This is a genomic window from Streptomyces sp. TOM-9 (assembly GCF_056858595.1).
The window spans coordinates 4,934,906-5,047,254 of the sequence record NZ_JBXEQB010000001.1 but is presented as its reverse complement, the minus strand read 5'-3'; the positions used below and the strand labels follow the sequence as shown (position 1 = coordinate 5,047,254).

The 112,349-nt window shown below is 72.4% G+C and carries 102 protein-coding genes, 3 tRNA genes and 1 pseudogene (2 of these 106 running past the window's edge); 53 read left to right on the top strand and 53 right to left on the bottom strand.

Annotation, left to right across the window (positions count from 1 at the left end; translation table 11 throughout):
- The 4 genes in view from AC1VWI_RS23460 to AC1VWI_RS23445 are tightly spaced (at most 26 nt apart) and all read right to left on the bottom strand, a layout consistent with a single transcriptional unit that may run on beyond the window.
- Positions 1 to 1,274, bottom strand: partial view of an ArnT family glycosyltransferase gene (locus AC1VWI_RS23460; protein ID WP_499512984.1) — the 5' portion only. It extends 1,015 nt beyond the left edge of the window; the window shows 1,274 of its 2,289 coding nt (coding positions 1-1,274); the start codon lies at positions 1,272 to 1,274; its stop codon lies beyond the left edge, outside the window.
- Positions 1,271 to 2,635 carry a bifunctional glycosyltransferase family 2/GtrA family protein gene (locus AC1VWI_RS23455; RefSeq protein ID WP_499512983.1) on the bottom strand — a complete coding sequence of 455 codons (1,365 nt, stop codon included), beginning with the start codon at positions 2,633 to 2,635 and terminating at the stop codon, positions 1,271 to 1,273. Before AC1VWI_RS23455 ends, AC1VWI_RS23460 begins: the two co-directional genes overlap by 4 nt.
- Positions 2,636 to 2,661: 26 nt before the next feature.
- The gene (locus AC1VWI_RS23450; protein ID WP_499512982.1) at positions 2,662 to 4,212 is read right to left on the bottom strand and encodes a sensor histidine kinase; all 1,551 of its coding nucleotides are present in this window, start codon (positions 4,210 to 4,212) and stop codon (positions 2,662 to 2,664) included.
- The gene (locus tag AC1VWI_RS23445) at positions 4,209 to 4,949 is read right to left on the bottom strand and encodes a response regulator transcription factor (protein ID WP_499512981.1); all 741 of its coding nucleotides are present in this window, start codon (positions 4,947 to 4,949) and stop codon (positions 4,209 to 4,211) included. Before AC1VWI_RS23445 ends, AC1VWI_RS23450 begins: the two co-directional genes overlap by 4 nt.
- A 191-nt stretch (positions 4,950 to 5,140) precedes the next feature.
- On the opposite strand from AC1VWI_RS23445, the gene AC1VWI_RS23440 reads away from it, so the two are divergent.
- Both AC1VWI_RS23440 and AC1VWI_RS23435 read left to right on the top strand, forming a co-directional pair.
- Entirely contained in the window at positions 5,141 to 6,022 is an 882-nt protein-coding gene (locus AC1VWI_RS23440; RefSeq protein WP_499512980.1) for an LLM class F420-dependent oxidoreductase, read from the top strand.
- 109 nt (positions 6,023 to 6,131) lie between these two features.
- A complete protein-coding gene (locus tag AC1VWI_RS23435; protein WP_499512979.1) occupies positions 6,132 to 6,971 on the top strand; it encodes an MEDS domain-containing protein in 840 nt (279 codons plus the stop codon).
- A 15-nt stretch (positions 6,972 to 6,986) separates the two neighbouring features.
- Here the strand turns inward: AC1VWI_RS23435 and AC1VWI_RS23430 are convergent, their stop codons facing one another.
- The 3 genes from AC1VWI_RS23430 to AC1VWI_RS23420 form a co-directional block, all read right to left on the bottom strand.
- A complete protein-coding gene (locus AC1VWI_RS23430) occupies positions 6,987 to 7,199 on the bottom strand; it encodes an EF-hand domain-containing protein (protein WP_499512978.1) in 213 nt (70 codons plus the stop codon).
- Positions 7,200 to 7,312: 113 nt separating this feature from the next.
- Positions 7,313 to 7,385, bottom strand: a tRNA-Arg gene (locus AC1VWI_RS23425).
- Between the two features lie 181 nt (positions 7,386 to 7,566).
- Positions 7,567 to 7,657 (bottom strand) — tRNA-Ser (locus tag AC1VWI_RS23420).
- Positions 7,658 to 7,864: 207 nt separating this feature from the next.
- Here AC1VWI_RS23420 and AC1VWI_RS23415 point away from each other — a divergent pair.
- Entirely contained in the window at positions 7,865 to 8,284 is a 420-nt protein-coding gene (locus tag AC1VWI_RS23415) for an SSI family serine proteinase inhibitor (RefSeq protein WP_499512977.1), read from the top strand.
- Between the two features lie 219 nt (positions 8,285 to 8,503).
- Positions 8,504 to 11,752, top strand: a complete 3,249-nt coding sequence (locus AC1VWI_RS23410; protein WP_499512976.1) for a hybrid sensor histidine kinase/response regulator — start codon at positions 8,504 to 8,506, stop codon at positions 11,750 to 11,752.
- Between the two features lie 73 nt (positions 11,753 to 11,825).
- Here the strand turns inward: AC1VWI_RS23410 and AC1VWI_RS23405 are convergent, their stop codons facing one another.
- From AC1VWI_RS23405 to AC1VWI_RS23375, 7 genes are all read right to left on the bottom strand, one after another.
- On the bottom strand, positions 11,826 to 13,475 hold the full coding sequence (locus AC1VWI_RS23405; protein WP_499512975.1) for a long-chain fatty acid--CoA ligase: 1,650 nt from the start codon (positions 13,473 to 13,475) through the stop codon (positions 11,826 to 11,828).
- A gap of 78 nt (positions 13,476 to 13,553) precedes the next feature.
- Positions 13,554 to 14,078, bottom strand: a complete 525-nt coding sequence (locus AC1VWI_RS23400; RefSeq protein WP_499512974.1) for a SigE family RNA polymerase sigma factor — start codon at positions 14,076 to 14,078, stop codon at positions 13,554 to 13,556.
- 172 nt (positions 14,079 to 14,250) lie between these two features.
- Positions 14,251 to 15,279, bottom strand: coding sequence for a DUF1906 domain-containing protein (locus AC1VWI_RS23395; RefSeq protein ID WP_499512973.1), 1,029 nt, complete (start codon positions 15,277 to 15,279; stop codon positions 14,251 to 14,253).
- A 108-nt stretch (positions 15,280 to 15,387) separates the two neighbouring features.
- The gene (locus AC1VWI_RS23390) at positions 15,388 to 16,578 is read right to left on the bottom strand and encodes a lipid-transfer protein (protein WP_499512972.1); all 1,191 of its coding nucleotides are present in this window, start codon (positions 16,576 to 16,578) and stop codon (positions 15,388 to 15,390) included.
- Positions 16,575 to 16,976: a MaoC/PaaZ C-terminal domain-containing protein gene (locus AC1VWI_RS23385; protein WP_499512971.1), complete on the bottom strand. Its 402-nt coding sequence runs from the start codon at positions 16,974 to 16,976 to the stop codon at positions 16,575 to 16,577. The genes AC1VWI_RS23390 and AC1VWI_RS23385 overlap by 4 nt, the downstream gene beginning before the upstream one ends.
- Position 16,977: 1 nt before the next feature.
- A complete protein-coding gene (locus tag AC1VWI_RS23380) occupies positions 16,978 to 17,877 on the bottom strand; it encodes a Zn-ribbon domain-containing OB-fold protein (protein WP_499516894.1) in 900 nt (299 codons plus the stop codon).
- Positions 17,878 to 18,075: 198 nt separating this feature from the next.
- Complete coding sequence (locus AC1VWI_RS23375) at positions 18,076 to 18,381, bottom strand: hypothetical protein (protein ID WP_499512970.1); 306 nt, start codon at positions 18,379 to 18,381, stop codon at positions 18,076 to 18,078.
- Positions 18,382 to 18,843: 462 nt separating this feature from the next.
- Here AC1VWI_RS23375 and AC1VWI_RS23370 point away from each other — a divergent pair, with 462 nt between their 5' ends.
- Positions 18,844 to 20,328, top strand: a complete 1,485-nt coding sequence (locus tag AC1VWI_RS23370; RefSeq protein WP_499512969.1) for a multicopper oxidase family protein — start codon at positions 18,844 to 18,846, stop codon at positions 20,326 to 20,328.
- A gap of 28 nt (positions 20,329 to 20,356) precedes the next feature.
- Here the strand turns inward: AC1VWI_RS23370 and pip are convergent, their stop codons facing one another.
- The 3 genes from pip to AC1VWI_RS23355 all read right to left on the bottom strand — a co-directional run bounded on the left by pip (position 20,357) and on the right by AC1VWI_RS23355 (position 23,270).
- On the bottom strand, positions 20,357 to 21,319 hold the full coding sequence (pip, locus tag AC1VWI_RS23365; protein WP_499512968.1) for a prolyl aminopeptidase: 963 nt from the start codon (positions 21,317 to 21,319) through the stop codon (positions 20,357 to 20,359).
- A 52-nt stretch (positions 21,320 to 21,371) separates the two neighbouring features.
- Positions 21,372 to 22,739, bottom strand: a complete 1,368-nt coding sequence (locus tag AC1VWI_RS23360) for an FtsK/SpoIIIE domain-containing protein (protein WP_499512967.1) — start codon at positions 22,737 to 22,739, stop codon at positions 21,372 to 21,374.
- 312 nt (positions 22,740 to 23,051) lie between these two features.
- Positions 23,052 to 23,270, bottom strand: coding sequence for a hypothetical protein (locus tag AC1VWI_RS23355; RefSeq protein WP_499512966.1), 219 nt, complete (start codon positions 23,268 to 23,270; stop codon positions 23,052 to 23,054).
- Positions 23,271 to 23,775: 505 nt separating this feature from the next.
- Here AC1VWI_RS23355 and AC1VWI_RS23350 point away from each other — a divergent pair.
- Entirely contained in the window at positions 23,776 to 24,261 is a 486-nt protein-coding gene (locus tag AC1VWI_RS23350; protein WP_499516893.1) for a DUF4265 domain-containing protein, read from the top strand.
- Positions 24,262 to 24,396: 135 nt separating this feature from the next.
- Here AC1VWI_RS23350 and AC1VWI_RS23345 read toward each other — a convergent pair.
- Positions 24,397 to 24,483, bottom strand: a tRNA-Ser gene (locus AC1VWI_RS23345).
- Positions 24,484 to 24,542: 59 nt separating this feature from the next.
- A complete protein-coding gene (locus AC1VWI_RS23340) occupies positions 24,543 to 26,114 on the bottom strand; it encodes a S1C family serine protease (protein ID WP_499512965.1) in 1,572 nt (523 codons plus the stop codon).
- Positions 26,115 to 26,268: 154 nt separating this feature from the next.
- Here AC1VWI_RS23340 and AC1VWI_RS23335 point away from each other — a divergent pair, with 154 nt between their 5' ends.
- The 3 genes from AC1VWI_RS23335 to AC1VWI_RS23325 all read left to right on the top strand — a co-directional run bounded on the left by AC1VWI_RS23335 (position 26,269) and on the right by AC1VWI_RS23325 (position 28,915).
- Entirely contained in the window at positions 26,269 to 27,153 is an 885-nt protein-coding gene (locus tag AC1VWI_RS23335) for a glycerophosphodiester phosphodiesterase (RefSeq protein WP_499512964.1), read from the top strand.
- Positions 27,154 to 27,311: 158 nt separating this feature from the next.
- A complete protein-coding gene (locus tag AC1VWI_RS23330; protein ID WP_499512963.1) occupies positions 27,312 to 27,833 on the top strand; it encodes an ATP-binding protein in 522 nt (173 codons plus the stop codon).
- Positions 27,834 to 27,943: 110 nt separating this feature from the next.
- On the top strand, positions 27,944 to 28,915 hold the full coding sequence (locus AC1VWI_RS23325; RefSeq protein ID WP_499512962.1) for a DUF5926 family protein: 972 nt from the start codon (positions 27,944 to 27,946) through the stop codon (positions 28,913 to 28,915).
- Between the two features lie 202 nt (positions 28,916 to 29,117).
- Here the strand turns inward: AC1VWI_RS23325 and AC1VWI_RS23320 are convergent, their stop codons facing one another.
- Together AC1VWI_RS23320 and AC1VWI_RS23315 are read right to left on the bottom strand one after the other, a co-directional pair.
- A complete protein-coding gene (locus AC1VWI_RS23320) occupies positions 29,118 to 29,648 on the bottom strand; it encodes a hypothetical protein (RefSeq protein WP_499512961.1) in 531 nt (176 codons plus the stop codon).
- A 148-nt stretch (positions 29,649 to 29,796) separates the two neighbouring features.
- Positions 29,797 to 30,459: a bifunctional DNA primase/polymerase gene (locus AC1VWI_RS23315; RefSeq protein ID WP_499512960.1), complete on the bottom strand. Its 663-nt coding sequence runs from the start codon at positions 30,457 to 30,459 to the stop codon at positions 29,797 to 29,799.
- 588 nt (positions 30,460 to 31,047) lie between these two features.
- On the opposite strand from AC1VWI_RS23315, the gene AC1VWI_RS23310 reads away from it, so the two are divergent.
- Positions 31,048 to 32,439 (top strand): PP2C family protein-serine/threonine phosphatase, encoded by a 1,392-nt coding sequence (locus tag AC1VWI_RS23310; RefSeq protein ID WP_499512959.1) that lies wholly within the window; start codon positions 31,048 to 31,050, stop codon positions 32,437 to 32,439.
- Between the two features lie 75 nt (positions 32,440 to 32,514).
- Positions 32,515 to 33,972 carry an aminopeptidase P family protein gene (locus AC1VWI_RS23305; protein WP_499512958.1) on the top strand — a complete coding sequence of 486 codons (1,458 nt, stop codon included), beginning with the start codon at positions 32,515 to 32,517 and terminating at the stop codon, positions 33,970 to 33,972.
- A gap of 64 nt (positions 33,973 to 34,036) precedes the next feature.
- Here the strand turns inward: AC1VWI_RS23305 and AC1VWI_RS23300 are convergent, their stop codons facing one another.
- Positions 34,037 to 34,483 (bottom strand): ATP-binding protein, encoded by a 447-nt coding sequence (locus tag AC1VWI_RS23300; RefSeq protein ID WP_018558220.1) that lies wholly within the window; start codon positions 34,481 to 34,483, stop codon positions 34,037 to 34,039.
- Between the two features lie 211 nt (positions 34,484 to 34,694).
- On the opposite strand from AC1VWI_RS23300, the gene AC1VWI_RS23295 reads away from it, so the two are divergent.
- From AC1VWI_RS23295 to AC1VWI_RS23255, 9 genes are all read left to right on the top strand, one after another.
- Positions 34,695 to 35,429 (top strand): hypothetical protein, encoded by a 735-nt coding sequence (locus AC1VWI_RS23295; RefSeq protein WP_499512957.1) that lies wholly within the window; start codon positions 34,695 to 34,697, stop codon positions 35,427 to 35,429.
- Positions 35,430 to 35,525: 96 nt separating this feature from the next.
- Positions 35,526 to 36,290, top strand: a complete 765-nt coding sequence (locus tag AC1VWI_RS23290) for a YcnI family copper-binding membrane protein (RefSeq protein ID WP_499512956.1) — start codon at positions 35,526 to 35,528, stop codon at positions 36,288 to 36,290.
- A gap of 77 nt (positions 36,291 to 36,367) precedes the next feature.
- Complete coding sequence (locus AC1VWI_RS23285; protein ID WP_499512955.1) at positions 36,368 to 37,033, top strand: SCO family protein; 666 nt, start codon at positions 36,368 to 36,370, stop codon at positions 37,031 to 37,033.
- Positions 37,030 to 37,485, top strand: a complete 456-nt coding sequence (locus AC1VWI_RS23280) for a copper chaperone PCu(A)C (RefSeq protein WP_499512954.1) — start codon at positions 37,030 to 37,032, stop codon at positions 37,483 to 37,485. Before AC1VWI_RS23285 ends, AC1VWI_RS23280 begins: the two co-directional genes overlap by 4 nt.
- Before the next feature lie 10 nt (positions 37,486 to 37,495).
- On the top strand, positions 37,496 to 39,376 hold the full coding sequence (locus AC1VWI_RS23275; RefSeq protein WP_499512953.1) for a copper resistance CopC/CopD family protein: 1,881 nt from the start codon (positions 37,496 to 37,498) through the stop codon (positions 39,374 to 39,376).
- Positions 39,373 to 40,608: an iron uptake transporter deferrochelatase/peroxidase subunit gene (gene efeB, locus AC1VWI_RS23270; RefSeq protein ID WP_499512952.1), complete on the top strand. Its 1,236-nt coding sequence runs from the start codon at positions 39,373 to 39,375 to the stop codon at positions 40,606 to 40,608. The genes AC1VWI_RS23275 and efeB overlap by 4 nt, the downstream gene beginning before the upstream one ends.
- A gap of 36 nt (positions 40,609 to 40,644) precedes the next feature.
- Complete coding sequence (pheA, locus tag AC1VWI_RS23265) at positions 40,645 to 41,574, top strand: prephenate dehydratase (RefSeq protein WP_499512951.1); 930 nt, start codon at positions 40,645 to 40,647, stop codon at positions 41,572 to 41,574.
- 584 nt (positions 41,575 to 42,158) lie between these two features.
- Positions 42,159 to 43,436, top strand: coding sequence for a serine--tRNA ligase (gene serS / locus AC1VWI_RS23260; RefSeq protein ID WP_499512950.1), 1,278 nt, complete (start codon positions 42,159 to 42,161; stop codon positions 43,434 to 43,436).
- Positions 43,433 to 44,248, top strand: coding sequence for an HAD family hydrolase (locus AC1VWI_RS23255; RefSeq protein WP_499512949.1), 816 nt, complete (start codon positions 43,433 to 43,435; stop codon positions 44,246 to 44,248). Before serS ends, AC1VWI_RS23255 begins: the two co-directional genes overlap by 4 nt.
- Here AC1VWI_RS23255 and AC1VWI_RS23250 read toward each other — a convergent pair.
- From AC1VWI_RS23250 to AC1VWI_RS23220, 7 genes are all read right to left on the bottom strand, one after another.
- Complete coding sequence (locus tag AC1VWI_RS23250) at positions 44,184 to 44,807, bottom strand: rhomboid-like protein (protein WP_499512948.1); 624 nt, start codon at positions 44,805 to 44,807, stop codon at positions 44,184 to 44,186. The genes AC1VWI_RS23255 and AC1VWI_RS23250 overlap by 65 nt on opposite strands.
- A gap of 141 nt (positions 44,808 to 44,948) precedes the next feature.
- Complete coding sequence (locus AC1VWI_RS23245; RefSeq protein WP_499512947.1) at positions 44,949 to 45,557, bottom strand: YceI family protein; 609 nt, start codon at positions 45,555 to 45,557, stop codon at positions 44,949 to 44,951.
- A gap of 26 nt (positions 45,558 to 45,583) precedes the next feature.
- Positions 45,584 to 45,841 carry a hypothetical protein gene (locus AC1VWI_RS23240; RefSeq protein ID WP_499512946.1) on the bottom strand — a complete coding sequence of 86 codons (258 nt, stop codon included), beginning with the start codon at positions 45,839 to 45,841 and terminating at the stop codon, positions 45,584 to 45,586.
- Positions 45,842 to 45,949: 108 nt separating this feature from the next.
- Positions 45,950 to 46,669 (bottom strand): ABC transporter permease subunit, encoded by a 720-nt coding sequence (locus AC1VWI_RS23235; RefSeq protein WP_499512945.1) that lies wholly within the window; start codon positions 46,667 to 46,669, stop codon positions 45,950 to 45,952.
- A 23-nt stretch (positions 46,670 to 46,692) separates the two neighbouring features.
- Entirely contained in the window at positions 46,693 to 47,610 is a 918-nt protein-coding gene (locus AC1VWI_RS23230; RefSeq protein ID WP_499512944.1) for an ABC transporter ATP-binding protein, read from the bottom strand.
- The gene (locus AC1VWI_RS23225) at positions 47,607 to 48,512 is read right to left on the bottom strand and encodes an ABC transporter permease (RefSeq protein WP_499512943.1); all 906 of its coding nucleotides are present in this window, start codon (positions 48,510 to 48,512) and stop codon (positions 47,607 to 47,609) included. The genes AC1VWI_RS23230 and AC1VWI_RS23225 overlap by 4 nt, the downstream gene beginning before the upstream one ends.
- A complete protein-coding gene (locus AC1VWI_RS23220) occupies positions 48,499 to 49,413 on the bottom strand; it encodes an ABC transporter ATP-binding protein (protein WP_499512942.1) in 915 nt (304 codons plus the stop codon). Before AC1VWI_RS23220 ends, AC1VWI_RS23225 begins: the two co-directional genes overlap by 14 nt.
- 477 nt (positions 49,414 to 49,890) lie before the next feature.
- Between AC1VWI_RS23220 and AC1VWI_RS23215 the strand changes: the two genes are divergently transcribed.
- The gene (locus AC1VWI_RS23215; protein WP_499512941.1) at positions 49,891 to 50,169 is read left to right on the top strand and encodes a hypothetical protein; all 279 of its coding nucleotides are present in this window, start codon (positions 49,891 to 49,893) and stop codon (positions 50,167 to 50,169) included.
- A gap of 61 nt (positions 50,170 to 50,230) precedes the next feature.
- Here AC1VWI_RS23215 and AC1VWI_RS23210 read toward each other — a convergent pair whose 3' ends face one another.
- Positions 50,231 to 50,788, bottom strand: coding sequence for a DUF6344 domain-containing protein (locus tag AC1VWI_RS23210; RefSeq protein ID WP_499512940.1), 558 nt, complete (start codon positions 50,786 to 50,788; stop codon positions 50,231 to 50,233).
- 367 nt (positions 50,789 to 51,155) lie between these two features.
- Between AC1VWI_RS23210 and AC1VWI_RS23205 the strand changes: the two genes are divergently transcribed.
- On the top strand, positions 51,156 to 52,043 hold the full coding sequence (locus AC1VWI_RS23205) for an LLM class flavin-dependent oxidoreductase (RefSeq protein ID WP_499512939.1): 888 nt from the start codon (positions 51,156 to 51,158) through the stop codon (positions 52,041 to 52,043).
- Here AC1VWI_RS23205 and AC1VWI_RS23200 read toward each other — a convergent pair.
- A complete protein-coding gene (locus tag AC1VWI_RS23200) occupies positions 52,036 to 52,452 on the bottom strand; it encodes a DUF6083 domain-containing protein (RefSeq protein WP_499512938.1) in 417 nt (138 codons plus the stop codon). The two genes, AC1VWI_RS23205 and AC1VWI_RS23200, sit on opposite strands and share 8 nt — an antisense overlap.
- 108 nt (positions 52,453 to 52,560) lie before the next feature.
- On the opposite strand from AC1VWI_RS23200, the gene AC1VWI_RS23195 reads away from it, so the two are divergent.
- The gene (locus AC1VWI_RS23195; RefSeq protein ID WP_499512937.1) at positions 52,561 to 53,421 is read left to right on the top strand and encodes an HAD family hydrolase; all 861 of its coding nucleotides are present in this window, start codon (positions 52,561 to 52,563) and stop codon (positions 53,419 to 53,421) included.
- A gap of 12 nt (positions 53,422 to 53,433) precedes the next feature.
- Here the strand turns inward: AC1VWI_RS23195 and AC1VWI_RS23190 are convergent.
- The 5 genes and pseudogenes from AC1VWI_RS23190 to hisC all read right to left on the bottom strand — a co-directional run.
- A pseudogene (locus tag AC1VWI_RS23190) lies at positions 53,434 to 54,540 on the bottom strand (GAF domain-containing sensor histidine kinase); the annotation flags it as partial.
- 51 nt (positions 54,541 to 54,591) lie between these two features.
- On the bottom strand, positions 54,592 to 58,077 hold the full coding sequence (gene cydD, locus AC1VWI_RS23185) for a thiol reductant ABC exporter subunit CydD (protein ID WP_499512936.1): 3,486 nt from the start codon (positions 58,075 to 58,077) through the stop codon (positions 54,592 to 54,594).
- 13 nt (positions 58,078 to 58,090) lie between these two features.
- The gene (gene cydB / locus AC1VWI_RS23180) at positions 58,091 to 59,092 is read right to left on the bottom strand and encodes a cytochrome d ubiquinol oxidase subunit II (RefSeq protein ID WP_499512935.1); all 1,002 of its coding nucleotides are present in this window, start codon (positions 59,090 to 59,092) and stop codon (positions 58,091 to 58,093) included.
- Between the two features lie 11 nt (positions 59,093 to 59,103).
- A complete protein-coding gene (locus AC1VWI_RS23175) occupies positions 59,104 to 60,603 on the bottom strand; it encodes a cytochrome ubiquinol oxidase subunit I (RefSeq protein ID WP_499512934.1) in 1,500 nt (499 codons plus the stop codon).
- Positions 60,604 to 60,748: 145 nt separating this feature from the next.
- Positions 60,749 to 61,822: a histidinol-phosphate transaminase gene (gene hisC / locus AC1VWI_RS23170; RefSeq protein WP_499512933.1), complete on the bottom strand. Its 1,074-nt coding sequence runs from the start codon at positions 61,820 to 61,822 to the stop codon at positions 60,749 to 60,751.
- A gap of 338 nt (positions 61,823 to 62,160) precedes the next feature.
- On the opposite strand from hisC, the gene AC1VWI_RS23165 reads away from it, so the two are divergent.
- The 5 genes from AC1VWI_RS23165 to AC1VWI_RS23145 all read left to right on the top strand — a co-directional run bounded on the left by AC1VWI_RS23165 (position 62,161) and on the right by AC1VWI_RS23145 (position 67,303).
- Positions 62,161 to 63,261 carry a LacI family DNA-binding transcriptional regulator gene (locus tag AC1VWI_RS23165; RefSeq protein ID WP_450388694.1) on the top strand — a complete coding sequence of 367 codons (1,101 nt, stop codon included), beginning with the start codon at positions 62,161 to 62,163 and terminating at the stop codon, positions 63,259 to 63,261.
- Positions 63,262 to 63,429: 168 nt separating this feature from the next.
- Entirely contained in the window at positions 63,430 to 64,467 is a 1,038-nt protein-coding gene (locus tag AC1VWI_RS23160) for a metallophosphoesterase (RefSeq protein ID WP_499512932.1), read from the top strand.
- A 161-nt stretch (positions 64,468 to 64,628) separates the two neighbouring features.
- Positions 64,629 to 65,489: a hypothetical protein gene (locus AC1VWI_RS23155; protein WP_499512931.1), complete on the top strand. Its 861-nt coding sequence runs from the start codon at positions 64,629 to 64,631 to the stop codon at positions 65,487 to 65,489.
- A gap of 48 nt (positions 65,490 to 65,537) precedes the next feature.
- A complete protein-coding gene (locus tag AC1VWI_RS23150) occupies positions 65,538 to 66,107 on the top strand; it encodes a DUF4240 domain-containing protein (protein ID WP_499512930.1) in 570 nt (189 codons plus the stop codon).
- Between the two features lie 113 nt (positions 66,108 to 66,220).
- Positions 66,221 to 67,303 carry a hypothetical protein gene (locus AC1VWI_RS23145; RefSeq protein ID WP_499512929.1) on the top strand — a complete coding sequence of 361 codons (1,083 nt, stop codon included), beginning with the start codon at positions 66,221 to 66,223 and terminating at the stop codon, positions 67,301 to 67,303.
- Between the two features lie 10 nt (positions 67,304 to 67,313).
- Here AC1VWI_RS23145 and thiC read toward each other — a convergent pair whose 3' ends face one another.
- Entirely contained in the window at positions 67,314 to 69,080 is a 1,767-nt protein-coding gene (gene thiC / locus AC1VWI_RS23140) for a phosphomethylpyrimidine synthase ThiC (RefSeq protein WP_499512928.1), read from the bottom strand.
- A 181-nt stretch (positions 69,081 to 69,261) separates the two neighbouring features.
- On the opposite strand from thiC, the gene AC1VWI_RS23135 reads away from it, so the two are divergent.
- The 3 genes from AC1VWI_RS23135 (at position 69,262) to AC1VWI_RS23125 (ending at position 72,376) form a co-directional block, all read left to right on the top strand.
- Positions 69,262 to 70,560 carry a YibE/F family protein gene (locus AC1VWI_RS23135; protein ID WP_499512927.1) on the top strand — a complete coding sequence of 433 codons (1,299 nt, stop codon included), beginning with the start codon at positions 69,262 to 69,264 and terminating at the stop codon, positions 70,558 to 70,560.
- Between the two features lie 19 nt (positions 70,561 to 70,579).
- Positions 70,580 to 70,780: an NfeD C-terminal domain-containing protein gene (locus AC1VWI_RS23130; protein ID WP_018558188.1), complete on the top strand. Its 201-nt coding sequence runs from the start codon at positions 70,580 to 70,582 to the stop codon at positions 70,778 to 70,780.
- Positions 70,781 to 70,900: 120 nt separating this feature from the next.
- On the top strand, positions 70,901 to 72,376 hold the full coding sequence (locus tag AC1VWI_RS23125) for a flotillin family protein (protein ID WP_499512926.1): 1,476 nt from the start codon (positions 70,901 to 70,903) through the stop codon (positions 72,374 to 72,376).
- A 43-nt stretch (positions 72,377 to 72,419) separates the two neighbouring features.
- Here AC1VWI_RS23125 and AC1VWI_RS23120 read toward each other — a convergent pair whose 3' ends face one another.
- Positions 72,420 to 72,632, bottom strand: coding sequence for a DUF5326 family protein (locus AC1VWI_RS23120; RefSeq protein ID WP_018558186.1), 213 nt, complete (start codon positions 72,630 to 72,632; stop codon positions 72,420 to 72,422).
- Positions 72,633 to 72,754: 122 nt separating this feature from the next.
- Positions 72,755 to 73,072 (bottom strand): cupin domain-containing protein, encoded by a 318-nt coding sequence (locus AC1VWI_RS23115; protein ID WP_499512925.1) that lies wholly within the window; start codon positions 73,070 to 73,072, stop codon positions 72,755 to 72,757.
- A gap of 57 nt (positions 73,073 to 73,129) precedes the next feature.
- On the opposite strand from AC1VWI_RS23115, the gene AC1VWI_RS23110 reads away from it, so the two are divergent.
- The 6 genes from AC1VWI_RS23110 (at position 73,130) to AC1VWI_RS23085 (ending at position 77,909) form a co-directional block, all read left to right on the top strand.
- The gene (locus tag AC1VWI_RS23110) at positions 73,130 to 73,507 is read left to right on the top strand and encodes a phage holin family protein (RefSeq protein ID WP_499512924.1); all 378 of its coding nucleotides are present in this window, start codon (positions 73,130 to 73,132) and stop codon (positions 73,505 to 73,507) included.
- Between the two features lie 24 nt (positions 73,508 to 73,531).
- Positions 73,532 to 74,053 (top strand): low molecular weight protein-tyrosine-phosphatase, encoded by a 522-nt coding sequence (locus AC1VWI_RS23105; RefSeq protein WP_499512923.1) that lies wholly within the window; start codon positions 73,532 to 73,534, stop codon positions 74,051 to 74,053.
- Positions 74,050 to 74,937 (top strand): fructosamine kinase family protein, encoded by an 888-nt coding sequence (locus AC1VWI_RS23100; RefSeq protein WP_499512922.1) that lies wholly within the window; start codon positions 74,050 to 74,052, stop codon positions 74,935 to 74,937. Before AC1VWI_RS23105 ends, AC1VWI_RS23100 begins: the two co-directional genes overlap by 4 nt.
- Before the next feature lie 81 nt (positions 74,938 to 75,018).
- On the top strand, positions 75,019 to 76,155 hold the full coding sequence (locus AC1VWI_RS23095; protein ID WP_499512921.1) for a cystathionine gamma-lyase: 1,137 nt from the start codon (positions 75,019 to 75,021) through the stop codon (positions 76,153 to 76,155).
- A 226-nt stretch (positions 76,156 to 76,381) separates the two neighbouring features.
- A complete protein-coding gene (locus AC1VWI_RS23090; RefSeq protein WP_499512920.1) occupies positions 76,382 to 77,278 on the top strand; it encodes a LysR family transcriptional regulator in 897 nt (298 codons plus the stop codon).
- Between the two features lie 103 nt (positions 77,279 to 77,381).
- On the top strand, positions 77,382 to 77,909 hold the full coding sequence (locus AC1VWI_RS23085) for an NUDIX domain-containing protein (protein ID WP_499512919.1): 528 nt from the start codon (positions 77,382 to 77,384) through the stop codon (positions 77,907 to 77,909).
- Positions 77,910 to 77,951: 42 nt separating this feature from the next.
- Here AC1VWI_RS23085 and AC1VWI_RS23080 read toward each other — a convergent pair whose 3' ends face one another.
- The 4 genes from AC1VWI_RS23080 to AC1VWI_RS23065 form a co-directional block, all read right to left on the bottom strand.
- Positions 77,952 to 78,611 carry a pyridoxamine 5'-phosphate oxidase family protein gene (locus AC1VWI_RS23080; RefSeq protein WP_499512918.1) on the bottom strand — a complete coding sequence of 220 codons (660 nt, stop codon included), beginning with the start codon at positions 78,609 to 78,611 and terminating at the stop codon, positions 77,952 to 77,954.
- Positions 78,612 to 78,663: 52 nt separating this feature from the next.
- The gene (locus AC1VWI_RS23075) at positions 78,664 to 80,103 is read right to left on the bottom strand and encodes a globin domain-containing protein (protein ID WP_499512917.1); all 1,440 of its coding nucleotides are present in this window, start codon (positions 80,101 to 80,103) and stop codon (positions 78,664 to 78,666) included.
- Between the two features lie 255 nt (positions 80,104 to 80,358).
- Positions 80,359 to 80,991, bottom strand: a complete 633-nt coding sequence (locus AC1VWI_RS23070; RefSeq protein ID WP_499512916.1) for an HAD family hydrolase — start codon at positions 80,989 to 80,991, stop codon at positions 80,359 to 80,361.
- Positions 80,952 to 81,905, bottom strand: a complete 954-nt coding sequence (locus AC1VWI_RS23065; protein ID WP_499512915.1) for a LysR family transcriptional regulator — start codon at positions 81,903 to 81,905, stop codon at positions 80,952 to 80,954. Before AC1VWI_RS23065 ends, AC1VWI_RS23070 begins: the two co-directional genes overlap by 40 nt.
- Before the next feature lie 84 nt (positions 81,906 to 81,989).
- On the opposite strand from AC1VWI_RS23065, the gene AC1VWI_RS23060 reads away from it, so the two are divergent.
- A complete protein-coding gene (locus tag AC1VWI_RS23060; RefSeq protein WP_499512914.1) occupies positions 81,990 to 82,856 on the top strand; it encodes a GNAT family N-acetyltransferase in 867 nt (288 codons plus the stop codon).
- 53 nt (positions 82,857 to 82,909) lie between these two features.
- On the opposite strand, the gene dnaB is transcribed toward AC1VWI_RS23060, so the two are convergent.
- Entirely contained in the window at positions 82,910 to 84,385 is a 1,476-nt protein-coding gene (gene dnaB, locus AC1VWI_RS23055) for a replicative DNA helicase (RefSeq protein WP_499512913.1), read from the bottom strand.
- Positions 84,386 to 84,822: 437 nt separating this feature from the next.
- Between dnaB and AC1VWI_RS23050 the strand changes: the two genes are divergently transcribed.
- A complete protein-coding gene (locus AC1VWI_RS23050; RefSeq protein ID WP_499512912.1) occupies positions 84,823 to 86,166 on the top strand; it encodes an MATE family efflux transporter in 1,344 nt (447 codons plus the stop codon).
- Positions 86,167 to 86,282: 116 nt separating this feature from the next.
- Here AC1VWI_RS23050 and rplI read toward each other — a convergent pair whose 3' ends face one another.
- From rplI to rpsF, 4 genes are all read right to left on the bottom strand, one after another.
- Positions 86,283 to 86,732, bottom strand: coding sequence for a 50S ribosomal protein L9 (gene rplI / locus AC1VWI_RS23045; RefSeq protein ID WP_089225418.1), 450 nt, complete (start codon positions 86,730 to 86,732; stop codon positions 86,283 to 86,285).
- A gap of 17 nt (positions 86,733 to 86,749) precedes the next feature.
- Positions 86,750 to 86,986 carry a 30S ribosomal protein S18 gene (gene rpsR / locus AC1VWI_RS23040; RefSeq protein WP_026250812.1) on the bottom strand — a complete coding sequence of 79 codons (237 nt, stop codon included), beginning with the start codon at positions 86,984 to 86,986 and terminating at the stop codon, positions 86,750 to 86,752.
- Positions 86,987 to 87,030: 44 nt separating this feature from the next.
- Entirely contained in the window at positions 87,031 to 87,621 is a 591-nt protein-coding gene (locus AC1VWI_RS23035; protein WP_499512911.1) for a single-stranded DNA-binding protein, read from the bottom strand.
- A 61-nt stretch (positions 87,622 to 87,682) separates the two neighbouring features.
- The gene (rpsF, locus tag AC1VWI_RS23030; protein ID WP_361791024.1) at positions 87,683 to 87,973 is read right to left on the bottom strand and encodes a 30S ribosomal protein S6; all 291 of its coding nucleotides are present in this window, start codon (positions 87,971 to 87,973) and stop codon (positions 87,683 to 87,685) included.
- A 291-nt stretch (positions 87,974 to 88,264) separates the two neighbouring features.
- Here rpsF and AC1VWI_RS23025 point away from each other — a divergent pair, with 291 nt between their 5' ends.
- From AC1VWI_RS23025 to AC1VWI_RS23015, 3 genes are all read left to right on the top strand, one after another.
- On the top strand, positions 88,265 to 88,600 hold the full coding sequence (locus tag AC1VWI_RS23025) for a hypothetical protein (RefSeq protein WP_499512910.1): 336 nt from the start codon (positions 88,265 to 88,267) through the stop codon (positions 88,598 to 88,600).
- Positions 88,601 to 88,743: 143 nt separating this feature from the next.
- Positions 88,744 to 89,865, top strand: coding sequence for a lipid II:glycine glycyltransferase FemX (locus AC1VWI_RS23020; RefSeq protein WP_499512909.1), 1,122 nt, complete (start codon positions 88,744 to 88,746; stop codon positions 89,863 to 89,865).
- A 51-nt stretch (positions 89,866 to 89,916) separates the two neighbouring features.
- Positions 89,917 to 90,948: an alanine racemase gene (locus AC1VWI_RS23015; protein WP_499512908.1), complete on the top strand. Its 1,032-nt coding sequence runs from the start codon at positions 89,917 to 89,919 to the stop codon at positions 90,946 to 90,948.
- A gap of 24 nt (positions 90,949 to 90,972) precedes the next feature.
- On the opposite strand, the gene AC1VWI_RS23010 is transcribed toward AC1VWI_RS23015, so the two are convergent.
- Together AC1VWI_RS23010 and AC1VWI_RS23005 are read right to left on the bottom strand one after the other, a co-directional pair.
- On the bottom strand, positions 90,973 to 92,520 hold the full coding sequence (locus AC1VWI_RS23010) for a glycosyltransferase family 87 protein (RefSeq protein ID WP_499512907.1): 1,548 nt from the start codon (positions 92,518 to 92,520) through the stop codon (positions 90,973 to 90,975).
- Positions 92,521 to 92,660: 140 nt separating this feature from the next.
- The gene (locus AC1VWI_RS23005; protein WP_499512906.1) at positions 92,661 to 95,363 is read right to left on the bottom strand and encodes a transglycosylase domain-containing protein; all 2,703 of its coding nucleotides are present in this window, start codon (positions 95,361 to 95,363) and stop codon (positions 92,661 to 92,663) included.
- A gap of 347 nt (positions 95,364 to 95,710) precedes the next feature.
- Between AC1VWI_RS23005 and AC1VWI_RS23000 the strand changes: the two genes are divergently transcribed.
- From AC1VWI_RS23000 to AC1VWI_RS22985, 4 genes are all read left to right on the top strand, one after another.
- The gene (locus AC1VWI_RS23000; RefSeq protein ID WP_499512905.1) at positions 95,711 to 96,361 is read left to right on the top strand and encodes a PadR family transcriptional regulator; all 651 of its coding nucleotides are present in this window, start codon (positions 95,711 to 95,713) and stop codon (positions 96,359 to 96,361) included.
- A gap of 23 nt (positions 96,362 to 96,384) precedes the next feature.
- A complete protein-coding gene (locus AC1VWI_RS22995; protein ID WP_499512904.1) occupies positions 96,385 to 97,467 on the top strand; it encodes an inositol-3-phosphate synthase in 1,083 nt (360 codons plus the stop codon).
- 99 nt (positions 97,468 to 97,566) lie between these two features.
- On the top strand, positions 97,567 to 98,856 hold the full coding sequence (locus AC1VWI_RS22990) for an MFS transporter (protein WP_499512903.1): 1,290 nt from the start codon (positions 97,567 to 97,569) through the stop codon (positions 98,854 to 98,856).
- Positions 98,857 to 98,988: 132 nt separating this feature from the next.
- Positions 98,989 to 99,468, top strand: a complete 480-nt coding sequence (locus tag AC1VWI_RS22985) for an LppU/SCO3897 family protein (RefSeq protein WP_499512902.1) — start codon at positions 98,989 to 98,991, stop codon at positions 99,466 to 99,468.
- Positions 99,469 to 99,553: 85 nt separating this feature from the next.
- On the opposite strand, the gene AC1VWI_RS22980 is transcribed toward AC1VWI_RS22985, so the two are convergent.
- The gene (locus tag AC1VWI_RS22980) at positions 99,554 to 100,969 is read right to left on the bottom strand and encodes a CCA tRNA nucleotidyltransferase (RefSeq protein WP_499512901.1); all 1,416 of its coding nucleotides are present in this window, start codon (positions 100,967 to 100,969) and stop codon (positions 99,554 to 99,556) included.
- 160 nt (positions 100,970 to 101,129) lie between these two features.
- Here AC1VWI_RS22980 and AC1VWI_RS22975 point away from each other — a divergent pair, with 160 nt between their 5' ends.
- The 7 genes from AC1VWI_RS22975 to trxA all read left to right on the top strand — a co-directional run bounded on the left by AC1VWI_RS22975 (position 101,130) and on the right by trxA (position 110,543).
- Positions 101,130 to 103,532 (top strand): DUF6049 family protein, encoded by a 2,403-nt coding sequence (locus tag AC1VWI_RS22975; protein ID WP_499512900.1) that lies wholly within the window; start codon positions 101,130 to 101,132, stop codon positions 103,530 to 103,532.
- 33 nt (positions 103,533 to 103,565) lie between these two features.
- Complete coding sequence (murJ, locus tag AC1VWI_RS22970) at positions 103,566 to 105,629, top strand: murein biosynthesis integral membrane protein MurJ (protein ID WP_499512899.1); 2,064 nt, start codon at positions 103,566 to 103,568, stop codon at positions 105,627 to 105,629.
- Positions 105,630 to 105,749: 120 nt separating this feature from the next.
- Positions 105,750 to 107,486 (top strand): protein kinase family protein, encoded by a 1,737-nt coding sequence (locus tag AC1VWI_RS22965; protein WP_499512898.1) that lies wholly within the window; start codon positions 105,750 to 105,752, stop codon positions 107,484 to 107,486.
- A 19-nt stretch (positions 107,487 to 107,505) separates the two neighbouring features.
- Positions 107,506 to 108,198 carry an RNA polymerase sigma factor SigM gene (gene sigM, locus AC1VWI_RS22960; protein WP_499512897.1) on the top strand — a complete coding sequence of 231 codons (693 nt, stop codon included), beginning with the start codon at positions 107,506 to 107,508 and terminating at the stop codon, positions 108,196 to 108,198.
- Complete coding sequence (locus tag AC1VWI_RS22955; protein ID WP_499512896.1) at positions 108,195 to 109,070, top strand: RsmA family anti-sigma factor; 876 nt, start codon at positions 108,195 to 108,197, stop codon at positions 109,068 to 109,070. The genes sigM and AC1VWI_RS22955 overlap by 4 nt, the downstream gene beginning before the upstream one ends.
- 109 nt (positions 109,071 to 109,179) lie before the next feature.
- On the top strand, positions 109,180 to 110,166 hold the full coding sequence (gene trxB, locus AC1VWI_RS22950) for a thioredoxin-disulfide reductase (RefSeq protein WP_499512895.1): 987 nt from the start codon (positions 109,180 to 109,182) through the stop codon (positions 110,164 to 110,166).
- A gap of 47 nt (positions 110,167 to 110,213) precedes the next feature.
- Positions 110,214 to 110,543, top strand: coding sequence for a thioredoxin (trxA, locus tag AC1VWI_RS22945; protein ID WP_431958961.1), 330 nt, complete (start codon positions 110,214 to 110,216; stop codon positions 110,541 to 110,543).
- A gap of 56 nt (positions 110,544 to 110,599) precedes the next feature.
- Here the strand turns inward: trxA and AC1VWI_RS22940 are convergent, their stop codons facing one another.
- On the bottom strand, positions 110,600 to 111,217 hold the full coding sequence (locus tag AC1VWI_RS22940; protein ID WP_499512894.1) for a GNAT family N-acetyltransferase: 618 nt from the start codon (positions 111,215 to 111,217) through the stop codon (positions 110,600 to 110,602).
- Between the two features lie 297 nt (positions 111,218 to 111,514).
- A protein-coding gene (locus tag AC1VWI_RS22935) for a ParB/RepB/Spo0J family partition protein (RefSeq protein WP_499512893.1) crosses the window boundary here: on the bottom strand, positions 111,515 to 112,349 show its 3' portion. Its footprint extends 275 nt past the window's final position; only the last 835 of its 1,110 coding nucleotides appear in the window; its start codon lies off the right edge, out of view; it ends in the stop codon at positions 111,515 to 111,517.

Below are 112,349 nucleotides of genomic sequence, written 5' to 3'. Positions count from 1 at the left end.
GTCAGGAAGGTGAAGATGAGCGCACCGCCCCAGGCCAGGAAGGCCGAGCGGCCGGTGTCCGTGCGCGGGGCGCGCCGGGTCAGCCAGAGTCCGGCGACCAGCAGCACGAGGGCCGCGGGCGGCAGCCAGGCGATCTGACCGCCCATGTCCGAGCCGAACAGCCGGCCCCAGCCGGTCTCGCCCCACTGTCCGCCGCCGTTCGGGCCGCCGCCGCCCCCGACCGAACCGGTCTCGTCGCCGGTGATCCGGCCGAGGCCGTTGTAGCCGAAGGTCAGCGACAGGAAGCTGTTGTCCTGCGAACCGCCGATGTAGGGGCGGGAGGACGCGGGCCACAGCTCGACGATCGCGACCCACCAGCCGCCTGACAGGACGGTCACCAGACCGGCGAGACCGAGCTGCGCGAAGCGCCGCTTCACCGTTGCCGGGGCGCAGACGGCGTACACCAGCGCCAGCGGCGGCAGGATCAGCCAGGCCTGCAGCGTCTTGGTGAGGAAGCCGAGGCCGAACGCGACGCCGGCGAGCACCAGCCACTTCGTACGGGCGTCCTCCAGCGCGCGCAGGACGCAGTACACCGCCGTCACCATCAGCAGGCACAGCAGCGCGTCGGGGTTGTTGAAGCGGAACATCAGCGCCGCGACCGGGGTGAGCGCCAAGGCCAGTCCGGCGATCAGGCCGGCGGCCGGCCCGGAGCGGCGGCGCACGGCGGCGTGGAGGACGCCGACCGCGGCGACCCCCATCAGCGCCTCGGGCACCAGGATCGCCCGGGAACCCAGGCCGAACAGCCGTACGGACAGCGCCATCGGCCACAACGCGGCCGGGGGCTTGTCGACCGTGATCGAGTTCGCCGCGTCGGACGAGCCGAAGAAGAACGCCTTCCAGCTCTCACCGCCCGCCTGCGCGGCCGCCGAGTAGAAGCTGTTGGCGTAGCCCGAACTGCTCAGGTCCCACAGGTACAGCACGGTCGTGAGGGCCAGCAGCGCCAGCAGGGCGGGCCGCGCCCAGCGCGGGTCCTGCGGCCGTCCGCGCCACAGGCGAACGGCGGTCCCGCGGGGGCGGCCGGTGCCGCCGCCCTGCGGCGCGTGGTGCGCCGGGGGCGCCACCGGAGCCGGGGCACCCGCCGGGACGGGGCTGCGCCCGCCGGCGCCGGGCGGCGGGGCGTCCACCGGGACCGGCGTACGGCTCACGACCGCGGGTGCGTGGGCCGGGGGCGGCGGGAGGGGGCGCTGAGCCGGCACGGCCCGGTCCCGGGCCTCGTCGCTCCGCGACGTGGTCATCGGTCGCTCCTCGGGTCGTGCGCGCCGGGACGCGCGGTCGGCAGGGGGACGGTGGCGTCCCGGGTGGGATCCGCGACCGCTACGGGCCGGGGGCCGCCCGTCCGGTCGGGGAAGACCCAGGCGCGGAAGAGCAGGAAACGCAGCACCGTCGCGGCGAGGTTGGCCGCGACGAGCACGGCGAGTTCGGTGCCGTGCGCGGGCGTGGTGTCGGCGACGTGCAGCGCGGCCAGAGATCCGCTGGTGAGCGCCAGGCCGATGCCGAAGACGAGCAGCCCCTGCGCCTGGTGCCGCACGGCCTTGTCGCGGCCGCGTACGCCGAAGGTCAGCCGCCGGTTGGCGGCCGTGTTGCCCACCGCCGAGAGCAGCAGGGCGAGGGCGTTGGCGGCCTGGGCACCGCAGAGGGTGCGGAAGGCCGTGTACAGCAGCAGGTACGCGACCGTGCTCAGCCCGCCGACGACGCAGAAGCCGACCAACTGCCGGGCGAGCCCGGCCGGCACGTCGGCGAGACCGCGGTCGCGCGGGTCGTCGCCGAAGGGCCGGCGCAGCCGGTCGAGCGGGAGGGCGCCCGTGGCCAGCGCCCTGCCCACCCGCCAGACGCCCTTGAGGTCGTCGGTGGCGGTCCTGACGACGTCCACGCTCGAGTCGGGGTCGTCGACCCAGTCGACCGGCACCTCGTGGATGCGCAGCCCGGCCCGTTCGGCCAGCACGAGCATCTCGGTGTCGAAGAACCAGCCGGTGTCCTCCACCAGGGGCAGCAGCCGCTCCGCGACGTCCTTGCGGATGGCCTTGAAGCCGCACTGTGCGTCGGAGAAGCGGGCGGCCAGCGAGGTCCGCAGCAGGACGTTGTAGGAGCGGGAGATGAACTCCCGCTTGGCGCCCCGCACGACGCGCGAGCTGCGGGCCAGCCGGGAGCCGATCGCCAGGTCGGAGTGGCCGGAGATCAGCGGGGCGACCAGCGGCAGCAGCGCGTTGAGGTCGGTGGACAGGTCGGCGTCCATGTACGCCAGCACCGGTGCCCCGGAGGCCGACCACACCGCGCGCAGGGCGAGGCCGCGGCCCTTGCGTTCCAGCCGGAAGGCGCTGACCTCGGGCAGCTCGGCCTCCAGGGCCGCGGCGATCAGCGGCGTGCGGTCGGTGCTGGCGTTGTCGGCGACGGTGATCCGGAACGGGTAGGGGAAGGTGCGCCGCAGATGCGTGTGGAGCCGGCGAACGCAGCCTTCGAGGTCCTTCTCCTCGTTGTGCACGGGGATCACGACGTCGAGCACCGGTTCGGTCTGCGCGACCACCAGGTGCTCACGGGCGGGGAGGGCCTCCGGGCCCCGGGCCGGCCGGCCGGTCGGTGGGAGCTGTTGGGTTCGCATGGCGACGACCTTGGTCCGGCGCGCTGTCATGACGTTGTGGCGGCGCTGAGCGGCAGCTGTGAGTGCGCGGCGGGCAGGTGGACGCGGAAGACGGTACGGCCGGGCACGCTGTCGATGGACACCGCGCCGCGGTGCGCGGCCACCACGGCCTGGACGATGGCGAGTCCCAGGCCCGTGCTGCCGGCCGCCCGGGAGCGGGAGGCGTCACCGCGCGCGAAGCGCTCGAAGACGTGCGGCAGCAGGGCGGACGGGATGCCGGGACCGTCGTCCTCGACCTCGACCAGCACCTCCGGGCCGCGCGGCACGACGCGCGCGACGACGGTGCTGCCGGGCGGGGTGTGGGCGCGGGCGTTGGCGAGCAGGTTGGTCAGCACCTGGTGCAGGCGCTCCGGGTCGCCGTGCACGACGGCGGGTTCGTCCGGGAGGCTCAGCAGCCAGTGGTGGTCGTTCCCGGCCGCGCGGGCGTCGCTGACGGCGTCGACGACCAGCGGGGACATGTCCGTCCCGGTGAGGCCCAGCGGGCGCCCGGCGTCCAGCCGCGCGAGCAGCAGCAGGTCCTCCACCAGGGTGGTCATCCGGCTCGCCTCCGACTCGATCCGGCCGAGCGCGTGCCGGGTGTCCGGGCCGATCGTCTCCCGGCCGCGCCGGGTCAGCTCGGCGTACCCGCGGATGGAGGCCAGCGGGGTGCGCAGTTCGTGGCTGGCGTCGGCGACGAACCGCCGGACCCGGGTCTCGCTCTCCTGGCGGGCGTGCAGGGCGTTGCCGACGTGGTCGAGCATGCGGTTGAGCGCGGCGCCGACCTGGCCGACCTCGGTGCGCGGATCGGTGTCGGCGTCCGGCACGCGGTCGTGGAGGGCGACCTCGCCGCGGTGGAGGGTGAGTTCGGAGACCCGGGTGGCGGTGGCGGCGACCCGGCGCAGCGGGTGGAGGCTGAGCCGGATCATGACGAAGCCGGCCATCCCGGCGGCGGCCAGCCCCGCGGCGGTGACGCAGGCCTCGACGACCACGAGGGTGCCGATGGTGTCGCGGACGGTCGTCGTCGGCAGCCCCACGAGCAGCCACCCACCGGTGCCGTCGGTGGCCGACTGCACGCGGAAGCCGCCCAGTCCCGGGACGTCGAGCGTGTGCGGCAGGCCGTCCAGGGGGACGGCCGCGAACGCCTCGCGCTGCGGGGCGGTGAGCGGCCGGGCCTGCAGCCGGGACTGGGTGCCGCTGGGCTGCGCGCTGACGCCGGCGGCGGTCACCGCGCCGGTCGCGTCGAGCCGGGCGCCCACGGTCCCGGGGGCGATGCCGGGCCCGGTGATGAAGCGCAGGGACCCGGTACCGGAGCCGTCGACGCCCGTCCCGGTGGTCCCGGGGACCACCGGCGGCCCGACCGGCTGCTTGCCGTCGTACCCCGGGTCAAGCCGGGCCCGGCCGGCGACCGCCTCGACCTGCTTGTCCAGTTGAGTGAAGAGGAAGGACTGCAGGGCGAGCGTCGTGACCGTACCGATGACCGCGCACACGACCGCGATGAGCGCGACCGAGGAGACCACCAGCCGGGTCCGCAGGGACGCGCGCCGGCGGACCCGGCTCACGCCGCTTCGCCCGGCTTGATCAGGTAGCCGGCGCCGCGCCGGGTGTGGATCATCGGGGGGCGGCCCACGTCGATCTTCTTGCGCAGGTAGGAGATGTAGAGCTCGACGACGTTGGCCTGGCCCCCGAAGTCGTAGGACCAGACGCGGTCGAGGATCTGCGCCTTGCTCAGCACCCGGCGCGGATTGCGCATCAGGTACCGCAGCAGTTCGAACTCGGTGGCCGTGAGGTGGATGCCCTGGCCGCCGCGGCTGACCTCGTGGCTGTCCTCGTCGAGCACGAGGTCGCCCACGACCAGCAGCGACTCCTGGCGGGCGGTGGCGGCCCCGGCCCGGCGGAGCAGCCCGCGCAGCCGGGCCACGACCTCCTCCAGGCTGAACGGCTTGGTGACGTAGTCGTCACCGCCCGCGGTGAGGCCCGCGATGCGGTCCTCGACGGCGTCCTTGGCGGTGAGGAACAGCACCGGCACGTCGGGCAGTTCGCGGCGCAGCCGGGCCAGGACCTCCAGGCCGTCCATGTCGGGCAGCATGACGTCGAGGACGGCGGCGTCCGGTCGCAGCTCACGCGCGGCGCGCAGCGCGTCGGAGCCGGTGCCTTCGGTGTGGACGTCCCAGCCCTCGTAGCGCAGGGCCATGGAGAGCAGGTCGGCGAGGGCGTTCTCGTCGTCGACGACGAGCACCCGGACAGGTGCGCCGTCCGGACGCGTGAGGTCGGCGGCGGGGGAAGGAGACGCGGTCATGCCCGCATCCTGTGAGCCGCCGCTGAGAACCCCCTTTCCGCTGCCTGTGATTTCCCTGAGAATCCCCTGTCTCGAAGGTCCTGTCGCGATGGCCCTGACGCGCCGCCGGGCCGGGAATGCGCGGGCCGCGGACCCCGTTTTGGTACGAAGGACGTCGAACTTCAAACGGACTTCACGGCGGGAGAAGACCCATGAGCGACAGCCGGACGCCGGCGATCGGACGCTACGGCCTGTGGAACGCCGGGCTGCGCGACCCCGACCCGGCCCGCGCGGCCGAACTGGCCGAGACCGCGGCCGAACTGGAGGAACTGGGCTACGGGGCCCTGTGGCTCGGCGGCAGCAGCGGCGTCGAGCACGCGGTACCGCTGATCGAGGCCACCTCCTCCATCACCGTCGCGACCGGCATCCTCAGCATCTGGCAGTACGGGGCCGAGGACACCGCCGCCCGCCAGGCGGGCCTCGAAGCCGCCCACCCCGGGCGCTTCCTGCTCGGGCTGGGCGTCAGCCACGCCCGCCTCGCCGAGCAGTACAAGCACCCGTACGCCGCGATGACCCGCTACCTCGACGAACTTGACGCCGCCGGGGCGCCGACCGGCAACCGGGTGCTCGCCGCGCTCGGCCCGCGGATGCTGGGCCTCGCGCGCGACCGCTCGGCGGGCGCCCACCCCTACCTGGTCACCGTCGAGCACACCGCGCAGGCGCGGGCCACGCTGGGCGAGGGGCCGCTGCTGGCACCGGAGTTCACGGTCGTCCTGGAGACCGACCCGGCACGGGCCCGCGAGAGGGCCCGGGAGATGCTGGCGTTCTACCTGACGCTCCCCAACTACACCGGCAACTGGCTGCGTCTGGGGTTCACCGAGGACGACCTCGCCGACGGGGGCAGCGACCGCCTGGTCGACGCGCTCTTCGGCTGGGGCGACGAGGAGCGGGTCCGGCAGCGGATCGACGCCTTCCTCGACGCGGGCGCCGACCACGTCGCCGTCCAGGTGCTGGCCTCCGGCGAGGACCGGTCCGGACTGCCGCGCGAGGAGTGGCGCCGGCTGGCCGCGGCGCTGAAGCCCACCGGTCACTGAAGGTCCGCCCGCAGGCAATCGGGGACAGACCGCCGACAGGAACGGAACCCTCCGCTCAAAGGCGTTCAGCGCCCGGCCGCTCCACGGGGCCGGGCGTATGTTCGGCCCCATGGACAGCGGCACCGTGCCTCGTACTGTCTCGGTCGACCGCATGGCGTCCGGTGACCACGCCTGCCTCGGCTTCCAGGACGAGGACGACCGCTGGGAGATCCGCGCCGTCTTCACCGCGATCGGGCTGGCCCGCGGCGAACGCGTCCTGCTCTTCACCGATCCCGGTACGCCCCCGGCCGAGGCCGTCACCCGCCTCAGCGCCCACGGGGTCCGCGCCGCCGACGCGGTCCGCCACAGCGCCCTGGTCATCACCCCCGAGGTCCCCGGCTACGACGGCGCCGCCGCCTGGACCGCGCTGACGAACACCGCCCACTGCCACGGCTTCTCCGGCCTCCGCGTGGCCGGCGACATGTCCTGGGCCCTCGGCCCCCACCTCGACCGCGACCGCCTGCTCGGCCACGAGACCGCCATGACCCCGATCCTCGCGGGCCTCGGCCTCACCACCATCTGCGAGTACGACCAGCGGCGCTTCGCCGCCTCGCTCCTCGACCGGGTCCGGGCGGCCCACCCGGTCTGCGTACGCCCCCGCCACGGATCACTGCGCGCGGAGCGCTCCGGCGACACCCTCGCCCTCCGCGGCGACGCGGACCTCGCCACCCGCAACGACTTCGAACTGGCCGTCCGTCACGCCTTCGCGGCGCCCGCCGGCCCGCCGTACCGGGTCGACCTCACCCGGGTGGCCTTCCTCGACGCCCGCTGCGCATCCGTCCTGATCCGCCACGTGGCGTCCCTCGGCCCCGCCGACCGCGTCACCATCCGCTGCCCACGACTGCACGCGCGCACCCTGCGGCTCTGCGGCGCGACCGAGGTCCCCCAGCTCCTCCTCGAGGAGACCTGAACCCCCGGCCCGGCGTCAGACCTGCTGGGCCGCCCAGAACTCGTCCCACGAGATCTTGCCGTCGCCGTTGGCGTCGACGGCCCTGATGACGCTCTGCGCCACGGTCTCGGTCACGTTGAAGTCCCCGAGCTGCGCCATCACGCTCTTGTACTCGCTCGCCGTGATGAGCCCGTCCCCGTCGACATCGAATCGCGTGAACGCCTTCTTGGCCGCCTCGATGTCCGCCATCGTGACCACCCCTCCTTGTGTGTACTGGGTCCTGACTGCGCACACCCTAGCCGCCGCAACGACCCCCCAACGCGAGAGGCCCCCGGGTGATCCCGGGGGCCTCTGGCTTGCTGTGCACTCGGCAGGATTCGAACCTGCAACCTTCTGATCCGTAGTCAGATGCTCTATCCGTTGAGCTACGAGTGCTTGTGCTTCCCGGCGTTTTCTTGCCGGTCGGCGTTGCGGGAACAACATTACATGACCCGCGCCGTGAGGTGAAATCCATTAGCCGCACCCGCTCTGACCTGCCGAAACGCCGAATGCGGGGTCCAGGAGGGGTGCCGGGAACGGCAGAAGCCCCGGCCGGGTGGCCGGGGCTTCTGTGAGGCGGAGGCGGAGGGATTTGAACCCTCGATGGACGGTAAAGCCCAAACCGCATTAGCAGTGCGGCGCCATAGACCGGACTAGGCGACGCCTCCTCACGTACCCGCGCGAGCGGGTGTGTGCAGATGATGGCACAGCCCACCGGGCTGGGACCAATCGCTGACCAGATTACTCGGCCGTGCACGGCCAGGGCAAAGGCGTTGCGGCGGGCGCCGGGGCGGCGCGCCCACGATCGGGTGGATTGACGGGCGCGGACGGTGCCGGAGAGGTAGGGACGGAGCATGCGATTGGCTCGTGGACCCATGACCGCCGCGCTCGCGCTCGGCCTGCCGCTGACGGTGGCCGCACCGGCCCTGGCCTGCCCTCCGGGGGCGGGGGAGTCCTCCGACGTGCTGCGGGTGACCGTGGACGACGGGGGCGGGCACCTGTCCGAGTACGACCTGCGCTGCGACCCCGCGGGCGGGACGCACCCGGACGCGAGGGAGGCGTGCGCGCTCCTGGAGCGGCTGGGCGGGCCGGTGGGGCCCGAGCCCGAGGGCACGATGTGCACGATGATCTACGGCGGCCCGCAGCGGGCGACGGTGCGGGGCAGCTGGCGCGGCCGGCCCGTGGACGCCCGCTACGACCGCAGCAACGGTTGCGAGACGGCCCGGTGGCGGCGGATGGCCCCGGTGCTGCCCGCACCCGCCGTCCACGACGGGTCCGGTGGCCCGGGGGCGTGACCTGGGGAGGTGACCGACACCACATCGGCACGGCTCGACCACGAACACTACCCACGCGTACGGGACATGGGCATCCGGAGCCTCGCCGCCAACCTCTGCCCGTACACTCGCTCTAGTGACATGCCCCCCGGTCGGCGGCAAGATGGCCACCACCGGTGGATGCCCCCTTCGCGGGTGGTGGCGCGGCAGCAAGTGCGGTTTTCAGGGAGGACGCGTCTCGTGAGCAGCAGGCCATCCCGAGGCGCTGCTCGCCTCGCGGCAATACTCGACGCGCTCCCCGACGCGCTGCTGCTGGTGAACGCCAACGGGACCGTCGTCAACGCCAATTCCATCGCCCTGGAGACCTTCGAGTCGCCGGGCACCGCCCTCGTGGGCCGCGGGCTGCTCGACCTCCTGCCGGCGTTCGACGCGCGTCGCATCCCCGGTTCGATGCGCCGCCCCGACGACGATGAGGGCCGCACCAAGCCGACCCGGATGGTCGCCCGGCGGACCGACGGCAGTGAAATTCCGGTGGAGGTCACGAGCGCGAACCTCGACGACGCCCGCACACCTTTCGCCGAGACGTACAGCTACACCGGCGACGAGCTGCTGATGCTGGTCGTCCGCGACCTGACCGGGACGCTGGACACCGAGGCCGAACTCGCCCGCCAGCAGCGCCAGACCGAGATGATCCTGCGCGCCGCCAGCGAGGGCGTGGTCGGCGTCGACACCGACGGCAAGATCGTCCTGGTCAACCCCTCGGCCGCGCAGATCCTGGGCTTCCGGGCCACCGACCTCGGCGGGCAGGAGCTGCACCCGCTGGTGCACCACTCCCGTCCGGACGGCACCCCGCTGCCGGCCGAGGAGACGCCGCTCTCCGAGACGCTGCGCTCCGGGCTGAAGCACCGGGTCCGCGGTCAGGTGCTGTGGCGCAAGGACGGGCGCTCGGTGCCGGTCGACCTGATCACGGCGCCGGTGCGGGAGGGCGACCAGTTGGTCGGCGCGGTGATGACCTTCACCGACCGCACGCGCTTCGACGCGCTCGCCGCCCGCAACGCGCAACTGCAGTCGCTGCTCGGCGACGCCCTGCGCGGACCGCTGGACGAACTGCGGGCCGAGCTGGCCGGGCTCGCCAACGACCCGGCCGGGCAGCTGTGGCCGGAGGCCAACCAGATCCTGCACCACCTCACCGCGGGCTACGCGCGGATCACCACGCTCATCGACAGCGTGCTCTCCTTCCAGCGGCTCGACCGGGGCGAGGAGAAGCTGCAGCGCGAGACGACCTCGATGGACAAGGTCGTGGCGTCCGGCGTCGAGGCGGCGGTCGAGCTGATCGGTCCCGGACGGGCGCAGTACGCGGTGCACGCGCCGCCGATCGAGGCGACCGTCGACGCCGAGCGGATGTCCCAGGCGCTGTCCCACCTGATCGCGGACGTGGCGGGCGTCGACGCGGCCGGCAACATGCCGGTCGTGGTCGGCGGCGTCGACTCCACGATCGTGGTGGCGGCGGCGCAGCGCGGCGACTCCGTCCGCATCGAGGTGCGCGGCCCGCACGCGGGCGACAACCCGGTGCACCTGCCGATCGCGCGGGGCATCGTCGAGAAGCACGGCGGCGTGCTCCAGACGCACGACGTGCCCGGGCAGGGCAGCGCGTACGTGATGGAGGTGCCGGTCGGCAAGGGCGGCGCGAAGACGGCGGTCAAGGAGCCCCGGCGGGAGTCGGAGACGACCGTCATGCCGGTGCCGGCCGAGCCGGTGCGCGGTACCGCCCCGGCCGCGGCGCCCGTCCCGTCCGCGCGGCCGCCCCGGCCCGCCACGCCGGTGGCGACCCCCGGTGCCGCGCTCGCGCTGCCCGCCGCGCCGACCACCGACGCGCCGACCCCGACGGGGCGGCGCCGTGCCCTGCGGCGTCCCGAGGAGCAGCAGGCCCCGCCGCAACCGCAGCCCCAGCCGCAGGCCGCCCTCCCCCCGGCACCCGCCCCGGCGCAGGAGCAGCCCACCGGCCGGCGGGCCCGCCGTGGCGCCCCGCAGGAGCCGCAGCCGGGCCTGGTGCCCGCGCTGCCGGCGGCCCCCGCGCCGGAGCAGGACGCTCCGGGCAACGGCCGCCGTGCGCGAAGGGCCCCCGGCGCGGAGGCGCGGGCGACGCCGGAGCTCCCGGCGCTGCCGGCCGCCCCTTCGGTCCCCGCCACCCCGGCGACCGAGTGGCCGGAGGCCCAGGGCTCGGCCCGGCGCCCGCGCGGCATCGTGGAGAGCACCCCGCGCCCGTCGGCGATCGTCGACCCGCGGCGGCTTCCCCCGCCCGCCCCGGCGCCGCTGCCGGAACCGCCGGCCGTCGAGCCGCCGATGATCCCCGAGCAGACGCAGCGCACTCCGGAGCCACAGCCCGTGGTGCCGCCGCAGCCGCAGCCCATGGTCCCGCCGCAGGCTCCGGCACCCGCGCCGGCGCAGCCCCAGCCGTCGTCCATGCCGAGCGACGGCGGTACGCAGGGCCGGGCCATCAGCGTGCGCACCCTCGGCCAGGGCGTCGCCTTCGCCCAGCAGATCAACGAGCAGGTCGCCCAGCCGTCGAGCGGCTCCGGGCGCCGCCGCAAGCTCGCCACCCCCGCGGAGCCCGAGGCGCCCAAGGCCGTGGCACCTGCGGCCGTGAACGGCACGGAGACCCCCGGCCGGGCGTACGCCATAGGCGCTCCCACGGAGGCCACCGAGGGTCCCGAGCCGCTCGACGGCCCCAACGGCGCCGTCGACGTCACGGAGGAGTCCGGCCCCGAGCCCGGCGCCGTGCTGGACGAGCCGCGCCGGCTGCTGGTCTGGCCGGAGCCGGACGTCTCCACCCGCCAGGCGCTGACGGACCGCGGCTACCGCCCGGTCATCGTCCGCTCGCGCGAGGAGGTCGACGCCCAGGTCTCCGATCCGCCCGCCGCGCTCTTCGTGGACCCGCTGACCGGGCCCATCACACGTACCGCGCTGCAGTCGCTGCGCCAGGCGGCGGCGCAGGCCGAGGTGCCCGTCCTCGTCACGGCCGGCCTCGGCCAGGCCACCCGCGAGGCCGCGTACGGAGCCGATCCCGCCGTGCTGCTCAAGGCGCTGGCCCCGCGCGACAGCGAGCAGCACCCGCCCCGGGTACTGCTGATCGAGGCCCACACGCCGATCGCCCAGGCCTTCACCGCCACGCTGGAGCGGCGTGGGATGCACGTCGCGCACGCCCAGTCCGAGGCGGACGCGATGACGCTCGCCGCGCAGATGCACCCCAACCTCGTGGTGATGGACCTGATGCTCATCCGCCGCAGGCGCCAGGGCATCATCGACTGGCTGCGGGCGAACGGCAGGCTGGAACGCACGCCGATGGTCGTCTACACCGCGGTCGACATCGACCCGGCGGAGCTGCCGCGGCTGGCGTCCGGCGAGACGGTCCTCTTCCTCGCGGAGCGGTCCACCAGCACGGACGTCCAGGGACGCATCGTCGACATGCTGGGCAAGATCGGCTCCTGAGGGCCCACCGCACGACGCACGCCGGGCCCCGGGGGGTGCGCCCCCCGGGGCCCGGCGTACGCGTGGCGCGTCGTCAGACGAGCTTGGTGACGTCCAGCTCTCCCGCCGCGTACTGGCGGCGGATCACCTTCTTGTCGAACTTGCCGACCGAGGTCTTCGGCACCGCCGGGATGACGGCCCAGCGCTCGGGCAGCTGCCAGCGGGCGACGCTCTCGCCGAGGAAGGCGCGCAGTTCCTCGTAGCCGACCGTGGTGCCGTCCTTGAGGACGACCGTGGCGAGCGGCCGCTCGCCCCAGCGCTCGTCGGGTACGGCCACCACCGCGGCCTCGGCGACGGCCGGGTGGGCCATGATGGCGTTCTCCAGCTCGACCGAGGAGATCCACTCACCGCCCGACTTGATGACGTCCTTGGCGCGGTCGGTCAGCGTCAGGTAGCCGTCGTGGGTGATGGTGCCGACGTCGCCGGTGCGCAGCCAGCCGTCGGGGCTGAACTTGTCCTCGGGCAGGAGCGCTTCTGCGTCGGCGCCGCCGTAGTAGGCCGCGGCGATCCACGGCCCGCGGACCTCCAGTTCGCCCGCGGACTCGCCGTCCCAGGGCAGCACCTCGCCGGACGGGCCGACCAGCCGGGCCTCCACGGAGGCGGGGAAGCGGCCCTGGGTGATCCGGTACGGCCACTCCTCCTCCTCGGTGAGGCCGGCCGGCGGGTGGGCCATGGTGCCCAGCGGGGAGGTCTCGGTCATGCCCCAGGCGTGGAGGAGGCGGACGCCGAGCTTGTCGTACGCCTCCATCAGGGAGGGCGGGCAGGCGGAGCCGCCGATGGTGACGTGCCGCATGCTGGTGATGTCGCGGGGCTTGGCGGCGAGTTCGGCGAGCAGGCCCTGCCAGATGGTGGGGACGGCGGCGGCGTGCGTGGGACGCTCGCCCTCGATCATCTCGGCCAGCGGGCCGGGCTGCAGGAAGCGGTCCGGCATCAGCATGTTGATGCCGGTCATGAAGGTGGCGTGCGGCAGGCCCCAGGCGTTGACGTGGAACTGGGGCACGACGACCAGGGTGGTGTCGGCGTCGGTCAGGCCCATCGACTCGGCCATGTTGACCTGCAGGGAGTGCAGGTAGATCGAACGGTGCGAGAACAGCACGCCCTTGGGGTCGCCGGTGGTGCCGGAGGTGTAGCACATGGCGGCCGCGGAACGCTCGTCCAGCTCGGGCCAGTCGTAGCGGTCCGGGCGGCCCTCGATGAGGGACTCGTACGTGTGCAGGGCGGGACGGCAGCCCTCCAGCGGCGAGGTGTCGCCGGGGCCGACGACGACCACGTGCTCGACCGACTCCATGGCCGGCAGCAGCGGTGCCAGCAGCGGTATCAAGGTGCCGTTGACCAGGACCACCCGGTCAGCGGCGTGGTTGGCGATGAAGACCAGCTGCTCGGCGGGGAGCCGGAGGTTGAGCGTGTGGAGGATCGCGCCCATGGAGGGGATCGCGAAGTACGCCTCGACGTGCTCCGCGTTGTTCCACATCAGGGTCGCGACGCGGTCGTCCCGCTCGACGCCGAGTTCGTCGCGCAGCGCGTGCGCGAGGCGGGCGGCGCGGGCACCGATCTCGGCGAACGAGCGGCGCTGCGGCTCGCCTTCACCGGTCCAGGTCGTGACCTGCGACCGGCCGTGCACGGTCGAGCCGTGGGTCAGGATCCGTGACACCAGCAGGGGAACATCCTGCATTGTGCTCAGCACCGGGCGCCTCCTCGTTGAAGCGGCTACGCGTGGGTAGGTGGGTGCTGAGATTCTGCTGGCATACCGAACGGTATGTCACTACCCCAGGCGCAATTCGGGGTCCTCGCGGAGTTTGCCCAGGGCGCGCGACACCGCGCTCTTGACCGTGCCGACCGACACCCCGAGCGCCTCGGCGGTCTGCACCTCGCTCATGTCCTCGTAGTACCTGAGGACGACCATCGCCCGCTGGCGGGCCGGCAGCCGGGCGATCGCGCGCAGCAACGCGTCGCGCTGGGCCTGCTGCTCGGCCTCGTCGGGGCCGGTCACGGCGCGGCCGTGCGGCTCGGGGAGCTCGTCGGTGGCGTACTCCTCCACGCGGCGCCTGCGCCACTGCGAGGTGCGGGTGTTGACCAGCGTGCGGCGCACGTAGCCGTCCAGCGCCCGGTGGTCGTCTATCCGGTCCCATGCCAGGTAGGTCTTGGTCAGGGCGGTCTGCAGCAGGTCCTCGGCGTCGCAGGGGTTGGCGGTGAGCGAGCGCGCGGTCCGCAGCAGCGCCGGGCCCTTGGCCCGGACGTAGCGGGTGAACTGGGCCTGCGAGGCGCTGGTGCACACGGGCGTCGTCATGGCTCCACGCTAGGAGCCGGTCCGGGTGCGGGGGATCCGCCGCAGGTGCCGAAGCGGGGTCACCCTGAAGTCGTAGGGCGGGGGCCCGCCCCACCTCCGGAGGGCTGAGGCCGCACCCGCCGCCCCTACGGGTCGCCCCGCAGGGACGGCGTCCTCGCGGCCGCCCGCCGCGTCATCCGACGACGGCCACCGGCCCGTCCAGCCGGTTGCGGTCGATCGCCAGGCGCCGGCCGCCGTGCTTCTCGCGCACGCTGCCCGAGTACTGGTGGATGCGGCCGTGCGGATGCCAGGCGTCCCGGCCGAGGACCGGTTCGCTGCGCACCGCGGGCTTGCCCTGCCAGCGGGCGAACCAGACCGCGCGCGGCAGGTCGTCGTAGCCCTCCCGGCGGGCCCGCTCGACGTGCCGGATGCCGGACTCCGAACTGCTGTAGAGGCCCGGCAGGTAGCCGGCGTCGTCGACCTCGCGGTCCCAGGCCCGGATGAAGTCGAGGGTCTGGTCGGCGCAGCGGGACCGCTTGACGTTGTACGCCTCCATGTCGAGGTAGAGCGCGCTGCCCTCCTCGAAGCCGAGGGCGGCGGCCCTGCGCACGGCGTCCCAGCCCTCGCCCGCACCCTGGCCCCAGGGGTCGTCGGTGCTCATCCGGTGGTTGCGCAGATGTCTGCCGCGTACGCAGGGCGACTGCGAGCCGACGTAGATCGGCAGGATGCGCCAGCCCATGCGGTGCACCGATCGCACCCAGGTGCGGTTGAGGTGCCGCTGGGTGCTGCAGGCACGGGCGCGGCCGCCGTAGTAGACGCCGATGGCGCGGTACTTGGAGCGCAGCCAGGCCCTCATCGTGGACAGCGGCGGCGTGCGGCAGGTGTCGAAGCCGTAGCCGCGGTAGACGCGGGTCGGGCCGCCCCCGGACGGGGCGCCTTCCTCACCGCCGAGGCCGTAGGGGAGGTCCAGGCCGTCGAGCAGACCCGTGTCGGCGAAGCCGAACGGGTCGTCGTCACCGCCGTCACCGGGCGCCCGGGCCGGCCGGTCCTGCCGGTACGTCCGGACCGCGCCCGGCGTGGCAGCCGTCACCGAGGCCGGCTTGGCGGCCGGCGCGGCGGGACGCGGTACGACGGCCTCGGCCGCGGTGGGACCGGCCAGGAGGCAGGCCAGCACCATCGCCACGATCGCCCCGTGTCGGATGATCGGCTTGTGTTCGCGCATGGGTCGAGTGAACGCAGGCGGCTGCCCGCGAACGGGGCAGCCACGCCCCGCTGTCAGCCGTACGCAGCAACGCCCGGCCCCGGATGGGCCGCCGGTGCCGGGGCCGGCTCAGTCCGCCGCGCCCAGCAGCAGTCCCGAGGTCGGCACCCCCGTACCGGCCGTGACGAGGACGTGGGCCGCGCCGGGTACCTGGTTGACGCTGGTGCCGCGCACCTGCCGCACCGCTTCGGCGATGCCGTTCATCCCGTGCAGGTACGCCTCGCCGAGCTGTCCGCCGTGGGTGTTGACGGGCAGCCTCCCGCCCCGTTCCAGACCGCCGTCGGCGGCGAAGGCGGCCGCCTCGCCGCGCCCGCAGAATCCGTACTCCTCCAGCTGCATCAGGACGAAGGGGGTGAAGTGGTCGTAGAGCACGGCGGTGTCGACGTCCTGCGGCCGCAGGCCGGAGGTCCGCCACAGTTGGCGGGCCACGACCGCCGACTCGGGGAGCCCGCACAGGTCCTGGTCCGGCCGGTAGTAGCCGGTCATCTGTTCCTGGCCGCGCCCCGCGCCCTGGGCGGCCGCCCTGATCACCGCGGGCGGGTGCCGCAGGTCGCGGGCCCGCTCGGCGGAGGTGACGACCAGGGCCTGGCCGCCGTCGGTCTCCTGGCAGCAGTCGAGCAGGCGCAGCGGCTCGACGATCCACCGCGACGCGGCGTGGTCGGCCAGAGTGATGGGCCGGCGGTGGAAGTACGCGGCCGGGTTGGTCGCGGCGTGCCGGCGCCCGGCGACGGCGACATGGCCGAAAACCTCCGGTTCGAGCCCGTACGTGTGGAGATAGCGCTGTGCCGACATGGCGACCCAGGACGCGGGGGTGAGCAGCCCGGACGGCAGGTTGACGCCGAGCGCCGCGCCCTCCGCCGAGGGTTCGCGCTGCTGGACGCCGGAGCCGAAGCGGCGGCCCGAGCGCTCGTTGAAGGCCCGGTAGCAGACGACGACGTCCGCGACACCGGTCGCAACGGCCATCGCGGCCTGCTGCACGGTGGCGCAGGCGGCCCCGCCCCCGTAGTGGATCCGGGAGAAAAAGCCGAGTTCCCCGATGCCGGCCGCCTGGGCGACGGTGATCTCCGGGCTGGTGTCCATCGTGAAGGTGACCATGCCGTCGACGTCGTCCGGCGTCAGCCCGGCGTCCTCGACCGCCGCGCGCACGGCCTCCACGGCGAGCTTCAGTTCGCTGCGTCCGGAGTCCTTGGAGAACTCCGTCGCGCCGATCCCCGCGATCGCGGCCCGTCCGCCCAGGCCGTCGCGCCGGCGTACGCTCATCCGCCCCCCACCTCCAGCACCGCGGTGCCCGTGACGTGCCGCCCCCGCCCGACCGCGCCGATGACCTCGACGGTCGCCTCCGTGCCGCGCACCGCCGTGACGCGCCCGGTGAACACCAGCTCGTCGCCGGGGTGCGCCGGGGCGCCCAGCCGTACGCGCAGTGAGCGGAGCACCGCCGAGGCGCCGAAGTGCCCGGCGAGGTAGCGGCCGACGAGCCCGCCCGTGGTGAGGATGTTCAGGAAGACGTCCGGCGAGCCCTTGGCCCGCGCCGCGTCGGGGTCGTGGTGCACGTCCTGGAAGTCGCGGGTGGCGACCGCCCCGGCGACGACCAGCGTCCGCGTGACGGGGATCCGCAGCTCCGGCAGGACGTCGCCCGCCCGCGCCCCCGGTCCGGTCATCTCACACCCCCGCACGGAAGACGGGCACGGCCGGCTCCCCGTCGGCCTGCCGGAACTCGAGCGTCACCGGCATGCCGATGCGCACCTTCTCGTACGGCACGCCGACCACACCGCCGAGCAGGCGGACCCCTTCGGCCAGTTCGACCAGGGCGACCGCGTACGGCGGGTCGAAGGCGGGGAACGGCGGGTGGTGCACGACGACGCGGCTGAAGACGGTGCCGCGCCCGCAGGCCGGTAGCGTGTCCCAGGCGTCGGAGCCGCAGCTGTTGCAGCCGGGGAGCCACGGCAGCCTCAGGGTGCCGCAGGAGGAGCAGCGTTGGATGAGCAACTCGTGCCGCCCGACGCCCTCCCAGTACCCGGCGTTGTCCCGGTTGACGACCGGGCGGGGCCGTCGCGGCCGCTCGCCCGGCGCCCGCGCGGGAGCGTACTTGAGGATGCGGAAGCGGTGGCGGCCGGCGAGTTCGCCGTCCGCCCTGACGTCCATGCGCGTGGTGACGAAGTGGCCGCTGCCGAGGCGCGTGGTCTTGCGCGGCGACACGGACTCGATCACCGCGTCGAAGGTGATCCGCTCGCCGGGACGCAGCGGCCGCAGGTACTCCTGCTCGCAGTCGGTGGCGACGACCGCGGTGCAGCCGGCCTCGTCGAGCAGCGCGAGCAGTTCGTCGTAGGCGCCGGCGCGGGAACCGCCCCCGGCGGCGTCCCCCGGCCCGGGGAGCCCGCGCATGGTCCACACCTGGAGCATGGGGGCGGGTGCCGTGCCGTCCTGCGGGACGGGATGGCCCAGCGCCTCGCACCAGTGCCTGATCATGGGCCGGTTCACGGGGTCCTTGCCCTCGCCCGCGACGGCGGCGGGGCGCCCCTCGTACGTCACCAGCCGCTCGTACAGGTCGTCGGTCGTCATCGTCGCCGCCACCGCCCCCAGTTTCTGACTGATCGTCAGATTGGCGAGGAAGCGGCACCGCTGTCAAGACGCCCGGGCGGAAGGCGTTGTCCACAGGCTGTGGACGACGCCGGACGTGACTGCGCGACGGCAGTGAGGTTGCCGTCGCGCAGTCGACCCTTCAGCCCCTCGGCCCGCCCCGGCGGCGGACCGGTCCGCTCACCACATGGGGCCGAAGTGGATGCTGAACGTCGGCTGGTTGATGGTGGTGAAGGCCGAACCCACCACGCTGGCCGTGCTGTTCTGGTTGGAGGCCCCCGCCCCGGTCGCCGCCTGCTGCGTCGTCGTCACCGTCCCGAAGTTGTCGCGGCCCACGTTGCCGCCGCTGTTGCTCACCACGGTCGCGTTGGAGGTGCCACCCGCCACGGCGCCGTTGTCGGCCACCGCCGTGCCGGCGAACAGCGCCGCCGCGAGCGGCAGCGCGGCCAGGGCGGACACGACTCGGGCGGTACGGATGCTTGCCATGTGTTTCCCTCCGAGGAGTGGATACCAGGTGCGCGGTGCGGCCGGCCGACCGCTCCGCAGGCTCTGCGACGTCGCCGCAAGCAGAGTTGCCCAGCACCACGACGGACAAGCCGGACCTTGACCCCTTTCGCTCGCAAGCGTGACGATCTGTCGACAAACCTCCACAACCGCCGCCGCTGACCCGCTCGGCCGCGTCCCGGCCACCACAACCCGGTCCCGGTGGGCGCGGAATCGTTACGGCACGACTTTCGGCCAACCTCGGCGACCCGGCCCTCCCCACCGGCGCCACCGCCCGGGTGGCCACCACGGCGCCGTTCGGGCGGATGCCGCACCTCCCCGGTGCGTGGCGCGCCGGGAGGCGGCCGTCCGCTTCCTACGCTCCGGCTGACGGACCCCCGCTGCCCGTCGCGCCCCGCGCCCGGACGCCCCCGCCCGGCCGCACCGCTTCCCCAGGGGAGAGATGTGACCCGGTCCCGCGCCCGAACCCCGCTGACCCGGCTGGTCGCCGCACTGCTCCTCGCCGCCGCCTGGCTCGCCGGCTGCGCGGGGCACGCCCCCTCCGGGCACCCCCACGCCCCGGACCGGCCCGCCCCGCAGGACCGGCAGGCGCCCCCGGCGGGACCCGGCCCACGGCTGCAGGACCCCCCGGAACTGGTCAGCCGCGACGGCGTCCTCAAGGCCGCCATCGTCGTCGAGCGCCGCAAGGTCCGGGTCGGCGACCACCGGCTGTACGCCCTCACCTACAACGGGCGGTACATGCCGCCGACGCTGCGCGTACGCCCCGGCGACCGCATCGACCTCACCATGACCAACCGGGTGCGCGAGGACACCAACGTCCACGTCCACGGGCTCCACGTCTCACCGCGCAGCCCCGCCGACGACATCTTCATCGCCATCAGGTACGGCCGGAGCCACCACTACACCTACCGGCTGCCGCGCACCATCACGCCCGGCACCTACTGGTACCACTCGCACGCCGACATGATGTCCGCCGCCCAGGTCGCGGGCGGGGAGTCGGGCGTCATCGTCGTGGACGGCCTGCGGCGGTACCTGCCCCCGTCCCTGCGCGGGATCACCGAGCACGTCGTCGCGCTCAAGGACTTCCAGATCCACGGCGACGCGATCAGGACCCACAAACTGAAGATCGGGACGCGCACCAACCGCACCGTCAACGGGCAGCAGAACCCGGTGATCGGCCTCCGACCCGGCGAGACCCAGCTGTGGCGGCTGGCCAACATCGGCGCCAACATCTACTACCGCCTGCACTTGAAGGGCAGCCGCTTCCACGTGATCGCGCAGGACGGCTACCCGGTCCGCCGGGTCTACGCCGCGGACACCCTGGTCATCGCCGCCGGCGCCCGGTTCGACGTGCTGGTGCAGGGCGGCAGCCGGCCCGGCACCACGACGCTGGAGACCCTCGCCTACGACACCGGCAAGGCCGGCAACCGGTTCCCCCGCACCGACCTGGCCACCGTCGTGACCGGCGGCGCCCCCGTGACCCCGGCGCGGATCCCGAAGGACTTCGCGCCCAACGAGGACCTGGCGCACGCCACGGTCGCGGACCGCAAGACGGTGGTGTTCACCGAGAACGCGGCGGGCGACGTGTTCTACGTCAACGGCCGCACGTACGCGCCGGGCCGGGTGGACTTCACCTCCGTCCTCGGCACCGTCGAGGAGTGGACCGTCCGCAACGACAGCGACGAGGAGCACTCCTTCCACGTCCACACCAACCAGTTCCAGCTGATGAGCACCAACGGGAAGGCCGGCGACCCGGACCACCGCTGGTTCGACACGGTCAACGTGCCCGCCCGCGGCAGGGTCGTCATCCGCATCCCCTTCACGGACTTCACCGGCCGGACGGTGCTGCACTGCCACATCCTCAACCACGAGGACATGGGCATGATGGCCGTGCTCGACATCGTCCCGCCCCGTCCCCGCGGCAAGTGACCGGCCCCGCGGCGGGTGACCGTCCGCGTCAGCGCGTGCCGAAGCGCCGCGCCGCCGCCACGACCGCCTCCCCCATGGTGGGGCTGCCCGTGTGACCGGAGTCGTCGATCACCTGGAGCTCCGCGTCGGGCCACGCCTTCGCCAGCTCCCACGCGGTCGTCAGCGGACTGCCCAGGTCAAGACGCCCGTGGATCAGCACCCCCGGGATCCCGGCGAGCCGGTGCGCGTCCCGCAGCAGCTGTCCCTCCTCCAGCCAGGCGCCGTTGGCGAAGTAGTGCGCGCAGATCCGCACGAAGGCGACCAGGTCGTCGTCCGGCCGGTCACCGTAGGCCCCCGGCTTGCCGTTGGTCTCGTGGGCGATGACCGCGTCCTCCCAGGTGACCCAGTCGCGTACGGCCTTCCCCCGCGCCGCGGCGTCCGGGCCGTTCAGCAGCCGGTCGTACGCGGCCGGCAGGTTCCCGTCCCGCTCGCCGGGCGGCACCCCGTCCCGGAACGCCTCCCACGGCCCCGGCACCAGCCGGGCCACGCCGCGGTAGAGCCAGTCGATCTCCTCCCGCCGGGTCGTGGTGACCCCGACGATCACGATCTCCGACACCCGCTCCGGGTACCGCTGCGCGTACGCCAGGATCAGCGTCGAGCCCCAGGAACCGCCGTACAGCATCCACCGCTCGACGCCGAGGTGCTCGCGCAGCCGCTCCATGTCGGCGATCAGGTGCTCGGTCGTGTTGTGCTCGAGCGACACCGCCGGGTCCGAGGCGTGCGGCAGGCTCTGCCCGCACCCCCGCTGGTCGAACAGCACGATCCGGTACACCTCGGGATCGAAGGTCTTCTTGCTGCCCCGCTTCCCCCCGGAGCCCGGTCCCCCGTGCACGCACAGGACCGGCTTGCCGTCCGGGTTCCCGCTGGTCTCCCAGTAGACGCGCTGCCCGTCCCCGACGTCGAGCAGCCCCGACGCGTACGGCTCGATCAGCGCAAACCCCGCTGCTGCCATCACGATCCCCCTCCTCCGCACCCGGCGAACGACCCCGCGAGGCTACCGGTCCTCACTCGGGGCCCGGGCGGGGCCGGGGGAAGGGCCCGGGTTCGGCCGGTCCGTCCTCCTCGCCCGCGGCGGAGGGGCGGTACCGGTCCAGGGCCGGCAGGTCGGGCACCAGATGGGCGTGGGCCCGGCACACGGCCGCGGTCTCGGCGATCGACACCAGCGGGGTGCGGATGTGGGACCAGCCACCCGAGGCGTCGCCGGCCACCGCGACCCCCACCCGGTCCGGGGCGATGGCGGTCGCGGCGGCCATCGCCTCGGACGAGATGTCGCCCAGACCCACCTCGGCGGTCTGCTTGTTGACGCGGTGCACGACCCGACCGGAGAGCTGGGACCGGAGCGTCGCGGCGCCCTTGCCGAGCTCCACCCCGAAGCGCTGCCCGCAGATCTCCAGGTAGATGCCGACCGCGCGGGCCCGCTGCGCCAGCCGGATCAGGTTCGCCACCATGCGGTCCCGGCGTTCCTCGCCCTTCTTCGTCGCGCTGAGGAACAGTTCGGCGACCTCGTCGACCAGCACCACGACGGGCACCGGCCGCACGTACGCGGGCAGCCCCCAGATGTCGGAGGCCACCTCCTCCTCCGGGGCGTCCAGCGCCGTGCGCTGGCACTCCTTGAGCACCGCGAACCGGTGCTCCATCTCGGCCACCAGCGCGTCCAGCAGCTCCGCCGCCTGCTCCCGGTCGGTCGCCAGGGCCGACAGCCGGGGCGCGTACGGGATCAGTTCCGCCCCGCCCTTGCAGTCGATCCCCACCAGGGCCACGGGCAACCGGGCCAGGTTCATGATCAGGTTGCGCTGGTACACCGACTTGCCCGACTGGTTCGCCCCGAGGGTGAGCGCGTGCGGGATCTCCCGGTAGTTCCGCACGAAGGCGGTCCCGTCGTCCCGCAGCGCCACCGGCACCACCATCGGGCCGGACGGCAGGCGGCGCGGCATCCGTACGTCGCGGAGCACGTCGTAGCCGGTCATCCGCAACTCGACCACCCCGGGGCCGAGCTCGACCACGTGCACCGCGTGCACGCCCCACGCGTGGCGCAACCGGTTGGACGCCGCGGCCACGTCGGCCGGCTCCAGCCCGCCCGGCAGCCGCAGCCGCACCCGCATGCCGGTCAGCGAGCCGCCCACCCGGCGGATCCTCGGCGGCACCGGCCGCACCTCCCTGCGCCCCGCCGCCCGCCCCGCCAACGCCCGCGCCCACGACGGCGGTACGGCCAGCCCGCACGCCGCCATCGTGGAACCGTAGGTCGACAGGAACCGCCCCCAGGCCAGCGGTAGCCCGAACAGCAGCCAGAACGCCACCGGGAACCGTCGACGGGCATAGGCCAGGCCACCGGCCGAGACCAGCAGCACACCCAGGAGCGCGACACCCGTCATGGTGATCAGCCCTTGCCGTTCGGGACGGCGGCCGGGACCGGCGCGGTGACCGCCCGCGCCACACGAGCAGATCCCATGCCCGGTTTGACCGTTAAGCGTATTCTCTCACCCCCACCCCCACCGCCCGGTCACCGACACCGGCGTTCCACCCAGGGAGCCGCGCCCCGAAGCGCGGGGTCGCAGCCGCGGGTGCCGCAAGGCCGCTTAACGATCGACGGCCCTCCGGGACGGGCCGGGCCGACGGTCACCACACCCGGCGGGTGCCCCCCGCGCCACGCGCGCCCGACCGGCCGGAGCTTTCACACCTGCCGGTCACTGAGCGTCAACGTGCGGCACCTGTGATCGATGGCGGTCACGCAGCGCGGAGTAGAGCTCATGTCCGAAGTACAGCAGGGCAACCGCGCTCAGGGCGATGAGTCCGGGCGCGATGGCTTCGGGGCGCATGCTCTGCATCATCCGTCCGGCGCGGGTCCATGCGCGGGCCTGAGGCTCGTACTCCATCGCGATCAGCCACCACACGGCCGACACCATGCAGGTCAGGGAAAGCAACAGCCCGGACCAGTGGGCGACCCACCACCGCCTCGTACGCGTGCCAGCCAAAATGCCACCGTCTCCTCGACGAACGAACCGGAGCCGGGCGAGCCTATGTTCGCCAGGTGCCTTGTGTGAAGCTCGGGGGCTCGGTCGGCGAAGACCGGGAGGACGAGGGAGCACGGTGCCGTCGCGCACGAAGAAGGGGCGCCCCCGTGTCTTGGAGCACCCCTTCCGTTCAGCACCTCGGATGTGAACCGACGGCGACATCGCTGCCACGACGTTTCTCCATACCTTCCCCCGGCGTGTAGGCGACCGATAAGGCCTCCTGCCAGGGATGACGTTGCCTGTCGCGCCTTCGGTCCCTGCGCGGGAGTTCACACCGCTGCCTCCCGGCAAGGCGGCAGCGAGTTCCCCTGCCGGGGAGACGCAACCCGCAGCCTCACGCCTCCAAACTGCGGACCTGCCCACCGGAGCGTCGCCACGTTTGTGCATGCTGTCGGGCATGACTGGACCCGGTCCTGAGCACGTGAAGGTGCACTTTCGCCTGGAGATCGAGGACCACTGGCCCCCGGCCGGGGTGGGGAGCCTCTGGGCCATCGACCGCGGTGACGGGAAAGCCGAGCTGGCGAACACGCCCTTCTTCATCCGAGGTGTCGCCATCGGTGACATCGTTGAGACGTCCGTTGACGACGAGGGTGTCAGGTGGGCAGGCAAGGTGGTCCAGCCCTCGGACAACTGCACCATCCGCTTGATCGTGCTGCGCGACATCGGCTCGGCGGCGGCCGGACAGAGCGTGCTCGACGTCTTCCACGAGTTGGGCGCCGGCGGCGAGGGCATCGAGCAGTTCCGCATGGTCTCCCTCGACATCCCGCCGGAGGCGCATCTCGGCAGGATCAAGCGTCTCCTTCAACACGGCGTCGATCAGGAGTGGTGGCACGTGGAGGAAGGCTGCATCACGGACGCTTGGCGGACCACCGAGGCCGGCTGACGCCTCAGGGCTGCCGTGCCCCGGCGCGCGGTCGGGCGGCTGCCCAGGCGGAAGTACGACGCCTCCGCGCACGAAGAAGGGGCGCCCCCGTGTCTTGGGGCACCCCTTCTGTCCAGCGCCTTCGCCGGCCTACTGCGGAGAGTGTGGGATTTGAACCCACGGTGACATCGCTGCCACGACGGTTTTCAAGACCGTTCCCTTAGGCCGCTCGGGCAACTCTCCCCGCGCCGCGGGGTCCGGCTGGAGGGCCGGGCGGCGCGGGGACAGCCTAACGGGTCGGCTCAGCTGCTGCTGTCGCCCTTGCGTTCGCCGAGAGTGAGGGTGGCGGTGCGGGTCTGGCCGTCACGGGTGTACGTGAGGTTGACCTTCTCGCCGGGCTCGTGCTGCCAGATCTCGCCGATGAGGGTGGGGCTGGAGTCGACCACGGTGTCGTCGAACTTGGTGATGACGTCGCCGGAGCGCAGGCCCGCCTGGTCGGCGGGGCCGCCGGAGGTGACGGCGTCGGCGCCGGTGGCGATCTTGGCGCCCTCGCCGCTGTAGCTGGAGTCGACGTGGACGCCGATGACGGCGTAGACGGGCTCGCCGTCCTTGATCAGGTCCTCGGCGACGCGGCGGGCCTGGTCGATCGGGATGGCGAAGCCCAGGCCCACGCTGCCGGACTGGGAGGTGCCGTCGCTGCCGGTGGACTGGATCGCGGAGTTGATGCCGATGACCGCGCCCTCGGAGTTCAGGAGGGGGCCGCCGGAGTTGCCGGGGTTGATCGAGGCATCGGTCTGTATGGCGCTCATGTAGGAGGCGTTGGACCCCTCCCCGTCGCTGGAGGCGATGGGGCGGTGCAGGGCGCTGACGATGCCGGTGGTGACGGTGCCGGAGAGCCCGAAGGGGGCGCCGATGGCGATGGTGGAGTCGCCGACGGCCACCTTGTCGGAGTCGCCGACGGCGAGCGGAGTGAGCTTGTCGGGGGTGACCCCCTTGAGCTTGACGACGGCGACGTCGTAGCCCTGGGCGCGGCCGACGACCTCGGCCTCGTACTTCTTGCCGTCGGAGAACGTGGCGGTGAGCTTGCCGCCGTCGGCGGCGGGGGCCACGACGTGGTTGTTGGTGAGGATGTGGCCTTCCTTGTCGTAGACGAAGCCGGTGCCGGTGCCGCTCTCCTGGCGGCCGGTGGCCTCGATCGTGACGACACTGGGGAGGGCCTGCTTGGCGATGCCCGCGACCGAGTCGGCGGCGCGGCTGAGGTCCTTGGGGTTGCCGACCGAGGAGACGGTGGTCGAGGAGGAGCTGTCGTTGCGGTCCGCGGCCCAGAAGCCGACCCCGCCGCCGATGCCGCCCGCGACGAGCGCGGCGACCAGGACGGCGGCGACCAGGCCGCCGTTGCCGCGCTTCTTGGGTGCGGGGGCGGCCGGCACCGGCGTGCCCCACACCGGGCCCACGGGACCGGACGGGCCCATGGGGCCGGAGGGCCCGACGGGACCGCCGTACGGCTGGGTGGGCGGCGGGGCGACCGGCGGCAGGGGCGCGGTGTGCACCTCGGCGGGCGGTGCCGCGGGGGCGGCCGGGGGAGCGGCCTGGGGCGCGGCGGGAGGCCCGACGGGGGGACCGGCCGGATGCGCCACCGCGACGGGTTCCGCGGACGCCGGGGCCGCCGGGGCCGCCGCGGTCGCGGAACCCGTCGCGGCCGCGGGGGCGGCCGTACCCGGCGCCGACGCCTGCGCCTGCGCCTGGGCCGGGGGAGCGGCGGGCGGGGCGGCGGGGGGCACGGGAGGTGCAGCGGGAGCGGCGGACCCAGCGTCAGCGGGCGGCTGCGTCGGCAGCGCCGCCGGGACCGGGCCGGCCTCGTTCTCGGTGCTCACGGCTGTTCTCCTCGGATATGCGTTGTATGCCGTGCGTACGGTTACGGCTACGGTACGTACGACGACCGTCGTGATGGACACAGCTTTTCCCACCGGGTGTCAGACCGCCGTAAGCAGCGGCCGTTCCCGGCCCGGCGGATGGCACGATAGCCCGGTGACTGATCTCCGCGCGATCCAGGTCGTGGCTCACCGGGGAGCGTCCGAGGACGCCCCGGAGCACACGCTCGCCGCCTACCGGAAGGCGATCGAGGACGGCGCGGACGCCCTGGAGTGCGACGTACGCCTCACCGCCGACGGCACCCTGGTCTGTGTGCACGACCGCCGGGTGAACCGCACCTCCAACGGACGGGGCGCGGTCTCCGCGCTGGAGCTCGCGGACCTGAGGAGCCTGGACTTCGGCAGCTGGAAGGCGCAGCCGGGTGCCGGAGGGGCCGGCAGGGCCGGCGGGTCGCGGCGGCGCCCGTCCGCGGAGCTGCGTTCCCTCCTCGACGCCGACGCCGAGGCCCCCGACCGCACCGACGGCGACCCGGACGAGCTCAGCCGCGTCCTGACCCTGGAGCAGCTGCTGGAACTGGTCGCGGACACCGGCCGCCGGGTGGAGCTGGCGATCGAGACCAAGCACCCCACGCGCTGGGCGGGGCAGGTCGAGGAACGGCTGGTGGAGCTGCTGGACCGGTTCGGGATGCTGTGGCCCGAGCCGGGCGAGCCGTCCCGGGTCCGTGTCATGAGCTTCTCCTCCCGTTCCCTGCGCCGGATCCGGATGGCCTCGCGCGACCTGCCGACCGTCTTCCTGATGCAGTACGTACTGCCCCGGCACCGCGACGGCCGGCTGCCGGCCGGGGTGGGGATCGCCGGGCCGGGCATCCGCATCCTGCGCGCCAACCCGGGGTACGTGGAGCGGCTGCACGAGGCGGGGCACCGGGTGCACGTGTGGACGGTGAACGAACCCGAGGACGTCGAACTCTGCGTGCGACTGGGCGTCGACGCCGTCATCACCAACCGCCCGAGGCAGGTTCTGGCCCAACTCGGGCGCTGCTGAAGGGAATACGGACTCCCTCCCTCCCCGGGTGGTGTGCACCGGCGCGTTCGGAACCTGTTCGATCGTTGTGTGTGCCCCAAGAGATCGCAGTTGGCCGGTTTCCGGCCCAGAACGAGAGGGCATCCATCCCGTGGCGTGGGGTGAAGGAGGTCTCGGGGGTGGCGTTGGTGGTGGCCCAGGAGGTGCCGACGTCCTCGACCATGGCCCTGCCTCATGGTCCGGCGGGCGTGGCCGAGGCGCGGCGCAGGCTGCGCAAGGAACTGTGTGCGTACGGGGTCGCGGAGCCGGTCGTCGACGACGCGGTGCTCATCCTGTCGGAACTGCTGAGCAACTCCTGCCGGCACGCCCGGCCGCTGGGCGAGGACGCGCCGTCCTCGGGCGGCAGCGGCATCAGGGCCGCCTGGGGGATCGACGAGGACGGGTTGCTGACGGTGGAGGTCACCGACGGCGGCGGGCCCACCCGCCCGCTTCCGGCCAGCCCCTCGCTCACCGCCCGCGGCGGCCGCGGGCTCGGCATCGTGCGGAATCTGTCGCTGCGCTGGGGCGTGCGCGACGCTCCCGGCGAGGTCACGGTGTGGGCGATGCTCGCGGTGCGCAGCCGGCACGCGCGGCGCGACGACCTCGTGCCCCAACTCGACATCCCGATCGACTTCGCGGACCCCTTCGACGACCTCCCGTAGCCCCCGCAGGGGAGTTGCGCGGCCTCCACAGGCGCGACCTCCGATGAGGGCGGACGGCGTGGCGCTAGGCTCACGGCCGGAACACCGCCGTTACCGGGAGAGATCGAGCCATGGCGAAGAAGCGCCCGACGAAGACGAAGGCCCCTGTCCGCCCGCAGATCACCGACGGGGAGATCCCCGTCGTCGGGGCCCGGGAACCCTGCCCGTGCGGCTCGGGACGGCGTTACAAGGCGTGCCACGGCCGTGAGGCGGCGCACGCGGTGACGGAGCTGGTGCGACGGCCCTTCGAGGGCCTGCCGGCCGAGTGCGACTGGGTGGCGCTGCGCGAGCTGGTGCCCGCCGCCACGGCCGAGTTGACGCTCAAGGACCCGCTGCCGGAGGGCGTGCCGTCCGTCACGCTGGCGACCGTGCTGCCGATGGCGTGGCCGGGGCTGCGCCGTGACACCGGCACAGTGCTGCTGGGCCTGCAGAACGACACCGCGTCCGGGGACATCAGCCGGGACCTGGCCGACACCCTGCTGCGCGCGCTGCAGGCGGAGCCGGGCAACCCGGTGGGCGGGGAGCGCCCGGCGCCCGAGGGTCCCCGGCTGCAGGACCTGCTGGACCTGGACGCCGCGTTCGAGCCCGTGGTGCACACCGGTTTCGAGTTCTGGCTGGAGGACGCGGAGTCCGCCACCGGCGAGGTCGCCGCCTCGCTGGAGCGCGCGAACGCGGCCGTGATCCCGACCGTGCGGCTGACCGGTGTCGACGCGGCGTACTGGTGCGAGACCCCGGAGAAGAACCACCTGCGCTGGGTCATGCCGCACCCGGAGGAGCAGTTGCTGGACGCACTGGCCCGGCTGCACGCCGCGGGCGCCTCGTCGCTGGGCGAGGGCACGCGGCTGGTGGGCTCGTTCCGGGCGCACGGGCTGGTCGTCCCGGTGTGGGACCTGCCGACGGGCGTCTTCGCGGACGAGGTCGAGAAGCCGGCGGCGGCCTTCGGCGAGCGGCTGGCCGAGGTGCTGGAGCGGACGACCCCGCTGACGGCGGAGGAGCGGCGGGCGCGCAGCGGCTTCACCAACCGGCAGATCACCCTGAGCTGACCGGTCTCCCGCGCCGGTAGCCGCAGTTCAGGCCATGATCGCGTCCGGGTGATCCTGGTCACAGCCGCTGTCGGCCGGGCCTTGAACGCGGGCCGGAACCCGTACCCCGGATTTGCGTACGGGCGAAGTCTTGTTACCGTTTAAACAGTCCGGTCGCTGGTGCATCCCCCGTCGCCAGCGACCGGACGTTTCCATGCGCGGGTCAGTACGCGGATCCGCTGCGCAGCAACGGGCGTTCCCCGCCCCGCTCGGCGATCTCCGCCACCGCCGTGTACGGCTCCGCCGCCCCCGCCACCGTCGGCTCGCGCGGCGTCTCGCAGCTCCCGCTCCCCGCGTCCGCGGTGATGACGCACCGCGCCTGTACGGTCCGGCCGTCGGGCCGCATGAGGCTCAGCACCCCGTCCAGGGGCCGCCCCGTGGTGTTGCTCCAGTACGTGCGCGCCCAGGTGTCGCCGTCCTCGTCGATGGTGCAGGTCTGCGCCCGCAGGCCTTGCGCGGAGGTGAGTTGGGGACCGCAGGATGCGGTCTGGCGTTCGGATCCGGCCAGCTTCGGCAGGGAGTCGAAGACACCGGGACCGCTTGACAGGGGCTTGTCGTCCGTGAGCGCCGTCGTGACGTCCACGGGCACCGCGGGGAGGACGGGCCCGGCGGTGGCGCCGGTCAGGGGCAGCATCGCGGCGACGGCCACGACCGTGGCGAGGGCGGCCATCCGCAGGTTCGGCGCACGCATCATGCACAGAACATAGCGGGAGAAACGGACATGGAGCGGGGGCCGTTGCCCGTTCGCAGGGCAACGGCCCCCGCTCCTACCCGAACGAGTGACGACCGACGGGGACGGCGACCGTCACCCACCTCCCGCGGGACCCGTCACCGGGACCCGCTCAGTACGAGAGCCGGCTGCCGTCCGGCGCCGTGCGGCCCGCCTGCACCAGGGTGTCGACGATCACCCGCACGCTGGGCAGCCACGGCGTCCGGTCGCCCGGGTCCACCACCGGCCGCCGGACCCAGCGCGCCCCCGCGGTGCCGTCGGAGCCGTCGGATCCGACCGGCGAGGGCGGCAGGACGAGGTAGCCGCCCTCGCCGTGGTACCGCAGCGAGGTCGGCACCCATTCGTGGCGGTCGAGCAACTCGCCCAGTTCCTCCAGCGAGTACGGCTCCACCAGGACCGCGAAGCGCGTGGGGGTGGCCACGACCGGGCCGGTGCGCACCCCCAGCTTGTCGAAGACGCCCAGCGCCCGCGCTCCCGCGACGGCCGGCAGGCTCACCGCCGAGACCCGGTCGCCCGTGGCCAGCACGAGCGGCTGGTCCGGCCGCCGCGTCCACCACCAGCGGACCATCCGTGGATCGCGGGTCGCCGCGAGGAGGCCCGGATCGTGCGGATGGGCGCCCGGCACCGGACAGTCGGGCCGCAGGCAGGCGCATCCGCCCCGCGCGTCCGTACCGGCTCCGGGCACCACGGGCCATTGCCACCGCTCGGCGCAGGTGAGCGCCGCACGCAGCAGCTCCGGACTGCTCTTGCGTCGCTTTCCGAGGATCTCGCGCATCTGCGCTCGTTCCTTTCCGTTGGCGCTCAGGGATCTGCCCATGACACAACGTAATCTGGAACACACCGCTTACGAGGCAGCGCATCACGTCTCGAGCCGAGCGTGGAACGTGGCGGGGGGTGGCGCACACTGGCGCTTGTTCGTCCTGCGGAGTGCTGGGAACTGCTGCGTGTGCTTGCGTTTGCTGCTGTGTGCGGTCCCGCTGGCTGTGCAACACCCCGCCATGGGGGGAGGGTCGGCCGTCTCCGTCTATGACGCCCTGGCAGGACGCCGGGTTCCTGCGGCCGCCAACTCCCATCCCTTACGTACCCGCTGCGATGGATATGACGCGCTGTCGAACCCCTTCAGTCGACAACTAATTGTGGCACGCGGTGCCCTTTTTCGGCCATAGTCCTGCATCTCCTCGGACGCGCCGACACCAGCCCTTCCACCTGGGCAATCCTGGACACACCCACGAGTAGGCGGTACAAGGTAATCCATTGATAGCGGCGCAGCACGAGCTTGGGGGTTTGCGATGCTATTGACGGAAATGCGCTGCTCTGCGGAGCCGTCGCCGCGTCACGACGAAGAGCGTGAAAGCCGACGGCCATGAGCGCCGCGCGCCTACCGAAAGTGGCCGGAATCGACCCACCCATTCCGACACCGGCGCACACTTCCTCCCCCGCGGTCGAACAACAATCCCATCCGGGCGACCCGGACGCACCTTCCGGGACGCCGGATCCGGTCGGCCAACTCGCCGCGGCCCAGGACCGGATGGCCTCCTGGATCTCCGACCTGACCACCCTGCACGAGCTCACGGAGCGGCTGGCCAGGACCGCGACCCTGCAGGACGCACTGCGCGAACTGCTGCGCGCCGGCGGCACCTTGGTCGGTGCGCGACGCGGTCTGGCCGCCGTCTCCCCCGTCGACCGGCTCGGTCCGGCCACCGTCGTGGGCCTCGGCCTCGGCCCGGCCGAACTCGGCGCCCTGGAGACCGTCCCGCTGCCCGCCGCGCCCGAGGCGGTGCCGGCGGAGGAGATCCACACCGACCTGTGCCGCGAGCCCGGACTCGGCCCGCGCCACCGCGAGGTCGCCCTGCGGCTCGGCTTCGGCGCCAGTTACGCCCTCCGGCTGTCCGCGGACTCCGCCGGCCGGCTGGGCTCGGCCCTGTGGTTCTACGACGAGCCGGCCGAACCCGGCGAACGCCAGCGCCACCTCATCGGCCTGTACTGCCGCCACGCCGCCGAGCACCTCGCCCGGCTGCTCGAACTCGACCGCAGCCGCGCCACCGTCGCCACGCTCCGCCAGGAGCTGCTGCCGACCCGGCTGCCCCGGGTCCCCGGGGTCCGTCTGGCCGTGCGGCACCGCCCGGCCGCGGGGGGCGGCGGCGACTGGTACGACGCCCTCCCGCTGCCCGAGGGCGCGCTGGGGCTGTCGGTCGGCGGCGTGAGCGGCGGCGGCATGAGCGCGGTCGCCGCGATGGGGCGGCTGCGGGCCTCCCTGCGGGCGTACGCGGTGATGGAGGGCGAGGACCCGGTCGCGGTCCTGTCCGACCTCGAGCTGCTGCTGCGGCTGACCGAGCCCGCCCGGTCGGCGACGGCCCTGTTCGCCTACGCCGAGCCGGCCTCCCGGAAGGTCGTGGTCGCCGGGGCCGGGCACTGTCCCCCGCTGATCGTCGGCGGGCACCGGGTCGAGTACGTGGAGACCTCGCTGTCCGCGCCACTGGGCATGCTCAGCTGCTGGGAGGCGCCCAGCGTCGAGTTCCGGGCGCTGGCCGGGGAGACCCTGCTGCTCTACACCGACGGCCTGCTGCACCGCACCGGCGATCCCGTCGACCGTGCCTTCGCCCGCCTGCACGCGGCCGCGGCGTCCGCCCCGCGGACCGCCCGGGACGACCCGGCGCAGCTGGTGGAGCACGTCCTGCACACCATGCTCCCGGGCGACCGTGAGGACCCCCACCCGACCGAGGACGTCGTCCTGCTCGCCGCCCGCTTCGACTGACCACCGGCGGGACCGCCGCCGGTCCTCCCCGCGCACCCACTTACGATGGGGTGGTCTACTGCGAGGAGGCATGACGTGGCCGAGGACCGCGCTCCGGAGACCCCGGAAGGCGACGAGCCCATCAAGCAGCGGAAGAACGGCCTGTACCCGGCCGTCTCCGACGAGCTCACCGAGGTGATGAAGTCCGGCTGGGCCGACACCGAACTGCGCGACCTGCAGCCGATCGAGCAGGCACCGTACGCCGCCAAGCGGCGCGCGGCGCTGTCGGCGCGCTTCCCCGGCGAGCGGCTGGTGGTCCCGGCCGGCAACCTGCGCACCCGCGCCAACGACACGGACTACCCCTTCCGTGCCGCCAGTGAGTACGTGCACCTCACCGGCGACCAGACCCAGGACGCCGTGCTGGTCCTGGAGCCCAACGGTGACGGATCTCACGACGCGACCGCCTACCTGCTCCCCCGCTCCTCCCGGGAGAACGGCGAGTTCTGGCTGGACGGCCAGGGCGAGCTGTGGACCGGCCGCCGCCACAGCCTGACCGAGGGCGAGGTCCTGCTGGGCCTGCCGTGCGCCGACGTCCGCAAGGTCGCCGACGTGCTGCGCGGGGCCACGGGCCCGGTCCGGGTCGTCCGCGGCTACGACGCCGGCATCGAGGCCGCGCTGACCGACAAGGTCACCGCCGAGCGCGACGCCGAGCTGAAGGAGTTCCTGTCCGAGCTGCGGCTGGTCAAGGACGAGTGGGAGATCGGCGAGCTGCAGAAGGCCTGCGACTCCACCGCGCGCGGTTTCGAGGACGTCGTCCGGGTCCTGGACAAGGCCGAGGCGACCTCCGAGCGCTACATCGAGGGAACGTTCTTCCTGCGCGCCCGTGTCGAGGGCAACGACGTCGGCTACGGCTCCATCTGCGCGTCCGGCCCGCACGCCACCACCCTGCACTGGGTCCGCAACGACGGCCCGGTCCGCTCCGGCGACCTGCTGCTGCTCGACGCCGGCGTGGAGACCCACAGCCTCTACACCGCCGACGTCACGCGCACGCTGCCGGTGAACGGCACGTACAGCGACATCCAGCGGAAGATCTACGACGCCGTGTACGAGGCGCAGGAGGCCGGCATCGCCGCCGTCCGCCCGGGCGCCGCCTACCGCGACTTCCACGACGCCGCCCAGCGCGTGCTCACCGAGAAGCTCGTCGAGTGGGGCCTGGTCGAGGGCCCGGTCGAGCGCGTCCTCGAACTCGGCCTGCAGCGCCGCTGGACCCTCCACGGCACCGGCCACATGCTCGGCCTGGACGTCCACGACTGCGCCGCCGCCCGCACGGAGACCTACGTCAACGGCACGCTGGAGCCGGGCGTGGTCCTCACGGTCGAGCCCGGCCTGTACTTCCAGGCCGACGACCTGACCGTGCCGGAGGAGTACCGGGGCATCGGCGTCCGCATCGAGGACGACATCCTCGTCACCGAGGACGGCAACCGGAACCTCAGCGACGGCCTGCCGCGCCGCTCCGACGAGGTCGAGCGCTGGATGGCCGCCCTCAAGGGCTGACCCCCGCCGCCCGGACCGACGGCCGGGGCCCCGCGGACCTCCGTGGGGCCCCGGCCTCCGTGCGTCAGGAGACCTTGAGCAGCGAGTCGTCCCGCCACTTGAGGATCTTGTCGAAACTGACCACCGCCCCGTGCCCGGGACGGTTGTGGAAGTGGACGTGGTCCACCAGCGCCTCGATCAGGAACAGCCCGCGCCCGTGCTCGGCGTGCTGGTCCTTCTTCGCCAGCGGACGTACGGAGTGGTGCGTACGGCGCAGGTCCGGGGCGAAGCCCGGGCCGGAGTCCGCCACCTCGATGCGGCAGCGGTCGCCCTCGATGCGGGCCGTCACCCGGTACTCGCCGTGGGCGGCGTGCTCAACGGCGTTGGCACAGGCCTCGGTGAGGGCGACCGACAGGTCGTAGGAGATGTCGGGGTCCACCCCGGCGGTCTCCATCGTCCCCAGCAGGAGCCGGCGGGCGAGCGGAACGCTCGCAGCCTCGCGCCGCAAGTGGAGGGACCACCAGATGCTCATGCTCAGCCTCCTGGCTGCGGCTCGACATACCGATACGTATTGCCCCGAAACACGGTCGGTAAGCGTGGCGTTGACGTGATGCCAGCCATACGGCGGATGCCGTCGCTCCTCAGGCGGGTGTAGGAACGCCGCCGGACGCATAGCACAGACCGGCGTGTTCCGGGACCCGCCGTTCGCAAGGCGGGCCCGCGGTGAGAGGATGACGCCCGTCATGTCTACCCCCGTGCGCGCCGGCGCCGATCTGCGACTGCTGCGGGCCGCGGTGTTCACCGCGGTCTGCGTCGTGTTGTCCGCGGGCGCGCACATGCTGGCGTCGGGGCACGGGGTGCCCGGCTGGACGCTGGCGGTGGGCTGGCTGGTCGTCTTCGCGGTCGTCGCCCCGCTCGCCGGGCGGGAGCGCTCGATGCCCGCCATCGCGACCGGGCTCGCGGGCGGACAACTCGTGCTGCACGTGCTGTTCAACGTGGGCGGGGTCTGCGGTGCCGGCGGGATAGCCGAGATCGCCGGGCGGCTGCTCTGCGACGAACGGACGGCGGCGCTGCGCTCCCACGCGCACTCCGCGGCCGGGACGGGTCACATGGTGGGCATGCCCGCGATGCCCGGCATGCCCTCCGCGGCCGCCGAGAGCACGATGCTCTCCTACAGCCTCCCCATGCTGCTCGGGCACGTGGTCGCCGCGGTGACCGCCGGCTGGCTGCTGCGCCGCGGCGAGGCCGCGCTGTGGCGGCTGGTCGCCCTGTCGGCCCGCGGGCTGGCCGAACTGTCGGGCGGCGCCCTGCGCCACGCCGTCGCGCTCGTACGCCTCCTGCTGACGGGCAGCCCGGCCGCGCCCCGCGCCGTCCTCGCCCCGAGCCGCACCGGCGGCTCCACCCGCGTGCCGCGCACGGCGCTGCTGCGGCACAGCCTGGCCCGGCGCGGTCCGCCGGCGTACGCCCTCGCGGCCTGAACGCGACCCGCTCCACCGACGTACGAGGGCGGAGTCGCGCGCGCCGCACGCGTGCCATCCGTCACCTTCCCTCCGTCACCGTGGAGTCTCCGCATCATGAACACCGTCATGCGCCGCGCCACCGCCCTCGCCGCCGTCACCGGGGCGGCCGTGCTCGCCACCGCCGTCCCCGCCTTCGCGCACGTGAGCGTCCAGCCCGGCAACGCCGCCAAGGGCGGCTACAGCACGGTCGCGTTCAAGGTCCCCAACGAGGACGACAAGGCCTCGACGATCAAGGTCGAGGTCAACCTGCCGGGCGACCACCCGATCGCCTCCGTCTCCACCCAGCCGGTTCCCGGCTGGACGGTGCAGATCACCAGGACCAAGCTCAAGACCCCGCTGAAGACCGGGCACGGCGACCTCACCGAGGCCGTCACGAAGATCACCTGGAGCGGCGGGAAGATCAAGCCCGGCGAGTTCCAGCAGTTCCCCGTCTCCTTGGGCCCGCTGCCCGAGGACACCGACCAGCTGGTCTTCAAGGCGCTCCAGACGTACGACAACAAGGAGGTCGTGCGCTGGATCGAGGAGCAGCAGGAGGGCCAGGAGGAGCCGGAGCACCCGGCGCCCGTGCTGACCCTGGCCGACGCCGCGGACGACGGCCACGGTCACGACGCCGCCACCTCGGACGACAAGAAGGACGACGCCAAGGCCGAGGCCGTCTCGGCGTCCGGCGACGGCGCCACCGAGAAGACCGCCTCCGCCGACGCCGGTGACACCACGGCCCGGGTGCTGGGCATCGTCGGCATCGTCGTGGGCGTGCTGGGCGTCGCCTTCGGCGTGCTGGCCGGCCGCCGCCGCGGCACGGGCACCCCGTCCGCCTGACGCACCATCGCCGGGGCGGCCGCCGCGCACGCACCGCGGCCGCCCCGGCGCCGCAACGAATTCCTGGGGAACCCCTGATGCGTACCACCCTCAGGGCGGCAGCCTCGGCCGCCGCCGTCGCCGCACTCGCCCTGACCCTCGCCGCCTGCGGCGGCCCGGACGGCGGGGCGGACACCTCCGGCGCCGAGCCGGTCGTCTCCGTCGAGGGGACACCGAAGGCCGCGACCGTCCTGGACACGCCGTTCGAGAAGCCGGACATGATCCTCACGGACACGCACGGCACGACGTACGACTTCGTCGAGCGGACCAAGGGCCGGCCGACCCTGCTCTTCTTCGGCTACACCCACTGCCCGGACGTCTGCCCGACGACGATGAGCGACATCGCCATCGCCAAGTCGAAGCTGCCCGCGGCCGAGCAGGACGAGCTCGTCGTGGTCTTCGTGACCACCGACCCCGAACGCGACACCCCGCAGCGGCTCGGCGAGTGGCTGGGCGCGCAGGACAAGTCCTTCGTCGGCCTCACCGGTGACTTCGCCACGATCCAGGCGGGCGCGCGCTCGCTCGGCGTGGACGTGGAGAAGCCGGTGAAGGAGAAGGACGGCAGCATCACCGTGACGCACGGCGCCCAGGTCATCGCGTACTCGCCGAAGGACGACAAGGCGCACGCGCTGTACATGTCGGGCACGACGTCCGAGGAGTTCGCCGCCGACCTGCCGAAGATCATCGCGGGGCGGACGCCGTGACCCCGGCCCGCTCCCTGCGGCGGATCCCCGTGGCGGCGGCCCTGGTGCTGCTCGGCGCCACGGCCTGCTCCGGGTCACCGGACGGCCCCGAACTGACGGTGAGCGGCGCCTACATCCCGCAGCCCGCGCTGGCGGACATGGCGGCCGGCTACTTCACCGTCAGCAACACCGGCGACCGGGACGCCCGGCTGACCTCCGTCACCAGCGACCTGTCCGGGGACATCACCCTGCACAGCACCGAGGACAACCGGATGCGCCGGGTGACCTCCTTCACGGTCCCGGCGGGCGGGCGGCTCACTCTCGCGCTCGGCGGCAACCACCTGATGCTGACGAACCTGGAGCACAAGCCCGCGGCCGGCGAGCAGGTTTCGCTGCGGCTGCACTTCGACGACGCCGACACCATCGACGTACGGGTCCCGGTCAAGCCCGCGGGCTACCACCCGGGGGACTGAGGAGAGCGCCATGAGGGTGATGACGAAGTCCGCGCTGCGGCTGCTGGCCGTACCGCTCGCCGTGCTCGGCCTGCTGCTCGGCACCGCGGCACCGGCGTCCGCGCACGCCGCGCTCGTCGGTTCCGACCCGGCGCAGGGTTCGGTCGTCAAGACCGCGCCGGCGCAGGTGCGGCTGTCCTTCTCCGAGGGTGTGCTGCTGTCGAAGGACTCCATCCGGGTCCTCGGCCCGGACGGCAAGCGCGCCGAGACCGGCGACGCGAACGACGGCGGCAGGGGCAGCACGACCGCGGCCGTCGCCCTGCGCCCGGGGCTCGGCGACGGCACGTACACCGTGGCGTGGAAGGTCGTCTCGGCCGACAGCCACCCGGTCGCGGGCGCCTTCACCTTCTCCATCGGCGCGCCCTCCAAGACCTCCGTCCAGCTGCCCGACCAGGAGGTGGGCGGGGGCGCCGTCGGCACCCTGTACGACATCGCCCGCTACGCCGCCTACCTCGGCTTCGCGCTGCTGGTCGGCGCCGCGTTCTTCATCGGTGTGTGCTGGCCGGACGGCGCGCGGACGCGGTCGATGCGGCGGCTGGTGGCCGCCGGCTGGGCCGCGATGGTCGCCGCGACGATACTGCTGCTGATGCTGCGCGCCCCCTACGCCGACGGGGGCGGGCTGGGCGACGCCTTCGACCTCGGCGGCGTACGGGACGTCCTGGACACCCGGCCCGGCGCGGCGCTGGTGTCCCGGCTGCTGCTGCTCGCCGCGGGCGCGGTGTTCATCGCCGTGCTCTTCGGCAGCTGGGCCAAGCGGGAGGACCCGGTCGAACGCCAGGACCTCGCCTGGGGCCTGGCCATCGGCGGCACGGTCGTATCGGTCGGCCTGGCCGCGACGTGGGCCATGGCCGAGCACGCCTCGGTCGGCATCCAGGCCTCGGTGGCGATGCCCGTCGACATCGTGCACCTGCTGGCCATGGCCGTCTGGCTCGGCGGTCTCACCGCACTGCTGGTCGCGCTGTGGGGCGGGCAGCGCGTGGAACGGGCGGTGGTGCAGCGCTTCTCCCGGATCGCCTTCGGGGCGGTGGTGACCCTGGTCGTCACCGGCGTCTACCAGTCCTGGCGCCAGCTGGGCTCCTGGGACGCGCTGGTGTCCACCGGCTACGGCCAGCTGCTGCTGGTCAAGATCGGCCTGGTCATCCTCCTGGTGGAGCTGGCCTGGCTGTCCCGCCGCTGGACCGCGCGGCTCGGCGACACGGCCGTCCGCGGCAAGGCCGCCGTCGCCCAGCCGGTCGCCGTGGGACGGAAGGGCGGCGGGGGCGGGGGTGCGTCCGAGCGCGCCGAACAGCTGGCCCGCCAGGAGGCGGCGCTGGCCAAGGAGCGGGCCCGCAAGGACCGCGACGCCGACACCGAGCGCACGGGCCTGCGCAAGTCGGTGCTGGCGGAGGTGGCCGTCGCGGTCGTGGTGCTGGCCGTCACGACGCTGCTGACCGGCACCCAGCCGGGCAGGGCCGCCGAGGAGGGCGCGGCGCAGCAGCAGGCCTCCGCGCCGGTGTCCGAGGTGCCCGAGCCGCTGGACGTGAGGATCCCGTTCGACACGGGCGGCACGAACGGCAAGGGCGAGGCGGAGGTGACCCTGGACCCGGGCGGCGTCGCCGAGAACGAGCTCCACCTGCTGGTCACCGCCCCCGACGGACGGGCCTTCGACGTCCCCGAGGTGCAGGTCTCCTTCACCCTGAAGTCCAAGAAGATCGGCCCCATCCCGGTGACGCTGGGCAAGATCGACACCGGTCACTGGAGTGCCGAGAACGTCCAGATCCCGGTCCCCGGGGAGTGGACGGTCGCCGTGACCGTACGGACCTCGGACATCGACCAGGTCACCCGCACGAAGGTAGTGAAGATCGGCTCATGAACGACCGTCCTCAGGACCTCTCGCGGCGCCGTCTGCTCGGCACCGCCGGAGCGGCGGGCGCCGCGGGACTGCTCGTGGGCGGCACCTCGGGCGCCGTCACCGCGCACGCCACGCGGGACGAGGCCACGGCGCTGACCTCCGTCGGCGCCACGGCCGTCCCCTTCCACGGCACCCACCAGGCCGGCATCACCACCCCGCTGCAGGCCCGCGGCCACCTGGTCGCCTTCGACCTGGCCGCGGGCGCCGGGCGCAAGGGTGCCGCGGCGCTGCTGCGCCGCTGGTCGGCGGCGGCCGAGGCGATGACGGAGGGCCGGGCCCCGTCGGGCGACAACCAGATCGCCCTGGACGCCGGGCCGTCCTCGCTCACCGTCACCTTCGGCTTCGGGCGCGGCTTCTTCGCCGGGACGGAGCTGACCGGGCGGATGCCGCAGGCGCTCGCCCCGCTGCCCGACTTCGCCTCCGACGCGCTCGACCGCGGGCGCAGCGACGGCGACCTGTGGATCCAGATCGGCTCCGACGACGCGCTGGTCGCCTTCCACGCCCTGCGCGTGCTGCAGAAGGAGGCCGCGGGCACGGCGACGCTGCGCTGGCAGATGAACGGCTTCAACCGCACCCCGGGCACGACCGCCGAGCCGCGCACCGCCCGCAACCTGATGGGCCAGGTCGACGGCTCCAACAACCCCCGGCCCTCCGACCCCGACTTCGACGCCCGCGTCTTCGTCCCCGCCTCCGGCTCCCCGCAGTGGATGGCGGGCGGTTCCTACGCGGTCGTCCGGCGCATCCGCATGCTGCTGGACACCTGGGACAACCTCCCCCAGGAGCGCCAGGAGAAGGTGATCGGGCGGCGCAAGGCCGACGGCGCCCCGCTGTCCGGCGGCACCGAGGCGAGCGAGCCCGACCTCGACAAGGTCGGCCCGGACGGCCGTACCTTCGCGATCGCCGCCGACGCGCACGTCCGCGTCGCCGCCCCGGCCTCCAACGGCGGCGCGGCGATGCTGCGGCGCGGGTACTCGTACCACGACGGCTACCGTGACGACGGCGCACCGGACGCCGGGCTGCTCTTCGTGGCCTGGCAGGCCGACCCGCTCAAGGGGTTCGTGCCGGTGCAGCGCAAACTCGACCGGGGCGACGGCCTGTCGCGCTTCCTGCGGCACGAGGCCAGCGGGCTCTTCGCGGTCCCGGGCGGCGCGGCACCGGGCGAGTACGTCGGCCAGCGGCTGCTGGAGTCCTGAGGCGGGACCTCGGCGGCAGGGCCTAGGCTGACAGACATGTCGCCGGCGAGCCGTTACACCTATCTCGGCCCTGAGGGCACCTTCACCGAGGCCGCGCTCCGGACGCTTCCGGAGGCCGCCACACGCGAGCTGGTACCGATGGTCTCGGTGCAGGCCGCGCTCGACGCGGTGCGCAGCGGGGAGGCCGCGGCGGCCTTGGTGCCCATCGAGAACTCGATGGAGGGCGGCATCACCGCGACGCTGGACGAACTGGCGGCGGGCACCCCGCTGATGATCTACCGCGAGGTGCGGCTGCACATCGCGTTCGCGCTGCTGGTGCGCCCGGGTACGGGGCTCGGGGACGTCAAGACGGTCACCGGTCATCCGGCGGCGCAGGTGCAGGTCCGCAAGTGGCTGACGGCGCACCTGCCGGACGCCGCGTGGGAGTCGGCGGCGTCGAACGCGGACGGGGCCCGACTGGTGGCGGAGGGCCGGTACGACGCGGCGTTCGCGGGCGAGTTCGCGGCGCCGACGTACGGGCTGGAGCCGCTGGCCACGCAGATCCACGACGCGGCGAACGCCGAGACCCGTTTCGTGCTGGTCGGCCGTCCGGCCCGGCCGGTCGCGCCGACCGGCGCCGACAAGACCTCGGCGGTGTTCTGGCTGGGCGACGACCACCCCGGCGCGCTGCTGGAACTGCTGCAGGAGTACGCGGTGCGCGGGGTGAACCTGATCCGCATCGAGTCGCGGCCGACCGGCGAGGGGATCGGCCGGTACTGCTTCTCGGTGGACTGCGAGGGGCACATCACCGAGCGCCGGGTCGGCGAGGCGCTGATGGGCCTGAAGCGGATCTGTCCGCAGGTGCGTTTCCTCGGCTCGTACCCGCGCGCGGACGAGGTGCCGCCGCAGCAGCGCAAGGGGACCACGGACGAGGAGTTCACGGCCGCGGCGGACTGGCTGGGGCGCGCCCTGGACGGGCGGGTCTGAGGCGCTCGCGCACCGCTTCCCGGGGGCCTCGGTGAACAACCGGTGGCCCCTTCGGTTGTCCACCGCGTTATCCACAGGCCCTTGCCGCGGGCTGGGGATAAGTCGACAGAACAAGTCGCCCAAGGAACCGCCAGATCGACAAATCGGCACACTCGCGCCAACTGGTCCCACAGACCCCCAGGTCATCATTCGTCATCCCAATACCTTCGAACAACTCGATAGAGGGAAGAGTTCTCACTCGAAAGTGAGTGTTAGGAGGGTTTGAACCGGGAATCCATGCCCCCGCACCCACCCTGCGGAATGATCAGGTCCATCTTCCACAGCCCATCCACACCCGCTGTGGACAAGTGAGGGGGACACCCCTCCCCCTGTGGATAACTCTCCGCTCCGGACCTGCCCCAACTGCCTTTGTCCACAGGCCACATGCCCTCCCCGGAGGGACGCGAAGAATTCGGTTGACGGTAACCGACCCGCCATTATCGGCAGTACGGCTTTTCCCGCAGCCCGCTTTCGAAGCGGACATAACACCCCATAAAGCACTTAACTTGTCGCGTCGGCACCCGGCGCACCGGTAGCCTGTTCCCGTGATTGACCTTCGCCTGCTTCGTGAGGACCCCGACCGTGTGCGCGCCTCCCAGCGCGCCCGTGGAGAGGACGTCGCGCTCGTCGACGCCCTGCTCTCCGCAGACGAGCGGCGCAGGTCGTCCAGTACCCGCTTCGACGAGCTGCGCGCGGAGCAGAGGTCGCTGGGCAAGCTGGTCGGCAAGGCCCAGGGCGAGGAGCGGGCCGAGCTGCTGAAGCGGGCCGAGCAGCTCAAGGCCGCCGTGAAGACCGCCGACGCCGAGCAGCACGAGGCCGCCGAGGAGGCGCGGCGCCTGCTGCTGCAGCTCGGCAACATCGTCCACCCGGACGCCCCCGTCGGCGGCGAGGAGGACTTCGTCGTCAAGGAGGTCATCGGCAGCCCGCGCGACTTCGCGGCCGAGGGCTTCGAGCCCAGGGACCACATCGACCTCGGCGAGCTGCTCGGCGCCATCGACGTCGACCGCGGCGCCAAGGTCTCCGGCTCGCGCTTCTACTACCTGACCGGCCCCGGCGCCCTGCTGGAGCTGGCCCTGGTCAACGCGGCCATCGCGCAGGCCACCGCGGCCGGCTTCGTCCCGGTGCTGACCCCGACGCTGGTCAAGCCGGAGGCCATGGCCGGCACCGGCTACCTCGGCCAGGTCGAGGACGACGTGTACTACCTGGAGAAGGACGGCCTGTACCTGGTCGGCACCTCCGAGGTCCCGCTCGCCGCGTACCACATGGACGAGATCATCGAGGCGTCGAAGCTGCCGCTGCGCTACGCGGGCTTCTCGCCCTGCTACCGGCGCGAGGCGGGCTCGTACGGCAAGGACACCCGCGGCATCATCCGCGTCCACCAGTTCGACAAGGTGGAGATGTTCGTCTTCACCCGCCCCGAGGACGCCGAGGCCGAGCACGCCCGGCTGCTGGAGTGGGAGAAGCAGTGGCTGACCTCGCTCGAGCTGCCCTTCCGGGTGATCGAGCTGGCCTCGGGTGACCTGGGCTCCTCGGCGGCGCGCAAGTTCGACTGCGAGGCGTGGATCCCCACCCAGGGCAAGTACCGCGAGCTGACCTCGACCTCGAACACCACCGAGTTCCAGGCCCGCCGGCTCTCCGTGCGGCTGCGGGACGAGAACGGCACCCGCCCGCTGGCCACACTCAACGGCACCCTGTGCGCCATCCCGCGCACCATCGTCGCCATCCTGGAGAACCACCAGCAGGCCGACGGCTCGGTCCGCGTCCCCGAGGTGCTGCGCCCGTACCTGGGCGGCCGTGAGGTGCTGGAGCCGGTAGCCAAGTGACCGCCCCGCTCCCCTACCGTCTGGTCGCGACGGATCTCGACGGCACGCTGCTCGGCCCCGACCACACCGTCTCCGGACGTTCGCGCAAGGCGCTCGCTGCGGCCACCGCGGCGGGTGCCGATCACATCGTCGTCACCGGCCGCCCGGTGGCCCGTACGGTGCACGTCCTGGAGGACCTGGGCTACGAGGGCCTGGCCGTCTGCATGCAGGGCGCGCAGGTCTACCACGCGGGCGAGCGGCGGCTGCTGACCTCGGTCACGCTGGACCGGCAGACCGCCCGGACGGCGCTGGCCAAGATCGAGGCGGAGACCGGCCCGCTGGCCGTGGCGGCGGCGCTCGACGGCATCGACGGCGACATCGTGCTCGGCCCCGGCTACCGGCTGTTCGACTCGGAGCTGCCGGTGGGCGGCGAGGTGGACGACGTGGAGGGGCTGTGGGCGTCGCCCGTCAGCAAGCTCTACGTCCAGCATCCGCGACTGGGCGACGACGAGCTCGCGCACGCGGCGACCACGGCCGCCGGGGGCCTGGTCAGCGCCGTGATGTCCGGTACGGGCATCGTGGAGCTGCTGCCGCTGGGGCTGTCCAAGGCCCGGGGGCTGTCGCTGGCCGCCCGCCGGCTGGGTGTGACGGCCGCCGAGACCATCGCCTTCGGTGACATGCCCAACGACCTGCCGATGTTCGAGTGGGCGGCCCACGGCGTCGCGATGGGCAACGCCCACCCGCTGCTGAAGGCGGCCGCCGACGAGGTCACGGCCTCCAACGGCGAGGACGGGATCGCCCTGGTCCTGGAGCGGCTCTTCCCCGGGGCGTGAGCCCGCGGCACGCGAGGCCGATCAGCAGGGCGATGACGTGCCCGAGGTCGGTGTAGGTGCGGCCCGGTGTGACCAGGGGGTAGGCGAAGAAGCCCGCGGCGGCGAGCAGGTAGGGCAGCCGCCAGGGCGGTCGTACCCGGTGGGTGAGCACGCCGATGGCCCCGGCCAGCCCGTAGCTGACGCCGATGTCGACGGTGTGGGCGAGCGAGGCCGGCAGCCGGTCCGCGTGGATGCCGAGCAGCACGGCCTGCTGGCTGAGGACGCTCGCCCCGACGTGGGCCAGGGCCACGACGCCGAGCCAGCGCCGGGTGCCCAGCCAGCGCTCGGCGGGGGCGTGGACGGCCTCGAAGCAGAGCGCGTACAGCCCGAAGGCCGCCGGGGACTCGGTCCACAGCGCGCTGCCGACCAGCGCCCGCACCGGCTGGGAGCCGAGCTCCGCCAGGTTGGTGCTGTTGTGGTGCAGCAGGAAGGACCGCAGGTCCGGCGGGGCGGCCGCCATGATGCCGCTGGTCACGGCGAGGGCCAGCAGCCAGACGTGCGTCCCGGGGGCGGAGCGCACCCAGGCCCGCACCTCGGGGACGACGACCCGGGCCGCCGCGCCGCTCGGTGCGGTGCGGCGGCCCGGTGCCGGCGGTGCCGGCCGTCTCGTCCGTTGCCATCCCCTCCATCGTGCGGCAGGGGGACGGCTGCTTCAGCGGGTTCAGGCCGCCTTGATCGCGGAGATGTCGAAGGTCAGCTTGACCTTGTCGCTGATCAGGACGCCGCCGCCCTCGAGGGCCGCGTTGTAGGTGAGGCCCCAGTCGCCGCGGTTGACGGTCGTCGAGCCCTCGAAACCGACACGGAGGTTGCCGTAGGGGTCGGTGGCGGAGCCGTTGTAGGTGAAGTCGATGGAGACCGGCTTGGTGGTGTCCTTGATCGTGAGGTCACCGTGCATGCGGTAGGTCTCGTCGTCGACCTGCTCGGCGGAGCTGCTGCGGAAGCTGATCTCCGGGTAGGTGGCGGCGTCGAAGAAGTCGCCGGTGCGCAGGTGCTCGTCGCGCTGGGCCTGGTTGGTGTCGATGCTGACGACCTTGATGGTGACCTCGGCGGAGGAGTTGGCCGGCTTGCTGCCGTCCAGCTGCAGCTTGCCCTCGTACTCCGCGAACTGGCCGCGCACGGTGGTGACCATCGCGTGGCGCACGGCGAAGCCGACCTCGCTGTGGGTCGGGTCGATCGTGTACTCGCCGGTCAGGTGCGCCAGGTCGGCGGACGGCGCGGTGGTGACGGCAGCGGTCTCGTTGGCATCGCTCTTGCGATTGAACAGGCCCATGACTAACTCCTTGGGGACGCGTTGGTTTACGATTCAACCTCCTTCACGGTAGCGACATTCCCTTGAATTCTCAAGGAGTCCTGTGATCCAGCCCACTTCCGGGGGACGAGGACGAAGCGCCGGCGGCCCCGGTCACGGGACCACCGGCGGCGGAGCCCGGCGGCGGCACGCCCGGCGAGCGCGTCGATGCGGTGGGCCAGCTCCGGGCTGAACAGCGCGATGAGCAGGCCGAGGGCGGCCAGGAACACACCCACGGCGAAGAGCAGCGGAGTCTCGGACGTCACGCCGCACATCTGACAATCCGATGTGCGGACGTCGGGGGAGCAGGGCCGCCCGGGCGGAAGAAGACCACCCGGGCGGCTTACGGTGGGACGGGCCCTAGGCCGGAACGATCACTCCTCGCCGGCCAGCGTCAGCGACCGCATCCGCTGCCCCGCGAAGGCCGTCGCGGCGAGGGTGACGCCGACCAGCAGCACCACTGCGAGCGGCAGCCCCACGTCGGAGGTCACCGTGCCCTCGCCGGCGATCTTCTGGGCCAGCGCCAGGGCCCACTGCTGCACGCTCAGCGTGCGCGCCCCGGGTACCAGGCTGCCGATCAGCGACTCCCAGATCAGCGCGTAGACCAGGCCGAAGACCACGGCCTGCCGGGTCACCACGCCCAGCAGCAGGAAGATCGCCGCGTACGTGACGGAGGCGACCGCCGCCGCCGCGGTGAACGCGACCGCGATGCCCTGGCTGTTGCCGTTGAGGATGAACCCGGCGATCAGCGTCGGCACCGCCGAGAAGACCACCGACACCGCGATGGCGACCAGCAGCTTGGTGACGATGATCGTCGGCCGCCGTACCGGCTTGGCCAGCAGGTAGATGATCGAGCCGTCGTCGATCTCCGGCCCGATGGCGCCGGTACCGGCGATCACGCCGACCAGCGGCACCATCGTCGCCAGCGCGAAACCGCCCAGCACCGAACTCGCGATGGAGTCGTCGGCGCCGACCAGCGCCCGCACCGCCACGGAGATCAGGATCAGCAGCGCAGGCAGGGCGAACAGGACCAGGGCCCGGCGGCGGCCCAGCAGCCCCCGGTAGGTCAGCCTGGCCACGGTGGGATTGAACATCGGAGCTCCTTACAGCCGTGTGCCTACGCCGTGACCAGGTAGGAGAAGACGCTCTCCAGGGACTCGTCGGACGGCGAGACCGTGAAGAGCCGGATGCCCCGCTCCCGCGCGACGCGCGGCAGCAGCTCGGTGAAGCCGGCGAAGTCGATCGCCTGGATGCGCAGCGCCCGCTCCTTCCAGTCCAGCTCGATGGCGGCCGTGGACCCGTCCGCGATCAGCGCGGCGGCGAGCGCCCGGTCGTCGCTGGAGCGCACCAGGTAGCGGTGCGGCCGGTCCGTCATGAGCCGGCGGATCTTGCGGAAGTCTCCCGAGGCGGCGTGCCGGCCGGCGACGACCACCTCGATGTGGCTCGCCAGCTGCTCGACCTCCTCCAGGATGTGCGAGGAGAACAGCACCGTGCGGCCCTCGGCGCCCATCCGCCGCAGCAGGTCCATCAGGTGCAGCCGCTGCCGGGGGTCCATGCCGTTGAAGGGCTCGTCCAGCAGCAGCACCGACGGGTCGTGCACGAGCGCGGAGGCCATCTTGGCGCGCTGCCGCATGCCCTTGCTGTACGTGGAGACCGCGCGGTCCTGGGCGAACTCCATCTCGACCGTGGCCAGGGCGCGCTGCGCCGCCGCCCCCGGGTCCGCCAGCCCGTGCAGTTCGGCGTTGGCGACCACGAACTCCCGGGCCGTCAGGAAGTCGTACATCGCCTCCCGTTCGGGGACGATGCCGATGTGCCGGTACACCTGCTCGTTGCGCCAGACCGTGGCGCCGTCGAGGGTGACGGTGCCGGCCGAGGGGGCCAGGAAGCCGCCCATCATGTTGATCAGGGTGGACTTGCCCGCGCCGTTGGGGCCGAGCAGCCCGGTGACGCCGGGGCCGATCGTCATCGTCACGTCGTTGACGGCGACGACGTTGCCGAACCAGCGGGACACGTGGTCGATGGACAGGGTGGTCACGACAGTACGGCCTTTCGGTAGCGGCGCATCAGCAGGCCGAAGGAGCCGGCGATCACGGCGAGGAGGACGAGGAGGTAGACCGTGCCGACGACCGCGTCCTTCGGGCCCGCGCCCTCGGGGAAGCTGGAGGTCGCCCCCAGCCACCAGGTCTGCGCGCCGTCGATCAGCGTGATCGGCGAGAACAGGCCGAGCCAGCCGATCACGTCGGCGTTGCCGTTGATCGAGGCGACGCCCTGGACGCTGGTCACCGCGCCGTACGAGAGCGTGAACACGGCGATGACCGCGGCGACGCCGAAGCCCCGGCGCGGCGTCAGCGCCGCGATGACCAGGCCGATGCCCGCGAACAGCAGCGACAGCAGCAGGGCGGCGAGCATCGCCTTGGCGAAGCCCGCGCTCTGGTCGCTCACGTCGAACTTGGCCAGCAGCGCCCCGATGTACATGATCAGCAGCGGCGTCGCGGTGAGGATGAACAGCGCCGTGGTCAGCGCGGCGAACTTCGACGCGACGTAGTCGACCGCCTCGATCGGACGCGAGAAGTACAGCGGGGTCGTCTTGAACCGCAGGTCCAGCGAGACGGCCTGCGGGGCCTGCGCCGCCAGGTAGAGGCCGATGACCGCCTGCATGATGATCGCGTACTGGGTGTACTCGATCGGCAGCTTGGTCGCCTTCGTGCCGATCGCCACCGCGACCATGATCCCGGCCGGAACGCACATCACGGCCAGCAGGATCATCGGCAGCACCTTGGACTTCGCCGAACGGCCGAGCCCGTACGCGCTGCGCAGGCTCTGGACGTACAGCGACGTGCGCGCGTAGCCGCGGCCCAGGCGCGGGCCGTCGTAGTGCCGGTAACCGATGTCGTGGATGACGTCGGCGGCGGGCGTCCTGCCCTCAAGCTGCGTCATGCTCGTCCCCTCCCCGGAAGATCTCGGCGATGCGGTGCCGGTGCTGCTCCATGCGCACCAGGCCCGTGCCGAGCTCCGCGACCGCGTCGCGGACCGCGTCGTACGTCTCGTCCCCGTCGATGTCGACCATGACCAGCCGGCCGTCCGCGTGCGCGTTGAGCCCGGCGGCGGTCAGCTTCTCCACCAGCTCGTCCTCGTGCTCGGTGACCTCGACGGTGAGCGAGGCGGTCGCCTGGGTGAAGTCGCTGGTCGAGGAGGAGCGCAGCAGGGAGCCGCCGTCGATGACGACGATGTGGTCGCTGGTGCGCTCCAGTTCACCGAGCAGGTGGGAGGTGACCAGCACGGAGATGCCGAACTCGGTGTGGACGCGCCGGATCAGTTCGAGCATGTCGTCGCGGCCGACGGGGTCCAGCCCGTTCGTCGGCTCGTCGAGCAGCACCAGCCGGGGGTCGTGGACCAGCGCCTGGGCCAGCTTCACCCGCTGCTTCATGCCCGTGGAGTACCCGCCCATGGGGCGGTACCGCTCCTCGTACAGGCCGACGTGGCGGAGCGTGTCCGCGGTGCGCTCTCGCGCGGCGGCCGGCGGCAGCCCCGAGATACGGGCCATGTGGACGACGAACTCCGTCGCCGACACGTCCGGGGGCAGGCAGTCGTGCTCCGGCATGTAGCCCACATGGGCGCGGATCGCCGCGCCCTCTGTCGCCACATCCATGCCCAGGACGGCGGCCCGGCCTTCCGTGGCCGGCGCCAACCCCAGGAGGATCTTGATCAGGGTCGACTTGCCGGCTCCGTTGGCACCGACCAACCCGGTCACGCCGGGTGCGATGTCGACGGTGAGCCGGTCCAGAGCGGTCACCCTCGGGTACCGCTTCGTCAGGCTTTCGGTAGCGATCACAGTCACGCCACGAACCTAGTGGCGCGGGCCACACCCCGTCGTCAGTCTGGGGGGCGGTTGTGCGTAGTCCTTGGGGTTGACTCCCCCGTAGGGGAGGCGCTGCGGTGCGTCCGTCTTGGCGGGGTTCCTCCTGCGGGTCGCGCGGTTCAGCCGTGGCGGGGCGTCGTCCGGGAGCACGGTCGGCTCCACCGGTCGCCCCCGACGGGCCGGACCCCGCGGTGGTGCCGCGTGGCGCTGCGTCGGGTCGTGGGGTGCGGGCGCGGGCGCGCGGCAGTGCGCGGGTCGCGCTCGCGTGAGGGGCGCGGGGGTGTGCGGGGCGTGGGGGTGCGGGGCGTGCGTGGGCGGTACGTGCCTGCTCCGCCGTACGCGCGGATGCGGCGGTACGGGCCGCCGTCGTGCGCGGGCGGGTCGGCGACCGGACGGTCCGTGGCTCCGTCGCGGACCGGGGTGTCCCGCCGCGTGTGGGGCCGGGTCGAGCCGGCGGTGACCGTCACAGCCCCGGGGGTGCGGGTCGTCTCCGGCATCGTCGTCCTCGTCATCGTGCTCGTGGTCCTGATCGGGGTGGTGCTCGTGGTCCTGCTCGGGGTGGTGCTCGTGGTGCTCACTGCCGTGCTCCGGCGCGGGCCGCTGTGTGCGCCCGTCGTCCGGGGAGTCCGGACGGATCCGCTGGAGCGGGCGCCGTGTCCGGCGCCGTGGTGGTGCTGGTGCGCTTGCCCTCGGGCGGTCCGCTCGACGCGGTCCCCCGCGGTGGGGACGGCCTGACGTGACGTCAACGGGAGCCGTGCGGCACGCCGTACCGGCTGGTCACGCGCGTCCGCGGCGGTCATGCGCAGAGCGCCCACTCGCGGCGGCGGGGGGTGCGGGCCGGGGCCGCGGTCGCGTCGGTCAGCGCGGGGTCGAGGCCGGCGTCGCCGATCGGGCGGGTGCGCACGCGGGCCACGGGCGAGGCGCCGTGGGCCTCGGCCCGGATGCGCTGCTTCATCGTCGGCGGCAAGGAGTGCGCGTCGGCCGCGGCGGTGAGGCAGGGCGCCGGGACGAAGGGGACTGACGGCTCGGGCACGACGGGTTCGCTGCGGTACGACGTGCGGCACGACGGGACCTCCGGTGTGCGTCCGCCCGGTTCGACGCGCGGCCCTGGACCGGACGCGGCGGCGCCCACCACCACCGGTTGTGGTGCCGGCTCCGTACGCGGCGCCGGTGCCCAGTGGCGGACCGCCTCGGCGGTCGGCAGGAACCGGGTCCCGGGGACGGTCTCGGGTCGCGGCGCGGCAGGAGCCGTGCTACGCGACGCCGGGACGGCGAACCCGAAGTACGCGACCATCTTGAGCAGGAGCGTCACGAAGACGTCCCAGAACGTCCTGACATGGGTGTTGGCAGCCATGACCTCTCACTTCCTTCGGTGAGTCGGGAGCGACTAATCCGATGATGCGGAAGTGAGCACGAAATCCTCGGTGCCGCACCCCGAGGGTGCCGATATTCCGATCAACACCACCCGGGTGGCCCAGCCGTGCCCCGGCCGGCCGCTCCGGCGAGGACCTTCCCGCGCAGTGCACACCGAGTTGCGGGTCCTGACGTCCGGGGGTAGGGCGGCGTCCCGTTGCGCGTGGCGGGCGCCGCCCCGTCCACAGGGTGCGCAGGCGGGGGTCGCGGGGGGCGGTTGCCCGGCGATTTCCACCGGACGGCCGCCGGAGCCGAGGTCGTCCGACCGCTCCGGGCCGGGCGGCACCAGGGCCCGTAGGGTGGAGGACATGCGCCTGAGCACTGTGATCCTGCCGATCCACCGCTGGAACGAGGGCCGGAAGGTCTGGCGTCGGGCCGAGGAACTCGGCTTCCACGCCGCCTACACCTACGACCACCTGTCGTGGCGGAGCTTCCGGGACGGCCCGTGGTTCGGGGCGGTGCCGACGCTGACGGCGGCGGCCGCGGCGACGGAGCGGATCCGGCTGGGCACGCTCGTGACCTCGCCGAACTTCCGGCACCCGGTGACGCTCGCCAAGGAGTTGATCTCCCTCGACGACGTGAGCGACGGGCGGCTGACGCTCGGCATCGGCGCCGGCGGGGTGGGCTACGACGCGACCGCGCTGGGGCAGGTGCCGTGGACACCGCGGGAACGGGCCGACCGCTTCGGCGAGTTCGTCACCGTACTGGACCGGTTGCTGACGGAGCCGGTGGTGAGTCACGAGGGCGAGTTCTACTCGGCGGACGAGGTGCGGAACATCCCCGGCTGCGTGCAGCGGCCGCGGGTGCCCTTCGCGGTGGCCGCGACGGGCCCGCGCGGGCTGCGGCTGGCGGCGCGCTACGGCCAGGCCTGGGTGACCTACGGCGACCCGAAGGGCCCGGCGGAGGTGCCGGTGGACAAGTGCCCCGAGGTCGTCTCGCACCAGTACGACCAGCTGGAGATCGCCTGCGCCGAGATCGAGCGGGATCCGGGCGAGCTCGACCGCATCCTGCTGACCGGGTCGACGGCCGAGCGCCCGCTGGAGTCGCTCGACGCCTTCGTCGACTTCGCCGGCCGCTACGCGGAGGTCGGCATCACCGAGATCGTGCTCCACTGGCCGGTGCCGGACTCCGTCTACGCGGCGGACCAGAAGGTCTTCGAGCGCATCGCGACCGAGGCGCCGGCCCAGCTCAGTTGAGCCGGCGGCGGGCGTTGCGCCGCCACTGGCCGAGCAGCACGGGTGACGCCGTGGGCGGCGGACCCGCGGGACAGACGTCGAAATGACTGATCCGGCAGGTGTCGGAGGGGTCGGCGGCACGCAGGTTGACCGCCGTGCCGTCGCCCGCGACGCGCCAGCGGCGACCGGCCGGGACGGTGGCCGGCGGCCACTCGCCGGGCTCGACCAGGATCCAGTGGCCGCCGGCGGTGCGGTGGCGGTACGCGGCGCAGGCGCAGCGGCCGCAGGTCGTGGCGGTGCCGGCCGCCGGATCGGCGACGGGTATCGCGGTGCGCGCGGCCAGGCGGATGCCGTCCACGACGGTCGGCAAAGCCTCGGCCAGGAGCACCGGTTCCCGGTCGGGCTGCTCTTCACAACGCACAAGGGCCATGGCGAGATGGTGACACCCGGCACTGACAACGGCGACGGAGAGTGTGGCGGTGATCGCACTCAGCGCCCGCCTGCTGTCATATGCAACCGCATGGGGGACCATGGGTCGGTGACCTCAGCCACCCAGCATCCCAGGACCCCGGACGCCACCCTCGCGGCCCCCGCGCCGCGGCTGATCGCCACCGACCTGGACGGCACGCTCCTGCGCGACGACAAGACCGTTTCGGCCCGGACGATCGCCGCCCTGGCGGACGCGGAGGCAGCGGGCATCGAGGTCTTCTTCGTCACCGGCCGGCCCGCGCGGTGGATGGACGTCGTCGCCGCGCACACCGCCGGCCACGGCATGGCGATCTGCGCCAACGGCGCCGCCGTCTACGACCTGCACCGCGACAAGCGGCTGCTGGCGGCCTACCCCCTCGACCCGCGGGACGCGCTCGCGGTGATCGCCTCCCTGCGCACCGCCGTCCCCGGCACGACCTTCGCCGTCGAGCTGACCGGCGGCTTCGCGTACGAGCCGGAGTACCCGCCGTACGCCCCCGCGCCCGACGCGGTCGTCGCCCCGGTGGAGGAGCTGCTGGACGGCGGGCGGCAGGGCCAGCCCGTGCTGAAGCTGCTGGCCAAGCACCCGTCCATCGACCCGGACGCCTTCCTGCGCACCGCACGCGCGGTGGCCGGGGAGCACGCCGAGATCACCCGGTCCAGCGCGTCGGCGCTGCTGGAGATCAGCGGTGCGGGGGTCAGCAAGGCGACGACGCTCGCACGCTGCTGCGCGGACCTCGGCATCTCCGCCGAGGAGGTCGTGGCCTTCGGGGACATGCCCAACGACCTCGCCATGCTGTCGTGGGCGGGCACCTCGTACGCCGTCGCCAACGCCCACCCCGAGGTGCTGGCCGCCACGACGCACCGCACCGTGGCGAACGAGGAGGACGGCGTCGCCCTGGTCATCGAGCGGATCCTCGCCGCCCGCTGACCGCGCCCGGCCTCACAGGGGCGCCTCCCAGGCGAGCGTGGTGCCCTTGCCGTCCGGCCCCGGCCCGAAGATCGACTCGCCGCCCAGCGACTCCGCGCGGCGGGCGAGGTTGCGCAGCCCGCTGCGCCGCCCGGTCTCCGGGATGCCGACGCCGTCGTCGGAGACGATGAGCCGCACCCCCTCCCGGCCGTCGGCGAGGACGGCGGTGGCGTCGAGCACCACCTCGACCCAGGTGGCGCCCGCGTGCCGCTGGACGTTGGACAGCGCCTCGCGCAGCGCCGCCACGAGGTTGCGGGCGCTGAGCGCGCCGACCCTGTGGTCGACGGGCCCGACGAAGCGGACGGAGGGCGGGAAGCCCAGGCCCCGCGCGGCGGAGCCGGTCTCCCGCAGCACCTGGGCGCGCAGTCCCGCCGGTGCGTCGTCGCCCGGCTCCTGCTGCAGCGCGAAGATCGCCGTCCGCACCTCCTGAATGGTGGCGTCCAGTTCCTCGACCGCGTGCGCGATGCCCTCCTCCGCGTCGGGCGGCAGCGCCTTGCGCCGGGCCCCCTGCAGCATCAGGCCGGTCGCGAACAGCCGCTGGATGACCAGGTCGTGCAGGTCGCGGGCGATCCGGTCGCGCTCCTCGTAGACGGCCAGCCGGTTGCGGTCGCGCTGGGCGCCGGCGAGCAGCAGCGCAAGCGCCGCCTGCGCCGCGAACTGGACGGCGACAAAGCGCTCGTCCTCGGTGAAGCCCGGCCCGCCGTGGGCCCTCGGCAGCGCGAGCGCGCCCATCACATGGCCGCTGCTCTGCAGCGGCAGGATCATGCAGGCCCCGAAGCGCGGGGCGATCGCCATGGTCATCCGGTCGTCGGTCGAGGCGTCCTCCACGAACACCGGCTCGCCCGCCATCAGCGGCGCCACGGGCGGGCTGTCCGCCTCGAGCACCGTGCCGACCAGGCCCGCGGGCTGCTGGGCCGAGACCGCGACCACCTCAAGACCGCCCTCGACCGTCGGCAGAAGAACCAGGCCCGCGTCGGCCGCCACGAGTGCGCGGGCCTGCTCGGCGACGACGTCGAGCGCGTTTTCGCCCGGTTGTTCGTCCGCCAGCAGCGCGGTCGTGACCGAGCCGACGGCGTCCAGCAGCTTGGCCAGTGGTTCTGCCATACGGCGAGCCTAGGCCGGTGCCGCGTCCTACGCCGTGATCGACTCCGGCTCGGGCGCGCCCAGCGCGTCGGCCGCACGCTCGCGGTCCAGGCCCCGGCGGAACGGGCCGTCGGCGGCGGCCAGCTCCTGGTGCGTACCGCGCTGCACGACCCGGCCGCGGTCGAGGACGAGGATCTCGTCGACCTCCTCCAGACCGGTGAGACGGTGGGTGATCAGCACGGTCGTGCGGCCCATGGTCGCGGCCAGCAGATCGGCGGTCAGGGCGTCGGCGGTGGCCAGGTCGAGGTGTTCGGCGGGCTCGTCGAGCACCAGGACGGGGAAGTCGGCGAGCAGCGCCCGGGCCAGCGCCAGCCGCTGGCGCTGGCCGCCGGACAGGCGGGTGCCGTGCTCGCCGACCGGGAGGTCGAGCTCCAGGTCGAGCCGGGCCGCGGCGAGCGCGCCGCGCAGCTCCGCGTCGTCCGCGCCGGGGCGGGCCAGGCGCAGGTTCTCCCGGACCGTGCTGTCGAAGGCGTGCGCGTCCTGGGCGCACAGGCCGACCATGCGGCGCACGGCGTCGCCGTCGAGGGCCGTGGCGTCGGTGCCCGCGAGGGTGTAGGTGCCCGCCTCGACGTCCAGGAAGCGCAGCAGCACGTGGGCGAGGGTCGTCTTGCCCGAGCCGGAGGGGCCGACGACCGCGATCCGGCGACCGGGCGTCAGTTCGAGGCCGACGCCGTCCAGCGCGGGCCGGGGCCGCCCCGGGTGGCGGGCGGTGAGACCGCGCAGCACCAGGGGGTGCGGTCCGGCGGGCACGGGCGCGGGGCGTTCCGGCTCCCGTACGGGCTCGGGGGTGTCGAGCACGTCGTACACGCGCTGCGCCGCCTGCCGGCTGCGCTGCCGGTACTGCGCCGCGAGCGGCATGGCCGCCACCGCCTCGAAGGCCGCGAGCGGGGTGAGCACGACGACCGCGAGCGCGACCCCGGACAGTCCGCCGGCGGCCACCGCCTGCACGCCCACCCAGGCGCAGAGCGTGACGGTGAGCCCGCTGACCAGGGCGCCGAGTCCGGCCCCGAGCGCCGCACCGGCCGCGGAGCGCGCCGCGATCCGGGTGAGCACGCGGTCCGTCTCGGCCGCCTCGGCGCGGCGCCCGGGCAGTGCCCCGGCGACGGTCAGTTCGGCGGTGCCGGTGAGCACCTCGACGACCTGGGCCGCGAGTTCGCCGCGGGCGGGGGCGAGGGCGCGTTCGGCGCGCCGGGCGAGCGCCGCGGAGACGGCAGGCACGGCCACGCCGGCGGTGAGCAGTCCTACCGCCAGGGCGGCTCCGGCACCGGGCAGCAGCCACGCGGTGAACGCGGCCGCCGCGGTGCCGGTGAGCGCGGCGGCGCCCGCGGGGAGCAGCCAGCGCAGGAAGTAGTCCTGCAGGCCGTCCACGTCGGCGACGAGGCGGGAGAGCAGGTCGCCCCGCCGGATGTCGCGCAGCGCGGCGGGCGCGAGCCGCTCCAGCCTGCGGTACACGGTGACCCTGAGGTCGGCCAGGGCGCGGAAGACGGCGTCGTGCGAGACCAGGCGCTCGGCGTAGCGGAACACCGCCCGGCCGATGCCGAAGGCGCGGGTCGCGGTGACCGCGACCATCAGGTAGAGGACCGGCGGCTGCTGCGAGGCCCGGGATATCAGCCAGGCCGAGGTCGCCATCAGGCCGACGGCGCTCAGCAGCGCGAGGGCGCCGAGCAGCAACGCGAGGGCGAACCGCGGCCGCAGCGGCGACGTGACCCGGCGTACCCGGGTCAGCGGCGCGGAGGTCCTGGAAGCCGTGGAGGGCGCGGGCGGGGCGACGGCGAGGGCCGCGCCGAGGGGTTCGGGGGCACTGGCCGTGGCCGCGGCCTGCCGTTCGGCCCCGGCCGGGTGCGCCGCGGTGGACGGCAGGGCACGCTCCGGGCGCCCGTCGAGCCGTACCGTGCGGTCCGCCACGGCCAGCAGCGCCGGGCGGTGCACCACGAGCAGCACCGTCCGGCCGGCGGCGAGCCGCCGTACGGCGTCGACCACGGCCGCCTCGGTCTCCCCGTCCAGCGCCGCCGTGGGTTCGTCGAGCAGCAGCAGCGGCCGGTCGGCGAGGAACGCCCGGGCCAGGGCGACGCGTTGCCGCTGTCCGGCGGAGAGCCCGGCGCCGCCCTCCCCGACGGCCGTCGCGGGGTCGAGGTCCGGGGCGCCGGCGTCCCGGAGCGCGGCGCGGACCCCGGCCGGGCTCGCGTCCGGGCGGGCCAGTCGTACGTTGTCGGCGACGGTCCCGGCGAAGAGGTACGGCCGCTGGGGGACCCAGGCGATCTGCCGGTGCCAGCCGGCCGGGTCGTGGGCGGCGAGGTCGGTGCCGCCGGCCAGGACCCGTCCCGAGGTCGGCTCGGTGAAGCCGAGCAGCACGGAGAGCAAGGTGCTCTTGCCGATCCCGCTGGGACCGGTCAGGGCGATCGTCTCGCCGGGGGAGACCCGCAGGGAGACCGCGCCGAGGCGGCCCCGCACGGCGACCCCGTCCAGTTCGACGACCGCGGTCCGCAGGTCGGGGGCCGGGGCCGTGCCGCGCCGGGGCGGCGCGGTCTCCAGCACGGCGAAGACCTCGTCGGCGGCGGAGAGCCCCTCGGCGGCCGCGTGGTAGTGGGCTCCCACCTGGCGCAGCGGCAGGTACGCCTCCGGCGCCAGGACGAGGATGACCAGCCCGGTGTGGAGGTCGAGTTCACCGTGGACCAGCCGCATGCCGACGCCGACGGCGACCAGGGCGACGGAGATGGTGGAGAGCAGTTCCAGGGCGAAGGAGGAGAGGAAGGTGATGCGCAGCGTCCGCATCGTGGCGCGCCGGTGGTCGGCGGTGATGGCGCGGATGGACTCGGCCTGGGCCTTGGCCCGGCCGAAGACCTTGAGGGTGGGCAGGCCCGCGACGACGTCGAGGAAGTGGCCGGACAACCGGGCGAGCAGCTGCCACTGACGGTCCATGCGGGCCTGGGTGGCCCAGCCGATGAGGACCATGAAGACCGGGATGAGGGGGAGGGTCAGGGCGATGGTGAGCGCCGAGATCCAGTCCTCGGTGACGATGCGGGCGAGGACGGCGGCGGGCACCACGACCGCCAGGCCCAGTTGGGGCAGGTAGCGGGCGAAGTAGCCGTCGAGGGCGTCGATGCCCCGGGTGGCGAGCGTGGTGAGCTCACCGGTCCGGCGCTCGGTGAGCCCCGCCGGGCCCAGTGCGGTGACGTGCTCCAGCAGCCGTGTGCGCAGCCGGGACTTGACCGCGGCGGAGGCTCGGTGGGCGCACAGCTCGGTGAGCCAGGAGACGACCGCCCGGCCGGCCGCGACGCCGGCGAGCAGCAGCAGGGGGGTGCGCAGTGCTCCGGCGTCGAGACCGTCCTGGAAACCCCCGACGACGATCTCCGCGAGGAGCATCGCCTGCGCGATGACCAGGCCCGCACCGGCGAGACCGAGCAGGACGGAGACGGCGAGGAACACACGGGTCGCGCGGGCGTACCTCAGGAGCCGGGGGTCGACGGGTTTCACGTGAAACAGCTCCTCAGTGCGCTTCGGCGATGTGCTGGGTGCCGATCCGCCTGCGGAACACCCAGTACGTCCAGGCCTGGTAGAGCACGACCAGCGGGGCCGCGATCGCGGCGCACCAGGTCATGATCTTCAGCGTGTACGGGGTCGAGGAGGCGTTCTCCACCGTCAGGCTCCACGCCGGGTCCAGCGTGGAGGGCATGACGTCCGGGAAGAGCACCAGGAAGAACATCGCCACCACGGCGGTGACGGTGACCCCGGAGAAGGCGAACGCCCAGCCCTCGCGGCCCCTCAGGTTGGCGCCCAGCGCGGCGAACAGCGCGAGCACGGCGACGGCCGCGGCCGCCAGGCTCGCCGCGTTCCCGCCGCTGCCCTGCGTCCAGGCCAGGAAGGCGACCGCGAGCACGGCGGTGACCGCTCCGGCCCGGGTGGCGAAGCGGCGGGCGCGGTCGCGGATGTCACCGAGGGTCTTCAGGGCCGCGAAGACCGCGCCGTGGAAGGTGAAGAGGCTGAGCGTGACGAGTCCGCCGAGCAGGGCGTGGGGGCCGAGCAGGTCCAGGACCCCGCCGGTGTACTCACCGGAGGCGTCGATGTCCACCCCGTGCACGATGTTGGCGAACGCCACGCCCCACAGGAAGGCGGGGAGCAGGGAAGTCCAGAAGATGGCCTGTTCCCAGCCGGTCTGCCAGCGCTCGGTGCTCCGCTTGGCGCGGTACTCGAAGGCCACGACCCGGATGATCAGGCAGAGCAGGATCACCAGCAGCGGCAGGTAGAAGCCCGAGAAGAGGGTGGCGTACCACTCGGGGAAGGCGGCGAAGGTGGCGCCGCCGGCGGTGATCAGCCAGACCTCGTTGCCGTCCCAGACCGGGCCGATGGTGTTGATCAGCACCCGCCGTTCGGGGCGGTCGCGGGCGAGCAGCCGGGTGAGGACGCCGATGCCGAAGTCGAAGCCCTCGAGGAAGAAGTAGCCGGTCCACAGGACGGCGATGATGACGAACCAGACGTCGTGGAGGTGCATGCCGTCTCTCCCTAGTACGAGAAGGCCATCGGACGGTCGGCGTCGCCGCCGATCTTCGTGGGGGGATTGAGGTCGGACTCGGTGAGCTCGGGCGGCCCGGCCTTGGCGTACTTGACCAGGAGCTTGACCTCGACGACGGCGAGGACGGCGTAGAGCGCGGTGAGGACGATCAGCGAGGTCAGCATCTCGGCGGTGGAGACGCCGGGGGAGACCGCGTCCTCGGTGCGCAGCAGCCCGTACACGACCCACGGCTGGCGGCCGTTCTCGGTGAAGATCCAGCCCCAGGAGTTGGCGATCAGCGGGAAGCCCATGGTGAGCAGCCCGATCCGCCAGTACCAGCGGGACAGGGCCGGCGAGAGGGCGTTGTTCCTGGTGAGCATCAGGTGCGGTGGCTCGTCGTCGGCGGTGCGCCGGTCCTCGGCGAGCCAGAACCTGCGGCGGGTGAGCCAGAGTCCCGCCAGGCCGACCGCGAAAGAGGTCATGCCGAAGCCGATCATCCAGCGGAAGCCCCAGTAGGCGACCGGGACGTTGGGCCGGTAGTCGCCGGGACCGTACTTCTCCTGCTCGGCCTTGTTGACGTCGTTGATGCCGGGGACGTACGAGCTGAAGTCGTCGTGGGCGAGGAAGGACAGCAGTCCGGGGACCTCGACGGCCACGGTGTTGTGGCCCTTCTCGACGTCGCCGTACGCGAAGATCGAGAACGGGGCCGGGGACTCGCCGTCCCACAGGGCCTCGGCGGCGGCCATCTTCATCGGCTGCTGCTCGTACATGACCTTGCCCAGCCGGTCGCCGCTGATCGCGGTGAGCAGGCCGGCGACGACGGCGGTGACCAGGGCGAGGCGCAGCGAGGTCCTCATGACGGCGACGTGCTTGCGGCGGGCCAGATGGTAGGCCGAGATGCCGATCATGAAGGCGGCGCCGGTCAGGAAGGCCGCGGTCAGCGTGTGGAAGACCACGACGAGGGTGGTGTTCTGGGTGAGCACGGCCCAGAAGTCCGTCAGCTCGGCGCGGCCGGTGACCTTGTTGTAGCGGTAGCCGACCGGGTGCTGCATCCAGGAGTTGGCGGCGAGGATGAAGTACGCGGACGCGATCGTGCCCAGCGAGACCAGCCAGATGCAGGCCAGGTGGATCTTCTGCGGGAGTTTGTCCCAGCCGAAGATCCACAGGCCGATGAAGGTGGACTCGAAGAAGAAGGCGATGAGCGACTCGAAGGCGAGCGGGGCGCCGAACACGTCGCCGACGAAGCGCGAGTAGTCCGACCAGTTCATGCCGAACTGGAACTCCTGGACCAGGCCGGTGGCCACGCCCATGGCGATGTTGATCAGGAAGAGCTTGCCCCAGAACTTGGTCGCCCGCAGGTACTTCTCCTTGCCCGTGCGCACCCAGGCCGTCTGGAGGCCCGCGGTCAGCGCGGCGAGGGAGATCGTGAGGGGGACGAAGAGGTAGTGGTAGACGGTCGTGATGCCGAATTGCCATCGCGCGACGGCCACGGAGTCCAGTGCCAGGTCCACGCCACGCCTCCTATCTTGCCGAGCTTGTGAAAGTGAACGCATTCACAAGCTCAGTATGCCGCACACGTTTTCGCCCCCTCACACCGGGGGGTGGGAGGGGGCGAAAAGGGCGCGCCACGACGCCCGCGGCGCCGCGTGGGGACGGCTACAGCTCCTTGCGGAAGGCCTCGGCCGTACGGAGCAGGACGTCGTTGGCGGCGTCCTCGCCGACCGTGATCCGCACGCCCTCCCCCGCGAACGGACGGACGGTGACGCCGGCCCGCTCACAGGCCGCGGCGAAGTCGCCGGTGCGCTCCCCCAGCCGCAGCCACACGAAGTTGGCGTGGGTCTCCGGCACCGTCCAGCCCTGTGCCGTCAGCCCGTCGAACACCCGGGCCCGCTCGGTCACCAGCGCGTCGACCCGCTCCAGCAGCGCCGCCTCCGCGCGCAGCGAGGCCACCGCCGCGTCCTGGGCGAGCTGGCTCACCCCGAAGGGGACGGCCGTCTTGCGCAGCGCCGCCGCGACCGGCTCGTGCGCGATCGCGAACCCCACGCGCAGCCCGGCGAGCCCGTACGCCTTGGAGAAGGTGCGCAGCACCGCCACGTTGGGTCGGTCGCGGTAGACCTCGACGCCGTCCGGGACCTCGGGATCGCGGATGAACTCCTTGTACGCCTCGTCCAGCACGACCAGCACGTCCGAGGGGACGCGGTCCAGGAAGCGCTCCAGCGCGGCCCGGCGGACCACCGTGCCGGTGGGGTTGTTGGGGTTGCAGACGAAGACCAGCCGCGTCCGGTCGGTGATCGCCCCGGCCATCGCGTCCAGGTCGTGGGTCTCGTCCGCGTCCAGCGGCACCGGCACCGAGGCCGCTCCGCTGATCTGCGTGATGATCGGATAGGCCTCGAAGGACCGCCAGGCGTAGATGACCTCGTCACCCGGTCCGGCGGTCGACTGCAGCAGCTGCTGCGCGACCCCGACCGAGCCGGTGCCGGTGGCGATGTGCTCCACCGGCACGCCGAAGCGGTGCGCCAGCTCGCCGTGGAGGGCCGTGCACGCCATGTCCGGGTAGCGGTTGAAGTTCTCCGCGGCGGCGGTGGCCGCCTCCAGGACACCGGGCAGCGGCGCGTAGGGGTTCTCGTTGGAGGACAGCTTGTAAGCGGTCACTCCCTCTTCCACGGCCGGGGGTCTGCCCGGCTTGTACGTGGGGATGCCGTCCAGTTCGCGGCGCAGTTTGGGGCTCATGCCCCACACCATACGAGCGGCCGCCCGGCCGGGGGAGGCCCTGCGGCCCACGGGCGCGCGGCAGGGGCTCGCGACGGACGCAGCAGGCGGTGCGACGCACTGGGCGCCGGTGGCGCGCGCGGTGGCGCGCATCCCTCGAAGGGGTGAGTTGATGGACGTGCACACCCTGGGGGACGGGGCGGGCACGGCCCCGTGACGGACCCGTAACCCGTGGTAGCCACCCGCCGCCACCTGCACTTTCCCGGTCACGCCCGGCAGCGTGTGCGGGGAAACGTATCTGTCAACGCCTTCTCCTGCACCCCGCGAAAGGACCACCCGACCCCTACTATCACCACGCCATGACAGCAGCAGGGAACCACCAGGCGAGCCGGCCCGTCGGACGCCGGCTGGAGCGGGCCGGCATCAGGGACGTGGCCGCCGCGGCCGGCGTCTCGATCACCACTGTCTCCGACGCGCTCAACGGCAAGGGCCGACTGCCCGACGCCACCCGCCGTCACGTCCGTGAGGTCGCCGACCGGCTGGGGTACCGCCCCTCCGCCGCCGCCCGCACGCTGCGCACCGGGAGGTCGGGGCTGATCGGCCTGACCGTGACGACGTACGGCGAAGAGCCCTTCACCTTCACGGAGTTCGCCTACTTCGCCGAGATGGCCCGGGCCGCCACCTCCGCCGCGCTCGCCCGCGGCTACGCCCTGGTCATCCTGCCCGCCTCCTCGCGGCACGACGTGTGGAGCAACGTCGCGCTGGACGGCACGGTGGTGATCGACCCCTCCGACCACGACCCGATGGTCACCGAGCTGGTGCGGCAGGGCATCCCCGTGGTCAGCGACGGCCGCCCGGCCGGCAGCCTGCCCGTACGGGCCTGGGTCGACAACGACCACGAGGCCGCCGTGCTCGGCATCCTGGAGCACCTCGCCGAGGCCGGGGCCCGCAGGATCGGCCTGCTCACCGGGACCAGCACCGACACCTACACCCGCCTGTCCACCACCGCCTACCTGGGCTGGTGCGAGCGGATCGGCCAGGAACCCGTCGTCGAGGCCTACCCCGCCCACGACCCGTGCGCCGGCGCCGTCGCCGCCGACCGCCTGCTCGCCCGGCCCGACCGCCCCGACGCGGTCTACGGCCTCTTCGACCCCAACGGCACCGACCTGCTCGCCGCCGCCCGCCGCTACGGGCTGCGCGTGCCCGACGACCTCCTGCTGGTCTGCTGCAGCGAGAGCATGGTCTACGCGACGACCGAGCCCCCGATCACCACGCTCTCCCTCAAACCGGGCCGGATCGGCACCGCGGTCGTCCAGTTGCTCATCGACGCCATCGAGGGGGTGGACGCGGGCCGCCCGGTGCAGCAGGTCATGCCGACCGACCTGATCGTCCGCACCTCCTCCCAGCGGCGCTCGCCGCGCACCACCGTCAGCCCGCCCCGCGGGCCCGCGGGGGGATAGGAACCGGTGCCTCCGGGCCGAGAACGGTCCGCCCCGTGCGGATTTGTCCGCACCGGATGAAATCGCTATCAGCAGGTGTGTCACGCCACGACATCGTCATTCCTATGATGGGCGGATGGTGGCGCGACGGTGGAGGGGTCGATGACTCAGGGGGCAGGTCAGGGACCCATGCCCGGTACCTCGTACGGCTGGTCCCAGGACCCCGCGGAGGTGGTGGCGCACGGTGCGCCCATGACGCCGTCGGCGCACCCCGCCGATGCCGTCGGGGCCCCACCGGGCTACCCGGCCGGGCACGAACCGACCATGATCGACGAGCGGATGATGCCGCCGGAGTACACACCCACGCAGCACGACCTCCCGGTGGTCACCGCGACCGACCCCCAGGCGCTGGGCCCGCTCTACGTCGTCGGCGACGTCCACGGCTACCTGGACCGGCTGCGCGAGGCCCTGTACGCGACCGGGCTGATCGACTCCGAGGGCCACTGGGCGGCCGGCAACGCCCGCCTGTGGTTCCTCGGCGACTTCACCGACCGCGGCCCCGACGGCATCGGCGTGATCGAGCTCGTCATGCAGCTGTCCGCGGAGGCCGCCGCGGCCGGCGGCTACACCAGGGCCCTCATGGGCAACCACGAACTGCTGCTGCTCGGCGCCCACCGCTTCGGCGACACCCCGGTGAACTCCGCCGCCGGCACCGCCTCCTTCCTCGCCGCCTGGCGCCTCAACGGCGGCCAGACCACCGACATGGAGCGGCTGCAGGACCACCACGTCGCCTGGATGTCCCGGCTGGACGCGGCCGCCCTCACCGACGGCCACCTGCTGCTGCACTCCGACACCACCGCGTACCTGGAGTACGGCGGCACCATCGACGCCATGAACGACGCCGTCACCGGCATCCTGCAGCGCGGCGACGCCGACGAGTGCTGGGAACTGTTCCGCAAGTTCACCCGGCGCTTCGCCTTCCGCGGCGAGTCGGGACCGGAGGCCGCCCGCGAACTGCTCGACACCTACGGCGGCCACCGCGTCGTGCACGGCCACAGCCCGATCCCGTACCTGCTCGGCGAGCCCGGCGGGGAGCTCGGCTCCGAGCAGCCGGACCGGTCCGCCGTCATCGAGGGACCGCACGTATACGCGGACGACCTGGCGGTGGCCATGGACGGCGGAGTGACCATGGACGGCAAACTCCTGGTCGCACAGCTGCCGTTGTAGTCCCCGAAACCCCCATTTTCCGGAAACACTCTGTCACCGCGTCACCTCCGCGCTCTACCATCGGGATATCCGTAGGCAGCTTCTCCTCCGCTTCCGCCCAGCCGGACCGGACCTCAGTCCTTCGTGAACTCCGGGCGGCACCGGAGACGGAGCATCGGGGGATGCACATGAACAGCGCTCCACACCTGCTGACCGAGGACCGCCCGGAGTTCGAGCGCGCCCTCGACACGGCTCTGCACTCGGAGGGCACGCGCGCCGCCCTCGCCGACCCGCGCAGCCGCCTCAACGCCGAACAGTTGCGCACCCTGGCGCTCAACGCGGCCGTGCCCATCTCCGCCTGCGCCGCGCCGGAGTACGAGCAGTTCGTCAAGGTCCGCGAGGCCCTCGCGGAGCAACGCCGCGAGGCACGCACCGCGGCCGTGCCGGGCATCGGCTACGCGGCCGCGGCGGCCCCGGTCGCCGCCGACGGCTCGGGGGCCGGGCTGTTCGCCGTCGTCGCCGTGCTCACGCCGATCCTGGCGGGCACGGCCGCCGTCATCTTCCTCGTGCTCGGGTACGCCCTGCGCTTCGGGCACCCCGAACCGGCGATCGCCCAGCCGCTGCGGCAAGCCGGCTGGCTCTTCGCGGCAGTCGCCGCCTGCGGCGTCGTCATCGGCATGGTCGGACTGCTGCTCACCGCGCTGCGCAACGGCTCGACCGCCCTCCACGACCCTCCCGACGACGAGTCACGGGACGTCGCGCTCGCCCGCGAACTGTGGCGCCGGGCCCTGGTGGAGCGGGGGCTGCAGCCCTTCCTCGACGATGCCCTCGCCAAGGCCGCCGGCGCCGCCCCGACCGCCCCCACCGCGAGCCCCGGCGGCGGCACCTCCCGGATGCCACGCCTCGGCTACTCCCGCCCCGACTTCTCCAGCCCCGGCCCCGAGTCGTCCCCCGAACCCGGGGACCGCTTCACCAGCCCCGACTTCACCAGCCCGGACTTCTCCAGCCCCGACTTCGGCGGCCCGGACCACACCCCGGACTGACCGGACGGACCCGGGGACGTTGTCGTACCCCGGTGCCACAGTGCGGGCATGGACACCGACCGGTTCTGGCAGCTGATCGACTCCGCCCGCGCCACGGCGGCGGCCGGCGGCGAGCCCTTCGACGAGGCGCTGGTACGCCTGCTGACCGAACGGCCGCGCCAGGAGATCCTGGAATACGCGGAACGCTTCGACGAACTGCACGACGCCCTGTACCGCTGGGACGTCTGGGCCGCCGCCTATCTCATAGGCGGCGGCTGTTCCGACGACTCCTTCACCGACTTCCGCGCCGGCGTGATCGCCCAGGGCCGCGACTGGTACGAACGCGTGGCCGCCGGGCCGGACAGCCTGGCCGGCCACCCCGGCGCGGTCACGGCCGCGCGGGAAGGAAGCGACGCCCTGTTCCGCGAAGAGGTCAACTACGTGGCCGTCGAGGCCTTCGAGCGCCTCACCGGCGACCCGGAAGCCTTCTGGACCGCCTGGTCCGTGCACCACCCCGCCCATACCCGGAAGCCGTCGGAGCCCGACATGGGCGAGGACTTCGACTTCGACGACGACGCGGAGATGCACCGCCGGCTGCCCCTCCTGGCCGCCCTGCACCTCGGTCCGGACGGCGAATAGGGGTGGTCGGCGTACCGGACCGTCGCGCCCCCCGCCGCCCCGCCTCCGCTCCGACGTCCTACGATGCGTCAGTCCTCCGGCGGATCCGGATCATCGTGCGGCAAGGGGAGTCCATGCGCCTGTCCAGCTACGTCAGGAAGGCCTCCCTGGGCGCGGCGGCGATACCCCTCCTCGCCGGGTGCGCGGGGGAACAGGGCCCGGGCGGGGCCGCGGAGCGAGCCGCGGAGAGGCCCGCCTCCCGGACGGACCTGCCGGTGCGGACCGGCGCACGGGACGTCGTCCACACGGACACCGACGACCGGTCGTACGAGGTCAGGATCACGGTCAAGAGCCTGGTCCGGGGTTCGGAGGAGGACATGCGGGGGGCTCGCGCGGACAAGGGGCTGAAGGGCATGGTCCCCCACTACCTCACCTTCGAGGTCACCAACACCGGCCGGCAGAAGATCCCCGCCGCCTACACGGTGGACAGCGACTTCGCCCTGAACGGCACCGACTGGGCGCGCGGGGAGAAGGTCCGGGTCAGCGGCGGCAGGCCGGGCGGGATCGACCTGCCCTGCGCGGACACCGCGCCGAAGACGCTGGCGCCCGGCGACTCGTACACCACCTGCGTGACCTACGCCCTGCCCGAGGGCGTCGGCGTGCTGTCGCTGACGCACAACGCCGACGGCTACCTCGACGAGGGCGGCGCGGTCGCCGCCTGGCCCGTCGAGGGCGGCATCGAGGCGGCGTCCGCCGGGCTGGCGGAGCCGGGCGAGGTCATCCCCGTCCAGTGGGACGCCCGCGAAGACGGCGTCCTCGAACTGCCCGCCACGCTGGTGTCCGTACGGCGGGGCAGGGCGGCCGACCTGGCGGCGCTGGACCTCGACCTCAACGGGAACGAGCGGCGCGGCGTCCCGTACTACGTGTCGGTCACCTACACCAACACCGGGCCGAAGGACCTCTACCCCGACCAGAACGGCCACGTCCGCCTGCTCACCGAGAGCGGTCGGCAGATTCGGGGCAAAACCTCCTTCGTCCTCGACACGAAGGTCCCCGGCTGTCCGTCCGACTGGGTCGCCCGGATGGTCCCGCCGGGCGACAGCGTGACCGAGTGCAGCATCCACCTGGTGACGGACGACGGCGACAAGCCGTTCGCGGTGGGTTTCGCGGAGGCGGGCCGGCCCGGACTGGTGGCCTGGCGGGCCCCCCTCCGCTGAGGCGGCCGGGTCAGCCGGCCGACCTGCCGCCCGTCTCGGCGACCGGGAGGTAGACGCGGTTGCCCGAGGCGGCAAACTCGCGGGACTTCTCCGCCATGCCGGCCTCGATCTCCTCGGGCGTGCCGCCGTGTTGGCGGCGGATGTCCTGGGAGATCCGCATGGAGCAGAACTTCGGCCCGCACATGGAGCAGAAGTGCGCGGTCTTGGCCGGCTCCGCAGGCAGCGTCTCGTCGTGGAAGGCCCGTGCCGTGTCCGGGTCGAGGGCCAGGTTGAACTGGTCCTCCCAGCGGAACTCGAAGCGGGCGTCGGACAGGGCGTCGTCCCACTCCTGGGCGCCGGGGTGGCCCTTGGCGAGGTCGGCGGCGTGGGCGGCGATCTTGTAGGTGATGACGCCGGTCTTGACGTCGTCGCGGTCGGGCAGGCCCAGGTGCTCCTTGGGGGTGACGTAGCAGAGCATGGCCGTGCCCCACCAGGCGATCATCGCGGCGCCGATGCCTGAGGTGATGTGGTCGTAGGCGGGCGCGATGTCGGTGGTGAGCGGGCCGAGGGTGTAGAACGGCGCCTCCTCGCAGATCTCCTGCTGGAGGTCGATGTTCTCCTTGATCTTGTGCATGGGGACGTGCCCCGGCCCCTCGATCATCGTCTGCACGCCGTGCCGCTTGGCGACGGTGTTGAGTTCGCCGAGCGTGTGCAGCTCCGCGAACTGGGCCTCGTCGTTGGCGTCCGCGATGGAGCCGGGACGCAGGCCGTCGCCCAGGGAGTAGGTGACGTCGTAGGCGGCGAGGATCTCGCAGAGCTCCTCGAAGTTCTCGTAGAGGAAGCTCTCCTGGTGGTGCGCCAGGCACCAGGCCGCCATGATCGACCCGCCGCGGGAGACGATGCCCGTCTTGCGGCGCGCGGTCAGCGGGACGTACCGCAGCAGCACGCCGGCGTGGACGGTCATGTAGTCGACGCCCTGCTCGGCCTGCTCGATGACGGTGTCCTTGTAGATTTCCCAGGTCAGTTCCTCGGCCTTGCCGTCGACCTTCTCCAGGGCCTGGTAGAGGGGGACGGTGCCGATGGGGACGGGGGAGTTGCGCAGCACCCACTCGCGTGTGGTGTGGATGTTGCGGCCGGTGGAGAGGTCCATGACCGTGTCGGCGCCCCAGCGGGTGGCCCAGGTCATCTTGTCCACCTCCTCCTCGATGGAGGAGGTGACGGCCGAGTTGCCGATGTTGGCGTTGACCTTCACCAGGAACCGCTTGCCGATGACCATCGGCTCGATCTCCGGGTGGTTGACGTTCGCCGGCAGGACGGCGCGTCCCGCCGCGATCTCCTCGCGGACGGCCTCGGGGGAGACGCCCTCGCGGAGCGCGACGTACTCCATCTCCGGGGTGACCTCGCCCCGCCGCGCGTACGCCAGCTGGGTCACCGGCTGTCCCGGCCGGCCGCGCCGGGGGAGGCGGGGACGGCCGGGGAAGACGGCGTCCAGGTTGCGCAGGCCGCCGCGCGGTGAGGTGTGCTTGAGGCCGTCGTCCTCGGGGCGGACGGGGCGGCCGGGGTACTCCTCGGTGTCGCCGCGGGCGACGATCCAGTTCTCCCGCAGCGGCGGGAGGCCGCGGCGGACGTCGGTGGTGACGTTCGGGTCGGTGTACGGGCCGGAGGTGTCGTACAGCGTCACGTCCGTGCCGTTGGTCAGGTGCACCCGGCGGACGGGGACCGCGATGTCCGGGCGGGACCCGGTCACGTACCCCTTGTGCCAGCCGATTTCGCGCGCGCGTGCATCCTGCATGGTCATGAGACCCACTCCCTACGCCGGCATTACCCGGTAACAGGTTCAGCGGTCGGCGCAGCTGGTGGCCCCTCGGCCGGTCAGCGCCCTCTCAGCCCGGTGCTCCGAGCTCCCGCGTTTGCAAAGGTGCCTCAACGCTAGCGGGTCCTCGCTGACGCACACCAGGGGGTGTTGCGATGATCGGGCGGTGGACTCCACTCACCCGCACGCGCACGGCCATGGTCACGGACACGGTCACGGCCCGGTGCCGCCGGTCTCCCGGCACCTGCGCAAGGTCATCGCCGCCGTCCTCGTCCCCTTCGTCGCGGCCGTGGTGGCCGGCCTGGTGGTGCTGTGGCCGGGCGGTGTGCCGGAGCACGACCGCACCGGCGTCGGCTTCGACCAGCAGACGCAGTCCGGACGGGTGGTGAAGGTCGAGGACGTCAAGTGCTCGGAGGTCAACGCCGAACCGGGCGCCGGCGCCGCTCCCTCCCCCGGGCCGTCGGCGGCGCCGTCCGGTCCGGCGATCTGCCAGCGCGCGACCATCGAGGTCACCTCGGGCAAGGACGCGGGCCGCACCTTCACCGAGATCGTGCAGCCGACCCAGACCCGGCACTACACCAAGGGCCAGAAGGTGCTGCTGGCGTACGCGCCCCAGGCGCCGCGCGAACTGCAGTACTCGGTGACCGACCTCGACCGGGCGTTCCCCCTGTGGCTGCTGGCCGGGATCTTCGCCGCGGTGGTGGTCGTGGTCGGGCGGCTGCGCGGGATCCTGGCGCTGGCCGCGCTGGTCATCAGCTTCGCCGTGCTGACGCTGTTCATCCTCCCGGCGATCCTGCACGGCAGCAATCCGCTCCTGGTGGCGGTGATCGGCGGCAGCGCCATCATGCTGATCGCGCTCTACATGTGCCACGGTCTGAACGCCCGTACCTCGGTGGCGGTCCTGGGCACCTTGTGCTCGCTGCTGCTGATCGGCGTCCTGGGCTCGGTCTTCATCGACTGGGCGCTGCTCAGCGGCAACACCTCGGACGAGACCGGGCTGATCCACTCCCTCTACCCGGACATCGAGATCCGCGGTCTGCTGCTGGCGGGCATCATCATCGGTTCGCTCGGCGTCCTGGACGACGTGACGGTCACCCAGACCTCGGCCGTGTGGGAGTTGCGGGAGGCGAACCCGTCGGCCGGCCCGCGGCAGTTGTACTCGGCGGCGATGCGCATCGGCCGGGACCACATCGCCTCGGTCGTCAACACCCTGGTGCTGGCGTACGCGGGTGCGGCGCTGCCGCTGCTGCTGCTCTTCTCCATCGCGGAGCGCGGGGTGCTGGCGGTGGCGGGCAGCGAGCTGGTCGCCGAGGAGATCGTGCGCACCCTGGTGGGCAGCATCGGCCTGGTGGTGGCGGTGCCGTTGACGACGGCGCTGGCCGCGCTGGTGGTGTCGGCGGACCGCGGCAGCGGCGACACTGTTCCCACGGGCACCGGTCGCGGGCACCGGCGCCGCGCCAAGTGAGCCGGGAGGGGCGGGGGACGTGGTCGGACTGCAGGGCAGGGTGACCGGGACGGTCGGGCCGGGGCTGGTCGGCGAGGTGATCGTGCACGTGCGGGGCGGTGCGGAGGCGTTCCTGGCGTACCCGGCGACCGCCGGGGAGCGCATCGAGAAGGGCACGGTCGTGGTGGTGGTCGAGCACCTGCCGCCGCGGACCGTGTACGTGGCGCCCGCGTACGGCTGAGCGGATCGCTCCGCTCCGCGTCAAGAAAGCAACAAGGATCCGCCAGGACCTACCGGACCGTCACCCACAGGCGCACACTCCCGTACGCGGCCCCGATCGGGGCCATTCGTAAGGGGGCGTATGCCGATGCTCATCGGCGTTGCGGCGGGCGGGGCGCTCGTCGCGGTCATCATCCTGATCGGCCTGTTCCGGCTCATGTGGCGGGTCGCCGAGCCCAACGAGGCACTGGTCATCTCCGGTTCCAAGCACCGTACGGACGGTGTGGGGGAGGGCATGGGGTTCCGCATCGTCACGGGACGGGGGACCCTGGTCCTGCCCGGCGTACAGGCGGTGCGCAGGCTCTCGCTCGACCTCAACGAGGCCGAGCTGAACGTGGACTGCGTCACCCAGCAGGGCATCCCGCTGAAGGTGCACGGCGTGGTCATCTTCAAGGTCGGCGACGACATGGTCTCCATCGCCAACGCGGCACGGCGGTTCCTGGACCAGCAGAAGTTCATGCCCGAGCGGGTGCACAACGTCTTCGCCGGTCATCTGCGCTCCATCGTGGGCGGGCTGACGGTGGAGCAGATGATCCGGGACCGGGAGCGGCTCACCGCCGAGACCCGGGCCGCCTCGGGCTCGGAGATGGAGAAGCTCGGTCTGATCATCGACTCGCTGCAGATCCACGAGATCGTCGACCCGACCGGTTACATCAACAACCTGGCCGCTCCGCACGCCGCGGCCGTCCAGCGTGACGCGCGCATCGCGCAGGCGGAGGCGGACCGGCTGGCCACCGAGGCCGAGCAGCAGGCCGCGGCCCGCATGGCGGAGGCGACCCGGGACAGCCAGATCCTGCAGGCCGGCTACATGGCCGAGCGGGACAAGGCCACCGCGTCCTCCCGGCAGGCGGGCCCGCTCGCGGAGGCGGCGGCCCGGCAGGAGGTCGTCGTCCAGGAGACCCGGGTCGCCGAACTGGAGGCGCAGCGGCGCGAGCAGCAGCTGCAGGCGGACGTCCGCAAGCCGGCGGACGCCTCCGCGTACGAGAAGCGGACGCTGGCCGAGGCCGAGCGCGACGCGCGCATCTCGGCGGCCGAGGCGAAGGCCCGCGAGACGGAACTGGCCGCCATCGCCGAGGCGAACCGCGTCAAAACGGCCGCGGCGGCGCAGGCGGAGCAGACCAGGATCGGCGGTGAGGCGGCCGCCGCGGCCACCCGGGCCACAGGTGAGGCCGAGGCCGCCGCGACCCAGGCGCGGGGTCTGGCGGAAGCCGAGGCCGCGAAGGCCAAGGGCCTGGCCGAGGCCGAGTCGATCAAGGCGCGGGCCGCGGCCCTGGCGGAGAACCAGGAGGCGGTCGTCGCCCAGCAGCTGGCCGAGAACTGGCCGGAGATCGTCCGGGCGGGTGCCGAGGCCTTCGGCAACGTGGACCACATGGTGCTGCTGAACGGCGCCGACGGGATGTCGGAGATGTTCGCCAAGGCACTGACCATGGGTGGTACGGGCCTGGGCCTGGCCCGTCAGCTGCTCGCCCAGATGAACAGCGCGACCGGCACCGGCGGCGACGCCCCGCCGAACGGTGCGGCGCCGCGGGGCCCGGAGCGCGTGCGGCTCCAGGACTGAGCGGCGCACCTCCCGTGGGGCCCGGTGACCGGGCCCCACGGGGTCACCACTTGTCGCGGGAGTCGGACGAGGACGAGGTGAACTTCTTGACCACGTACACCAGACCGCCGACCAGTGCCACGAAGACCAGCACCTTGAACAGCAGCCAGAACAGGAACCCGATCGCGCTGGCGATCATGCCGCCGAAGACCACGATCGCGATCACCGGCACCGCGACCCACTTGACCCACCAGGGCAGGCCCTCGAAGAGCTTCACCGTTTCCTCCTCCTTGTCGTCCTTCCGCTCCCAGGCTAGGGCCGCGGCGGCCCCCTGCGGAGGCCTCGCGGTCCCCATCCGTCCCTGACCCTCCCCCTACGGGAACCCGGGGGCGGAGGCCCTCACGCCTCGGGGGGCGAGAAGACCACCATGACGTTCAGGTCCTCGGTGACGTGGTGGAAGCGGTGCGGAGTCCCGGCCGGGACGTAGACCACGCTGCCGCGCGCGACGTGCGTCGTCTCCTCCCCCACGGTGATCAGCGCCCGGCCGCTCACGACCAGGTAGATCTCGTCCTGCGCGTGCGGTTTCTGCGGGTCGAGCTCCCCGGCCCGCAGGGCGTAGAGCCCGGCGGACATGTTCCGCTCGCGCAGGAAGCCGAGGTACGCGCCCTCGTTGGCGGCCCGCTCGGCCTCCAGGTCGTCCAGCCGGAACACCTTCACTTACCCGCTCCCTCTCGCCCCTGTGCCTGTGGGATCACTTCTGCGACGATCTCAGCCATGATGAACTTCGTCGTCAAGACGCTCGCGAACGCCGGCGCCCTGCTGGTGGCCATCTGGCTCGTGGGCAACATCACGCTCACCGGTGACGACACCGCGCACAAGGCCCTCACCCTCATTCTCGTCGCCCTGGTCTTCGGCGTGGTGAACTGGCTGGTGAAGCCGCTGGTGAAACTGCTCTCGCTGCCCCTGCTCGTGCTCACCCTCGGGTTGTTCACGCTGATCGTCAACGCCCTGATGCTGCTGCTCACCTCCTGGATCTCCGGCAAGCTCGACCTGGACTTCCACGTCGAGGGCTTCTGGGCGGCGTTCCTCGGCGGTCTGATCATCAGCATCGTCTCCTGGGCCCTGAACATGGTCCTGCCGGACGAGGACTGACCCCGGGGCTGCATCATGGAGCCCATGAGCGCTCCGTCCTCCCGCACCCCGCTGCGGGTGTGCTTCGTGTGCACCGGCAACATCTGCCGTTCGCCGATGGCCGAGTCCGTCTTCCGCGCCCGTGTCGAGGAGGCCGGACTCGGCGCCCTGGTCGTCGTGGACAGCGCGGGGACCGGCTCCTGGCACGAGGGCGACGGCGCCGACCACCGCACCGTGGCCGTGCTCCGCGCGGCCGGGTACGGGCACGAGCACATCGCGCGCCAGTTCCAGCCCGAGTGGTTCGCCGGGCTCGACCTGGTGATCGCCCTCGACTCCGGCCACCTGCGGGACCTGCGCCGGCTGGCGCCGACCGCGGAGGACGCCGCCAAGGTGCGGCTGCTGCGCTCCTACGACCCCGGCGCGGACGGCCGCGACCTGGACGTGCCCGACCCCTACTACGGGGACATCGGCGGCTTCGAGGAGTGCCTGGGGATGTGCGAGGCCGCCGCCGACGGCCTGCTGGAGGCCGTACGCGACGCCCTCGGCGAGCCCGCACCCACACCGTGACCCGTCCGGCCGGACTCGCGGACCGGGTCGCCGCCCTGCTGGGCGAGCCGGTGACCGAGCTCGGCCCGGTGGGCGGCGGCTCGATCTGCCGGGCGGTACGGCTGCGGCGCCGCTCGGGCGGCACGGTCTTCGCCAAGTCCCTCGCAGACGCGCCGCCGGGCTTCTTCGCCGCCGAGGCCGCGGGCCTGCGGCTGCTGGGCGGGACCGGCACGGTCGCCGTACCGGAGGTGCTCGCCGCCGACGAGCGCACGCTCGTCCTGGAGTGGGTCGAGCCCGGCCCGGCCACCCCTGCCGCCGCCGAGCGCCTGGGCCGTGAACTCGCCGCCCTCCACCGGGTCCCCGCCCCGGGGTACGGGACGGCACACCCCGCCTACATCGGTTCGCTCCCCCTGCCGTCGCCCGGCTCCGGGCAGGCGTCCGGCTCCCCCGGGGACTGGCCCTCCTTCCACGCCGGCCGGCGGCTGCTGCCCTTCCTGCGGCAGGCCGCCGACGACGGCGCCGTGACACCGGCCGACGTCCGCGCGGTCGAGCGGGTCTGCGAGCTGCTGCCGCGGATCGGCGGCCCCCCGCAGCCGCCCGCGGTGATCCACGGCGACCTGTGGTCCGGCAACGTCCTGTACGCCGCCGACGGCCGCGCCCGCGTCGTCGACCCGGCGGCGCAGGGCGGGCACCCCGAGGCCGACCTGGCGATGCTGGAGCTGTTCGGCTGCCCGCACCTGGAGCGGGTGCTCGCCGCGTACGAGGAGGTCCGGCCGCTGCCGGGCCGCCGGGAACGGGTGCCGCTGCACCAGTTGCACCCCCTGCTGGTGCACGCCGTCCTGTTCGGGGCGGGCTACGGGGCCGCCGCGGGCCGGGCCGCCCGTGAGGCCCTCGCGTCCGCCTAGCGGACGGCCGTGTTCGTTGGCCCGTACACCGGTATCTTCCGCCTGTACGTTCGCGAAGACGGGGAGAGCGAGGAGAGGGCGATGACGGAGTACGAGAGCAGACCCGGGGACAGCACCCGCAGTGTGCACGCGGGCCGCCCGCCGGCCCGGCCCCACGAGCCGGCGCTGCCCGGCCCGGTGTTCGCCGCGCACTTCCACCTGCCGGGCGACGTCACCGGCCCGTACACCTACGGCCGTGACGAGAACCCCACCTGGACCCGGCTGGAGGAGGCGATCTCCGCCCTGGAGTCCCCGGACGTCCCCGCGCAGACGCTGGCCTTCGCCTCGGGCATGGGCGCCATCTCCTCCGTGCTCTTCTCCCAGGTGCGTTCCGGCGACACGGTGGTGCTGCCCTCCGACTGCTACCAGGCGACGCGCACCCTCCAGGGCCGCCTGGAGGACTACGGGGTCTCGGTCCGCCTGGCGCCCACCGCGGGCGACGCCCAGCTGAAGGTGCTGGAGGGCGCCCGGCTGCTGTGGATCGAGACGCCCTCCAACCCGGGCCTCGACGTGTGCGACATCCGCCGGCTGGCCGACGCCGCGCACGCCGCGGGCGCGCTCGTGGCGGTCGACAACACCCTCGCCACCCCGCTCGGCCAGCGTCCGCTCGACCTGGGCGCGGACTTCTCGGTGGCGAGCGGCACCAAGGCGCTGTCCGGCCACGGCGACCTGCTGCTGGGCTACGTGACCACCCGTCGGCCCGAGCTCGCCGCCGGGGTGCGGATGTGGCGCAAGACGGTCGGCGCGATCCCCGGTCCCATGGAGGCCTGGCTGGCCCACCGTTCGCTGTCCACGCTCGCGTTGCGGGTGGACAAGCAGGCCGCCAACGCCCTGGAGCTCGCCGCCGCGCTGCGCCGGCGCCCCGAGGTGACCGACGTCCGTCACCCGGGTCTGGTGGACGACCCGGCGCACGCCGTCGCGACCGCGCAGATGACCCGGTTCGGCAGCGTCGTGTCCTTCACGCTGCCCGACAAGGAGCACGCCGAGCGCTTCCTGTCCGAGCTGCTGCTGACGACCGAGGCCACCAGCTTCGGAAGCGTGACCAGCACCGCGGAACGCAGGGCGCGCTGGGGCGGCGACGCGGTCCCCGAGGGCTTCGTCCGCTTCTCGGTGGGGGTGGAGGACGCGGCCGACATCCTGCGGGACGTGACGCAGGCCCTGGACGCCGCCGCGCGCTGACCCCGTTCGTTCATCTCAAACAGATATATCTACGTAGAGGGACCTACGCAGAATGGGTGGCCCGAGCCTCCCCCCTCGTGGCTCGGACCACCCTGGCTTTACGCGCGGAGATCCGCTCGAACAAGGCTAGTTGACTCTGCGTCAGTGTCCAATCACAGTTGCGATACAGACCTATCGATATATTTATATGTTGGGGTCGTACCGGTGGCTGGGAGGGAGCGGTTCCATGGATCTGGCTCTGCTGCGCACGTTCGTCACCGTGCACCGGGCCGGCTCCTTCACCAGGGCCGCCCAGCTGCTGGGACTGTCGCAGCCCGCGGTCACCAGTCAGATCCGCAGCCTGGAGCGGCAGGTGGGCCGCCCCCTGTTCCTGCGCCTGCCGCGCGGCGTCGCCCCGACCCCCGTCGGGGACGACCTGGCCCACCGGGTGGCCCCGCACCTCGACGCCCTCCTGGAGATAACCGAGGCGGACCTCGACGAGGAGTCCGGCAACCGCACCCTGCACCTCGCCGGGCCGCCCACCTTCACCTCCCTGCGCGCCCTCCCCGCCCTCGCCCCGCTGGTCGCCGAGGGCCTGCAGCTGCGGATCGCACTGGCCGGCGAGGACGAGGCCCTGGCCGGCCTCGCCGCGGGCCACCACGACCTGTCCATCGGCACCCTCCGGCCGCGCGACCGGCTGCTGACCGCCAGCGCCCTGTGGGACGAGGAGCAGATACTCGTGGCCGCGCCCGTCTGGCAGGAGCGGATCGGCGGCCCGCTCGCGGTGCGAACCCACGGGGCACAGGTCCTCGACGACATCCCCGTGATCTCCTACGACGAGGGCATGCCGTTGATCGACCACTACTGGTCGGCGGTCTTCGACACCACCCCTGCCATCGTCCCCGCCGTGGTCGTGCCCGACCTGAGGGCGGTCCTGGAGTGCGTGGTCGCCGGGGTCGGCATGGCCGTCCTGCCGCGCTACCTGTGCTGCGAGGCCATCACGGCGGGCGCCGCCAAGGCGCTCCTGGAGCCGCCGGTGCCACCCCTGCGCACGTACTTCGTCTCGGTGCGCGCCGGGACGCTCGCGCTGCCGCACATCGCGCGGGTGCACGAGCAGCTGATGCGCTCCTCCGCGGCCTGGTGACCGCGCGCCCGGCGTACGGCAGGTGACCTCCGCGAGAACGCGGCGTTCCGATTCGCCGTCCCGGGGGCGTTTGCCGCCTCCCGCGCCGCGGCAGATCTCAGGCATGCCCCCGGACATCGAAGCACCTGCCACACCCGGTGCACCGACCGCCCCGGCCACCCGGCCGGTGGTCAAGCGCACCGCCCGTGCCATCCTGCTCGACGGCGACTCCCTCGTGCTCATCAAGCGCACCAAGCCCGGGCTCCACCCGTACTGGGTCACCCCCGGCGGCGGGGTCGAAGGCGAGGACGCCACCATCGTCGAGGCGCTCCACAGAGAGCTGGACGAGGAACTCGGCGCCAAGGTCACCGATGTCGTCCCGGCCTTCGTCGACACCGTCGAGCACATCGGCGAGGACGGCTCGCACGGCGTGAAGGTGCAGCACTTCTTCGTGTGCCGGCTGGCCTCCATGGACCCCTCGCGGCGGCACGGCCCCGAGGTGGACGAGCCCTCGGGGACGTACGACGTGGTCCGCGTGCCCTTCAGCCGGGTCGGGCTCGCCTCCGTGGAGATCGTCCCGCTGACCCTGCGGCACTACCTGGACGGCAACATCGAAGGCGTGCTGGGACTGCTCTCGGCCGACCTCGGCTGACCTCGGGGCGGCCCGGCCGGCAGCGGGCCGAGCGGGGCGGCCTCAGACGCCGAACCAGCCCGGGCCCGCGCCGCCGGGCCGCGCGGCGGCGGAGCGCGCGGCGTCTGCGGCCGCCCGGAAGTGGTCGCCGCCCTTGCGCCGCACGTCGTCGGTGCCCCAGGCCCGGCCGCCCTGCAGGGGCACCTTCGCCATCCGCGGGATGTGCTTCGAGCAGTGGACGTACGCCTCCACGACGCTCACCCGTACCCACAGCTGAGGCCTGCGGCCGGGCACCGGGTCCACCGGGAGCCAGGGGTGCAGGGCGCGCATCGCGCCGTCCGGGACCACCCGCGCGCGGCCGTTGACGTGCAGTCCGATCCGGTCCCGGGTGAAGTCGAGCATCAGGATGCCCACGTGCGGGTTCTCGCGCAGGTTGCCCAGCGAGGCCATCACGCCGTTCCCCCGGTACTCGGGGTAGACCAGGGTCCGCTCGTCCAGCACGGTCAGGAAGCCGGGCGGGCCTGCCCTGAAGGTGCTGTCGCACTCCCCCCGGGCGTCCGCCGTGGACAGGAAGAACATCTCCTGCCGCTCGGTGAACTCCCGCATCAGCGGGTTGAGGTGGTCCAGCACCTGTTCGGTGTAGAAGCGGTCCGCGCGGTCGGCCGTGCCCATCTCCTCCTGGACGCGGTGCTCTCCCGCACTTCCGGGACGTTCCTGCGGCAACGTTTCTCCTCGTGGGGGGGGTGGTGGGGCCGGGGGGGCGGGCGGAGCGGATTCAGTCGCCGGCCGCGACCAGTTCCTCGATCAGGTCGTGCCGGATGCGCTGGGAGGGCATGCCGCTGCGCACGAGGGTGTCGACGCCGCTGCGGATCATCCCGGGCGGCCCGCTGAGGTACGCGTCGTACTCGGGCCAGGGGCCGTACTGCCGCACGATCTCGGGGAGCGGGCCGTGCAGCCCCACTTCGCCGCGGCCGTGGGAGACCACGGGGCGCACCGAGAGCCAGGGGTGGCGCCGGGCGAGCCCCACCAAGGTGTCCAGGTCGTACAGGTCGTGGTCGCTGCGGGCGCCGTAGAAGACGTCCATGGCACGGCGGCGGCCGTGCTCGGCGACGTCCTCGACCAGGGCCTTGATGGGGGCGATGCCGGTGCCGCCGCCCAGGCAGAGCAGTCCGTTGTCGGTGCTGTGGTCCACGACCATGGAGCCGCCCGGAGGACCGAGCCGCAGCACGTCGCCGGGCCGGGCCCGGTGGACCAGCGCCCCGCTGACCCAGCCGGCCGGCACGGCCTTCACGTGGAAGACCAGCAGGCCGTCCGGGCGGGGGGCGCTGGCGAAGGAGTAGTGCCGCCAGACCCGCGGCCACCAGGGCGTCTCCAGGGTCGTGTACTGGCCCGCGAGGAAGGGGTAGGGCTGGTCGGGGCGGACGCTGAGCACCGCGATGTCGGAGGTGCGCGGTTCGTGGCTGACGATCTCCGCCTGCCACCAGGGCGGCGCGTGCTTCTCGTCGGCCGCCGCCGCGTCGATCATGATCTGGGAGATCGCCGTGTAGGCGCGCACCCAGGCCGCCTCGACCTCGTCGTTCCAGACCGCCGAGGCGTACCGGGTCAGCGCCCCGATCAGGCATTCCCCCACGGCCGGATAGTGCTCGGGCCGGGTGCCGTATTTCCGGTGGCCGCGGCCCAGGTGGGACAGGTATTCGGTGAGTATCTCGGCGTCGTCCATGTGTTCCGCGGCGGTGAGGAGCGCTTTCAACAATCGGTCGCGCTGCGCGTCCATCGCGGCCGGAAAGAGTTCGCGCAACTCCGGATGCCGTATGAACAAAAGTGCATAGAAATACGACGTCGTCTTGTCGGCTACGGGCGCGACCTCCTCCATCGTCCGCCGGATGAGCAGTGCGTCCGCGCTCGGTTGCCGCGACCGCGGCCGGGCCTCGGCCCGGGGCGGGGGCTGCCTGTCCGGCGGCTCCGGGTGGTGCCGCGGCCCCGGCGCGTCCTGCGGGGGGCCGGGCCGGGGCAGCGCCGGGCCGGGGCCGGTGTTCCGCCCGGCTCCCGTGCCCACCGGCCTTATGGGCCGTACCGGGCGGCTCGGCTCGCCGCCGCCCCCGCCCTCGTGGTGGGGTCTCGGCCCGTCAGGGGGTGTGTGCGGCGTGAACCATCCGGAGGACCCAGCCCCGGCTCCCTTTCCCGGTTCGGCCGCGTTCGTGGTCAGAGCGTCCATGGTCAGCTTCGCCTCGAGCTTCTCCCGGTCGGTGTCCGTACATCGGCCACACATCCTGCGCGGAAAGCCTGCCAGGACTTCACGCCGCCCGGACAAATAGCCGGAAGTACGGGAAACGCGGTTACCGATCCCGTTAAGCTCAGCCGAATGTGAAGCCCCGCTGCCGCGGAACCCTGACGACCCTACCCCGAGTCACTGCTTTCACAACCGTCACTCAATTCCCGTGACGATCACCACAGTTCCACCGTCACGTATTCAGCCCACGACCAGCGCATACGCTTCACGCAAATCACGCCCGGTGTACGCATGGCTGGCCAGCCCGCTCACGTGGTGGTCCCCGTTGACCGCGACCGACACCGGCACCGCCGCGAAGAGCGCCGTGTCCGACAGCGAGTCCCCGTACGCCACGCACTCCGCGCGGCTGACCCCGTAGCGGGCGCACAGCTCGTCCGCCGCCGTCACCTTCGTCTCCGGCAGCAGGATCCCCGCCACGTCCAGTCCCGCCGCCGGGCCGAACGGGAACTCCGGGAAGACCGACGCCCGCACCTCGTGCGCCCCCCACTCCAGCAGCCGGCGCACGAAGAAGTCCGGGGAGAGCGACACCACCGCGCAGTGCTCCCCGCGGGCGGCGATGTCCGCCCACACCTCCCGTATCCCGGCCAGCCACGGGGCGCCCTCGAACGCCGTCGCCACCTGCGCCGGGGTGAGCGCCCGCCACAGCTCGTACGCCCGCTCCGCGTAGCCCGGCGAATCCAGCAGACCCCGCCCGAGCGCGTGCTCCAGCTCGCGGAACTCCGCCACCAGCCCCAGCTCCCGGGCGAGTTCCATGCTCGCCGAGGAGCCGTGCATCAGCGTCCCGTCCATGTCGAAGATGTGCAGCCGTCCCACGCGGTCCCTCCCTCGTCACCCGCCGCCCGGCCGGTCCCCGGCGGCGTCCCTCCGAACAGCCGGGCGGCGTCCTCCGCCGCCCCGCGGACCGCGGGCCTGCGGTCCGCCGCCCGCCAGGCCAGCGCGACCGTGCAGCGCACGTCCCCGGCCAGCGGCACGATCACCACGTTCGACCGCGCGTAGTGCTCGTCGGTCGCCGTGCTCGCCAGTGCGCAACCCCGCCCCGCCGCCACGAGTTCGAGCGTCTCCTCCAGCGACCCCGACGGCACCGTCCCGGCCACGTGGACCACGCCCACGGCCGACGGATGGCGGAAGCCGGCGTAGGCCGCGTCCCCGGTCCGCGGCACCACCCAGGTCCTGCCGCCCAGTTCGGCGGGCGCTACCTCGCTCCTGCGGGCCAGCGGGTCCGTCGCGGGCAGCGCCACGCAGCGCCGGTCGCTGGAGACGGTCACCATCCCCAGTCCCGGTGCGTCCAACGGGGGCCACACGATGGCCAGGTCGGAGTGCCCGTCCAGCAGCCCGCAGGAGGGGTCGTCGAAGTCGTAGCGCCGCAGCCGCACGTCGCCCGGGGCGCGGGCCTGGACCAGGTCCAGCAGCTCCCGGGTGCGGCCGGCCGCCGCCTCCCCCAGGAAGCCCACGGTGAACGGCCGGGACGCCCCGTCCAGCAGCCCCTCGAGTTCGTCCGCGGCGTCGACCGCCGCCACCGCGTGGGCCAGGATCCGCCGTCCCAGGTCGGTCAGTTCGGCCCGTTCGCGGTTCCGCACCAGCAGCGGCCGCCCCGCGGCGGCCTCCAGCCGGCGCACCGACTCGCTCACCGTGGGCTGCCGTACGTCGAGTTGCCGCGCGGCCGCCGAGAACGAGCCCGTACGCGCCACCGCCACGAACGCCCGCAGGCCGGGCAAGGTCAGCGTCACCCCCGGAGGATAGCCAGGCTCCGGCCGATGCCCATAGGGGAAAACTATGGGTGCCGCACGCCGCCGCCACGGCACGCTGCCCGCATGACATCCCCCACGGCCCCCGTGCGCCGCCTCACCCCCGCCGACCTCCCCGCCTGCAGCGCGCTGGCCGTCAGCCGCGACTGGGGCGCCGAGGAGCACAAGTGGCGCTTCCTGCTCACCCACGGCACCGGTTACGGCATCGACGCCCCCGACGGCGACGGCCTGGCCGCCACCACCGTCCTGACGCGCTACGCGGGCGGCCTGGCTGCGGTCAGCATGGTCCTGGTCGCGGCCCGGTACGAGGGGCAGGGCCTCGGGCGGCGCATCATGACCCACGTCCTGGCCGAGGCGGGCGACGACACCGTCACCCTGCACGCCACCGACCGCGGCCGCCCCCTCTACGAGAAGCTCGGCTTCCGGGCGGTCGGCACCGTCGTCACGCACCGCGGCCGCTTCGCCCCGTCGGTACCCGCCGGGGCCGACGGTCCCGCCGCCGCGCGGCCGCGGCCCTTCACCGATGCCGACCTGCCGGCCCTGCTCGTCCTCGACGCCGAGGTGTTCGGCGCGGACCGCTCACCGCTCCTGCGCGACCTGCCGCGGTTCGCCGAACGCCTCCTGGTCACCGAGGAGGACGGTGTCCTGACCGGTTACGCCTCGGCCTGGCTCAACGCGGACACCCTGGTCGTGGGGCCCGTCGTGGCCGGGAGCGCGGCCGGGGCCAAGGGGCTGATCGACGCGATCACCCGCGACGCGGGCACACCCGTCCGCCTCGACCTGCGCACCGGCACCCCCGGCGGTCTCGACGGCTGGGCCGCGGAACACGGCGTGACCCCCGTCTTCCCCAACACCCTCATGGTGCTCGGTGACCGTGACCTGCCCGGCGACGAACACCGCCGCCACACACCGCTGATGGTGGCCCTGGGCTGAACCGCCGTCCTGCCGCGCGAAGGTCGCACGGCGGATCGCCGCCCCCGGGTGGCTCAGGTCTGGGCCATGTCCACGAAGCGCGAGTAGTGGCCCTGGAAGGCCACGGTGATGGTGGCCGTGGGGCCGTTGCGGTGCTTGGCGACGATCAGGTCGGCCTCGCCCGCGCGCGGGGACTCCTTCTCGTAGGCGTCCTCGCGGTGCAGCAGGATCACCATGTCCGCGTCCTGCTCGATGGAGCCAGATTCACGCAGGTCGCTGACCATGGGCTTCTTGTCCGTGCGCTGTTCGGGGCCACGGTTCAGCTGGGAGAGCGCGATGACCGGCACCTCGAGCTCCTTGGCCAGGAGCTTGAGGTTACGGGACATGTCGGAGACCTCCTGCTGACGGCTCTCGGGCCGGCGCGAACCGCCCGCCTGCATCAGCTGGAGGTAGTCGATGACGACCAGGCGGAGGTCGTTGCGCTGCTTGAGCCGGCGGCACTTGGCCCGGATCTCCATCATCGACAGGTTCGGCGAGTCGTCGATGTAGAGGGGCGCCGCGGAGACGTCGGGCATGCGGCGGGCCAGCCGCGTCCAGTCGTCGTCGGTCATGTTGCCGGAGCGCATGTGGTGCAGGGCGACCCGGGCCTCGGCGGACAGCAGGCGCATCGCGATCTCGTTGCGGCCCATTTCGAGGGAGAAGAAGACGCTGGGCATGCCGTTGGTGACCGAGCAGGCACGGGCGAAGTCCAGCGCGAGCGTGGACTTGCCCATCGCGGGACGGGCGGCGATGACGATCATCTGGCCCGGGTGCAGGCCGTTGGTGAGGGAGTCCAGGTCGGCGAAGCCGGTGGGCACCCCGGACATCTGGCCGCTGCGCGAGCCGATGGCCTCGATCTCGTCGAGGGCGCCCTCCATGATCTCGGAGAGCGGGAGGTAGTCCTCGCTGGTGCGCTGCTCGGTGACGGCGTAGATCTCGGCCTGCGCGGAGTTGACGATCTCGTCGACGTCGCCGTCGGCGGCGTACCCCATCTGCGTGATGCGCGTGCCCGCCTCGACGAGCCGGCGCAGGACCGCGCGCTCGTGCACGATCTCCGCGTAGTACTCGGCGTTGGCGGCGGTGGGCACCGCGTTGACGAGGCTGTGCAGGTAGGGGGCCCCGCCCACGCGCACGAGCTCACCGCGCTTGGTCAGCTCGGCGGCGACGGTGATGGGGTCGGCGGGCTCACCGCGGGCGTAGAGGTCGAGGATCGCGGCGTAGATGGTCTCGTGGGCGGGCCGGTAGAAGTCGGCGCCCTTCAGCACCTCGACGACGTCGGCGATGGCGTCCTTGGACAGCAGCATGCCGCCGAGCACCGACATCTCGGCGTCCAGGTCCTGCGGGGGTACGCGTTCAAAGCCCGCCGCTCCGCGGTCGTCGTCACGGTCGCGGTCGCGGTCCCGCTCGTCCCTCCGGCGGAAGCGGGAGACGGGCAGGCGGTCGCCGGGACCGTCCGGCGGGAACGGCGGCTCGCTCCCCCAATGGTCGTCCGCGGGTTCGGGCTGGCTCACCCCCCTGCCACCTCCTCCCGTCCGACGCGGACCGCTGCGTCGTGTTCCACTTCCTACGCCACGGCTCTGACAATCAGCCGCCCGGACACACCTGTGGCACGTCGGGCGACGCCCCACGGTAGGGGTCCGCGGGGTCCACAGCCAAGACGGTTATCCACAGGGGCTGGGGATGACCTGTTGAAGAACCGCCCCTACCTGTGGAGAAGCCCGCTCCAGCTGTGTACAGGGCGGGGGACAGCGCGGTGGACAAGCACACAATCACCCAATGATCACGCGGCTGACCTGCGCTTTCTTCATCCACCCACTGTGGACAAGAAAAACTTGCCCGCTCGGCCCAAGATCACGACAAACGGCACGGAGGAGATCACCCTGCGCAGCCGGAAGTAAGAGGCTGCATTGCCTTGCATCCCTTACATGTGGATGATTACCCTTGCCGGGTGCCCCAGGTCGCCGAACACTCCCCCCAGCAGGCCGTACGCCGCCACGACCGCGAGATCATAGGCCTCGCGCTGCCCGCCTTCGGCGCGCTGGTCGCCGAACCGCTCTTCCTCATGGCCGACAGCGCGATCGTGGGCCACCTCGGCACGTCGCAGCTCGCCGGGCTCGGTGTCGCGGGCGCCCTGCTGACCACCCTCGTCGGCGTCTTCGTCTTCCTCGCCTACGCCACCACCGCCGCCGTCGCCCGCCGGGTCGGCGCGGGCGACCTGCCCGCGGCGATCCGCCAGGGCATGGACGGCATCTGGCTCGCCCTCCTCATCAGCGCCGCCGTGGTCGCCGTCGCCGTCCCCGCGGCGCCCGCCCTCGCCGACCTGTTCGGCGCCTCGGGCACCGCGGCGCCGTACGCCGTCACCTACCTGCGGATCAGCGCCCTCGGCATCCCCGCGATGCTCGTCGTCCTCGCGGCCACCGGTGTGCTGCGCGGGCTGCAGGACACCCGTACCCCGCTCTACGTCGCCGTCGGCGGCTTCGCCGTGAACGCCGTGCTCAACGTGGTGCTGGTGTACGGCGTCGGCCTCGGCATCGCCGGCTCCGCCTGGGGCACCGTCATCGCCCAGAACACGATGGCGGCCGTCTACCTCGTCGTCGTGGTCCGCGGCGCCCGCCGGCACGGCGCCTCGCTCCGGCCCGACCTCGCCGGCATCCGCGCCTGCGCCCAGGCCGGGACGCCCCTGCTGATCCGCACCCTGAGCCTGCGGGCCGTCCTGCTGCTCGCCACCGTGGTCGCGGCCCGGCTCGGGGACGCCTCCGTCGCCGCCCACCAGATCACCACCACCCTCTGGTCGCTGGCGGCCTTCGCCCTGGACTCCATCGCCATCGCGGGTCAGGCCATCATCGGCCGCTACCTCGGTGCCGACGACGTGGCCGGGGCCCGGGCTGCGTGCCGCCGCATGGTGCAGTGGGGCATCGCCTCCGGCGTGGTGATCGGCCTGCTCCTGGCCGTCTCCCGGCCGCTGATCGCCCCGCTGTTCACCCCGGACCCGGCCGTGCGCTCCCAGTTGGCGGCCGTCCTGCTGGTGGCGGCGCTCTCCCAGCCGGTCTGCGGCGTGGTCTTCGTGCTGGACGGGGTCCTCATCGGCGCCGGCGACGGCACCTACCTGGCCTGGTCCACGGTCGTCACCCTCGCCGTCTTCGCCCCGGTGGCGCTGGCCGTACCGGCCCTGGGCGGGGGACTCACCGCCCTGTGGTGGGCGATGGGGCTGATGATGCTCACCCGGCTGGCCGGCCTCCACTGGCGCGCCCGCTCGGGGAAGTGGGCCGTCACCGGCGCCGTACGCGCCTGACCCGCGGGCCCTGCCGTACGCCTCCCGCACGCCTTCCGCACGGCTCCCGTACGTGGAACGGCGCCGGGCCCGGAACCTCGCGGTTCCGGGCCCGGCGTTCACGCGGTGCGCGAGGGTCAGGAAGCGACGACCTCGACGTCGAGAGCGGCCTCGACCTCGGGGTGCAGACGCACCGACACCTTGTGCGAGCCCAGCGTCTTGATCGGGGAACCGATCTCGATCCGGCGCTTGTCCACGTCCGGACCGCCCGCGGCCTTGACGGCGGCGGCGATGTCGGCCGGGGTCACCGAACCGAACAGCCGGCCGGCGTCGCCCGCGCGGGTCGACAGCTTGACCTTGACGCCCTCGAGCTGCGCCTTGAAGGAGTTGGCCTGCTCGACGGTCGCGATCTCACGGATCCGGCGCGCGCGGCGGATCTGCTCGACGTCCTTCTCGCCACCCTTGGTCCACGCGATCGCGAAGCCGCGCGGGATCAGGTAGTTGCGGGCGTAGCCGCTCTTGACCTCGACGACATCGCCGGCGGCACCGAGGCCGCTGACCTCGTTGGTGAGGATGATCTTCGCCATTGCTCGGTCACCCTTCCTTAGCGAGCGGTCGAGGTGTAGGGCAGCAGCGCCATCTCACGGCTGTTCTTCACGGCCGTGGCGACGTCGCGCTGGTGCTGGGTGCAGTTGCCGGTGACCCGGCGGGCACGGATCTTGCCGCGGTCGGAGATGAACTTCCGCAGCAGGTTCGTGTCCTTGTAGTCGACGTAGGTGATCTTGTCCTTGCAGAACACGCAAACCTTCTTCTTAGGCTTGCGAGCAGGCGGCTTCGCCATTGTCTCTCTCCAGTGTGATCAAGAAGTTTGGTACGCCGCCGCCCTTAGAAGGGCGGCTCGTCCGAGAAACCGCCGCCGCCGCCGGAGCCACCGCCCCAGCCGCCGCCACCGCCGCCCTGGCCGCCACCGGCCGGAGCACCGGTCGCCCACGGGTCGGCGTCGGGCGCACCGCCCTGGCCGCCACCGGGGCCACCGCCCCAGCCGCCGCCTTGGCCGCCCTGGCCACCGCCGCCGTAACCGCCCTGGCCGCCGCGGGAGGCACCGCCGCCGCCGCTGGCCCGGGTGATCTTGGCGGTCGCGCTGCGCAGGCTGGCGCCGACCTCGTCGACGTCCAGCTCGTAGACCGTCCGCTTGACGCCCTCGCGGTCGTCGTACGAGCGCTGCTTCAGACGGCCCTGCACGATGACGCGCATGCCCTTCTGGAGCGACTCGGCCACGTTCTCCGCCGCCTGCCGCCAGACCGAGCACGTGAGGAAGAGGCTCTCGCCGTCCTTCCACTCGTTGGTCTGCCGGTCGAAGGTGCGGGGAGTGGACGCGACACGGAACTTCGCGACCGCCGCACCGGACGGGGTGAAGCGCAGCTCGGGGTCGTCGACGAGATTGCCGACGACCGTGATGACGGTCTCGCCTGCCATGGTGAGTGACCTCTCGGCTTTGCTTGGCTTCTCGGTTTCCCGACTGCCTGAGCCGTCAGGCTCAGTGGGTCTCGGGACGGAGGACCTTGGTCCGGAGGACCGACTCGTTCAGGTTCATCTGACGGTCGAGCTCCTTGACGACCTCAGGAGTGGCGTTGAGGTCGATGACCGAGTAGATGCCCTCGGGCTTCTTCTTGATCTCGTACGAAAGACGACGACGGCCCCAGGTGTCGACCTTCTCGACCTTGCCGCCGCCATTGCGGACGACGCCGAGGAAGTTCTCGATCAGCGGGGAGACAGCACGCTCCTCGAGATCGGGGTCGAGGATCACCATCACCTCGTAGTGACGCATGTGGAACCCACCTCCTTTGGACTCAGCGGCCACGGCGTTTCCGTGGCAGGAGGGTTTGCATCGCGTCGCAACGGTATCGCGGCCCACCGACAACGCCCGCGGCGTTCCGGGGATCACTCCCCGAAGGCCCTTCGGGACCGTCGTGTGGACCTGCACAGACACCGGTGCAGACGGTACACACTACCCGCCTCGTGGCTTCCGGTTGAAATCCGGCCCCGGAAGCCCGCAATCTGTACACATCGGGTGTGTCCGGCGCTACGATGCGCCACCTCTCCATCACGGAGGTGCCCTATGGCACAGGCAGTGCGACCCACCACCGGCAGCCGTCTCTACCAGCGGATCCTCAGCACCCTCAACTCGGACGGCCGACCCCACCCGGTGGAGAACACCCTGGCCGTCGCGACCGTCGTGCTCGGCCTGATCTCCTCCATCGCGGCGTTCTGGAGCGGGCTGCACCTGCTCAGCTCCTGGGCCGGCCTGGTCGGCATCCTCGTGGGCGCCGTCGGGCAGTACCGCTCCGCCACCACGGCCGAGCGCTTCTTCTTCATCATCGGCATGGGGCTGGCCGCGGTCGGCTTCTACATCGGCATGGCCCACGGCGGCCTCTTCGGCGGGGTGGTGTCCTAGCCCCCCGTTTCCCGGCCCCCGCCGGGCGAAGCCGCGGACCGAGTTGTCCACAGCCCTCGTGGGGGCGTTCGCCGTTCGCAGTAGGCTTCGGCGCAGTAGTGCAGTCAGCAATGCCGTAGCCGCAGCGATGGGGAGCGCCCCGCATGAGCTTGACCCTGAGGACCATCAGTCGGGAACAGCACCTGGCGTACATCCAGAGCCTGCCCTCGGCAAGCCACTGCCAGGTTCCCGCCTGGGCGGACGTCAAGACGGAGTGGCGCTCGGAGAACCTCGGCTGGTTCGACGACAAGACCGGTGAGCTGGTCGGCGCCGGCCTGGTGCTCTACCGGCAACTGCCCAAGGTGAAGCGCTACCTCGCCTACCTCCCCGAGGGCCCGGTGATCAACTGGTACGCGCCCAACCTGGAGGAGTGGCTGCGCCCGATGCTGGCGCACCTGAAGCAGCAGGGCGCGTTCTCCGTGAAGATGGGCCCGCCGGTCGTCATCCGCCGCTGGGACGCGGCCGCCATCAAGTCCGGCATCGCCGACCCGGACGTCAAGCGCCTGCGCGACGTCGAGGCCACCTTCATCGAGCCCCGCGCCTTCGAGGTGGCCGACCGGCTGCGCCGCATGGGCTGGCAGCAGGGCGAGGACGGCGGCGCCGGCTTCGGCGACGTGCAGCCCCGCTACGTCTTCCAGGTCCCGCTGGAGAACCGCAGCCTGGACGACGTCCAGAAGGGCTTCAACCAGCTGTGGCGGCGCAACATCAAGAAGGCCGAGAAGGCCGGCGTCGAGGTCGTCCAGGGCGGCTACGACGACCTCCCCGTGTGGCAGCAGCTGTACGAGGTGACCGCCGAGCGCGACCACTTCCGCCCGCGGCCCCTGTCCTACTTCCAGCGCATGTGGCAGGTCCTCAACTCCGAGGACCCCAACCGCATGCGGCTGTACTTCGCCCAGCACGAGGGCGAGGCGGTCGCCGCCGCGACGATGCTCGTCGTCGGCCGGCACGTCTGGTACTCGTACGGGGCGTCGGCCAACCACAAGCGCGAGGTCCGGCCGAGCAACGCCATGCAGTGGCGGATGCTGCGGGACGCCTACGCGCTCGGCGCGAGCGTGTACGACCTGCGCGGCATCAGCGACTCGCTCGACGAGAGCGACCACCTCTTCGGTCTCATCCAGTTCAAGGTGGGCACCGGCGGGCAGGCTGCCGAATACTTGGGCGAGTGGGACTTCCCGCTCAACAAGCTCCTGCACAAGGCGCTCGACATCTACATGTCCCGCCGCTGACCCACCTGCCCGACCGACCGCAGACACCGCAGAAAGGTCCTCGTTCCGGCCATGGCGCTCACCCTGTACGTCGACACCGCGCGCTGGCGTGCGCACCAGCAGTCCGTGGCGGAGCAGTTCCCCGGGCTGGTCCCCGTCTGCAAGGGCAACGGGTACGGCTTCGGCCACGAGCGCCTGGCCGAGGAGGCGATCCGGCTCGGCTCGGACGTCCTCGCCGTGGGCACGACGTACGAGGCCGCACGGATCAAGGACTGGTTCGGGGGCGACCTGCTGGTGCTGACCCCGTACCGGCTGGGCGAGGAGCCGGTGCCCCTGCCGGACCGCGCCATCCGCTCCGTGTCCTCCGTGGAGGGCGTGCGCGGCCTGGTCGGCGCCCGGGTGGTCATCGAGGTCATGAGCAGCATGCGGCGCCACGGCGTCAGCGAGGACGACCTGGTCAAGCTGCACTCGGCCATAGACGACGTCCGCCTGGAGGGCTTCGCCATCCACCTGCCGCTGGACCGCACCGACGGCTCCGACGCGGTGGAGGAGGTCTTCCGCTGGATGGAGCGGCTGCGCGCGGCCCGGCTGCCGCTGCACACCATGTTCGTCAGCCACCTGAAGGCCGGCGAGCTGACCCAGCTGCGCAACCAGTTCCCGCAGACCCGCTTCCGCGCCCGGATCGGCACCCGGCTGTGGCTCGGCGACCACGAGGCCACCGAGTACCGGGGCGCCGTCCTGGACGTCACCCGCATCGCCAAGGGCGAGCGCTTCGGCTACCGCCAGAACAAGGCCTCCGAGGACGGCCACCTGGTCGTCGTGGCGGGCGGTACGTCGCACGGGGTGGGCCTGGAGGCCCCCAAGGCCATGCACGGCGTCATGCCGCGCGCCAAGGGCGTCGCGAGGGCCGGTCTGGCCACCATCAACCGCAACCTGTCGCCCTTCGTGTGGGCCGGCAAGCAGCGCTGGTTCGCCGAGCCCCCGCACATGCAGGTGTCGATCCTCTTCCTGCCGGGCGACGTGGCGCCCCCGGCGGTCGGGGACGAGCTGGTGGCGCACCTGCGGCACACGACGACCACGTTCGACCGCGTCGTCGACCGCTGAACGCCCCCCTGGCGTCCCCTCCGCTCAGTGGGGCGGGGCCGGCGGCGCCGGGTCCACGCCCCACTGCACCGGGCGCGCCTCGCCGTAGCCGTGACCGTCCTCGGGCCCGCCCTGCAGCGGCGCCGCGTGCCGCGGCCGGTGCGGGGACCGCCCCAGCACGAACGCGTCCTCCGCCCCGTCCAGCACGCCCCCCGAGGGGTCGTCCGAGCCGTCCTGGCGGACCGCGTCGCGCTCGGGGAAGACGATGTCGCGGACGACGACCACGCACAGGTACAGCGTCCCGATCAGGTGCGCCGCGATGGCCAGGTGGTAGCCGTCCTGGGGCAGGCCCTTGCTGTTGCCGCCCGTCGTGTACGCCAGGTACGACCAGATCCCGAGGAAGTACATGACCTCGGCCGCCTGCCAGATCAGGAAGTCCCGCCAGCGCGGCCGCGCGAGCGCCGCGAGGGGCACCAGCCACAGCACGTACTGCGGCGAGTAGACCTTGTTGGTCAGGATGAAGGCGGCCACGACGAGGAAGGCAAGCTGCGCGAAGCGCGGGCGCCGCGGGGCGTAGAGGGTCAGCCCCGCCATGCCGGCGCAGAACAGCAGCATGAGCGCGATGGCGTAGGAGTTCGCGCCGTCGATGGACTTGCCGGTCTGCTGGGAGATGATCAGCCAGACCGAGCCGTAGTCGATGCCCCGCTCATGGCTGAAGGTGTAGAACTTCGCCCAGCCGTCCCAGGCGAGCAGCATCACGGGAACGTTCACCACGAACCAGGCCACCGCGGCACCGCCCACCGCCGCGCCCCAGGCCTTCAGCTTCCCGGCCCGCAGGCACAGCAGGAACAACGGCCCCAGCAGCAGCACCGGGTAGAGCTTGGCGGCCGTCGCCAGCCCGATCAGGATGCCCGCGGCCAGCGGCCGGTTGCGCGACCACAGCATCATCCCGGCGGCCGCGAGGGCGACCGCGAAGAGGTCCCAGTTGATGGTCGCGGTCAGCGCGAACGCGGGCGCCAGCGCGAGCAGCAGCGCGTCCCACGGGCGGCGCCGGTTGGTCCGGGCGACGCAGACCGCGATGACGGCGGTGCAGACCAGCAGCATCCCGGCGTTGACCAACCAGTAGATCTGCTCCCGGTGCTGGATCGTGCCGCCGTGCGGGGTGAGCCAGGAGGCGACCTCCATGAACAGCCCCGTCAGGACCGGGTACTCCAGGTACCCCATGCCGCCGGAGACCGTGTCCGGGATGCGGTCGAAGTACGGGACGAGGTCGTCGGCGAAGCCCCGGCCGTAGTACAGGTGCGGGATGTCGGAGTAGCAGGCGTGGCTGTACTGGGCGTTCGCCCCGTAGAACCAGCCGCTGTCGTAGCACGGCAGCTTCTGCACCATGCCCAGCGCGAACATCCCGATCGCGACCAGCACGACCACGCGCAGGGGGTTCCACCAGCCCCGCCGCCCCACGGCCGCGAAGCGGCCGAGCGGGCCGCCGATGACCTCGCTCCCGGCCACGGCGACCGGGTCCTCGCGGGTCGGGGGCACGACCGCCTCGGCCTCCGAGGCCTCGTGGTGGGGGTCTTCGCGCACGATCGTCATGGGCCACATCCTGCCCTACATCGCCACGCGCGGAGCGTCGGATCCCCACGCGGCCCTCCTCCCGGCGGGAACGCCCGCGGCCGCGGAGGGCGTGCTGCCCTCCGCGGCCGCGGGTTCACTCTCGACGGGACCCAGGGCGGTTAACCGCCACTGCCTCCGAGTAGCCCACCGTTGCCGTTGCCTCCATTGCCTCTCGTACTGCTGGAGGACACGGTCGGTGTCGGTGAGCCGCTCGACCCGCCGTCTGTGGTGCCACCGTCGGTGGTCCCACCGGCGTCCTGGCACTGCCACTGCCAGGGCTTGCAGTCACTGGTGTCCGTCGGGGTCGGCTTGCCCTGCGGCTGCGAGATGGTCGGGGTCGGGTTCGTGGTCGCCGACTCGGTCGGGCTGGCCGAGACCGAGGGGCTCGCCGACGGGGCGCCGGCCTGGTCCTTGACCTCACCGATCTTCCCGGGGTCCGGGAAGCCTTCGTCCTTCCCCGTGAGCGCCTCGGACATGTACCTCGCCCAGACCTCCGCCGGCATCTCACCACCGTGCGCGGAGTCCTTCCCCGCGGTGCCCGCCATGCCGATCAGACCGGGCTTCTTGGGGTTCTCCCGGAACAGGACCACCGAGGTCGACAGCTGCTTGGTGTACCCGACGAACCAGGCGGACCTGGTTCCCTTCTCGCTGTCCGTGGTACCCGTCTTGCCCGCCACCGTGCGGCCGACCGCCAGGGCCTTCTGACCGGTGCCGTTCTTGACCACGTTCTGCAGCACGTCGGTGACGTTGTCGGCGACGTTGCTGTCGATCGCGTCCCGCTTGATCTTCGGCTTGCCGAAGCCCGGCAGGACCTTGCCGCCCGCGACCACCTTGGTGACGGAGTAGGGCTCGGCCTGCGTGCCCGACGAGGCGAACGTCGCGTAGGCGTCGGCCATGCGGATGGCGGACGGCTTGGACGTACCGATCGAGAACGAGGCGTTCAGGGACTCGAAGCTCGAGTCCAGCACGCCCGCGTTCTTCGCCATCTCGGCCACCTTGGGCAGTCCGACGTCCTCGCCGAGCTGCACGAAGGGGGTGTTGATGGACTGCTCCATCGCCTTGCGCAGCGTGATGTAGCCCCAGGGGTATCCGCTCTCGTTCTTCTGCTTGAAGACGCTGCCGTCCTTCTTCAGGACGTAGTTGCCTTCATGGTCCTTGATCTTGAGCAGGTCGTTGCCGTTGTACTTGCTCTGCGGCGACAGCCCGACGCCGTTGGTCTGGTTGGTGCCGTACTGCATCGCCGCGGCCAGGACGAACGGCTTCCAGGTGGAGCCGACGGGGACACCCGTGGTGTTGGCGTTGTTGTTGAACTGGCCGTGCTCGTAGCCCTCGCCGCCGTAGATGGCGACGATCTTGCCGTCACCCGGTACCACCGACGCCGCGCCGAACTGGACGTACTTGTCGGCGTCGCGCTTCTTCGGGTTGATGTTGTCCGTGCGGACCTTGTCGACGGCCTTCTTGAGCGACTCGACCTTCTTCTTGTCGAAGGTCGTGTGGATCTCGTAACCGCCCTTGTCCAGCTGGCTCTGGCTGATGTCCGAGTGACTCAGCACGTAGCTCTTGGCGATGTCGACCAGGTAGCTGATCTGACCGCTCATGCCGGCGGTCGCCTTGAGGCCCTGCGGCATCGGGTACTTGCTGACGGCCTCGGTGTACTCGTCCTTGTTGAGCTTGCCGTCCTTGTACATCTCGCCGAGGATCCACTTCCAGCGTTCCTCGGAGCGGGCCCGGTTCGCCTTCGCCGTCGCGGTGCTGTCGATGTTCGTGGCACCGGCCGGGTCGTAGTACGTCGGGCCCTTGAGCAGCGCGGCGAGGAATGCGCACTGGCTCGGGGTGAGCTTGTCGGCGTCACGGCCGTAGTACGTCTGCGCGGCCGCCTGGATGCCGTAGGCGCTCCGCCCGTAGTACGAGGTGTTCAGGTAGCCCTGCAGGATGTCGGGCTTCTCGAGCTTCGTCCCCACCTTTATGGAGATGAAGAGCTCCTTGAACTTGCGGCTGACCGTCTGGTCCTGGCTCAGGTAGGTGTTCTTGACGTACTGCTGGGTGATCGTCGAACCGCCCTGCGCGTCACCGCCCTTCGCCATGTTGAACAGGGCCCGGCCGACGCCCATGGGGTCCACGCCCGAGTCTTCGTAGAAGCTCTTGTTCTCCGCGGAGATCACCGCGTTCTGCATGGCCTTGGGGATGTCGGAGAGCGTCACGTTCTGCCGGTTGGCACCCGTGCCGGTCGCCACCATGCGGCTGCCGTTGGCCCAGTAGAAGACGTTGTTCTGCGACTTGGCGGCGTCGTTCTCGTTGGGGATGCCCACCATCGCGTAGCCCACGCCCGCGACCGCGACCAGGCTGCCGAAGAAGAACAGGCACAGCCCTGAGGCGAGCTTCCAGGACGGCATCCAGCGGCGCCATCCGTCCTTCCCCCAACGGGGGTAATCGATGATGCGCTTCTTCGGGGGCTGGCCCCCACCGCGGCCGCCCTGCGCGTCCGTGGCGCCACGGCGGCGGCCGCCCTTCTGCGTGGCCTGGGCGGCACGGCGCGCGGCTGCCCGCCCCTGGTACGGCGGCTCGGCCCCGCGGGACCGGCCCCCCGTACCCGCGCGGCCCCCCGCGCCCGCACCCGCACCCTGACGGGGGGGTTGTCCCATGCCCTGGCGCGGGCCGTGGCCCTGCCCCGAACCGGTTCCGTGCGTGCCGTACGGCTGCGGCGTGGGCGGCCCAGCGGCCCGCCGGCCGCCTGGCGGCGGGGGCGGCTGCTGCGCGCCGCGCCGGGCGGCGGCCCGGCCGTCGCCGGGCGACTGCGGCGGCTTGCGACGGTGCTCGCTCATGAACAGCTACTCCTAGGACAGGCGGAATCGCCTGAAAGCGGCAGTTGATTTCCGGTCCCCCCGGCGTGCGATGACCGCACTGCACCAGGGACAAGGACGCTCACTGGCGTCACACGGTTCCCGGTGCTGTGCATGGCGAACAGAGTACGCACGGTCAAAAGAGGTTCTAGCCAGATGTTCATCACATTCCGGGCGGTTGACGGTGGACGGATTTCGTGATGTGACGCCGGTCACCGTGAGCCGTCTTGCCGTACCGGGGAACTCGTTCTATCGTCTCGATGTATCGAGTCGATACATCACGGCGAGATAAGAGGCGACGAAGGCACGGACGGGAGGGACACGAGGGCATGAGCAAACGCTCCGGCATCCTCGAGTTCGCCGTCCTGGGCCTGCTGCGCGAATCCCCGATGCACGGTTACGAGCTGCGCAAGCGGCTCAACACCTCGCTCGGTGTGTTCCGCGCGTTCAGCTACGGCAGCCTCTACCCCTGCCTCAAGACACTGGTCACCCAGGGCTATCTGGTCGAGGAGACCGGCCCTGACCCCGATCCGCTCGCCGCGCCGCTGGCCGGCCGACGGGCCAAGATCGTGTACCGGTTGACGGCGGCCGGCAAGGAGCACTTCGAGGAGCTCCTCGCCCACTCCGGCCCTGACGCGTGGGAGGACGAGCACTTCGCGGCTCGTTTCGCCTTCTTCGGCCAGACGTCCAGGGACGTACGGATGCGTGTCCTCGAGGGGCGGCGCAGCCGCCTCGAGGAGCGCCTGGAGAAGATGCGCGCGTCCCTCGCGCGTACCCGTGAGCGGCTCGACGACTACACGCTCGAGCTGCAGCGGCACGGCATGGAGTCGGTGGAGCGAGAGGTCCGCTGGCTGAACGAGCTGATCGAGACCGAGCGGGCGGGGCGCGACAAGCAGCCCCCGGCCGTTCCGTCCGCCGATGCCGAGCAGGACAACCAACAGGAAAACGGCGGACCCGGCACGCGCCGGGGACCCGCGTGACGATTACACAGGGAGCAACCGGAATGGGTTCGGTTCGCGTAGCCATCGTTGGCGTGGGCAACTGCGCCGCTTCGCTGGTGCAGGGTGTCGAGTACTACAAGGACGCCGACCCGGGCACCCGCGTGCCCGGCCTCATGCACGTGCAGTTCGGCGACTACCACGTGCGTGACGTCGAGTTCGTGGCGGCCTTCGACGTGGACGCGAAGAAGGTCGGCCTCGACCTCGCGGACGCCATCGGTGCCAGCGAGAACAACACCATCAAGATCTGCGACGTGCCGCAGAAGGGCCTGACCGTCCAGCGCGGCCACACCCTGGACGGTCTCGGCAAGTACTACCGCGAGACCATCGAGGAGTCCGCCGAGGAGCCGGTGGACGTCGTGCAGATCCTCAAGGACCGCCAGGTCGACGTGCTGGTCTGCTACCTGCCCGTGGGTTCCGAGGACGCGGCGAAGTTCTACGCGCAGTGCGCCATCGACGCCAAGGTCGCCTTCGTCAACGCGCTCCCGGTCTTCATCGCCGGTACCAAGGAGTGGGCGGACAAGTTCACCGAGGCCGGTGTGCCGATCGTCGGTGACGACATCAAGTCGCAGGTCGGCGCCACCATCACGCACCGCGTGCTGACCAAGCTCTTCGAGGACCGCGGTGTCATCGTCGAGCGCACCATGCAGCTGAACGTCGGCGGCAACATGGACTTCAAGAACATGCTCGAGCGCGAGCGCCTGGAGTCCAAGAAGATCTCCAAGACGCAGGCCGTCACCTCCCAGATCCCCGACCGCGACCTGGGTGAGAAGAACGTCCACATCGGCCCCTCGGACTACGTGGCCTGGCTGGACGACCGCAAGTGGGCGTACGTCCGTCTCGAGGGCCGTGCCTTCGGCGACGTGCCGCTGAACCTGGAGTACAAGCTCGAGGTCTGGGACTCCCCGAACTCCGCGGGTGTGATCATCGACGCGCTGCGCGCGGCGAAGATCGCCAAGGACCGCGGCATCGGCGGCCCGATCCTGTCGGCGTCCTCCTACTTCATGAAGTCCCCGCCGGTGCAGTACTTCGACGACGAGGCCCGCGAGAACGTGGAGAAGTTCATCCGCGGCGAGGTCGAGCGCTGAACAGCGGCTTAACCCCCGTCGCCACTCGTCGTACGACGCGACCGCACAGGCCCCCGGGTATGGCACCCGGGGGCCTGTGCGTCATGTGAGGCTGTGCGCATGCCCGTTGTCCGTGATCTCCGTGTGCTGCTGCGCTTCCGGGACTTCCGCCGGCTGCTGACGGTGCGGCTGCTGTCCCAGCTCTCCGACGGGGTCTTCCAGGTGGCGCTGGCGGCCTACGTGGTCTTCTCCCCGGAGAAGCAGGCCTCGCCGGCCGCGATCGCCTCCGCGATGGCGGTCCTGCTGCTGCCGTACTCGCTCCTGGGGCCGTTCACGGGCGTCCTGCTGGACCGCTGGCGGCGCCGGCAGGTCCTCCTCCACTGCAACCTGCTGCGGGCGGCGCTCTCCGTCGGCACCGCCGTGCTGATGCTGCTGCGCGTCCCGGACTGGCTCTTCTACCTGTCCGCCCTCTCGGTCACCGGCATCAACCGCTTCGTGCTCGCCGGCCTGTCGGCCGCCCTGCCCCGGGTCGTCGACGGGGAGCGCCTGGTCATGGCGAACGCGCTGTCCCCGACCGCCGGCACGCTCGCGGCCACCGCCGGCGGGGGAGCGGCCTTCCTGGTGCACCTGGTGATGGCCGAGGGCACCCGCTCCGACGTCCTGGTCGTGGTGCTGGGCGCCGTCCTCTACCTCTGTGCCGGGCTCGCCGCACTCACCCTGGGGCGGGACCTGCTGGGGCCGGACCCGTCCCGTATCCAGCCGCGGGTGGGCGAGGCGCTGCTCAGCACCTTCCGCGGCCTGGTGCACGGCTTGGGGCATCTGCGCCGGCGGCCGCGCGCCGCACGCGCCCTGGTCGCGATGACGGCGATGCGCTTCTGCTACGGCGGGCTCACGGTGACGGTGCTGATGCTCTGCCGCTACGCCTGGGCGGGATCCGACGGGACCGGCCGTGGAACGGCGGACGGACTGGCGCTGCTCGGGCTGGCGGTCGCCGTCTCGGGTGCGGGCTTCTTCGCGGCGGCCGTGCTCACCCCCTGGGCCACGGGCCGCTTCGGCACCTTCGGATGGATCACCGTCTGCGCGGGTTCGGCCGCCGTCCTGCTCCCCGCACTGGGCCTCCCCTTCGAGCCGGCGCCGGTGCTGGCGGCGGCCTTCGTGCTGGGGCTGGCCACCCAGGGGGCGAAGATCGCCACCGACACGGTGGTCCAGTCCTCGATCGACGACGCCTACCGGGGGCGCATCTTCTCGATCTACGACGTGCTGTTCAACGTCGCCTTCGTCGGCGCCGCAGCCATCTGCGCGCTGGTCCTCCCGCCGGACGGCCGCTCCGTGGGGCTCCTCCTCGGGCTCTCCGCGGTCTACGCGGCGGTGGCGGTCGGCACCGCCGGGACTCCGCGCCGTTTCACGTGAAACACGAAGATCACCCCGCGTCCGCCCGTTTCACGTGAAACACATGCCCCGGCGGATGGGCTGTCCGACCCCTCCAGTAACGTTCGCGCGTTCACAGGAACTGACAGGTTCATCCCAGGGAGGGGAACGACCATGGCGACTCCGCCGCCCGACAACACCAACATTCCGGCCCCGCAAGGCCAGCCCGGCGCCTTCCCGCCGCCCCAGGGCCAGCCCGGCGCCTTCCCGCCCCCGCAGGGTCAGCCCGGCGCCTTCCCGCCGCCGGCCGCCCCGCCGCGGCGCGGCAAGAACATCGGCAAGCGCATCATCGGCGTGATCGTCACCATCGTGGTCATCATCGGCGTGCGGTTCGCCTTCTCCCAGTTCGACCAGACCGACGCCGAGACGTCGAAGGTCGGCAGCTGCCTCCACAACAAGGGCACCGAGCAGAGCCCGGACCTGGTGGACGTCGACTGCTCCTCCGGCGATGCACAGTTCAAGATCGTCAAGAAGTTCGACGACTCGACCGACCAGAAGCAGTGTGAGTCCGTCAACGAGTCGGACGTCTACTACACCCAGTCCGGGACCGACTTCAACAACGTGGTGCTCTGCCTGCAGACCATCAGCAAGTGACGGGACGGGCGTTAAGGCCGAGGGGGTCGTGTTTCACGTGAAACACGACCCCCTCGGCACGTGCACGGCCCGGACACGGTGACGCTCAGCCCTGCGCGGCCCACCACTCCTTCAGTGCGGCCACAGCGGCCTCCTCACCCAGCGGACCGTTCTCCAGGCGCAGCTCCAGCAGGTGGTTGTACGCCTTGCCGACCTGGGGACCCGGGGGGATGCCCAGGACCTCCATGATCCGATTGCCGTCCAGGTCCGGCCGGATCGCGTCCAGCTCCTCCTGGTCCTTCAGCTGCGCGATGCGCTCCTCGAGCCCGTCGTAGGTGCGCGACAGAGCCCCCGCCTTGCGCTTGTTGCGGGTCGTGCAGTCGGAGCGGGTCAGCTTGTGCAGCCGGTCGAGCAGCGGTCCGGCGTCCCGGACGTAGCGCCGGACGGCGGAGTCGGTCCATTCCCCGGTCCCGTAGCCGTGGAAGCGCAGGTGCAGCTCGACCAGCCGGGCGACGTCCTTGACGGTGTCGTTCGGGTACTTGAGCTTGGTCAGCCGTCCCTTGGTCATCTTGGCGCCGACCACCTCGTGGTGGTGGAAGGAGACCCGTCCGTCGGGCTCGAAGCGCCGGGTCCGCGGCTTGCCGATGTCGTGCAGCAGCGCCGCGAGGCGCAGCACGAGGTCCGGCCCCTCCGTCTCCAGTGCCATCGCCTGGTCCAGGACGGTCAGCGTGTGCTCGTAGACGTCCTTGTGGCGGTGGTGCTCGTCACGCTCCAGGCGCAGCGCCGGCAGCTCCGGGAGGACCCGTGCTGCCAGACCGGTCTCCACCAGCAGCTGCAGGCCCTTGCGGGGGTGGTCGGAGACGACCAGCTTGTTGAGCTCGTCCCGGATCCGCTCGGCGGAGACGATCTCGATGCGGTCGGCCATCTCCGTCATCGCCGTCACGACCTCGGGAGCCACCTCGAAGTCCAGCTGGGCGGCGAAGCGCGCGGCGCGCATCATCCGCAGCGGATCGTCGGAGAAGGACTCCTCCGGGGTGCCCGGAGTGCGCAGCACGCGCTGGGCGAGGTCACCGAGCCCGCCGTACGGGTCGACGAACTCCGCCTCCGGCAGGGAGACCGCCATCGCGTTGACGGTGAAGTCCCGGCGGACCAGGTCCTCCTCGATGGTCTCCCCGTACGAGACCTCCGGCTTGCGCGAGGTGCGGTCGTAGGCCTCGGAGCGGTAGGTCGTCACTTCGATCTGGTAGCCGTACTTCCGGCAGCCGACCGTGCCGAAGGCGATGCCCACCTCCCAGACGGCCTCCGCCCACCCGCGGATGATCTTCAGTACCTGGTCGGGCCGGGCGTCGGTCGTGAAGTCGAGGTCGTTGCCGAGCCTGCCGAGCAGGGTGTCGCGGACCGAGCCGCCGACGAGGGCAAGCCGGAATCCGGCGTCCTTGAAGCGACGGCCGAGCTCTTCGGCCACCGGCGCGATCACCGGCGCGGTCTTCAGGGTCTGGGGGGCGTTGTTGGCATTCGGCACAACAGAAAAGGGTACGTGGCCATGCGCCCCGCGGCGGACCGGTTTACCGGCATCCGCGATCTTGTCGACGCCTCCGCGCCCCCGGACTGTATCGATCTTGTGGCCCACTCACAGCACTTTGGGTCATCGAGCATCGTTACCATTCCAGGACGCACATCCGATGACGACGAGGGACGGCCAGCGCGTGGGCGAGGCGGCACAGCACCCCGGAGGCACTCCGGCCCGTTCGAGGCTGCGCCGGGCCACGGCACTGCTCGTGGGCGCCACCCTGTTCACCGGCCTGGTCCAGGCCCGTACGGCCCCCGCGGCGCACGCGGAGGGCTCCGACGGCCGGGCCGTGGACGTGTCGGTGAACTCACTGTCCCCCACCGTGCCCGCCAAGGGCGACACCCTCACGGTGACCGGCACCGTCACGAACAAGAGCAAGCACGCCGTCAGCGGTGCCCACGTGGGCGTGGAGATCGCCCCTCAGGGCCCGCTGGGCAGCCGCAGCGCCATCAACGGCACCTCCACCAGCGCACCCCACAGCGCGGCCGACGGCGAGGAGGTCCCCGGGCACACCGTGCCCGTCGACGACCTGCCGGCCGGCATCAGCCGCAGCTTCACCCTGAAGGTCCCGGTCAAGGACCTGGACCTGGGCCGGGACGGCGTCTACCAGCTCGGGGTCTCCCTCACCGGGCAGACCAGGGACCGCGGCTACGACGAGTACCTGGGGATCGAGCGGACCTTCCTCCCCTGGTACCCGGACGGGGACGCCAAGCCGACCCGCTACACCTTCCTGTGGCCGCTGATCGACCGCCCGCACCTCGCCGTGCGCAGCGAGAGCGACGACCAGCAGAGCCCGATCTTCCTCAACGACGACCTCGCCGGGGACCTGGCGCCCGGCGGCCGTCTGCAGCAGATGGTGGCGCTCGGCCGGGACCTGCCCGTCACGTGGGTCATCGACCCGGACCTGCTCGCCACGGTCGACGCGATGACGCGCCGGTACCAGGTCGCGGGGCCCGAAGGTGATCTCGACCACACCACGTCCGGCACCGGCACCGACGACGCGAAGCGCTGGCTGAACAGCCTCAAGGAGGCCGTCGCCGGGGACGAGGTCGTCGCCCTGCCCTTCGCCGACCCCGACCTCGCCTCGATCGCGCACCACGGCAAGAGCGTCCCGGGCACCCTGAACCACCTCAAGACCGCCACGGAGCTCGCGACCACGACGGTGGAGACCGTCCTCAACGGCGTGGTCACCCCCGCCACGGACGTCTCCTGGCCCGTGGAGGGCGCCGTCGACCCCTCCATCGTCGACGTGGCCACCTCGGCCGGCGCCGACAAGGTGATCGCCCGCAGCGACAGCCTCGGCGAGCCCGGCGGCCTCAGGTACACCCCCACCTCGGCGCGGCCCATCGGCGGGGGCACCACGGCCGTGGTCGCCGATTCCGGGCTCTCCAAGGCCTTCCAGGGCGACATGACGTCGGCCGGGACCTCGACCCTCGCGGTGCAGAAGTACCTGGCCCAGACGCTCATGATCACGATGCAGGCGCCCGACCGGCAGCGCAGCATCGTCGTCGCCCCGCAGCGCATGGCCAAGGCCTCACAGGCGCAGGCCATGGCCCAGGCCATCACGGAGGTCGCCGCCGGCGGCTGGGCCGAGACCGTCGACTTCTCCGCGGCGGCGAAGGCCACCCCCGACCCCAAGGCCAACCGCACGGTGCCCGGTACCGGGTCCTACCCCAAGCGCCTGCGCAAGCAGGAGCTGAGCACCGCGGCATTCCGCCAGATCCAGGCGACCCAGGGCGAGCTCGACGACTTCATGGCCCTCCTGAGCAAGCCCGACCGGGTGCGGACCCCCTTCGGCAACGCGCTGATGCGCTCGATGTCCACCGAGTGGCGCGGCTCCCCCCGGGGGTCGGCCGCCTACCGCACGGCCATCTTCGACTACCTGTCCGACCTGATGAGCCTGGTCTACCTGCTCCCCAAGACCGGGACGCTCACGCTGTCGGGCCGCAGCGGCACCATCCCGGTGACCGTGAAGAACGAGCTCGGCCAGACCGTGCAGGGCCTGGAGCTGCGCCTCACGTCCAGCCAGGGCAACAGCCTCGACCCGGGCGAAGCGCAGCCCGTGACCGTGGAGGGCGGCCACACCCGCTCCCTGAAGTTCGAGGGCACCGCCGCCCGCAACGGACTGAACACGGTCACCGCCCAGCTCTACACGGCGGACGGCGCCAGGTTCGGCTACCCCATCACCTTCCAGGTGGATGTCACCTCCATCACATCCACCGTCATGCTGGTGATCGCCGCCGGGCTCCTGCTGCTCGTGCTGGCGGGCGTCCGGATGTACCACCAGCGCAAGCGCCGCGCGGCCGCCGGGGGCGAGGAGGGCGACACGGATCCGTCCGAGGACGACGCGGACCCGTCCGGGGACGGGGACACGGGCGAGGACGAGGACGACGCCGCAGAGGGCACCATGGGTGACCGGGACGGCGTCGAGGACGAGCAGCCGGGTGACCTGGCGCCGGACACCTCCCCGGAAAGTACGGACCCGTCCGGGACGGGTGAGAAGGTGGACCGATAGCCAGCGAGCCATGGCCGATGAGGTGGGGCAGAGATGAACGCACCGTACGACGGTGAGCGCGAACGGGAAGCCGGGGAGCGGTTCCCCGAGCAGCCCGGGCAGTACCCTGCCGCGCCCGACCCGTACCTGCAGGACACCTACGCCCGCGACCCGTACCAGCGGCAGGATCCGACCGCGCAGGACCCGGTGGGCGAGGCGCTGTACGACCGCACCGCGCACCCGCCGGCCCAGCCCCATGCCTACGGCCCGCCGTACGCGCACCAGGAGCCGTACCGCATGCCCTACGCCGACGACGCCAACACCCGGTACGTCGGCGTCGACGAGCTGGTCTCCCACGCCCCGGACGAGGACGGGAGGCCGGCGCGGCCGGACGAGTACGCCCACCTCTTCCGTGACGAGCCGGTGCAGACGGCCCCGGCGGAGCCCGAGCCCGCGGTGGAGCCCGTGGCCGGGAAGTCCGGCGGACGGGCCGGCAGCATCCTCAAGTCCAGCGCACTCATGGCGGCCGGCACCCTCGTCTCCCGGGTCACCGGATTCCTCCGCACCCTGGTCATGGCGGCCGCGATCGGCGTCGGCACGCTGAACGACGGCTACCAGGTCGCCAACACCCTGCCCACGATGATCTACATCCTGGTCGGCGGCGGCGCCCTCAACGCGGTCTTCATCCCGCAGCTGGTACGGGCCATGAAGAACGACGACGACGGCGGCGAGGCGTACGCCAACCGCCTGCTCACCCTGGTCGTCGTCGGCCTGGCGGCCGTCACCGCCGTCTGCGTGATCGCCGCACCGGTCTTCATCCAGGCCATGTCCCACGACATCGCCTCCGACCCGGTCAGGTTCGAGGTCGCGGTCACCTTCGCCCGCTACTGCATCCCCACCATGTTCTTCATGGGGGTGCACGTCGTGCTCGGGCAGATCCTCAACGCCCGCGGCCGCTTCGGCGCGATGATGTGGACCCCGGTCCTCAACAACGTCGTCATCATCGCCACCTTCGGCGCCTTCATCTGGGCCTTCGGCTCCTTCACCGACACGCGCGTCTCCTCCGGGACCATCACCCCCGACGGGGTCCGGCTGCTGGGCCTCGGCACCCTGCTGGGCCTGGCGGTGCAGGCGCTGGCGATGCTCCCCTACCTGCGCGACGCCGGGTTCCGGATCCGGCCGCGCTTCGACTGGCGCGGCCACGGCCTCGGCCACGCGGCGAAGCTGGCCAAGTGGACCTTCTTCTTCGTCCTCGCCAACCAGGTCGGCATGATCGTCCTCACCCAGTTCGCCACGGCGGCGGGCGCGGCGGCCGAGAAGACGGGCCACGAGGGCGCCGGCATCACCGGCTTCAACTACGCGCTGCTCCTGTGGCAGATGCCGCAGGCCATCATCACCGTCTCCGTGATGACCGCCGTGCTGCCGCGGATCTCGCGCGCCGCGGCCGACGGTGACGCCGCCGCCGTCCGCGACGACCTCTCCTACGGCCTGCGGACCTCGGGCGTGGCCGTCGTGCCCGCCGCGTTCGCCTTCCTCGCCCTCGGCCTCCCCATGGCCACCCTGCTCTACAGCAGCTCCGGAGAGGGCGCCCTGAACATCGGCTACATCCTGATGGCCTTCGGCCTCGGGCTGATCCCGTTCTCGGTGCAGTACATCGTCCTGCGCGGCTTCTACGCGTACGAGGACACCCGCACCCCCTTCTACAACACGGTCATCGTCGCGGCCTGCAACGCCGTCGCGGCCGCCGTCTGCTACTTCGTGCTCCCCGCCCGCTGGGCCGTGGTCGGCATGGCTGCCGGGTACGGCCTCGCCTACACGATCGGCGTCGGAGTGGCGGTCAAGCGGCTGCGCAGGCGCCTCGGCGGCGACATCGACGGCAAGCGCGTGGTCCGCACGTACGCCAGGCTCTTCGGTGCGTGCATCCCCGCCGCTGCGGGCGCCGGTGCCGTCGTCTACGGTGTCTCGCAATCGCTGGGTCACGGCGCTGCCGCATCGTTGCTGTCGCTGGTGCTCGGCGCCCTTGTGCTGGGCGGGATCTTCTTCATCGCCGCCAAGCGCATGCGCGTCGAGGAACTGACGGCCATGGTCGGCATGGTCAGGGGCCGGCTGGGCCGCTGACGGCGCCCAGCGCGCAACCTTCGTGGGCCGTCGTGTGTCGTGCATAGCGGTGGACTGTTGGCACAATTGTCCTCGGCTGTGTTGTCAGATCTTGCAACGGATGGGGAGGCAGGAACGACGGTGGCGGAACGGAGCACGGCTGCCGTCGGAGTGGCCAACGAGGGCGGCGAAGAGCAGCTCGCCGCCCACACGGACGGGGCCACGGCCGACGAGGCGACGGACCGGAGCGAAGAGCAGGACGCGCCAGAGCAGACCATCCCCGAGGAGACAGCACCGACCAAGTCCGAGCCGCCGGAGCTCCACAGCGGCCACAAGCTCGCCAAGCGCTACCGCCTGGAAGAGTGCCTCACCCGTTCCGACGGCTTCAGCAGCTGGCGGGCCGTCGACGAGAAGCTGCGCCGCGCCGTGGGCATCCACACCCTGCCCGCCGACCACGGCCGGGCCCGTTCGGTGCTGGCTGCGGCCCGCTCCGCCGCCCTGCTCGGTGACCCCCGTTTCGTCCAGGTCCTCGACGCGGTCGAGGAGAACGACCTCGTCTACGTCATCCACGAGTGGCTCCCGGACGCGCGCGAACTGACCGCCCTGATCACCGCCGACCCGCTGGAGCCGCACGAGGCCTACCAGATGGTCAGCCAGATCTCCCAGGCCATGGCGGCCGCCCACCGTGAGGGCCTGGCCCATCTGCGACTCGGCCCCGACGCCGTCCTGCGCACCGACTCCGGCCAGTACCGCATCCGCGGTCTGGCCGTCGCCGCCGCGTTGCGCGGGATCTCCTCCGAGCGCCCGCAGCGGGAGGACACCGAGGCCATCGGAGCCCTCCTGTACGCCTCGCTCACCCAGCGCTGGCCGTACCCGGAGGACGACCACGGGCTCACCGGCCTCCCCAAGGACATCGGCCTGGTCGCGCCCGACCAGGTGCGGGCAGGGGTCCACCGCGGGCTGTCGGAGCTGGCCATGCGTGCCCTGGTCAACGACGGGGCGACGGCCTCCCGTGAGCCGGAGCCCTGCACCACCCCCGAGGAGCTGGCCAAGGCCGTCACCGCGATCGCCAAGATCCGGCCGCCCGAGCCGGCGATGACGACCTACTCGCGCACCACCTACCAGCAGGGCTCCTACCGCCAGACCGGCGCGGGCCCCGCGTCCACCGGCGGCACGACGTCCCTCCCCGCCGCGCCGCCCCCGGCCCTGCCCGGCCGCACCGGCAAGGCCCTCAAGTGGTCCGTCTCGGCCCTCCTCATCGTCGCCCTCGGCCTCGGCAGCTGGCAGCTCGCGGAGACGCTGATGGACCGCGAGAACCAGGCGAAGTCCGGAGGGACCTCCACCTCCCACAACACGGGCGGCGACGGCGGCAGCGACAACGGCGGCGCGAACCAAGTGACGCTGAAGCCGCTGCCGATCCAGGGGGCGGCCGAGTACGCGCCGTACGGGGGAGCCCAGCACCCCAACGACGTCGGGGCCACGTACGACAGCAAGACGTCCACGTACTGGCGCACGAACAGCTTCAGCGACGGCCCCGAATTCGCCCCCTCCGTCAAGAAGGGCGTGGGCATCGCCTACGACCTGGGAGCGGCAAGGAAACTCGGGCAGGCTTCGATAGACCTCTACTACGGTGGCGACCACACGACGGTCACGCTCTACGCGGCCGACTCGCTGAACACCACGGCCAAGCCGAACCAGCTGAAGAAGCTCGCCACCGTCACGACCAAGGGCAAGGCGGCGACACTCACCCTGAAGGCACCCGCGGAGGCGCGCTATGTCGTCGTCTGGCTGACCGCTCTTCCCCATTCACAGGCCGACGGCTTTTCGGGCGCCGGCTACAAGCAGGCCATCACCAATGTGAGGTTCGAGGGGCAGTAGCCCCGCGGGGAGGGGGACGGTGGGCACGCAAGGAACGGGCGGGGAGGTCAGCGACAGCGACCTCCTCGCCTGTCATGTCGCGGGGGACCCGAACGCCTTCGGGGAACTCGTTCGCCGGCACCGCGACCGGCTGTGGGCGGTGGCGCTGCGGACCCTGGGGGACCGCGAGGAAGCCGCGGACGCCGTGCAGGACGCGCTCGTCTCGGCCTTCCGCTCCGCCCACACCTTCCGCGGGCAGTCGGCCGTCACGACCTGGCTGCACCGCATCACCGTGAACGCGTGCCTGGACCGGGCGCGCAAGGCCGCCTCACGCCGCACCGCTCCGGTCACGGACGAGAAGCAGTTCGAGGAACTGCTCGAACCCCATGAGTCCGCCGCGGCCCCCGCCGAGCGTGGCGAGCTCCACCGGGAACTGCTGCGGGCGCTCGGGACGCTCCCCGTGGAGCAGCGGGCCGCCCTGGTCCTGGTCGACATGCAGGGCTACCCCGTGGCCGAGGCCGCCGCCGTCCTGGACGTGCCGACGGGGACGGTCAAGAGCAGATGCGCCCGCGGCAGGGCACGACTGCTGCCGCTCCTCTCCCATCTGCGGGAGGCCTCGGGGAGTAGCGGCGATCACCCAGGGGGAAGGAACCGGACGGAGAACGCATCCGTCCCAGAGACGGAGGCCCGGCCGGGCCACGGCTTCACGAAGGGCGGAGGTGGACACCCATGACGTCGACGACGGGTACGGACGAACACCCCGAGGTCGCCGAGATCTCCGCGCTCAGCGAGGGCATCCTCCCGCCCGAGCGCTCGGCCGACGTCCGCGGGCACATCGACGGCTGTGCGCTCTGCGCCGACGTCCGCGCCTCGCTGGACGAGATCCGCGGACTGCTGGGCACCCTCCCCGGCCCGCCCCGGATGCCGGCCGACATCGCGGGCCGGATCGACGCCGCACTCGCCGCCGAGGCGCTGCTCGCCGCGAGCGGTGCCGATGTTTCACGTGAAACAGCGACCACCGAGCCGCCCCGTGTTTCACGTGAAACATCAGCCGCGGCCGACGGAAGGCCCACCGGTCGCGGCACCGGTCCCAGCGGCCCCGGCCGCCCGGGGACCCGGTCCCGTCGCCGCTGGGGGAAGGGGATCCTCATCACCGCCTCCATGGCCGCCGTGCTCGGTCTCGGGACCGTCCTCGCCCAGTCCGGCTGGAACGCCGGGGGAAGCTCCGACAGCCAGTCGTCGTCGGCCTCCGACGCGGGCGCCAAGGCTGACACCGACATGCTCGGCGTGCAGGTACACGATCTGCTGACAGACCGCACGGGCAAGGGCCCGGAGAGCAAGCCCGAGGGGCAGTCCAAGGGGCAGTCCCCCATGGTCGGCATGGACAGCGCCGCGCCGTCCTGCGTCCTGGGAGCCGTCGACCGCCGGGAGGCCCCGATCGCCTTCCAGCGGGGCCGGTACGAGGGCATGGACTCCTACCTGGTCGTGATGCCGCACGAGGGCGACCCCGCGCTGGTCGACGCCTACGTCGTGGACGCCTCGTGCGCCACCGCGCAGCCCCCCGTCACGGGCACCCTCCTCCGTGAGGAGACATACCCTCGCTAGCGCCGCGCCGATGGGAATGCCCGGACCGTAGGATCCGTTAGGCGGGATGACAATGGTCCCGTCGCCGAGGCACCCGGCGAGTCGGCACAGCAGAGACGAGGAAGCACCCGTGAGCGACGTCCGAAACGTGATCATCATCGGTTCCGGTCCGGCGGGATACACAGCCGCGCTCTACACCGCCCGCGCCTCCCTCAAGCCCCTGGTCTTCGAAGGGGCGGTCACGGCCGGCGGTGCTCTGATGACCACGACCGATGTGGAGAACTTCCCCGGCTTCCGCGACGGCATCATGGGCCCCGACCTGATGGAGAACATGCGGGCCCAGGCCGAGCGGTTCGGTGCCGAGCTGATCCCGGACGACATCGTCGAGGTCGACCTCGAGGGCGACATCAAGACCGTCACCGACTCCGCGGGCACCGTCCACCGGGCGAAGGCCGTCATCATCGCCACCGGTTCCCAGCACCGCAAGCTGGGCCTGCCCAACGAGGACCAGCTCTCCGGTCGCGGCGTGTCGTGGTGCGCCACCTGTGACGGCTTCTTCTTCAAGGACCACGAGATCGCCGTCATCGGCGGTGGCGACACCGCCCTGGAGGAGGCGACCTTCCTGTCGCGCTTCGCCAAGAGCGTGAAGGTCGTCCACCGCCGGGACACCCTCCGCGCCTCCAAGGCCATGCAGGAGCGTGCCTTCGCCGACCCGAAGATCTCGTTCGTCTGGGACAACGAGGTCGCCGAGATCAACGGCGACGGCAAGCTCTCCGGCCTAGTCCTGCGGAACACCAAGTCCGGCGAGACCTCGGCGCTGCCGGTCACCGGACTCTTCATCGCGATCGGCCACGACCCGCGGACCGAGCTGTTCAAGGGCATCCTCGACCTGGACGAGGAGGGCTACCTCAAGGTCGAGTCCCCCAGCACCCGCACGAAGATCCCCGGTGTCTTCGCCGCCGGCGACGTCGTGGACCACACCTACCGCCAGGCGATCACCGCCGCGGGCACCGGTTGCTCCGCCGCCCTGGACGCCGAGCGCTACCTCGCCGCGCTGAGCGACGCGGGCAGCGAGCACACCCGCGAGCCCGAGCAGACCGCCGCCGCGGTCGTCTGACCGCACCGCACGAACAAGTACCCGTCCTACACACCGAGGAGACAGCCGTGGCCGGCAACACCAAGACCGTGACCGATGCGACCTTCGACGAGGAGGTCCTGTCCAGCGACAAGCCCGTGCTCGTCGACTTCTGGGCCGAGTGGTGCGGTCCGTGCCGCCAGATCGCCCCTTCCCTGGAGGCGATCGCCGCGGAGCACGGCGACCAGATCACCATCGTCAAGCTGAACATCGACGAGAACCCGGTCACCGCCGCCAAGTACGGCGTCATGTCGATCCCGACTCTCAACGTCTACAAGGGCGGTGAGGTCGTGAAGACCATCGTCGGCGCCAAGCCGAAGGCCGCCATCGAGCGCGACCTGTCCGACTTCATCGGCTGAGCACCGCAGACGGACACGAAAGGGCCCGCCCCCGTGAGGGGCGGGCCCTTCGTCCGTCACAGGGGCCGCAGCGCCGGTTCCTTCTGCACGGCGCCGAGCAGCCGGTCGATCGCCATCTCGACGTCCTCCTTCCAGGAGATCGTCGTCCGCAGTTCCAGCCTCAGCCGGGGGAACCGCGGGTGCGGCCGCACCGTCTTGAACCCGACCGCCAGCAGGTGCTCGGCGGGGAGCACGCACGCGGGCTCCTCCCAGCGCGCGTCACCGAAGGCCTCGATCGCCCGGAAGCCCCGCCGCACCAGGTCCTTGGCCACCGACTGCACCAGGACCCGGCCCAGTCCCTGTCCCTGGAAGCCCGGGAGGATGCGGGCGGTCATCAGCTGGACCGCGTCGGGGGAGACGGGACTCGTGGGGAAGGCCGTCGAGCGCGGCACGTAGGCCGGCGGGGCGTAGAGCACGAAGCCGGCCGGCACCTCGTCCACGTAGACGACACGGCCGCAGGAGCCCCACTCCAGGAGCACCGCGGAGATCCAGGCCTCCTTCTCCAGCTCGGGCTTGCCGGCCTGGACGGCGGCCTCACCGCTTACCGGATCGAGTTCCCAGAAGACGCACGCGCGGCAGCGGTTGGGGAGATCCGGGAGGTTGTCCAGCGTGAGCGGAACGAGCCGACGCCCCATGAGGTCTGACCCTCGTTTCTGTCGTGGACCCAACTGCCGACGAAGCCACCCACGGCGCCCAGCCCAAGCCCCGCTGCGAGGAGAGCGGCCTTCTGCCAATCGTGCTCCACTCCGACGCGCCGCACCGATCGCATGAGCCCCTCCTCGGAGGTAGTGCTCCATCCCGTACGCATCGTATCCGTGAGCGGACAAGTCCGACACCGGAGCAACGCGAACGGCCCAGCAAAAAGCGGGTCACATCCCTCTCGGGATGCGACCCGCCCGGAAGTTGCGGACCGTCACATGGCGGGGAGAGGATCACTCCTCCTCGTCGGTCTCCTCCGTGAGCGACCGCTCGAGGACCTCGCCCTCACCCGGGGCCATCGAGCCGAGGATGCGCTCCAGGTCCTCTATCGAGGCGAACTCCACGACGATCTTCCCGCGCTTCTGCCCCAAGTCCACCTTCACCCGGGTCTCGAAGCGGTCCGAGAGCCGCAGCGCCAGATCGGTCAGCGCGGGGGACATCCGCTTGCCGGCCCGGGGGGACGGGGCCTTCCTCGTCGGCTGGGACTCGGAGTTCATCACATGCACGATCTCCTCGACCGCGCGCACCGAGAGCCCCTCGGCCACGATCCGGCTGGCGAGCCGGTCCTGGTCCTCCACGTCCTCCAGGGCGAGCAGGGACCGTGCGTGCCCGGCGGAGAGCACACCGGCCGCCACACGGCGCTGTACGGGCGCGGAGAGCTTCAGCAGGCGCAGGGTGTTGGAGACCTGGGAACGGGAGCGGCCGATGCGGTCGGCGAGCTGCTCGTGCGTGCAGGCGAAGTCCTTGAGGAGCTGGTCGTAGGCGGCCGCCTCCTCCAGCGGGTTCAGCTGGGCACGGTGCAGGTTCTCCAGCAGAGCGTCCAGGAGGAGCTTCTCGTCCTCGGTGGCCCGCACGATCGCCGGGATGGCTTCCAGGCCCGCCTCCCGGCTGGCCCGCCAACGGCGCTCGCCCATGATGAGCTCGTAGCGCTCCGGTCCGACCTGACGGACGACGACCGGCTGCAGGAGGCCGACCTCCTTGATGGAGGTGACCAGCTCGGCCAGCGCGTCCTCGTCGAAGACCTCACGCGGCTGACGCGGGTTGGGGATGATCGCGTCCAGCGGCAGC

What these genes read in the sequence shown, in the direction of transcription:
- AC1VWI_RS23385 (WP_499512971.1), bottom strand. Translation starts at nt 16,976, where the DNA reads ATGACCGGACCGGGGGCGCGGGCGGGCGACGTCCTGCCGGAGCTGCGG.
- AC1VWI_RS23155 (WP_499512931.1), top strand. Translation starts at nt 64,629, where the DNA reads ATGCACATGAACAGCGCTCCACACCTGCTGACCGAGGACCGCCCGGAG.
- AC1VWI_RS23430 (WP_499512978.1), bottom strand. Translation starts at nt 7,199, where the DNA reads ATGGCGGACATCGAGGCGGCCAAGAAGGCGTTCACGCGATTCGATGTC.
- AC1VWI_RS23225 (WP_499512943.1), bottom strand. Translation starts at nt 48,512, where the DNA reads ATGACGCAGCTTGAGGGCAGGACGCCCGCCGCCGACGTCATCCACGAC.
- AC1VWI_RS23025 (WP_499512910.1), top strand. Translation starts at nt 88,265, where the DNA reads ATGGCACAGGCAGTGCGACCCACCACCGGCAGCCGTCTCTACCAGCGG.
- AC1VWI_RS23275 (WP_499512953.1), top strand. Translation starts at nt 37,496, where the DNA reads ATGAGGGTGATGACGAAGTCCGCGCTGCGGCTGCTGGCCGTACCGCTC.
- AC1VWI_RS23150 (WP_499512930.1), top strand. Translation starts at nt 65,538, where the DNA reads ATGGACACCGACCGGTTCTGGCAGCTGATCGACTCCGCCCGCGCCACG.
- AC1VWI_RS23310 (WP_499512959.1), top strand. Translation starts at nt 31,048, where the DNA reads ATGAGCGCCGCGCGCCTACCGAAAGTGGCCGGAATCGACCCACCCATT.
- AC1VWI_RS23145 (WP_499512929.1), top strand. Translation starts at nt 66,221, where the DNA reads ATGCGCCTGTCCAGCTACGTCAGGAAGGCCTCCCTGGGCGCGGCGGCG.
- AC1VWI_RS23010 (WP_499512907.1), bottom strand. Translation starts at nt 92,520, where the DNA reads ATGACGATCGTGCGCGAAGACCCCCACCACGAGGCCTCGGAGGCCGAG.
- AC1VWI_RS23095 (WP_499512921.1), top strand. Translation starts at nt 75,019, where the DNA reads ATGACGGAGTACGAGAGCAGACCCGGGGACAGCACCCGCAGTGTGCAC.
- rpsF (WP_361791024.1), bottom strand. Translation starts at nt 87,973, where the DNA reads ATGCGTCACTACGAGGTGATGGTGATCCTCGACCCCGATCTCGAGGAG.
- AC1VWI_RS23210 (WP_499512940.1), bottom strand. Translation starts at nt 50,788, where the DNA reads ATGGCTGCCAACACCCATGTCAGGACGTTCTGGGACGTCTTCGTGACG.
- AC1VWI_RS23035 (WP_499512911.1), bottom strand. Translation starts at nt 87,621, where the DNA reads ATGGCAGGCGAGACCGTCATCACGGTCGTCGGCAATCTCGTCGACGAC.
- AC1VWI_RS23205 (WP_499512939.1), top strand. Translation starts at nt 51,156, where the DNA reads ATGCGCCTGAGCACTGTGATCCTGCCGATCCACCGCTGGAACGAGGGC.
- hisC (WP_499512933.1), bottom strand. Translation starts at nt 61,822, where the DNA reads ATGAGCCCCAAACTGCGCCGCGAACTGGACGGCATCCCCACGTACAAG.
- AC1VWI_RS23235 (WP_499512945.1), bottom strand. Translation starts at nt 46,669, where the DNA reads ATGTTCAATCCCACCGTGGCCAGGCTGACCTACCGGGGGCTGCTGGGC.
- AC1VWI_RS23315 (WP_499512960.1), bottom strand. Translation starts at nt 30,459, where the DNA reads ATGCGCGAGATCCTCGGAAAGCGACGCAAGAGCAGTCCGGAGCTGCTG.
- AC1VWI_RS23440 (WP_499512980.1), top strand. Translation starts at nt 5,141, where the DNA reads ATGAGCGACAGCCGGACGCCGGCGATCGGACGCTACGGCCTGTGGAAC.
- AC1VWI_RS23200 (WP_499512938.1), bottom strand. Translation starts at nt 52,452, where the DNA reads ATGGCCCTTGTGCGTTGTGAAGAGCAGCCCGACCGGGAACCGGTGCTC.
- AC1VWI_RS23125 (WP_499512926.1), top strand. Translation starts at nt 70,901, where the DNA reads ATGCCGATGCTCATCGGCGTTGCGGCGGGCGGGGCGCTCGTCGCGGTC.
- pip (WP_499512968.1), bottom strand. Translation starts at nt 21,319, where the DNA reads ATGGCAGCAGCGGGGTTTGCGCTGATCGAGCCGTACGCGTCGGGGCTG.
- AC1VWI_RS23435 (WP_499512979.1), top strand. Translation starts at nt 6,132, where the DNA reads ATGGACAGCGGCACCGTGCCTCGTACTGTCTCGGTCGACCGCATGGCG.
- AC1VWI_RS22975 (WP_499512900.1), top strand. Translation starts at nt 101,130, where the DNA reads ATGACGACGAGGGACGGCCAGCGCGTGGGCGAGGCGGCACAGCACCCC.
- AC1VWI_RS22940 (WP_499512894.1), bottom strand. Translation starts at nt 111,217, where the DNA reads ATGGGGCGTCGGCTCGTTCCGCTCACGCTGGACAACCTCCCGGATCTC.
- AC1VWI_RS23295 (WP_499512957.1), top strand. Translation starts at nt 34,695, where the DNA reads ATGTCTACCCCCGTGCGCGCCGGCGCCGATCTGCGACTGCTGCGGGCC.
- AC1VWI_RS23360 (WP_499512967.1), bottom strand. Translation starts at nt 22,739, where the DNA reads ATGACGGGTGTCGCGCTCCTGGGTGTGCTGCTGGTCTCGGCCGGTGGC.
- rplI (WP_089225418.1), bottom strand. Translation starts at nt 86,732, where the DNA reads ATGGCGAAGATCATCCTCACCAACGAGGTCAGCGGCCTCGGTGCCGCC.
- AC1VWI_RS22985 (WP_499512902.1), top strand. Translation starts at nt 98,989, where the DNA reads ATGGCGACTCCGCCGCCCGACAACACCAACATTCCGGCCCCGCAAGGC.
- cydB (WP_499512935.1), bottom strand. Translation starts at nt 59,092, where the DNA reads ATGCACCTCCACGACGTCTGGTTCGTCATCATCGCCGTCCTGTGGACC.
- pheA (WP_499512951.1), top strand. Translation starts at nt 40,645, where the DNA reads ATGTCGCCGGCGAGCCGTTACACCTATCTCGGCCCTGAGGGCACCTTC.
- murJ (WP_499512899.1), top strand. Translation starts at nt 103,566, where the DNA reads ATGAACGCACCGTACGACGGTGAGCGCGAACGGGAAGCCGGGGAGCGG.
- AC1VWI_RS23290 (WP_499512956.1), top strand. Translation starts at nt 35,526, where the DNA reads ATGAACACCGTCATGCGCCGCGCCACCGCCCTCGCCGCCGTCACCGGG.
- AC1VWI_RS23105 (WP_499512923.1), top strand. Translation starts at nt 73,532, where the DNA reads ATGAGCGCTCCGTCCTCCCGCACCCCGCTGCGGGTGTGCTTCGTGTGC.
- AC1VWI_RS23395 (WP_499512973.1), bottom strand. Translation starts at nt 15,279, where the DNA reads ATGCGCGAACACAAGCCGATCATCCGACACGGGGCGATCGTGGCGATG.
- AC1VWI_RS23355 (WP_499512966.1), bottom strand. Translation starts at nt 23,270, where the DNA reads ATGGTGTCGGCCGTGTGGTGGCTGATCGCGATGGAGTACGAGCCTCAG.
- AC1VWI_RS23060 (WP_499512914.1), top strand. Translation starts at nt 81,990, where the DNA reads ATGACATCCCCCACGGCCCCCGTGCGCCGCCTCACCCCCGCCGACCTC.
- AC1VWI_RS23320 (WP_499512961.1), bottom strand. Translation starts at nt 29,648, where the DNA reads ATGATGCGTGCGCCGAACCTGCGGATGGCCGCCCTCGCCACGGTCGTG.
- AC1VWI_RS23160 (WP_499512932.1), top strand. Translation starts at nt 63,430, where the DNA reads ATGCCCGGTACCTCGTACGGCTGGTCCCAGGACCCCGCGGAGGTGGTG.
- thiC (WP_499512928.1), bottom strand. Translation starts at nt 69,080, where the DNA reads ATGACCATGCAGGATGCACGCGCGCGCGAAATCGGCTGGCACAAGGGG.
- rpsR (WP_026250812.1), bottom strand. Translation starts at nt 86,986, where the DNA reads ATGGCGAAGCCGCCTGCTCGCAAGCCTAAGAAGAAGGTTTGCGTGTTC.
- AC1VWI_RS23245 (WP_499512947.1), bottom strand. Translation starts at nt 45,557, where the DNA reads ATGGGCCTGTTCAATCGCAAGAGCGATGCCAACGAGACCGCTGCCGTC.
- AC1VWI_RS23020 (WP_499512909.1), top strand. Translation starts at nt 88,744, where the DNA reads ATGAGCTTGACCCTGAGGACCATCAGTCGGGAACAGCACCTGGCGTAC.
- AC1VWI_RS23325 (WP_499512962.1), top strand. Translation starts at nt 27,944, where the DNA reads ATGGCGAAGAAGCGCCCGACGAAGACGAAGGCCCCTGTCCGCCCGCAG.
- AC1VWI_RS23000 (WP_499512905.1), top strand. Translation starts at nt 95,711, where the DNA reads ATGAGCAAACGCTCCGGCATCCTCGAGTTCGCCGTCCTGGGCCTGCTG.
- AC1VWI_RS23285 (WP_499512955.1), top strand. Translation starts at nt 36,368, where the DNA reads ATGCGTACCACCCTCAGGGCGGCAGCCTCGGCCGCCGCCGTCGCCGCA.
- AC1VWI_RS23445 (WP_499512981.1), bottom strand. Translation starts at nt 4,949, where the DNA reads ATGACCGCGTCTCCTTCCCCCGCCGCCGACCTCACGCGTCCGGACGGC.
- AC1VWI_RS23300 (WP_018558220.1), bottom strand. Translation starts at nt 34,483, where the DNA reads ATGAGCATCTGGTGGTCCCTCCACTTGCGGCGCGAGGCTGCGAGCGTT.
- AC1VWI_RS23005 (WP_499512906.1), bottom strand. Translation starts at nt 95,363, where the DNA reads ATGAGCGAGCACCGTCGCAAGCCGCCGCAGTCGCCCGGCGACGGCCGG.
- AC1VWI_RS22995 (WP_499512904.1), top strand. Translation starts at nt 96,385, where the DNA reads ATGGGTTCGGTTCGCGTAGCCATCGTTGGCGTGGGCAACTGCGCCGCT.
- AC1VWI_RS22990 (WP_499512903.1), top strand. Translation starts at nt 97,567, where the DNA reads ATGCCCGTTGTCCGTGATCTCCGTGTGCTGCTGCGCTTCCGGGACTTC.
- AC1VWI_RS23380 (WP_499516894.1), bottom strand. Translation starts at nt 17,877, where the DNA reads ATGACGACCGACGACCTGTACGAGCGGCTGGTGACGTACGAGGGGCGC.
- AC1VWI_RS23110 (WP_499512924.1), top strand. Translation starts at nt 73,130, where the DNA reads ATGATGAACTTCGTCGTCAAGACGCTCGCGAACGCCGGCGCCCTGCTG.
- AC1VWI_RS23390 (WP_499512972.1), bottom strand. Translation starts at nt 16,578, where the DNA reads ATGAGCGTACGCCGGCGCGACGGCCTGGGCGGACGGGCCGCGATCGCG.
- efeB (WP_499512952.1), top strand. Translation starts at nt 39,373, where the DNA reads ATGAACGACCGTCCTCAGGACCTCTCGCGGCGCCGTCTGCTCGGCACC.
- AC1VWI_RS22955 (WP_499512896.1), top strand. Translation starts at nt 108,195, where the DNA reads ATGACGTCGACGACGGGTACGGACGAACACCCCGAGGTCGCCGAGATC.
- AC1VWI_RS23400 (WP_499512974.1), bottom strand. Translation starts at nt 14,078, where the DNA reads ATGACGACGCCCGTGTGCACCAGCGCCTCGCAGGCCCAGTTCACCCGC.
- AC1VWI_RS23075 (WP_499512917.1), bottom strand. Translation starts at nt 80,103, where the DNA reads ATGGACGCTCTGACCACGAACGCGGCCGAACCGGGAAAGGGAGCCGGG.
- AC1VWI_RS23455 (WP_499512983.1), bottom strand. Translation starts at nt 2,635, where the DNA reads ATGCGAACCCAACAGCTCCCACCGACCGGCCGGCCGGCCCGGGGCCCG.
- AC1VWI_RS23015 (WP_499512908.1), top strand. Translation starts at nt 89,917, where the DNA reads ATGGCGCTCACCCTGTACGTCGACACCGCGCGCTGGCGTGCGCACCAG.
- AC1VWI_RS23350 (WP_499516893.1), top strand. Translation starts at nt 23,776, where the DNA reads ATGACTGGACCCGGTCCTGAGCACGTGAAGGTGCACTTTCGCCTGGAG.
- AC1VWI_RS23415 (WP_499512977.1), top strand. Translation starts at nt 7,865, where the DNA reads ATGACCGCCGCGCTCGCGCTCGGCCTGCCGCTGACGGTGGCCGCACCG.
- AC1VWI_RS23090 (WP_499512920.1), top strand. Translation starts at nt 76,382, where the DNA reads ATGGATCTGGCTCTGCTGCGCACGTTCGTCACCGTGCACCGGGCCGGC.
- AC1VWI_RS23375 (WP_499512970.1), bottom strand. Translation starts at nt 18,381, where the DNA reads ATGGCAAGCATCCGTACCGCCCGAGTCGTGTCCGCCCTGGCCGCGCTG.
- AC1VWI_RS23165 (WP_450388694.1), top strand. Translation starts at nt 62,161, where the DNA reads ATGACAGCAGCAGGGAACCACCAGGCGAGCCGGCCCGTCGGACGCCGG.
- AC1VWI_RS23085 (WP_499512919.1), top strand. Translation starts at nt 77,382, where the DNA reads ATGCCCCCGGACATCGAAGCACCTGCCACACCCGGTGCACCGACCGCC.